This window comes from Pseudomonas sp. S44, from assembly GCF_016624805.1.
Lineage (GTDB): Bacteria > Pseudomonadota > Gammaproteobacteria > Pseudomonadales > Pseudomonadaceae > Aquipseudomonas > Aquipseudomonas machongensis.
This window is the reverse complement of sequence record NZ_JACVTY010000026.1, coordinates 1-93,757: the sequence shown is the minus strand read 5'-3', so window position 1 is coordinate 93,757 and position 93,757 is coordinate 1. Positions and strand designations below refer to the sequence as shown.

Below are 93,757 nucleotides of genomic sequence, written 5' to 3'. Positions count from 1 at the left end.
CCCCCCCCGCCCCCCCCCCCCCCCCCCCCCCCCCCCCCCCCCCCCCCCCCCGCCCATGGGCGCACCTCGGTTTAGAAGAAGCCCAGCGGGTTGATGTCGTAGCTCACCAGCAGGTTCTTGGTCTGCTGGTAGTGGTCGAGCATCATCTTGTGGGTTTCACGGCCGACGCCGGACTTCTTGTAGCCACCGAACGCGGCATGCGCCGGGTACAGGTGGTAGCAGTTGGTCCACACGCGGCCGGCCTTGATGCCCCGGCCCATGCGGTAGGCGCGGTTGATATCGCGGGTCCAGACGCCGGCACCCAGGCCGAACTCGGTGTCGTTGGCGATCGCCAGGGCTTCGGCTTCATCCTTGAAGGTGGTGACGCTGACCACCGGGCCGAAGATTTCCTCCTGGAACACACGCATCTTGTTGTTGCCCTTGAGCAGGGTCGGCTGGATGTAATAGCCGGTGGCCAGCGAGCCATCGAGTTGCTCTACCTTGCCGCCTGTCAGCAGCTCGGCGCCCTCTTCCTGGGCAATCTTGAGGTACGACTGGATCTTCTCGAACTGCTGCTGCGAGGCCTGCGCGCCGACCATGGTATCGGTGTCCAGTGGGTCGCCGCGCTTGATCTGCAGCACCTTCTTCATCACCACTTCCATGAACTGCGGGTAGATCGACTCCTGCACCAGGGCGCGGGACGGGCAGGTGCACACCTCGCCCTGGTTGAAGAAGGCCAGCACCATGCCTTCGGCGGCCTTCTCGATGAAGGTCGGCTCGGCTTGCATGATGTCTTCGAAGTAGACGTTCGGCGACTTGCCGCCCAGCTCCACGGTGGACGGGATGATGTTCTCGGCGGCGCATTTCATGATGTGCGAGCCCACCGGGGTGGAGCCGGTGAAGGCGATCTTGGCGATGCGCTTGCTGGTGGCCAGCGCTTCACCGGCTTCGCGGCCGTAGCCCTGGACCACGTTGAGCACGCCCTTGGGCAGCAGGTCGCCGATCAGTTCGAGCAGTACGGTGATGCCCAGCGGGGTCTGCTCGGCGGGCTTGAGCACCACGCAGTTGCCGGCGGCCAGGGCCGGGGCGAGCTTCCAGGCGGCCATCAGCAGCGGGAAGTTCCACGGGATGATCTGGCCGACCACGCCCAGCGGTTCGTGGATGTGGTAGGCGACAGTGTTTTCGTTGATCTCGGCGGCGCCGCCTTCCTGGGCGCGAATGCAGCCGGCGAAATAGCGGAAATGATCGACCGCCAGCGGGATGTCGGCGTTGAGGGTCTCGCGGATCGGTTTGCCGTTGTCCCAGGTTTCGGTGATGGCCAGTACTTCGAGGTTCTGCTCGATGCGGTCGGCGATCTTCAGCAGAACGTTGGAGCGGTCCTGCACGCTGGTGCGGCCCCAGGCGTCGGCGGCGGCGTGGGCGGCATCCAGGGCTTTGTCGATGTCTTCGGCAGTGGAGCGGGGGAATTCTGCGATCAGCTTGCCATTCACCGGCGAGGTGTTCTCGAAGTATTGCCCTTTGACCGGAGCTACGAACTCGCCGCCGATGTAGTTGCCGTAGCGGCTCTTGAACGAGACTTTGGCGCCCTCGGTACCGGGATGTGCGTAACGCATGGTGTGTCTCCTGGCTATTGTGTTTGTTGGGGAGTTGGAAAGCGTAGAGCAAAGGTCGGGCCAGTGCTTTGCAGCCCTTTGCGATCAATGACTTGGATCAGTTGTCGAGCGACTTCGAGCGGGTGTTGTGCCGAGTGCGGTACAGGCAGGGTGACACTTTGTGCCATTGGCGAGACGTTGCTGACTCGACGGTCGGACCGTCATTGCAAAGCGTTCCCGGGAGGAGGATGCTGGCGGGACGCTTCATCTGCGGAGAACAACAAAAATGCAGAGCAACGCTTTCAGTCGCCATGCCCAGCAGGTACTCACGGTCGCTCGCGGGCAGCCCCACGGCCCGGCCAGCGACCCGTCCATCGCGCGCTCCTGGCTGCGCTGCCTCGAGGACTATCACCTCGACCCTGCGCTGGCCCAGGCTCCGGTGGTGCTCGAGCACTGGCGCCTGCTGGAGAGTCGCGAACGCCTGCAGCAGGTGCTGCAGATCGCCGATGGCGAGATGAACAGCCTGCATCAGCAGTTGTCCGGCTCGGGCCACGCGGTGCTGCTTACCGATGCCCGCGGCGTGATCCTCAACTGCGTCACCGCGCCCAGCGAGCGACGGATCTTCGAGCGTGCGGGGCTGTGGCTGGGTGCAGACTGGAGCGAGGCGCGCGAGGGCACCAATGGCATCGGCACCTGCCTGGTCGAGCGCCAGGCCCTGACCATTCACCAGGACGAACACTTTCGTGGCCGCCATACCGGGCTGACCTGCTCGGCCAGCCCGGTGTTCGATCCGCACGGCGAGCTGCTGGCCGTGCTCGATGTATCCTCGGCGCGCCCGGATGTCTCGCGCCAGAGCCAGTTCCATACCATGGCGCTGGTCAACCTCTCGGCGAAGATGATCGAGAGTTGCTATTTCCTGCGGCACTTCGAGCATCACTGGTTGTTGCGCTTTCATCTGCAGGCCGAGTCGGTCGGGCTGTTCAGCGAGGGGCTGCTGGCCTTTGACGGCGATGGCCGGGTCTGTGCGGTCAACCAGAGCGCGCTGAACCTGTTGGGCAGCATTCGTGGCGGGGTGCTGGGCAAGCCGGTCGGGCGCTTCTTCGCCTGCAGTCACGACGAGCTGTTCAGCCGCGCCACGACGCAAGGCAGCGCGGCCTGGCCGCTGCGGACCCATGACGGGCGTCAGGTCTTTGCCAGCGTGCGCGGGCAGGCGCACAAGCCGGTGTGGTCGGTGCCAGCGTCCTTGCCGCTGGCCACCCCGCGTGCCGAGCCTGGCATCTGCCTGCTCGACCCGGCCCTGCAACGGGATTTTCATCGTGCGTTGCGGGTTTACCAGCGCGACGTACCATTATTGCTGCGTGGCGAAACCGGTTGCGGCAAGGAGGCGTTTGCCCAGGCCGTGCACCAGGCCAGCGAACGTAGCGCCAAGCCGTTCGTGGCGATCAACTGCGCATCGATTCCGGAAAGCCTGATCGAAAGTGAACTGTTCGGCTATCGCGGCGGCAGTTTCACCGGGGCGCGCAAGGAAGGGATGCGCGGCAAGCTGCTGCAAGCGGACGGTGGCACCTTGATGCTGGACGAGATCGGCGACATGCCGCTGGCCCTGCAGACCCGCCTGCTGCGTGTGCTGGAGGAGCGTCAGGTGGTGCCGATCGGGGGTGAGCCGCAGGCGGTGGACCTGCGCATCGTCAGCGCCACTCACCGGGATCTGCTGGAGCGGGTGGCGCAGGGGGCGTTCCGTGAGGATCTGTATTACCGGCTCAATGGGCTGGAAGTTGCGCTGCCAGCGGTGCGTGAGCGCAGCGACAAGGCTCAGTTGCTGGATTTCCTGCTGAGTCAGGAGGCCGAAGGGCAAGCCATCGAAATCGCGCCCGAGGCGCGTGAGGCGTTGTTGGAATTTGCCTGGCCGGGGAACGTGCGGCAGATGCGCAACGTGCTGCGGACCTTGGTGGCGTTGTGCGATGGTCAGCGCATCGAGCTGTCGGACCTTCCCCAGACCGTTGTGGGAATGGGATTGCCCCGCGCTGGCTCAAGCGGGGGCAGCGATGTTGACTGTGCTGACGCCATCGCGGGGCAAGCCCGCTCCCACAGTAATGATCTTGCACCGCTGGAAAGTGCCGAGCGCGATGCACTGTTGAGGGTGCTGGAGGCAAACCGCTGGCACATGACCCGTGTCGCCGAACACTTGGGCATCAGCCGCAATACCTTGTATCGAAAACTGCGCAAACACGGTATCGCCAGGGCCAGTTGAGCGAAACAGCGGGTGCGATTTCCCTCGCCCTGGGCTACCCTGCCTCGATGTTTTGCGAGGTCGATCATGCACATTCACATTCTCGGTATTTGCGGCACTTTCATGGGTTCGCTGGCGGTGCTCGCCAAGGAGCTCGGCCATCGCGTCACCGGTTCCGACGCCAACGTCTATCCGCCGATGAGCACTCAGCTCGAGGCTCAGGGCATCGAGCTCACCCAAGGCTACGATCCGGCCCAGCTGGAGCCGGCTCCTGACCTGGTGGTGATCGGCAATGCCATGTCGCGTGGCAACCCTGCCGTGGAATACGTGCTGAACAAGGGCCTGCCCTACGTCTCCGGCCCGCAGTGGCTGGCCGACCACGTGTTGCAGGGCCGCTGGGTGCTGGCCGTGGCCGGCACCCATGGCAAGACCACCACCAGCAGCATGCTGGCCTGGGTGCTGGAGCATGCGGGCATGAGCCCGGGCTTCCTGATCGGCGGCGTGCCGCAGAACTTCTCGGTCTCGGCGCGCCTGGGCGGCACGCCGTTCTTCGTGGTCGAGGCCGACGAATACGACAGCGCCTTCTTCGATAAGCGTTCGAAGTTCGTGCATTACCACCCGCGCACCGCGATCCTCAACAACCTTGAGTTCGATCATGCGGACATCTTCCCGGATCTGGCGTCCATCGAGCGGCAGTTCCACCATCTGGTCCGGACCATTCCGAGTGAGGGGCTGGTCATCCACCCGACCACCGAGCAGGCGCTCGAGCGGGTCATCGGCATGGGCTGCTGGACTCCCGTGCAGACCACTGGCGAAGGTGGCCAGTGGCAGGCGCGCCTGCTGAGTCCGGACGGTTCGCGCTTCGAAGTGCTGTTCGAGGGTGAGGTTCAAGGGGTGGTGAACTGGGCCTTGACTGGCCAGCACAACGTCGCCAATGCCCTGGCCACGCTCGCCGCCGCGCGCCATGTCGGCGTGGTGCCGGCCATGGGCATCGATGGCCTCAGCGCCTTCAAGAGCGTCAAGCGGCGCATGGAGAAGGTCGCCGAGGTGCAGGGTGTGACCATCTACGACGATTTCGCCCACCACCCGACCGCCATCGCCACCACCCTCGACGGCCTGCGCAAGCGTGTGGGCGAGGCACCGGTGATTGCGGTGATCGAGCCGCGTTCCAACTCCATGAAATTGGGCGCTCACCGTGATGGCCTGCCGGAAAGTGTCAACGACGCCGACCAAGTGATCTGGTACGCGCCGCCCAACCTGGGCTGGGACCTGGCCGCCACGGCAGCGCAGTGCTCGGTGCCGAGCGTGGTGGCCGACAACCTCGAGGCGATCATCGAGCGGATCAAGGGCCAGGCACGTCCGGGTACCCATGTGGTGATCATGAGCAATGGCGGCTTCGGCGGTCTGCACGGCAAGCTGGCCGAGGCCCTGAAGTGAGCGGCCCGGAGCGCATCACCCTGGCGATGACCGGCGCCTCGGGGGCGCAATACGGCCTGCGCCTGCTCGATTGCCTGGTGCGTGAGGACCGTGAGGTGCACTTCCTCATCTCCAAGGCTGCGCAACTGGTGATGTCCACCGAAACCGACGTGCTGTTGCCGCCCAAGCCACAGGCGATGCAGGCCTTCCTGACCGAATACACTGGCGCTGCCGATGGGCAGATCCGCGTGTATGGCAAGGAAGACTGGATGTCGCCGGTGGCCTCGGGCTCCGGCGCACCTGCGGCGATGGTGGTGGTGCCCTGTTCGACCGGCACGCTGTCGGCAATCGCCACCGGTGCCTGCAACAATTTGATCGAACGGGCAGCGGACGTGACGCTCAAGGAGCGCCGCCAGCTGATCCTGGTGCCGCGTGAAGCGCCGTTCTCCACCATCCACCTGGAGAACATGCTCAAGCTCTCGCAGATGGGCGCGGTGATCCTGCCGGCGGCGCCGGGCTTCTATCACCAGCCGCAGACCATTGATGACCTGGTGGACTTCGTTGTCGCGCGAGTGCTCAACCTGCTGAACATCCCCCAGGACATGTTGCCGCGCTGGGGCGAGCATCATTACGGGGTCGATGATTGAAGCGCGCGTTGGCAGGCTTGCTGCTGCTGGGCTGCTTGAGTGGTTGCGCGACAGTGCGAACGCTGGATGCCAACCAGCCGGGGGCGCCGGTGGTGTATGCCGGCACTCGGCTGGACCTGTATGTGATGAATGGCGGGTGCTGCCCTGAGGATCGCTTCGGGGCCAAGGCACCGGGCTATCCTGCGCTGGATCTGCCCGGTAGCATGTTGCTCGATACGCTGCTGCTGCCGTTGTCGGTGCTGACGGCGCTGGGGGTTGGGTTCAACGCCAGCGGCGGCTTGTAACGGCCCTGTCCGCGGGTAAACCCGCTCCCACAGGGATCGCACCGTCTTTGAACCCTGTGCGGGCCTGTGGGAGCGGGTTTACCCGCGAAGAAGCCTTGGAAGGTATTGCTATTTCTTGCCCAGCTTGCGCAACTCGTCAGACTCGACCACGCGGATCCCGTCCTCTTCCTCCAGCGCCAGCCGCCACAGCGCCCGGGCCAGGGTGCAGGCCTCGATACCTTTGTACTTGCCGGGAATCAGACGGGCGAATGGCCCGGCCAGTCGCTCGGCCAGCCGGGGTTCGAGCCGTTCGCCCAGCAGCAGCGACGGCCGTACGATGGTCAACTGCGGCCAGTCCTGAGCCTTGAGCGCTTCTTCCATCTCGCCCTTGACCCGGTTGTAGAAAATCGATGATTTAGGGTCTGCACCGACTGCACTGATCACCAGCAGATGGCGTGCGCCCAGCTCGCGTGCGCGCTTGCTGAAGGCCACGACCATGTCCAGGTCGACTGCACGGAAGGCGGTTTCGGAGCCGGCCTGCTTGAGTGTGGTGCCCAGGCAGCAGAAGGCGATATCGACGCGCCCGGCCAGTTGCGGGAGAAACACCGCCGGGTCACCCACCGGGTTTTCCAGGTGCGGATGCTCGGCCAGCGGCCTGCGGGTAGGCGCCAGCACACGGCTGATGGTGGGTTCGTTGAGCAGGCGGTCGAGCAGGTGTTCACCTGTAAGACCCGTGGCTCCGGCAAGCAGGACATGCTGAGGCGTCAAGTACATGATGTCTCTCCCTTGTTACAGCTCAGCTTAGCGGGTTCCAGGCTTTTTTGCCTGCTCCGGCGCGGCTGGCTGGGCCTTGTTCTTCAAGGCCTCCTCGGCTTGTTGCCGACGCAGTCGCTGCCAGTGCGCGAGCACCTGTGGCGGTGCCCAGATCTGCGGCTCGGAGGCCTCGAAACCTTCCCTTCGTTCCCGTTCGGCAACGCTTTTGCGCGCCAGTTCAAACGCTTGTTTCAGGTCGTCGGTCTGGTTCAGTGCCTGGGCGAACAGGGCATCGCCGAAATAGGTGAAGTCGGCTTCTTCGGAGCAGCCGAACGAGACCCGGTCAGGGCGCGCTGCCGTCATGATCAGCGTGCGTTCATCCTTGAGCGGGGCGATGTAGCCACCTGAATAGCAGGCGGAGATGACAATCACCTTGTCGCGATCTTTCAGGGGGGAGAGGGCGTTGGCCAGTTCGTCCGCTGACAGGTCGGCCAGTTGCAGGCGCGGCTGGTCGAGTACCAGTTGGTGGTCATGGCTGCCGTGGCTGGTCAGGTAGACGAACACGATATCTTCCGGGCCACTGCGTTCGGCCAATGTACGGGCTGCACGGGTGAGGTTCTCGCGGGTGGCCATCGGGCGGTCGGCCAGGTGGTCGCGGTGATTGACCAGGGTGACCTGACCGCGGGCGCCGAAACGCACCCTGAGCATGTTGCTGACATAGTCGGCTTCGCGCAGGAACACGCTCTGCTGGCCATCGCCGGCCAGGACCAGGCTGTACAGCTGGATGGGTGGGGCCGAGCGCGGCACCTTTGCCAGCGCCTCGTCGAGCAGCTTGCCCTGGTTGAGCAGGGCAAGGTCCAGCGGGTCGGGCAGCAGCGAGCCCTTGTCGTCGCGCACGCGCACGCCATTCATCCACTGACCGGCCTCGACGCGGCCATCGGCCTGGATCAGCCGGCCGCTACCCTGGTAGACGTCGTTGGCGAAGCCGCCAATGTACTGGCTGCCGTCGGCCAGGTGCAGATGGCCCTTGCCTGAGAAGCGCCAGTCCTGGAAGCCGCCCTTGTAGTGGCTGCCGTCGCTGCCCAGCAACTCGCCCTGGCCGCTGAGCGCGCCATCCTTGAAGTCGCCGATCCACACGTCGCCGTCGGCGTTTTCGTAGCGGCCGCGGCCTTCGAGGCGGTTTTCCTTGAATTCGCCGATGTACTGCTCGCCTTCGACGCTGTCGAAGGTGCCGGCACCTTCGAGTTGACCATTGATGAAGTGGCCGCTGAACTGGTTGCCGCTGGCATCGCTGCGCACTCCGGCGCCATTGGGCTTGCCTTTGGCGAACAGGCCTTGGTAGCGGCTGCCGTCAGCCAGTTCGAGCTGGCCGGCGCCGTCGTACTGGTCATCCTTGAACTGGCCGCGGTAGGTCTGGTCGTGCTGCTTGAGGGTGCCTTCGCCGTCGCGCCGGCCATGCTTGAAGGTGCCGGCATAGTGGCTGCCAGGGGTCGTCAGGTCGCCCAGGCCTTCGAACAGCCCGGCGGCGAATTGGCCGCGATAGACCTCGCCATTGCTGCCGTGCCATTCACCCTGGCCATGCCACTGACCGTCCTTGAACGTGCCCGCATACCAGCTGCCGTTGGGATAGTCGATGCGGCCTTCGCCCTGCAGCAGACCATTGACCACCTCACCCCGGTAGCGCCCGCCGTCGGGCAGGCGCGCGTCCGGCGGCGACAGCGGTTCGCCTTCGCCACAGGCAGCGAGCAGCAGGATCAGGGTCAGGGGCAGCAGCGGGCGCATGGCGTAATCCGAGCACAAAGGTGCGCCGAGTATGCCGCAGAATCAGGGCGTGAGACAGCTGTGGCCGGGGCCGCCGAACGGCCCCGGCGCTGCCTCAGACGAAGCAGAGCGACAGTGGCTCGGCGATGTAGGCCGGTTTTTCCTGGCCTTCGATCTCGAGGGTGACGGTGGCCTTGAGCAGCCACTGGCCGGGCTTCTTCTCGGTCGCGTCGGTGAGGTCCACCTTCAGGCGCACGCGGCTGTCGACTTTCACCGGCTGGATGAAGCGCACGCTGTCCAGCCCGTAGTTGACCACCATCTTCAAGCCCTCGGGCAGCACGAGGATGTCTTCCATCAGCTTGGGAATCAGCGACAGGCTGAGGAAGCCGTGGGCGATGGTGGAGCCGAAGGGGGTCTTGGCGGCTTTCTCCGGATCGACATGAATGAACTGGAAATCGCCGGTGGCCTCGGCGAACAGGTTGATGCGCTGCTGATCGATCTTCAGCCATTCGGAACGTCCCAGTTCCTTTCCAACGTACTGCGAAAGCTCTGCAACAGGTACATAGGGCATCGCGACTCTCCAGGTTGTCTTTTGGTACGAAGGTGCAAGATCACCACGGTGCACCGTTGCGGTCAAGTTCTTCCCTTTTCGGCGAATATCGCCTTATACAGGCAGGACGCGTGCTTATAATGGCGCCCGATGCCCCAAGGAGATGCTTATGCTGTTGCGTGGATTGACCTGGCTGGTGGTGTTCCAGTTGCTGGGCACGGCGATCAATCACCTGGTACTGCCCATGTTGCCGGGCCCGATCATCGGCCTGCTGTTGCTGCTGGCCTGCCTGATGATCCGCGGCGAAGTTGGCAAACCGCTCAACGAGGCCGCCAGCAGCCTGCTGCGTTACCTGCCGTTGCTGCTGGTGCCGCCAGCCGTCGGCGTGATGGTCTATGCCCGCGACATCGCCGCCGACTTCTGGGCCATTGCCGGTGCGCTGGTGATCTCCTGCCTGGTCACCCTGGTGTTCGTCGGCGTACTGATGCAGAAGCTGATCCATCGCCACGGCAAGCACGAGGAACAGTCATGAGCCTCGACTGGCAGGGTGCATTGCAAGCCGTCATTCACCACCCATTGTTCGGGATTGGTATCACGCTTGGGGTTTACCAACTGGTGCTCGCCGGCTACGAGCGCACCCGTTGGATCTTCCTGCAACCGGTGTTGGTGTCGATGCTGGTTCTGATCGGTGTGCTGCTGGCGTGTGGCATCGACTACAGCGAATACAAGCGCAGCACCGAAATCCTCAATATTCTCCTCGGGCCGGCCACCGTGGCCCTGGCGGTCCCGCTCTATCTCAACCTGAGGCGTATCCGCCAACTGTTCTGGCCGATCTTTACTACGCTGGTAATCGGGGGAGTGTTCGCCACCCTGGCCTGCGTGACGCTGGGCTGGTGGTTCGGCGCCGAACACATGATCCTGATGACCATGGCGCCCAAGTCGGTGACCTCGCCCATCGCCATGCTGGTGGCCGAGCAGATCGGTGGCGTAGCGGCACTGGCGGCGGTATTCGTGCTGATCACCGGGGTGATCGGCGCCATCTTCGGCCCGGCGCTGCTGACGCGCTGTGGTGTGCTCAGCCCCGAGGCGCGGGGTATGGCCCTGGGCGTCACCGCGCACGCGGTGGGCACCTCGGCGGCCTTGCAGGAAAGTGATGAATGCGGCGCTTTCGCCGCGCTGGCGATGAGCCTGATGGGCGTGGCCACGGCGGTGTTCCTGCCGCTGGCAGTCAGTCTGGTGGCTTGAGGAGTCGAGATGACGTTACCGCTGTTCCCCCTCAATACCGTGCTGTTTCCCGGCTGCTTGCTCGACTTGCAGATCTTCGAGGCGCGTTACCTGGACATGATCGGCCGCTGCATGAAGCAGGGCGAAGGTTTCGGGGTGGTGTGCATTCTCGAGGGCGATCAGGTGGGGAAGGCTCCGGCAGGCATCGCTGAGTTCGGCTGCGAGGCGCTGATCCGCGACTTCGTGCAGCAGGACAACGGCCTGCTGGGCATCCGTGTCGAAGGTGTGCGGCGTTTCAGGGTGGAACAGACCGATGTGCTCAAGGACCAGTTGATGGTCGGCGAGGTGCAGTGGCTGGTCGATCAGGCGGACAGCCCGCTGGGCGAGCAGGACGATGACCTGCTGGCGCTGCTGGTGGCCCTGGGCGAGCACCCGATGGTCGAGGCGCTGGACATGCCGCGCGAGGTGGACGGGCGCCAGTCGCTGGCCAACCAACTGGCGTACCTGCTGCCGTTCATGGAAGAGGACAAGATCGACCTGCTGGCGATCGACTCGCCAGTTCAGCGGCTGGAGGCGATCCAGACGCTGCTGGAACGGATCCAGGGCGAGTTGTTTGCCTGAGGTCGCGGGGGCAACTCCAACTCCCGCGCATCGCTTCAATACTGATAACGCAGCAACGCCTTGGGCAGCGAATGCATGGCGAAGAACGCCAGCAGCGCGATACACGCCGGCAAGATCAGCCACCACACTTTTTGCGGCAGTGCTCTCAGTGGCTCGCGATACTGCACCAGCGTCAGGCTGGCTGCACACACGCAGCACGCCAGCAGGGCGCCGGCCAGGATGTCGGTCGGCCAGTGTGCGCCCAGGTACACCCGTGACAGGGCGATCGACAGCGCTGGCAGCACTCCCAATAGCACCCAGGTCAGGCGCATGCGCGGCGGCTGGCCACGACCGGCCAACACCGCCAGTACCAGGAAGAACGCAAAGGATGCCGAGCTGTGCCCGCTGGGCATGCTGTAGCTGGTCAGCGGATCGACCAGCACTTCCGGGCGTGCCCGAGCGAACAGCCATTTCAGCGAGCCGTTGCACAGCGCGGTACCGATCAATGCGCCGCCGGCGAACAGCGCATGGCGCCATTGCCGTGCCAGTAGCAGGAGGCCGGTCAGCAGGCCACCGAGGAAGAACTGGGTCTTGAAGTCGCCCAGGCGGGTGACGATGACCACGGCACCGTCGATGGCCTTGCTGCGATGCTCCTGCACAAGGGTCATCACGCCCTGGTCGAATTCGTGCAGGTAGGGCCAGCCGAGGAATACGCCCGCCAGGGCCACCAGGCTCAAGCCTGCGATCAGGCGGGTGCCGTGGCGCTGGTCGCGAATGCTGGCGTTGAAACTCAGGCCTACCAGCACGGCCAGACCACCGGCGATGATCCCTGCGTCCAGCCAGAACCCTTCAGGCAGGGGCAGACGCATCGCTGCGCCCGTGGCCCAGCCGGGCAGCAGGTAGGCCACCGACCAGCCGGCACCGGCCACCAGGCTCACGGCGATGAAGCGCGGCAATGGCATGTCGAACATGCCGGCGACCATCGGCAGCATCGGCCGCAGCGGGCCGATGAAGCGGCCCACCAGCAGGCTGGCGATACCGTAGCGCTGGAAGTAGGTTTCGGCGCTGCCGATCCATTCGGGGTGGTGGCGCAGCAGCGGCAGGCGTCGGATGTTCTGATGGAAATACTTGCCGATGGCGTACGACATGGCGTCACCGAGCATGCCGCCGAGAAAACCCAGCAGCAGCGTCTCGCCCAGGCTGAAGGTGCCGCTGCCGGCCAGCACCGCCACAGCGAACAGCAGCACCGTACCGGGCACGATGATGCCAGCGATGGCCAGGCACTCGATGCAGGCGATCAGGAAAATGGCCAGGCCAAGCCACTGCGGGTTGGCGCTGAGCCAGCTGGTCAGGCTGTCGAGCCATTGGCTCATGGTGTCAGTTTCCTTGTTCCAGAATGAAGAAATCCCGTCCTTCGACCTGGCCCCGACGCAGCGGGTTCCGGGTGCAGAAACGGGCGAATTCGGCGTCCACGAAGCGGTACGGCAGGTGCTCGTCGCGGCCGTGGGGGATGCCCAGGCGGGTGGTCTGGATCACGCGCGGCACGCTGACTGCGCAATCTTCGACATAGAGCCGCTGCGGGTCGAAACGGCGGGCGTCCCAGTCCGGCACCTTCAGGCCCAGGGCGCGGCACAGCAGGGTCTGGCCGGCGCACAGGCGCTCTGCCGGGCGCAGGTTACCGCTGGCATCCGGGTTGTTCAGCTGCATCTGCGCCAGGCTGTTGTCATCGGAGAGGGCGTCGACCCAGGGATAGGCCGACTTGATCAGCACGGCGTTGCCCGGCCCGTGGGCGCTGAAGTTCAATGAGTCGCCGCCGCGGGCGTAATACATGTAGATGTGCCCGCCGTCGAGGAACAGCGCCTTGCGCTTTTCCGTATAGCCGAGCGAGGCGTGGCTGCCTTTGTCGGTAAGGTAGTAGGCCTCGGTCTCGATGATGCGAGCGGCCAGCCACAGGTCGCCGTGGCGGTGGCGGATGACCTTGCCCAGTAGCGCGCGGGCGAGGGTCTGGGCGTCGCGGTCGAAGAAGCTGTCGGGCAGGGCAAGGGCCGGGCAGGGGGCGGGCATATTCGCGGTTCGTGGTGGTGAGGGCAGGGATGATAGCAATGAACGGCTTAATCGAGGCTGAACCATGTTGTAACCGGGTGGATCTTCCCCGGGGGGGCGCCCGCTTCTGCCCAGGCCACGCCACTCCTGGCAGGAGCGGGCTTGCCCGCGAAAGAGTCGACGCCATAAACGGCCAGTTCCGATACTGGTAGTTACATCTTTCCTACATATTTCCGCTGCCATCTTCTACCATCCGCCACCCGCCGCTGGGCGTACCCGAGCGCGGCAGTTATAATCAGCCGATTTCCCCTTCGCCAAGACACCGAACCCATGACCGAGTCCGTTCTTGACTACATGACCCGCCTGGGTCGCGCCGCCCGTGAGGCCTCGCGGGTGATCGGCCGCGCCAGCACTGCGCAGAAGAATCGCGCCCTGCAGGCCGCCGCCGACGCGCTCGACGCAGGCCGCGCCGAGCTGACCGCAGCCAACGAACAGGACCTCGCCGCAGGCCGTGCCAATGGCCTTGAGCCAGCGCTGCTGGACCGTCTGGCGCTCACACCGGCGCGTATCGACGGTATGATCACCGGCCTGCGCCAGGTCGCTGCGCTGCCGGATCCGGTCGGTGCGATCCGCGACATGAGCTACCGTCCGTCGGGCATTCAGGTCGGCAAGATGCGCGTCCCCCTCGGTGTGATCGGCATCATCTACGAGTCGCGTCCGAACGTCACCATCGACGCCGCCAGCCTGTGCCTGAAGTCCGGCAACGCCACCATCCTGCGTGGCGGCTCGGAGGCCATCCACTCCAATCGCGCCATCGCTGCCTGCATCCAGCGCGGCCTGGCCGAGGCCGACCTGCCGCCAGCCGTGGTGCAGGTGGTCGAAACCACCGACCGCGAAGCCGTCGGTGCGCTGATCAGCATGCCCGAGTTCGTCGATGTCATCGTTCCGCGTGGTGGCCGTGGCCTGATCGAACGCATCAGCCGCGATGCTCGCGTGCCGGTGATCAAGCACCTGGACGGCATCTGTCACATTTATGTCGATGCGCACGCCGACCTGGAGAAGGCCGCGCGCATTGCCTTCAACGCCAAGACCTACCGCTACGGCATCTGTGGCGCCATGGAGACGCTGCTGGTCGATGCCAGCGTGGCCCAGGCGTTCTTGCCAGACATGGCCCGCCGCTTCGAAGAGAAGGGCGTCGAGCTGCGTGGCTGCGAGCGTACCCAGGCGATCATCGCCGCCAAGCCGGCCACCGAGGACGACTGGCACACCGAGTACCTGGATGCGATCTTGTCGATCCGCATCGTCGATGGCCTGGATCCGGCCATCGAGCACATCAATCACTATGGCTCGCACCACACCGACTCGATCGCCACCGAGCACCAGGGTAATGCCCGGCGCTTCATGGCCGAGGTCGATTCGGCGTCGGTCATGCTCAACACCCCGACCTGCTTTGCCGATGGCTTCGAGTATGGTCTGGGCGCGGAGATCGGCATTTCCACCGACAAGCTGCACGCCCGCGGTCCGGTCGGCCTGGAAGGGCTGACCTGCGAAAAATACGTGGTGATCGGCGACGGTCAGTTGCGCGGGTCCTGCTGAGTTGAGCAAGACCCCGGCAGTCCGGCGTATCGGCATTCTCGGCGGCACCTTCGACCCGGTGCACATCGGCCACCTGCGCAGCGCGCTGGAAGTGGCCGAGTTCATGGGGTTGGACGAGTTGCGCCTGCTGCCCAACGCCCGGCCGCCGCACCGCGACACACCGCAGGTGGCCGCCACCGACCGGCTGGCCATGGTGCGCAGTGCGGTACAAGGGGTCGAGGGCTTGAGCGTGGATGCCCGGGAGCTGGCGCGCGACAAACCGTCGTACACCATCGACACCCTGGAGTCGATCCGCAGCGAACTGAACACGCACGACCAGCTCTACCTGGTGCTGGGCTGGGATGCCTTCTGTGGTCTCCCGGGCTGGCACCGCTGGGAAGAGCTGCTGCAACACTGTCACATCCTGGTGCTGCAACGCCCGGATGCCGATGTCGAACCCCCCGACGAGCTGCGCAACCTTCTGGCTGCGCGCTCGCAGAGCGATCCCACCGCCATGTCCGGCCCGGCGGGGAACATTTCGTTCGTCTGGCAGACGCCGCTTGCGGTGTCCGCCACACAGATCCGGCAGCTGCTGGCCAGCGGCAAGTCGGTTCGGTTCCTGGTGCCGGACGCAGTACTGGCCTACATCGAGGCGCACGGTCTGTACCGTGTGTCCAACTGAGGGCGCTGCAGGGCGCCTCATTACAACGAGTTGAACGAGTTTTATATGACCAAGCAGAAAATCAATGGCGAAGAACTGGTCGAACTGACCAAGGCCGCGCTGGAAGACGTCAAGGCCCAGGATATCCAGGTCATCGACGTGCGCGACAAGCACAGCCTCACCGACTACATGATCATTGCCACCGGTACCTCCAACCGCCAGATCAACGCGATGCTGGAAAAGGTCCGTGAGGCCGTCAAGGCCAAGGGCGCGCAGCCGCTGGGCGAGGAAGGCAAGGGCGACAGCGACTGGGTGCTGCTGGACCTGAACGACGTCATCGTGCACATGATGACCGCCGCCGCCCGTCAGTTCTACGACCTGGAGCGCCTGTGGCTGGGCGCCGAGCAGAGCCGTGCTGCTGATGCCAAGCACCACAGCCCGGAAAACGCCAGCGACTACTTCACCGACAAACTCAAGGATCGGGAATAAGGAAGCGTCGTGCGTCTGCGTCTGATCGCGGTCGGCTCGCGCATGCCGAAGTGGGTCGAGGAAGGCTGGCACGAATACGCCAAGCGCCTCCCCGCCGAGCTGTCGTTGGAGCTGGTTGAAATTCCGCTGAATACCCGTGGCAAGAACGCCGACGTTGCCCGCCTGATCCGTCAGGAGGGCGAGGCGATGCTGGCCAAGGTCCAGCCCGGTGAACGGATCGTCACGCTCGAAGTCCATGGCAAGCCGTGGAGCACCGAGCAGCTGGCGACCGAGCTGGATCGCTGGCGCCTGGATGCGCGTACGGTCAACCTGATGGTGGGCGGCCCGGAAGGGCTGGCGCCGGAAGTCTGCGCCCGCGCCGAACAGCGCTGGTCGCTGTCGCCGCTGACCCTGCCGCACCCGTTGGTGCGGATACTCATCGGTGAACAGATCTATCGCGCCTGGACCGTGTTGTCCGGGCACCCTTACCACAAATGACTTCGTAAGCCTGTCCGATGCCGCAGCAGATCCGCCTCAAGGACCACGAGAAAGACGCACGCCTGGTGCGCAACCGCGTCGTGGTCGGCGCGGTGGCGATCATGCTGCTCGTGTCCGTGCTGATCGCGCGCCTGTATTACCTGCAGATCATCCAGTACGACTACCACTCGACGCTGTCGGAGAACAATCGGGTGCATGTGCAGCCGATTCCGCCGACCCGTGGGCTGATCTTCGACCGCAACGGGGTGATCGTTGCCGATAACCGGCCAAGCTTCAGCCTGACCATGACCCGCGAACGGGCAGGCAAGTGGCAGGAGGTGCTGGATACCATCATCGAGGTGCTCGAACTGAGCGAAGATGATCGTGCCCTGTTCGAGCGCCGCATGAAGCAGGGGCGTCGGCCGTTCGAGCCGGTGCCGATCCTGTTCGAACTGAGCGAGGAGCAGATCGCCCGCGTCGCGGTGAACCAGTTCCGTCTCCCCGGCGTTGAGGTGGCGGCGCAACTGGTGCGGCATTATCCACAAGGGGCGCATTTCGCCCATTCGGTGGGCTATGTCGGGCGGATCAACGAGAAGGAGCTCAAGTCCCTCGATCCGGTGAACTACAGCGGCACCCATCATATCGGCAAGACCGGTATCGAGCGCTTCTACGAGGACGACCTGCACGGCCAGGTTGGCTATGAGGAGGTCGAGACCAACGCTCGCGGCCGTGTATTGCGGGTGCTCAAGCGCACCGACCCGATTCCTGGCAAGGATATTGTCCTGAGCCTGGACATCAAGCTGCAGGAGGCCGCCGAAGAGGCGTTGGCCGGGCGCCGTGGTGCGATCGTCGCCCTCGATCCGCGCACCGGCGAGGTCTTGGCGATGGTCAGCCAGCCGAGCTTCGACCCCAACCTGTTCGTCACCGGCATCAGCTTCAAGGCCTATGCCGAGCTGCGCGATTCGATCGACCGCCCGCTATTCAACCGCGTGCTGCGCGGCCTGTACCCGCCGGGCTCGACCATCAAGCCGGCAGTGGCCATCGCCGGCCTGGACAGCGGCGTGGTCAATGCCAGCAGCCGGGTGTTCGATCCGGGCTATTACCAACTGCCCAACTATGACCACAAGTACCGCAACTGGAACCGTACCGGCGATGGCTGGGTGGATCTGGATGTGGCGATCATGCGCTCGAACGACACCTACTTCTACGATCTTGCACACAAGATGGGGATTGATCGGTTGTCGGCCTACATGAACAAGTTCGGTATCGGCCAAAAAGTCTCGCTGGACATGTTCGAGGAGTCGCCCGGGTTGATGCCATCACGTGAGTGGAAGCGCGCCACCCGCCGCCAGGCCTGGTTCCCTGGCGAAACGCTGATTCTGGGCATTGGCCAGGGCTACATGCAGGCAACGCCCCTGCAACTGGCCCAGGCCACCGCGCTGATCGCCAACAAGGGCAAGTGGAACCGTCCGCACCTGGCCAAGACCATCGAGGGCAAGCAGCCGGTGGATGAGAATCCGATGGAAGACATCGTGCTGCGCGACAAGAACGACTGGGCCCGGGTCACCCATGGCATGGAGCAGGTGATGCACGGCGCGCGCGGTACAGCGCGCAAGGCCGCGCTCGGGTCGCAATACCGCATCGCCGGCAAGAGCGGTACCGCGCAGGTGGTGGCGATCAAGCAGGGCGAGAAGTACGACCGCAACAAACTCCAGGAGCGTCACCGCGACCACGCGCTGTTCGTCGCCTTCGCACCCGCCGAAGATCCGAAGATCGTGGTCTCGGTAATGGTCGAGAACGGCGAGTCCGGCTCCGGCGTCGCCGCCCCCGTGGTGCGCCAGGTCATGGACGCCTGGTTGCTCGACGAAAACGGCCGGCTCAAGCCCGAATTTGGCACTGCCACTGCCACTGTCGCCCAGGAAACGGCCCCGTGAAGAACAATTTCGATCGCATGCTTTCCAGCGAGGACGTGATGCGCAGGCGCGCCAGCTTCCTGCAGCGCATCCATGTCGACGGTCCACTGCTGCTCATTCTGCTGACGCTCGCCGCCGGCAGCCTGTTCGTCCTCTATTCGGCCAGCGGCAAGAACTGGGACCTGCTGATGAAGCAGGCCAGTTCCTTCGGCATCGGCCTGGTTTCGATGTTCATCATCGCCCAGCTCGAGCCGCGCTTCATGGCGCGCTGGGTGCCGTTGGCCTACGTGGCGGGGGTGCTGTTGCTGGTGGTGGTGGACGTGATGGGCCACAACGCCATGGGCGCCACGCGCTGGATCAACATTCCCGGGGTGATTCGCTTCCAGCCCTCGGAGTTCATGAAGATCATCATGCCGGCGACCATCGCCTGGTACCTGTCCAAGCGCACCCTGCCGCCCCATCTGAAACACGTGGCAATCAGCCTGGTGTTGATCGGTGTGCCGTTCATCCTTATCGTCCGACAACCTGACCTTGGCACGGCTTTGCTGATCCTTGCCTCCGGCGCGTTCGTGCTGTTCATGGGCGGCTTGCGCTGGCGCTGGATCATCAGCGTGGTGACGGCGGCCGTACCGGTGGCTGTGGCGATGTGGTTCTTCGTGATGCATGACTATCAGAAGCAACGGGTCCTGACCTTCCTCGACCCCGAGAGCGATCCGCTGGGCACTGGCTGGAACATCATCCAGTCCAAGGCCGCGATCGGTTCGGGCGGCGTGTTCGGCAAGGGCTGGCTGCTGGGCACCCAGTCGCACCTGGACTTTCTGCCCGAAAGCCACACCGACTTCATCATTGCCGTACTGGGTGAGGAATTCGGCCTGGTAGGCATCTGTCTGCTGCTGATCATCTACCTGTTGCTGATCGGTCGCGGCCTGGTCATCACCGCGCAGGCTCAGACCCTGTTCGGCAAGTTGCTGGCCGGCAGCCTGACGATGACCTTCTTTGTTTATGTATTCGTCAACATCGGTATGGTGAGTGGCCTGCTGCCCGTGGTGGGTGTGCCGTTGCCCTTTATCAGCTATGGCGGAACTTCGTTGGTGACGCTGCTGTCAGCGTTTGGCGTTTTGATGTCGATCCACACGCACCGCAAATGGATCGCACAGGTTTGAAAAAGGTGAAGAATTTCATGCAAGCAGTGCGTGGCTGGGCTGCCCGTTGTATGCCGTGGATCGGCGCGATGGGGCTGCTCGGCGCTGTCCAGCAGGCCAATGCCGGCGACTATGACGGCTCGCCCAAGGTGGCCGAATTCGTTGGCGAAATGACCCGCGACTACGGCTTTGCCGGCGAGCAACTGATGGGTGTATTCCGCGAGGTGCAGCGCAAGCAGGCGATCCTCGACGCGATCTCGCGTCCGGCCGAGCGGGTCAAGCCCTGGAAGGACTACCGCCCGATGTTCATCACCGATGCGCGCATCGCCCGCGGTGTCGACTTCTGGCGCCAGCACGAAGCCGTGCTGGCCCGCGCCGAGCAGGAATACGGCGTCCCTGCCCAGTACATCGTCGCGATCATTGGCGTGGAAACCTTCTTTGGCCGCAATACCGGCAACTACCGGGTCATCGATGCCTTGTCGACGCTGGGCTTCGACTACCCGCCGCGCGCCGAATTCTTCCGCAAGGAGCTGCGAGAGTTCCTCCTGCTGGCGCGCGAGGAGCAACTCGACCCACTCACGCTCAAGGGGTCCTATGCTGGCGCCATGGGCCTGCCGCAGTTCATGCCGAGCAGTTTTCGCAATTACGCCGTGGATTTCGACGGCGACGGCCACATCAATATCTGGAACAACCCGGATGATGCCATCGGTAGTGTGGCCAGCTATTTCAAGCGCCACGGCTGGGTCGCCGGGCAGCCCGTGGTCAGCCGGGCCCAGGTCAGTGGCGCGCGTGTCGACGAGGGCCTGACCGCTGGCATCGAGCCTGTGAAGACGGTCGGGGAGTTGCGAGCGCTGGGCTGGTCGAGTCATGATGCGCTGCGCGATGATCTGCCGGTCACGGCGTTCCGGCTCGAAGGCGACAACGGCCCCGAATACTGGATGGGCCTGAAGAACTTCTACGCGATCACGCGTTACAACCGCAGCGTGATGTATGCCATGGCGGTGCATCAGCTCTCGCAACAGCTGGTCCAGGCACGGGGCGTCAAGTAATGCGCGAATTGTTCAAAGCCAATACCTTCAAGTTGCTGACTTGCGCCGCCATCGGCGTATTGCTGGTCAGCTGTTCTTCCAGCCGTCCGACCTCCCAGGGGGGCGGCAACACCGTTCGCTCGCAGCCGGGCCTGGACATCAACCGTGCCCACAAGGACGGTGCACCCTGGTGGGACGTGGACGTCAACAAGATTCCCGACGCTACCCCGACCGTGCACACCGGCAACTACAAGGCCAACCCGTACACCGTGCTGGGCAAAACCTATTACCCGATGCAGGACTCGCGCAACTACCGCGCCGAGGGCACGGCGTCGTGGTACGGCACCAAGTTCCACGGGCAGAACACCGCCAACGGTGAGCTTTACGACCTCTACGGCATGAGCGCGGCGCACAAGACCCTGCCGCTGCCGGCCTATGTGCGGGTGACCAACCTGGCCAACGGCCGCAGCGTGATCCTGCGGGTCAACGACCGCGGGCCATTCTATTCGGATCGCATCATCGACTTGTCGTACGCCGCGGCGAAGAAGCTCGGTTACGCCGAAATCGGCACCGCCCATGTGCGCGTCGAAGGCATCGACCCGCAGCAGTGGTGGGCGCAGAAGGGCCAGCAGCCGCCATTGATGCTCAAGGAGCCGCAGGTCGCCCAGGCGCAGCCGATCCCCGCCAGCACCGGGCGTGTCGAACAATGGACCCCGCCGCCGCAGCAGCACGCTGCTCCCGTGGTGCCGGTGCAGGTGGCCGGCAACAACGTACCGGGCAACAGCGGCGGCAGCTTCCTTCAGGTCGGCGCCTTCGCCAACCCGGACGCCGCCGAGCTGTTGCGTTCGAAGTTGAGCACCATGGTCAGTGCGCCGGTGTTCATCAGTTCCATCGTGCGCAACCAGCAAACGCTGCACCGGGTACGTTTGGGGCCGATCAGCAGCCAGGGTGAAATCCAGCAGGCGCAGGACAGCATTCGCCTGGCGAACCTGGGGCAGGCCAAGCTGGTCACAGCAGACTGAAAGCGCAGTACCTTCCGGCGCGGGTTTGCCCGTGAGCAAGACGATGCCGACCTGTCGGTTTGTTCATGAATTGCCAGGTCCGGCCATGTACAATGGCGGTTTTGCCCCTTGGGGCATGGGCTGTCCGCCAGCCCCGAAGCAGACTGAAACGCCGTGGTCTCCCCACGGAACATCAGACCATTAGCGATTTACGAGAGACGGATGAACATCACCAACCTTGCCAAACGACTTTGCCTGCCCGTACTGCTGCTGATCGTGCCCGCTGCCTTTGCAGCCGAGCAGATGATGCCAGCACCTCCGCAGTTGGCAGCCAAGTCCTATGTACTCATGGATGCGTCCAGCGGCAACGTGCTGGTCGAGAACAACGGTGACGAGCGCCTGCCGCCAGCCAGCCTGACCAAGCTGATGACCGCCTACATCGCCACCCTCGACATCCGTCGTGGCCAGATCGGCGAGAACGACCCGGTGACTGTCAGCGAGAACGCCTGGCGTACCGGCGGTTCGCGCATGTTCATCAAGGTCGGCAGCCAGGTGACCGTCAGCGATCTGCTGCACGGCATCATCATCCAGTCGGGCAACGATGCCTCGGTAGCCCTTTCCGAGCACATCGCCGGCAGTGAAGACGCCTTCGCCGACATGATGAACAAGACTGCCGCCGACCTGGGCATGTCCAATTCGCACTTCATGAACCCGACCGGCCTGCCGAACCCTGAGCACTATTCCTCGGCCCACGACATGGCCCTGCTGGCGCGTGCGATCATCAACGAAGATCCCGCGCACTACGCGATCTACTCGCAGAAAGAGTTCTACTGGAACAACATCAAGCAGCCTAACCGCAACCTGCTGCTGTGGCGCGACAAGACCGTCGACGGTCTGAAGACCGGCCACACCGAGGAAGCCGGCTACTGCATGGTGGCCTCGGCCGTTCGCGATGGCCAGCGTCTGATCGCGGTGGTGTTCGGCACCAACAGCGAGCAGGCCCGTGCCGCCGAAACGCAGAAGCTGCTGACCTACGGTTTCCGCTTCTTCGAAACCCAGACCTTCTACCAGAAGGGTACCGAGCTGACTCAGGCGCCGGTCTGGAAGGGCGCCACCGCTCAAGTCAAGGCGGGTCTGGCCAACGACCTGACCATGACCATGCCTAAAGGCCAATTGAAACGCCTCCAGGCTTCGATGACCATGAACCCGCAGCTGACCGCTCCGATCGCCAAAGGTGACGTGATCGGTAAAGTGGAAGTCAAACTGGACGAGAAAGTGGTGCACAGCGCCGACCTGATCGCCCTGGATGGCGTCGAGGAAGGTGGTTTCTTCCGCCGTATGTGGGATAGCATCCGCCTGTTCTTCTACGGTTTGTTCAACTGATACGTGACCGGCCATGCCCCCGCGCAACCGCTCGGGGGCATTGTTGTTGCCACGCCTTACGAGGGCGTACGCGCCATGAGCGAAGCTGACGTCAAGTCGCACAAAATCGAGTTCCCCTGCGCCGATTACCCGATCAAGGTCATCGGCGATACCGTTGTCGGCTTCAAGGACATGGTCATCGAGGTCCTGAGCAAGCACGCCAAGGTCGACCTGTCCACCCTGGCCGAGCGCCAGAGCAAGGAAGGCAAGTACACCACGGTACAGCTGCACATCGTCGCCGAGAGCGAGAACCAGCTGCACGACATCAACAGTGCCCTGCGTGCCACCGGCATCGTGAAAATGGTACTGTGATGCCCGCGTCCCTCGGTTTTCGCGATCTTGGCCTGCAGCCCTATGAACCGGTGCTGGAAGCCATGCGTCGCTTTACCGAGCAGCGCGGCCCGGACAGCCAGGACGAAGTCTGGCTGGTCGAGCATCCCGCGGTCTTCACCCAGGGCCAGGCCGGCAAGGCCGAGCATCTGCTGATACCGGGCGATATCCCGGTGGTGCAGACCGACCGCGGCGGTCAGGTCACCTACCACGGCCCCGGCCAGTTGGTCGCCTACCTGCTGCTGGACGTGCGTCGCCTGGGTTTTGGCGTGCGCGAGCTGGTCAGCCGTATCGAGCGTACGCTCATCGAACTGCTCGCCAGCTACGGCGTGCAGGCGCTGGCCAAGCCCGACGCCCCTGGCGTCTATGTCGATGGCGCGAAGATCGCGTCACTTGGCCTTCGAATCCGCAACGGCCGTTCGTTCCACGGCCTTGCCCTGAACGTGGACATGGACCTTGCGCCATTCCGCCGAATCAACCCCTGCGGGTATGCGGGGCTGGCCATGATCCAGCTGCGCGACCTGGCAGGCCCGATCGAACTTGACGAGGTCAGGACAAGGCTGCGTGGACAGCTGGTCAGGCACCTCGACTATGCTGAGCAGACGACCCTCACGGGCGGAATCGACTGATTATGACAACTGTGCAAGAAGCCGTGCCGAACCTGATCGCGACGCAAGACGTCACCCCACGCCCTGCCCCCAAGAAAGTGGAAGCCGGGGTCAAGCTGCGTGGCGCCGATAAGGTCGCGCGCATCCCGGTGAAAATCATCCCCACCGACGAACTGCCGAAGAAACCCGACTGGATCCGCGTGCGCATCCCGGTTTCGCCGGAAGTCGACCGCATCAAGCAACTGCTGCGCAAGCACAAGCTGCATAGCGTCTGCGAAGAGGCATCCTGCCCTAACCTGGGCGAGTGCTTCTCCGGTGGCACCGCGACTTTCATGATCATGGGCGATATCTGCACCCGTCGCTGCCCGTTCTGCGACGTTGGCCATGGTCGTCCGAAGCCGCTGGACCTCGATGAGCCGAAGAACCTGGCGGTCGCCATTGCCGATTTGCGCCTGAAGTACGTGGTGATCACCTCGGTAGACCGCGACGACCTGCGTGATGGTGGTGCCCAGCACTTTGCCGATTGCATCCGCGAAATCCGCGCCCTGTCCCCAGGCGTGCAGTTGGAAACCCTGGTACCGGACTACCGCGGGCGTATGGACGTAGCGCTGGAAATCACCGCGCAAACGCCGCCTGATGTGTTCAACCACAACCTCGAGACCGTGCCGCGTCTGTACAAGGCCGCGCGTCCTGGGTCGGACTACGACTGGTCGCTGGACTTGCTGCAGAAGTTCAAGCAACTGGTGCCGCACGTCCCCACCAAGTCGGGCCTGATGCTCGGCCTGGGCGAGACCGACGAGGAGGTCATCGAGGTGATGCACCGCATGCGCGAGCATGACATCGACATGCTGACCCTCGGCCAGTACCTGCAGCCGTCGCGCAGCCACTTGCCGGTGCAGCGTTTCGTGCACCCCGACACCTTCGCCTGGTTCGCCGAGGAAGGCTACAAGATGGGCTTCAAGAACGTGGCCTCCGGCCCGCTGGTGCGCTCGTCCTACCACGCCGACCAGCAGGCTCACGAAGCCAAGATCAAGCTCTGATCGGGGCTGAGCTGAACATGCCGATGCACGCCGGAAGGCGGCATCGGCATTTTTGTTTTCCGGGGCAGCGCTGCCTATGTGCGTTCTTCATTACCCCCGTTAGAGTGGCCAGCCCTCATATGCAAGGAATCGCACGATGAACTGTCTTGAAACCCCGGTCTTCAGCCTGCCCAGGGCATTGCCCGGCAACGCCTGCTTCGCAATTGTCGCGCCAGCGGGGCCTGCACGGCTGGATGTGGGCAAGGCGCGTCAATGGTTCGAGCAGCGTGGCTTGCGTTGTCGCATCTACCCCGGCGCGCTACAGGCCGACGGCTACCTGGCAGGCAGTGACGAGCAACGCGTGCGTGACCTGCACGACGCCTTCGCTGACCCTCGGATCGACGCGATCCTGTGCATGCGAGGTGGCTATGGCAGCATGCGGCTGCTTGATCGGCTGGATTTCGAGCTGATTCGTCGCCACCCCAAACCCTTGATCGGCTACAGCGACATCACCGCCCTGCACACGGCAATCCAGCGCCATGCCGGGTTGCTCACCTTCCATGGCGGGATGCTCAATGCCGACCTGCTCGGTGCCAAGCTCGAGCCGACCGTCAGTTCGTTGTTCCAGCAATTGCAGGGGCAGCTCGGGCGAGGCGATGTCATCGAGCATCCGGCGGCGTTTGGCCTGACGACCGTGGTCCGTGGTGTCGCCAGCGGGCGGTTGGTGGGTGGCAACCTGTCGATGCTTGGGGCGACTCAAGGCACCTTGGCGCAGATCGATACCCATGGCAGCATCCTGTTCATCGAGGACGTCAACGAGCCCCTGTACCGGGTGGACCGCCTGCTGACCCAGTTGCGTCTGGCTGGCACACTGGAGGGGGTCAAGGGTGTGCTGGTGGGAGATTTTGCGGGGATCACGGTGACGGCGTTGGCGCCATTGCTCAGAGACGTATTCGGGCCGCTTGAGGTGCCGGTACTGGCAGGATGGCGCAGTGGACACTGTGATCCGAATGTCTGCCTGCCGCTGGGGGCGCAGGTGCGGCTGGACAGTGATGCACAGAAGCTTGTGCTGGAGCAGGCGTTGTTCACAGCCTGAAGCTATAGGGGCTGCACAAGCAGCCCCACTATTCTCTAGGGCCGCAGGCTATCGAGCAGCTTGTGCGTCGGATACCCATCAGCCGGCCAGCCTTGGGCCTGCTGAGCATTGCGAATGGCTTTGCGGGTGTTGGCACCGATGATGCCATCGGCGTTACCGGCTTCGTGCCCGCTGGCATTGAGCAGGTTCTGCAGCTCCATGCGCTCGCTGCGGCTCAGTGGCAGGTCGTCCTTCGGCCACGAACCGGCAATGAAACCCCAGCCCGAGAAGCGATCACCCAGCAGGCTTACCGCCAGCGCGTAGGACGAGGAATTGTTGTACTTCAGGATTGCGCGGAAGTTGTCCAGTACCAGGAATGCCGGTCCGCGTGCGCCTGCTGGAAGCAATAGCGCTGCCGAGAGCTGGTTGCTGCCGCTGGGCAGTTGGGTACCGGTCGGCAGTGTCACACCCAGGCTCAACCATTCGCTGACCGACTTGCGTTGGGCGCCGTCTGCCAGCCAGTAATCGAAGTCTGCCGGCACCTGAACCTCGAAACCCCAAGGCTGGCCACGCTTCCAGCCCGAGCTTTGCAGGTAGTGCGCGGTGGAGGCCAGGGCGTCTGCCGTGCTGTTCCAGATGTCGCGGCGGCCATCGCCGTCGAAGTCCACCGCGTGGGTGTTGTAGGTGGTAGGGATGAACTGGGTCTGTCCCATTGCACCGGCCCAGGAGCCGCGCATGGCCTCGGGCTGGATATCGCCGTTCTGCAGAATCTGCAGGGCTGCGATCAATTGGTCCTGAGCGAAGGTCGGGCGGCGGCCCTCATAGGCCAGGGTGGCCAGCGAGCGAATCACCGACTTGTTGCCCTGGAACTGTCCGAAATTGCTCTCCATGCCCCATACGGCAACCAGTACCTGGCGGTCGACGCCATAACGTTGCTCGATACGGCCGAGTAGCTCGGCGTGCTGTTCCAGCAGTTTCTTGCCGTTGCGCACGCGCAGGGGCGACAACGCACCGTCGAGATATTCCCAGACCGGGCGGGAGAATTCAGGCTGGCTGCGATCGGCCTTGATCACGTCCATGTCGGGCGTCACGCCAACGAATGCACGGTCGAAGGTGCTTGGGCTGATACCAGCTTGCAGCGCTTGTTGGCGGAAGCCCGCCTGCCATTGGGCGAAGGTCTGCAACGGTTGGATTTCGCTGCTGGCGTCAGTAGCGGTGCCGGGCAGGGTAACGTTCGGAGCGGGCTGGGCAGGGGCCAGCGGCAGGGCGTCGGCAGCGGTGGGTTTTTCCGCGCAGGCGACGAGCAGGATGAAGCTGGAGGCCGCGATCAGCTGGCGGGTGCGCCAGCGCTGGGAAAGACTGAAGGACATGCACAGATCCAGTTTTGCAGTTCAGGTGCCGACCATATCATGCCTGCGCCTTTTTCAGGCGGCCAGAAAGCAAGAAGCCTCCCAATCTCTCGATTGGAAGGCTTCGCGGCGGTAGCTGCCCTTGCCCTTTTCCGGTCGTTCCTGGCGGCAGCGGAACAGGGGTTGGGCGATGATCGACTTGGCCTTGTTGGGGCCGTGCTTTTTCGGCTTCTTGCTCATGGCGGGTTCCCAGGTTGGATGAACTTGGGGGCCGACTTTATGGCCTAGGCGAACGGGGAGCCAATTGATTGTGTGTATTGACGTTGAGTGACGACCTGTGACACCCCTGTGGGAGCGGGCTCGCCCGCGAACACCGGCGCAGCCGGTGCCACTCACCGCGTTGCCTGGTTCGTGGGCAAGTCGGGGCGCCGAACCGCCGCCCCCACAGTAGTCCCAATTATTCCGAAGGCAGTGCCAGACGCTGCCCGGCCATCAACAGCGACAGCCGCGACAGCCCGGTCCACGGCGAACCCTCGGCCTGGCCTTTGATCTGTGCGTCGATGCGTTGGGCATCCTGCAGCAGTTGCGCCCAACGTTGCGCTGACAGGCGCTGCAGTGCTTTGCTGACCAGAGGACGGCGTTTGTCCCACACTGGCGGGCGCGCCTGGCTGAAGGCCTTGTCCAGCGGTACACCCTGGCTGAACTGCTGGGCCAGCCCCGCCAGCAGGCGCAGCTCGCGGGCCAGCGCCCACAGAATGACCGGCGGCTCGACCCCCTCGCCACGCAGCCCTTCGAGCATGCGCAGGGCATGTCCGGCCTCGCCGTTGAGGATGGCATCGACCAGGCCGAAGACATCGAAGCGGGCGCTGTCGGCGACGGCGGCCTGGACGGTCTCGACGGTGATCTGGTTGCCCTCGGCGAGCAGCTTGAGTTTCTCGATCTCCTGGGCGGCCGCCAGCAGGTTGCCCTCGACCCGTGCGGCGATCAGGTCGACGGCATCGCGCTGTGCCGACAGCCCGGCCTGGGACAGGCGCTGGTTGATCCATTGCGGCAATTGCTGGGCGTCCACCGGCCAGATCTGGATGAACTGGCAGTGTTCGCCTTCGATGATGGCCTTGCCCCACTTGGTCTTCTGCGCGCTACCGTCGAGCTTGGGCAGGCTGACCAGCAGCAGCGTGTCTTCGGCAGGGTTGGCGCAATACTCCATGAGCGCGGCAGCGCCCTTGTCGCCGGGTTTGCCCGACGGCAGGCGTAACTCCAGCAGACGACGTTGGGCGAACAACGACAGGCTGGCACCGGCCAGCAGCAGGCTGCCCCAGTCGAAATTGGCATCGGCGCTGAACACCTGGCGTTCATCGAAGCCCTGCTGGCGCGCGGCGGCGCGAATGGCGTCGGCGGCTTCCTGGCACAGCAGCGGATCGTCGCCACTGACCACATAGACCGGGGCCAGTGTGCCTTGCAGGTGCTTGTTGAGTTGGGCGGGAGAAAGCTTCATGGGATGGGCGGGGCACCAGCGGTGCCCCGTTCAGGCTCAATGGGCCGGGACTTCCAGCGGCGATTGCTGGGGCGTGTTGTCCTGGATGCGCTGGGCCTCTTTCAGGGCTTCGGCTTCGGCGCGGGCACGCTCGTCAGCCTTACGCTGAAGGTGCGCCAGGTGCTCCGGGGTAAGCTGCTGCAGGCGGACCATCATGCCCTGGACCAGGTCGCGACGCATTTCCTGGCGAACCTGAGTGGCTTCCTGGGTGGAGCCGGTGATGTTGTTGCCGTCGTAGACATAGATCTTGCGTACTTCCAGCTTGTCTGCGAGCAGTACTGCATCGTTCTGACCCTGAACCTCGTAGTTCAGCACGGTGGTCAGCTCGTATTCAGCAGAGCGGCTACCGCCGGAGTAGGTCGCCGCGCGCTGGCTGTCCTGCTCGTTGGTCAGTACCAGTTTGTAGGGCGCGCCGGCCTGGACCTTGACGCCACTGTTCTGCAGGGTCTGGCGCAGTTGGGTGACGGTCTCGCCGAAGGCGTTACGTGCACCGAGGTCCAGCTCCTTGAGGGCAATTTCGTTGGTGCCGGTACCGCGCAGCTGGAAACCGCAGGCACTGAGCACGGCGGCCAGGCCTATTACCAGCAGATTGCGTTTGATCATGTTGTTGCTCCCTTGTGGGCCTGTTCCGCCCGCTCCGTGTCTAAAGGGCGGGCGTTGCCATCAGTTGGCGACGATGTTGACCAGCTTGCCCGGTACCACGATGACCTTGCGGATGGTCAGGCCATCGAGGAAGCGCAGGACATTGTCGTTGTTACGGGCGGCGGCTTCGATTTCCTCGCGGCTGGCGGCAGCGGGCATTTCGACCTGGCCACGCAGCTTGCCGTTGACCTGGACCACCAGGGTGATGGTGTCCTGTACCAGCGCGCTTTCGTCGACGACCGGCCAGCCAGCATCGATCACCGCCTGGGTGTGGCCCAGTTCCTTCCACAGTGCGTGAGAGAGGTGCGGGGTGATCGGTGCAAGCAGCAGGGTGACGGCCTCCAGGCCTTCCTGCAGCAGGGCGCGATCCTGTTCGCTGGCTTGCGGGGCCTTTTCCAGGATGTTCATCAGGGTCATCACCTGGGCGATGGCGGTGTTGAACTTGTGGAACTGACCCACGTCGGTGCTGGCTTGCTTGATTGCTGCGTGGATGCCGCGGCGGATGACCTTCTGTGCGTCGTCCAGGGCAGCGATGTCCAGCTTGCCTGGCAGGCCCTGGGCAACATGGCCGTGAGCCAGGCGCCAGACACGGCGCAGGAAGCGGCTCGCGCCTTCGACACCGGAGTCGGACCACTCCAGGCTCATGTCGGGCGGCGAGGCGAACATCATGAACAGACGGCAGGTGTCGGCGCCGTATGCGTCGATCATGGCCTGCGGGTCGACGCCGTTGTTCTTCGACTTCGACATCTTCTCGGTGCCGCCGATTTCCACCGGCAGGCCGTCGGTCTTCAGGCGTGCGCCGATGATCTTCGCCTTGGCATCGCGCTCGACCTCGACGTCGGCCGGGTTGAACCAGTCACGGCCGCCGTTGCTGGCGACGCGGTAGTAGGTTTCGGCGACGACCATGCCTTGGGTCAGCAGGTTCTTGAACGGCTCGTTCGAGGTGACCAGGCCTTCGTCGCGCATCAGCTTGTGGAAGAAGCGTGCGTAAAGCAGGTGCAGGATGGCGTGTTCGATACCGCCGATGTACTGGTCGACCGGCAGCCAGTGGTTGGCCGCTTTCGGGTCGACCAGGCCACCCTCGTAGTTGGGCGAGGCGTAGCGGGCGAAGTACCAGGACGATTCGACGAAGGTGTCCATGGTGTCGGTTTCGCGCTTGGCCGCGGTGCCGCATTTCGGGCAGGTGCACTCATAGAACTCGGGCATGCGCGCCAGTGGCGAGCCAGCGCCGTCCGGCACCACGTTCTCTGGCAGCACGACCGGGAGCTGGTCTTCCGGCACCGGCACGTCGCCGCAGGACGGGCAGTGGATGATCGGGATCGGGCAGCCCCAGTAGCGCTGGCGGCTGATACCCCAGTCGCGCAGGCGGAACTGGGTGCGCGACTTGCCGAGGTCCTTGCGGATCAGCGCGGCTTCGATGGCGTCGAAGGCGCCGGCGAAGTCCAGGCCGTCGAACTCGCCGGAGTTGATCAGTTGGCCGTGCTCGCCATAGGCGGCCAGCCATTCGCTGCCGACTTCGTCGCCAGCGCTGGTGCGCACCACGGCCTTGACCGGCAGGTTGTACTTTTGAGCGAACTCGAAGTCGCGCTCGTCATGGGCCGGAACAGCCATCACCGCGCCATCGCCGTAGTGCATCAGCACGTAGTTGGCGATCCAGACCGGCAGCTTCTCGCCGGTGAGCGGGTGCTCGACCAGCAGCGAGGTGGGCATGCCTTTCTTCTCTTGCGTGGCCATGTCGGCCTCGGCCACGCTGCCGCTCTTGCATTCGTCGATGAATGCTTGCAGCGCCGGGTTGCCCTGGGCGGCCTGGGTGGCCAGCGGGTGCTCGGCGGCGACGGCGACGTAGGTGGCGCCCATCAGAGTGTCGGGGCGCGTGGTGAAGACCTTCAGCGCGCCCTCGTGACCGATGCTCGCCTGGTCGTAGGGGAACTGCACTTCCATGCCACGCGACTTGCCGATCCAGTTGCGCTGCATGGTCTTGACCTGCTCGGGCCAGCCCGGCAGCTCGTCGAGGCTTTCAAGCAGCTCGTCGGCGTAGTCGGTGATGCGGAAGTAGTACATCGGGATCTCGCGCTTCTCGATCAGCGCGCCCGAACGCCAGCCGCGGCCGTCGATGACCTGCTCGTTGGCCAGCACGGTCTGGTCGGCCGGGTCCCAGTTCACGGTCCCGTTCTTGCGATAGATCACGCCTTTTTCGAACAGGCGGGTGAACAGCCACTGCTCCCAGCGGTAGTAGTCCGGCTTGCAGGTGGTGACTTCACGCGACCAGTCGAAGGCCAGACCCAGGCTCTTGAGCTGGGTCTTCATGTATTCGATGTTTTCGTAGGTCCACTTGGCCGGGGCGACGTTGTTCTTCATCGCCGCGTTTTCCGCCGGCATGCCGAAGGCATCCCAGCCCATCGGCTGCAGGACATTCTTGCCCAGCATGCGCTGGTAGCGGGCAATGACGTCGCCGATGGTGTAGTTGCGCACGTGGCCCATGTGTAGCTTGCCGCTCGGGTACGGGAACATCGATAGGCAATAGTAAGTATCCTTGCCTTGCTGTTCGGTGACAGCGAACGATTGTTGCTCGTCCCAGAAGTTCTGGGCGGCGGCTTCTAAATCACGGGGCTGGTATTGTTCGTGCATGGCTACTTTTGCTGAGAGTGAAGAGACCTTGTTTCCAGGCAGCGCAACCTCGCTGCGTCCGGCACTCCGGTGTCGATGAGAGTGAACGGCCTAGCATACATGAGCGTCGCGCGTCGTGGGAAACCCAGAATGCGATTGACGCCGCGCGGGCCGTTTGTCGCAGCGGGCTGCTGCTTTTTTCAGTGCCGCTAAGCTCATCTATGGGGGGAGATATTCTTACCTTCAATGAGGTGAACGGATGGGAGAGTCGCAGCTAACCGCAATCAAACCGGAGCTATACGAACGCCTGATCGACCGACTGGGCCTGGCACTCGAAGTGGCCAGAACCTCGGTGCGACTGCGCGACGAAATGCCAGCAGAATTGGAGCTGCGCGGCCTGAGCCCCGCGGAGTTCCAGGTGATCAAGGCTTATCTGGACACGCTTCCGGAGAGCCGTTTCGCCAGTGCCGGCGCCTACCCTCAGCCGGAGTCGGGCAAGGGCAAGATCGTCTGGCTCAAGGACCGGCAGCGCCCCGCTGCAATGGACAGATCCAGAACGCAACCTTCCCGATAGCCGTTCAGGACACCAGGCCCGCGTCGTTTCGTGACGCTTCTTCGATACACCACTCTGATCGACGCCGGTCGCGCACTTGTTGCCCGGCGTCGATCCTCTTAGGCTGCACCTCTTCTATTGAGGTGCGCGCATGCCGATTCGTTTTTTCGTCAAGCAGTGGCTTATGCCGCCGGGCTTGCTGTTTCTGTTGCTGCTGGCGGCCTGGTGGCTGCGCAAGCGCCGCCCGCGCCTGGCCGGGTTGTGCTTTTTCATCGGGCTGGCGGGCTTGTGGCTGATGAGCCTGCCGTTGGTGGTACAGGAGTCGGCACGGGCGTTGGAAACCGAGGCGCCCCTGGCACTGGATGAGTGGGCCGGGTTGGCTGCGCGTGCCGATGCCATCGTGATCCTGGGCGCAGGTCGGGAGCGTGGCGATCCGGCCTGGGGCGGACAGGACCAGCCCGCTGGCACGGCGTTGGAGCGCATGCGATATGCGGCGCAGTTGGCCAAGGCTTCGGGCTTGCCGGTGCTGACCACCGGCGGCCTGCACTACGGCACGCCGCCGAGCGAGGCGCAACTGATGGCCGATCGGCTCAAGGCTGACTTCGGGGTGGATGTGGCCTGGAAGGAAGAGGCCAGCCGCACGACCTGGGAAAACGCTCGTTTCAGCGCCGATGTTCTGCAGCCGTTGGGCCTGCGCCGTGTGGTAGTGGTGACCCAGGCCTGGCACATGCAACGCTCACGCTGGAGCTTCGAGCAGGTGGGGTTCGAAGTGGTGCCCGCGCCAGTGGGGTTCCTGGGGGGCGATCATGCACGACCGTTTGCCGGGCTGCTGCCGGAAAGCCGGGCGATCTGGCAGAGCGGGCAGTTGCTCAACGAGGCGGTAGGGCTGCTGGGATATCGATTGTTCTATTGATGTGGCAAACGCTGTGCTGGTCTCTTCAAGGGGAGCGCGCGCCAACAGGCACTGGGTCCTTAAGACCTTGCAGTGCCTGTGGGAGCGGGCTTGCCCGTGAAAAAAGCCCGTTAGAGGGCTCTGGCGATCCTGGCTGCCAGCAGCGCCCAGCCCATCAGCAGCACGCAGACGATTGCCAATGGCCGCGAGCGCCACTGCAGGTAAGGCGTGAGCTGCTGCATCGGCACCACATCACCATACAGAATCGCCTTCTGGAACTGCGGAATCTGGGTGGTGATCCTGCCGAACGGGTCGATCAGGGCCGTTACACCATTGTTGGTGGCGCGGATCATCCAGCGGCCCGCCTCGAGTGCGCGCATCTGTGCCATCTGCAGGTGCTGTAACGGGCCGATCGAGGTGCCGAACCAGGTGTCGTTGCTGATGGTCAGCAGCAGATCGCTCTGCGCTGCCAGCTCTGCGGCGAATTCCGGGTAGACCACTTCGTAGCAGATGTACGGCGCTATCTGATAGCCCTTGGCCTGCAGCAGAGGCTGGTCTTCCGGCCCGCGGGCGAAGTCGGACATCGGCAGGTTGAAGAACTCGATCAGCCCGCGCAGCACGTCCTGCAGCGGTACGTACTCGCCAAATGGCACCAGCTTCTGCTTGAGGTAGGTGCCGTCGCCTTCGCCGGTCACGGTGATGCCGTTGTAGTAGCGGCGCTGGTGGTGCACCACTTCGCGGATCGGCACCCCGGTGATCAGCGCCGAATGACGGCCAGAGGCGAAGCTGCCCATCATGTCGATGTAGCCCTGGGCCTGGTCCTTGAGCACCGGTACTGCGGTCTCGGGCCAGATCAACAGGTCGACCGGCTTGGAGCTCAGGCTCATGTCGCGGTACAGCGCCAGTTGGGCGTTGACGTGGGCCGGGTCCCATTTCAGGTCCTGCTCGACGTTACCCTGCACCGCAGCCACTTTCAGTGGCTCGCCGGCCGGTCGGGTCCAGGCGTGGTCCTTGAGTGCCAGGCCGATGCCCCACGGGGCGACCAGCAGCAGTGCGCCCACCGCGAGGAAGGCCGGGCGTGCCCGCAAACGGTGCAGGTTGCACAGCAGTGCGGCAGACAGCGCCAGGGCGAAGGAAATCAGCCAGACGCCCCCCAGTGGCGCAAGCCCCGCCAGCGGACCGTCAAGCTGGCTGTAGCCGGCGTAGAGCCAGGGGAAACCAGTCAGGAACCAGCCGCGGAACGCCTCCTGTAACAGCCACAGGGCGGCGAAGCACAGGGCGTCAGCCAGTGGTGCCTCGTTGCGCCGCAGCCAGCGCGCCCAGAGCCAGGCGGGCAGGGCGAAGAACCAGGCGATGGCGGCGAAGAATGCCACCAGCAGCAGGATCGCCAGCAAGGGCGACGCCCCGCCGTAGGTATTGATGCTGACGTAGATCCAGCTGGTGCCAGCGCCATACAGGCCGAACCCATAGCACCAGCCGCGACCCAAAGCCTGGCGCGGGCTGAGCTCGCGCAGGCCAAGGTAGAACAGCATGATCGCCAGCAAGGCGATCGGCCAGATGTCGAAGGGCGCCAGGGCCAGGGAGGTGGAAGCGCCGGCCACCATGGCCAGCAGGTTACCGGGCCAGCCGGGGCGGGTGATCCAGCGCATGTTCGTCCTTAGCGGGTGATCGGGGTCAGGCGCAGCAAGTGTATCCGGCGGCTGTCGGCATTGAGAATGCGGAAGCGATAGGCGCCGATTTCGGTGGTCTCGTTGCGCTTTGGCAGGTGACCAAAGGCGCTCATGACCAGGCCGCCGACAGTGTCGAACTCATCGTCGGAGAACTCGCTGTCGAAGAACTCGTTGAAGTTCTCGATCGGCGTGAGCGCTTTTACCAGGAAGTCGCCACTGGGCAGTGGCTTGATGTAGCTGTCTTCCTCGACGTCGTGCTCGTCCTCGATGTCGCCGACGATCTGCTCGAGCACGTCCTCGATGGTTACCAGGCCCGCGACGCCGCCGTATTCGTCGATGACGATGGCCATGTGATTGTGGTTGGCGCGGAACTCGCGCAGCAGCACGTTCAGGCGCTTGGACTCCGGCACGAAGGTGGCCGGGCGCAGCAGGTCCTTGATGTTGAAGCTGTCGCCGTTCTCCTTGAGGATCAGCGGCAGCAGGTCCTTGGCCAGCAGGATCCCGAGCACATCGTCATGGCTTTCACCGATCACCGGGTAGCGCGAGTGCGCGGCGTCGATCACCGCCGGCAGGAATTCGCGTGGGGACTGGCTGGCCTTGATGCTGATCATCTGCGAGCGCGGGACCATGATGTCGCGTACCTGCAGGTCAGCGACCTGGATGGCACCTTCGACGATGGTCAACGCTTCGCTGTCGAGCAGCTTGTTCTGATGGGCTTCGCGCAGCAGCTCGAGGAGCTCCTGGCGGTTTTTCGGCTCATGGGCAAAAGCCTGGGTCAGTTTACCCAGCCAGGACTTCTGCCCGTTGCTCGATCGATCTTCGCTCATGGCGGTTTACTCGTGTTCCTTTGCAGTGATCAAGGGTTGATTGAATCGGTGTCGTCATCGGCGTACGGGTCAGGATGACCCAGTTCGGCCAGCAATTCGCGTTCCAGGGCTTCCATTTCCTCGGCCTCATCGTCGTCGATGTGGTCGTAGCCGAGCAGGTGCAGGCAGCCGTGAATGACCAGGTGCGCCCAGTGTGCCTCCAGCGCCTTGCCTTGTTCGCTGGCTTCGCGCTCGACCACCGGCACGCAGATGACCAGGTCGCCCAGCAGCGGAATATCCAGCAGTTCATCGGGCACGTCAGCAGGGAAGGACAATACGTTGGTCGCGTAGTCCTTGTGCCGGTAGGTGTTGTTCAGTTCGCGGCCCTCGGCCTCGTCGACCAGGCGGATGGTCATTTCCGAGTCGGCGCTGCGCTGGCGCAATGCCAGCTCGCACCAGCGGCGGAATGCCGCGTCGTCCGGGGCGGGGGTATCGGTGGCCCGTTGCAGATCGAGTTCAAGCATCTTTGGCGGGCGCCTCGGGCTTGGCCTGACGGGCTTCGAAGCGATCGTAGGCTTCGACGATGCGCTGCACCAGCGGATGGCGTACCACGTCCTTGGGCTGGAAATGGGTGAAACTGATGCCCGGGACGTCCCTGAGCACTTCGATCACGTGGGCCAGCCCCGACTTGGTGCCACGCGGCAGGTCGACCTGAGTGATGTCGCCGGTGATCACAGCAGTCGAGCCGAAGCCGATGCGGGTGAGGAACATCTTCATCTGCTCGAGGGTAGTGTTCTGGCTTTCGTCGAGGATGATGAAACTGTTGTTCAGCGTGCGGCCCCGCATGTAGGCCAGCGGGGCGATCTCGATCACCTGGCGCTCGATCAGCTTGGCCACGTGCTCGAAGCCGAGCATCTCGTAGAGGGCGTCGTACAGCGGGCGCAGGTAAGGGTCGATCTTCTGGGCCAGGTCGCCGGGCAGGAAGCCGAGCTTCTCGCCGGCTTCGACCGCCGGGCGTACCAGCAGGATGCGGCGCACCTGCTCGCGCTCCAGCGCATCGACGGCGCAGGCCACGGCCAGGTATGTCTTGCCGGTGCCGGCCGGGCCGATGCCGAAGTTGATGTCGTTGGCCAGGATTTCCTTGACGTAGCGCTGCTGGTTGACCCCGCGCGGGCGGATGTTGCCCTTGCGCGTGCGCAGCGAGACGCTGACTTCGTTGACGGCGGGATTGTCGATGTTCTCGACCGCCGACTCCTGGAGATAGAGGTGGACCGTTTCCGGCGACAGGTCGGTGGCCTTGGTCTCGCGATAGAGACGGCGCAGCAGCTGTTCGGCGGCGGAGGTGGTCTTGGGCTCGCCGATCAGTTCGAACTGATTGCCGCGGTTGCGAATCTCGATGGCCAGGCGTTGTTCGATCAGGCGCAGGTGCTCGTCGAACTGGCCACACAAGTTGGCGAAACGGTGGGCCTCGAAGGGTTCGAGGGTGAAGCGATGGGGTTGTATGGGTGCGTTCAAGGTCGGTTCAAGGCGCTCGACGAGGGATATGAACTCAAGAATAACCCTTGAGCGACAGTGGCGAAAGATCTGAAACGATCAAGGGCAAGGCTGACAGTCTGCCAGCACCATTTGACGATTGGATGATCGGATCAGGGCAGCGGCGAGAACGGCGTGCGCCCTTCGGCGCTTTGCAGCTCCAGAAGGTACTTGCGGAAGATCTGCCCCAGCACTTGCGTGGCATGCTCGAGTTCGTCGCGGGGCATCTGCTCGGTGACTTCGTCGGCCATGTCCAGCGCGTCTTCGGCGCCGTTGACCGCAGCGATCTTCAGCAGGATATAGGCCTGGACGTTGTTGGCCTTGACCCCCTCGCCATGGAAGAACATGCCGCCCAGACGATACTGGGCCTGGGCGTGGCCCTGCAGCGAGGCTTTCTCGAACCAGTTCAGTGCCTTGTTCAGGTCCTTGGGGGCCTGGTTGCCGGTGTAGTAGAACTCGCCCAGTTCATACTGCGCCTGGGCATCGCCGGATTCCGCACTTTGCGCGCAGGCTTTCAGCGCATTCTCCAGGTCTTGCGGCTGGGCATTGAGAGTGCAGCGGCCCGTCGCTGGAATCAGCAACGAGTTACCGCCCTCTGCCAGGACCAGCAGGGGCTGAAGAAGCAACAGGCAGCCCAGGGTGAGGGCGCGGCCGGTGCGGTTCATGGGGATCGACTTACCTCTGCAAAGCTGCGGCCAATGTCTCTGGTGGCACATTATGGGATAAGCAGCGCCAACCTTACAAAGTTTTACTCGAAATTCTGCATCGAGGTGTATTTGTGCGACTTGTGATGGGGCTCACGTTTTGCTCTGAAGCAGCCTCATCGCGGGACAAACCCACCTCCACAGACGGTAGCAGTGGAGGTGGGCTTGTCCCGCGATGAGGCCATCAGGTTGGTCACTTCAGCTTGGCAAATGCCCGCTCGGCCGCATCCAGGGTGATCTGCAGCTCTTTCTCGCCATGGGCGATGGAGGTGAAGCCCGCTTCGAACGCACTCGGTGCCAGGTACACACCGCCCTCGAGCATCAGGTGGAAGAAGCGCTTGAAGCGCTCTGCGTCGCTGGCCATCACATCGTCGAAGGTGACGATGTCGTCGGCACCGGTGAAGTACAGGCCGAACATCGCACCTGCCTGGGTGGTGACGAACGGCACGCCGGCAGCATCGGCGCGTTGTTGCAGGCCGTCGAGCATGCGGCTGGTGAAGGCGCTCAGCTCGTCGTGGAAGCCCGGGCGGCTGATCAGCTTGAGGGTGGTCAGGCCGGCGGCCATCGCCAGCGGGTTGCCCGACAGGGTGCCTGCCTGGTAGACCGGGCCGAGCGGGGCGATGCAACCCATGATCTCGCGCTTGCCGCCGAAGCAGCCTACCGGCATGCCGCCACCGACGATCTTGCCGAAGGTCGACAGGTCCGGGGTAATGCCGTAGTGGCCCTGTGCGCCACCCAGCGATACGCGGAAACCGGTCATCACTTCATCGAAAATCAGCACCACACCGTGCTTGTCGCACAGCGCGCGCAGGCCTTCGAGGAAGCCTGGCGCCGGCGGTACACAGTTCATGTTGCCGGCTACCGGCTCGACGATGATGCAGGCCACTGTCTGGTCAACGTCGGCGAGGGTCTTCTCGACGGCTGCGATGTCGTTGAACGGCAGGGTCAGTGTGTGCTTGGCGAAGTCGGCCGGCACGCCCGCCGAGCTCGGCACGCCTTGGGTGAGCAGGCCGGAACCGGCTTTGACCAGCAGGCTGTCGGAGTGGCCGTGGTAGCAGCCTTCGAACTTGATGATCGCATCGCGACCGGTGTAGCCACGGGCCAGGCGAATGGCGCTCATGGTGGCTTCGGTGCCCGAGCTGACCATGCGTACCATCTCCATGGACGGCACGATCGAGCAGACCAGGTCGGCCATCTCGGTTTCCATGGCGGTCGGCGCACCGTACGACAGGCCGTGCTCCAGCTGACGGCGTACCGCGTCCAGTACGTCCGGGTGACCGTGGCCGAGGATCATCGGGCCCCAGGAACCGACGTAGTCGACGTAGCGCTTGTCGTCTTCATCGACCACATAGGCGCCTTCGGCATGTTTGAAGAACAGCGGGGTGCCGCCGACGCTCTTGAAGGCGCGCACTGGCGAGTTGACGCCGCCGGGGATGTGCTTCTGGGCTTGGGCGAACAGGGTTTCGGAACGGGACATGGGATCTTCTCTCGAAATCAGGAAGCGAACAGGGCGTTGAAGGCGCGGGCGCGGCGGGTGACTTCCTGCGCGCTGTCGGCACCGAACAGGCCGTGGATCACCGCCAGCAGGTCGGCGCCATGGGCGACCAGCGGGGCGGCGTTGTCGAGGGTGATACCACCGATCACTGCGATCGGCAGCTTGACCTGGGCGCGAGCCTGCTCGATCAGTTCGAGGCGGGCGGCCGGGGCGCCGGGCTTGGTCAGGGAATTGAAGAAGCGGCCGAAGGCCACGTAGCTTGCGCCTTCGCTGGCGGCCTGTGCGGCCAGGTCGAGGCTGGCATGGCAGGTCGAGCCAATGATGGCGTTGCGCCCAAGCAAGGCACGGGCGGGTGTGAGCGGGCCGTCGGTCTGCCCCAGATGCACGCCGACGCCCAGGCGCGCGGCCAGCTCGGCGTCATCGTTGATGATCAGCTGGGTGCCGTAGCGTTCGCAGAGTCGCATCAGCGCTTCGGCCTCGCGCAGGCGCCGCGCCGCATCGTCACCCTTGTCGCGGTACTGCAGCAGGCAGACACCGCCTTCGAGCGCTGCCTCGACATGCGAAAGGAAACGGCCGGCGAGCAGCTGGCTGTCGGTGATCGCGTACAGGCCGCGTAGCTTCATGTGATGGCCTCGTATCAGGAGCAGAAGTCCAGGGGCAGGCGGCGGGGCACGTACTGGCCCTTGCCCAGTTGCTCGGCGTCGCGCAGCGTGCGCCAGGTGTAGTCCAGGGCGCTGCGCACCGCACTTTCGAGCTGTTCGCCCAACGCCAGGCGACCGGCCAGGGCGCTGGCCAGCGTGCAGCCTGAACCATGGTAGCTGCCGGGCAGGCGCTGGCAGGTCCAGGTGTGTTGCTGGCCGCTGCGGCTGTACAGACGGTTGTGAATTTCCACCTCGTCGCCATGGCCGCCGGTAATCAGAAGATGCTCGCAGAACGGCAGAAGTTTCTCTGCGCATTCGTCTGCGCTGCCGTTCGGCAGTTCGGCAAGGATGCGTGCCTCGGGCAGGTTGGGCGTGGCGATGGTGGCCCGCGGCAGCAGACGCTCGCGCAGGGCGTAGCCGACCTCGTCCTTGCCCAGGCGGCCGCCACCACCGGCACGCAGCACCGGATCGCAGACCAGCGGCAGGTGCGGATGCGCGGCGAGGAGTTCGGCGACGGTATCGACCATCTCGGTCGAGCCGAGCATGCCCAGCTTGACCGCTGCCACGCTGGAGTCGGCCAGCACGGCGTTGGCCTGGGCCAGCACCCACTCGCGGTCGAGCACGCGGAAGTCGGAAACGTTGACGGTATCCTGGACGGTCAGTGCGGTCACGGCAGGGGCGGCGTGACAGCCTTGGGCGATCAGGGCTTCGATATCTGCCTGCAGGCCTGCACCGCCACTGGGGTCGTGGCCGGAGAGACAGAGGACAACGGGGCGGGAGCTGTAGGTATTCATGGTCGGCGAGCTTACCATCAAACCCCTTTGCGCGAATCGGCGAGTGCGGCAATTTAGTTGACCATTTGGTCAACTTGAATCTGTGGTAATGCCTGAAATTACCGTTCTAGAGCGCTTTATGGCAAATTGACAGTGGCTGCTGGACGGCTCCCAAGGCTATGCTAGAGTGCTCGGATAACTCTATTAACGGCGCTGCCGGGTTTCGTCGTCTCAAAGGGATGGGAGGCAATCACGACGCAACCGCGCAGACCATGCTGGGGCTGTATGCGCTATTTGCTGATTGTGCTCTTGGGCTGCCTGCCCCTGCTCGCCGGAGCGGTCGATTTCGACGATGCTACCCGGCAACTCCCCTTGGGCAAGCTGATGCAGGTCTACGAAGACGTGGATGGCAGCGCCAGCATCGACCAGGTCAGCGCGCCAGCGTTCGCCTCGCGCTTTCGCACGCACACCCAGGACGTACTCAATGCCGGCTACTCGACGTCGGTGTTCTGGCTGAAACTCGACCTGCGTCCTGTCGGTCTGCCAGCAGCCGCGCCCCGCCAATGGTTGCTGGAACTGGCCTACCCTCCGTTGGATCACCTGGAACTCTACCTGCCTGACGGGGAGGGCAAATGGCGCCTGGCGCAACGCACCGGCGATGCCTTGCCCTACGCCAGTCGGCAGATCCGGCAGAACAACTACCTGTTCGAGCTGCGTTTGCCCCGCGAGCAGACCACCACGGTCTACCTGCGCCTGCACAGCCAGGGATCGGTGCAGGCGCCGCTGACCCTCTGGTCGGCCGAGGCCTACATCGAGTCGCAGCCGGGGCGCTTCTACGTACTGGGCATGATCTACGGCGTACTGCTGGTGATGCTGGTCTACAACCTGTTCATCTATCTGAGCGTGCGCGATGTCAGCTATCTCTACTACATCCTTTATATAGGTGCGTTCGGCCTGTATCAGATCTCGGTGAACGGTGCCGGGGTCGCTTACTTCTGGTCTGACAGCCCCTGGTGGACCAACGCCGCCACGCCATTGTTCATCGGTGCGGCCGGTCTGTTCGGCTGCCAGTTCACCCGCCACTTCCTGCAGGTGCGTCGCCTCAGCCCGGGGTTCGACCGTCTGTTGTTGCTGTTGATGGCCTGGGGTGTGCTGGTGATGCTGCTGGCCGTAAGCTTCTCCTATGGCGTGGCGCTGCGCATGGCCACGGCGTTGGCGCTGACCTTCACGGTGAGTGTGTTTGCTGTCGGTGTGATGGCCTGGCGGCGTGGCGTGCGCGTTGCGCGCTGGTTCGTCATTGCCTGGACGGCGTTTCTGCTCGGCGGGCTGGTCAATACGTTGATGGTGCTGGGTTACCTGCCCAACGTGTTCCTGACCATGTACGCCAGCCAGATCGGCGCGGCACTGGAAGTAGCGCTGCTGTCGCTGGCCCTGGCCGATCGCATCAACCGCCTGCGCGAGGAACAGTCGCGGGCGTTGCGTGACAGCGGCCGAAAACTCGAGCAGCTCAATCAGCAACTGGCGCGCAGCAATCGACTCAAGGATGAATTCCTTGCCACCGTCACCCATGAGCTTCGCACACCGATGAACGGCGTGATCGGTTCGCTGGAACTGATGCAGACCCTGCCCATGGGCGCCGAGCAGGCGCAATATCACCGCACGGCCGTGGGTTCGGCACAGGACATGATGGCGATGGTCGACGACATCCTGATCCTCACCGAACTCCAGGCGGGCCGTCTGCGCGCTCACGGCGCACCGTTCAGCCTTCGGCGACTGTTGCAGGAGCTGCGGGCAGGGTATGCCGGGCAGGCCCTGGGCAAGGGGTTGTACCTGAGCCTGGACGTGCCTGCGGACCTGCCCGACAGCTTGGTGTGCGATGCGCAAAAGCTTGCCCGCTGCCTCGCCTGCCTGGTGGACAACGGGTTGAAATTCACCCATCAGGGCGGTGTGATGATCCAGGCCCGCGGTCGCCGGATCGGCCCCGACAGCCTGGCGCTGAGTGTGACGGTCAGCGACAGCGGCATCGGTTTCGACGATCTGGACCAGGCCATCCTGTACCAGCGCTTTTTCCAGGTCGATGGTTCCATGACCCGGCGCTATGGCGGCCTGGGTATCGGCTTGTCTATCTGTCGCCAGTTGGGCGAGCTCATCGGCGCGCGCCTGTCCCATGAGTCGACGCGTGGCCTGGGCAGCCGCTTCGAACTGGCGATGACGGTGGCCGTGGCCCAGGTGCAGGCCCCTGCCGGGCGAATGGCTTCCGGGCCTGGGGCTTAGTAGGTCGGGTCACCAGAATCGGCGCTTTTGCCACTTTGACTCATGGGTAATGAGTGCTTCACTGGACCTTCCAGGCCACTTCGGATCCAGGAGCCGCCCATGAACCTGCACCAGTACGCCGAAACCCACGAAGTCACCAACCAGCCGCCGCCGCTCGACGGCGCCAATCTGTACCGCCTCGATGTCCCGTTGCAGGAATGGTCGAGGCGTTTCGGGGCGGGATGGGCCGAGGCGCGGATCGATGCCTATGGTGCCTTGGCGGGCGGGCCGCTGATGGCTGCAGGGTTCCTGGCCAATGCCCACAAACCCGAATTCAGCAGCCACGACCGTTATGGGCACCGCATCGACCTGGTGACCTTCCATCCGGCCTACCACGAGCTGATGCGCACTGCGGTCGAGCATGGCCTGCCCTCGCTGCCGTGGGCGGAGCCGCGCGCTGGCGCCCATGTGGCCCGGGCCTCGATGACCTACCTGCATAGCCAGGCCGAAGCCGGCACCGGCTGCCCCTTGACCATGACCTTTGCCGCCGTGCCGGCGCTGCGCCTGCAGCCGGAGCTGGCCGAATACTGGCTACCCAAGGTACTGGCGCGTGAGTACGATCCGCGCAACATCGGTGACCGGCACAAGGCCGGGGTGACCATTGGCATGGCCATGACCGAGAAGCAGGGCGGCACCGACGTGCGTGCCAACACCACCCGCGCCTATCCGATCGGCACGCCCGGACCGGGGCAGGCCTACGAGCTGGTGGGGCACAAATGGTTTTGTTCGGCGCCGATGTGCGATGCCTTCCTGACCTTGGCGCAGACCGAAAAAGGCCTGAGTTGCTTCCTGCTGCCGCGCCATCGACCGGACGATCAGCGCAACCAGTTCTACATCCAGCGCTTGAAGAACAAACTGGGCAATGTATCGAACGCTTCCAGCGAGGTCGAGTTTCGGGGTGCCCTGGCCTGGATGATCGGTGAGGAGGGGCGCGGCGTGCCGACCATCATCGAGATGGTGGCCATGACCCGCTTCGACTGCATGGTCGGCTCCAGTGCCTTGATGCGCCAGGCCCTGACCCAGGCCACTCATCACTGCGCGCACCGCAAGGTCGGCGGCAAGCTGCTCAGCGAGCAGCCCCTGATGCAGAACGTGCTCGCTGATCTGGCGCTGGAAAGCGAAGCAGCGTTGGCCCTGAGCCTGCGCATGGGCCAGGCGCTGGATCAGCTCGACGATCCGCAGCAGGCGCATTTCGCCCGTCTGGTCACGGCGGTGGGCAAGTACTGGATCTGCAAGCGTGCCCCGGCGATGATCAACGAAGCGGCCGAATGCCTGGGCGGCGCCGGTTATGTCGAGGACAGCATCCTGCCACGGCTGTACCGCGAGGCGCCGGTCAACTCCACCTGGGAGGGCTCGGGCAATGTGCAGTGCCTGGATGTGCTGCGTGCGCTGTCCAAGGAGCCGGGCGTGCTCGAGGCCCTGTTCGTCGAGCTGGGGGATGGCCATGGCGATCCGCGGCTGGCTGCGCACATCGGCAACCTCAAGGGTGCATTTGCCGACACCAGCGACATCCAGTACCGGGCACGCCAGTTGACCGAGGACATCGCCGTGGCGATTCAGGCCAAGCTGCTGCTCGAGGCGGGCAATGCCACGGTGAGCGATGCATTTATCGGCAGTCGGCTGGGCACGGGCGGCCTGGTGTATGGCGCGTTGCCGCGTGGCGTCGATGCCCAGGCCTTGGTGGCGCGCGCCACGCCGCTCTGATTGCGTTGGCCTCTTCGCGGGTAAGCCCGCTCCCACACGTTCACCGCTGGTTTCAAATACAGCGCAGCACCTGTGGCAGCGGGTTTACCCGCGAAGGGGTCGCCATTTACCACCGGGGGTGTTTTTAACGCCGAAGGCAGGCAAGATGGAAACCCTGCATGCCCTCGAAGACAGGAAGCCCAGCGTGAGCCAAGCGTTTGTAGTCGTTGATACCCCCGAACAGGCCGTCGATCGTCTGGCGGCCCTGCATGAACAGGCCACCGGGGCCCTCAGCCAGGCCCTCAAGCGTTACCTCAAGGACCGCACCGAGCCGGACGAAGACCAGCGCGCCCAGTTCCGCTATCCGGCCCTGCGCCTCACCTACTACAGCCAGGGCGAAGTTGCCGCCACCACGCGCGCCTACGCCAAGGTGCAGGTCGCCGGGACCTACAGCGTCACCGTCACCCAGCCGGCCGCCTTCCGCGGTTATCTGCTGGAGCAGCTACGCCCGTTGATGAGCGACTACACCGTGACGGTGGAAGTGGGTGTCAGCGAGCAGAACATCCCGTATCCCTATGTGGTCGACCAGGGCGACGAGCTGGCCGGCAGCGGCATCACCGCTGCGCAGTTGGCGCGGGTATTCCCCAGCACCGACCTGTCTGCCGCCACCGACAATATCGCCGATGGGCTATACGACTGGGAAAGCGCCGAGACGCTGCCACTGGCGCTGTTCGACGCCGCCCGCGTGGACTTTTCGCTGCGTCGCCTGGTGCACTACACCGGCAGTGACTGGCGCCACATGCAGCCGTGGATCCTGCTGACCAACTACCACCGTTATGTCGACCAGTTCATCGCCCATGGCCTCGAGCAGTTGCGCCAGGATCCGCGCTTCGTGCGCATGGTGCTGCCGGGCAATGTCGTGATCGAGAAGGGCATGGACAACGGCGAGGCCCAGGCACTGGTGGCTGGCGTGGTCTGGCATCGCTACCAGATGCCGGCCTACCACCTGATCGCCGCCGACGGTGATGGCATCACCCTGGTCAACATCGGTGTCGGCCCGTCCAACGCCAAGAACATCACCGACCACCTGGCCGTTCTGCGTCCGCACTGCTGGCTGATGATCGGCCACTGTGGCGGCCTGCGTCAGTCGCAGACCATCGGCGACTACGTGCTGGCCCACGCCTACATGCGTCGCGACGGCATCCTCGATCGCGTGGTGCCGCCGAACATCCCGATCCCGGCCCTGGCCGAGGTGCAGCTGGCGCTGCAGGAAGCGGCGGCGCAGGTGACCGGCGAGCGCGGCGAGCAACTGAAAAAGCGTCTGCGTACCGGCACCGTGCTTACCTACGACGACCGCAACTGGGAGCTGCGCTGGGCCCAGGAGCGCCCGCTGATCAACCTTTCGCGCGCCGTGGCGGTGGACATGGAGAGCGGCACCATCGCGGCACAGGGTTATCGCCTGCGTGTGCCCTACGGCACCTTGCTGTGCGTTTCCGACAAGCCACTGCACAGCGAGATCAAACTGCCGGGCTCGGCGAACGCCTTCTACAACCGTGCGGTCAGCCAGCATCTGAAGATCGGCATCGCTGCCCTCGACCTGCTGCGCACCGAGCTCAACTCGCTGCACTCGCGTAAACTGCGCAGCTTCGATGAGCCGCCGTTCCGCTGAGGATCCATGCCCCTGCCACCCCGCTCCAAACCGCGCCGCCCGGCGGCGCGTCCTTCCGGCCCGCGTCGCCCGCCCAAGGCGCCGCCGGCCGAGCCTCGCCTGATCCTGTTCAACAAGCCCTTCGATGTGCTGACCCAGTTCAGCGACGACCAGGGGCGCGCCACGCTCAAGGACTTCATCGATATCCCGGGCATCTACCCCGCGGGGCGTCTGGACCGTGACAGCGAGGGGCTGCTGCTGCTGACCAACGACGGCGGTTTGCAGGCGCGCATTGCCGACCCGAAGCACAAATTGCCCAAGACCTATTGGGTGCAGGTCGAAGGCGAGCCGAGCGAAGAGCAGTTGCAGCGTTTGCGCGATGGAGTCGAACTCAACGACGGCAAGACGCTGCCAGCCGAGGCACGTCTTCTGGAGGAGCCAGCGCTTTGGCCGCGCAACCCGCCGGTACGCTTTCGCAAGAGCATTCCCACCCATTGGCTGGAACTGGTGATCCGCGAAGGGCGCAACCGCCAGGTGCGACGGATGACGGCGGCGGTGGGGCTACCGACCTTGCGTCTGGTGCGGGTCCGGATCGGTGACTGGAGCCTCGATGGGCTGGAGCAGGGCTGCTGGCGCGAGGTGCCGGCACGGCTATAGGGCTGCTCTGGCGCAATCGCGGGCTGTGCTACACCCCTTCGAGAAACCCCACCACCACGCTCTTGATGATGAAGGCCAGCACCCCCAACCCCAGCACGAAGAACAGGATCAGCGTGCCGAAGCGCCCGGCCTTGGATTTTTTCGCCAGGTCCCAGACGATGAAGCCCATGAACCCGATCAGCACGGTGACCAGGATGATCATCATCCATTCTTCGAAAACGGCGGGATCCATCTTTAAAGCTCCAGGCAGTCTGAAGACCCGATCATACGCCGGGTATCGCAGGTTTTAACGGAGGTGGGTCAATGGCATCTCGGTACTGGCCAGTACCTGGTTGAGCACGAAGCTCGAACGCACGCTGGTGACGCCTTCGATACGGGTCAGGCTGCCGAGCAATAATTTCTGATAGTGGTCCATGTCCGGTACCACCACCTTGAGCTGGTAGTCGGCGTCCATCCCAGTCACCAGGCTGCACTCGAGCACCTGGGGCAGGTTGCGAATGGCGGCTTCGAACGTCTCGAAACGCTCGGGGGTGTGGCGGTCCATGCCGATCAGCACGTAGGCGGTGAGGCTCAGGCCGAGCTTTTTGCGGTCCAGCAGGGCCACCTGACGCGAGATATAGCCGTCGTCTTCGAGCTGCTTGACCCGCCGGGAGCAGGGCGAGGGGGACAGGCCGATACGCTCGGCCAGTTCCTGGTTGGAAATGCGTGCATCGCGCTGCAATTCGGCAAGAATGCTCAGGTCGTAGCGGTCGAGCTTGCTCATCAAGAATGCCTTTTCTGTTCAGATTGCGGCGAATTATCAATCCTGAGTGAAAAATTGCGCAAGTGCTATTTATCAGAGCAATCTTCGCAATCCTCTGCCGCACCCATTCCTCTATCTTTATCAACAGAATCACTGCCCGGACTCAAGTCCACGGCGACGCGCCCTAGGCGGGCGGTCGCGGCCAGCCATCCAACCGGATCGCCTGGCCCCCGGGCTGCACAGCGTCCAGAAGACACTGTGAGGTGAGCCGACGTCACAAGCGTCGAGCACGGACGACAATTCCTGAAGGGAGGCCAATGGCCTCCCTTTTTTATTGCTCGTGTGCCTGGGGGGATTTCATCTGCCTGCCCCTGCCTCAGGTTAGACTGCTGCCATCAAGCGCTGTGGTTATCGAGAGGACGAGCATGAGGTCACGCATCTGGCAGTGGGCGGGTGTTGGTTTGCTGGGCATGGGCATCAGCCTCGGGGCGCTGGCCCAGGGGCCGGGCGACGGGCGTGGCTGGGATGGCCAGCAGGAGCCCAACGGTCCAGCCCAAGGTAGCTCGCCACTCAACTCCCGTGACGAAGTGCGCCAGACCCAGCCACCGCGCCAGGGCTACTATCAGGACATTCCGCGCCGCAACGGCGATATCCGCCACTGGGAGGCGGGCGGCCCTGGCCAGCGCCCGGGCGGTGACTGGCGGGGCCGACCCGACGGCCATGGCAATGGCTGGGGGCCGGGGCCGCAATACCGCCCTGGCTACACCACGGACCGTTTCCCGGACCGTTACTGGAAAGTGCCTTACCGCGGTCAGGACTACTTCTATTCAGGCGGCTACTGGTACCGCCCGCATAGCGGCGGCTACATCGTGGTGCGCCCGCCGTATGGCGTGCGGGTGAACTACCTGCCTCCCTACGCCCAGGAAGTGTGGTTGAGCGGATTACTCTACTTCCTGGTAGCCGATACCTACTACCAGTATCAGCCCGACAGCCAGGAGTACGTGGTGGTCAATCCGTCCGCCCCGGCGTATGCACCGCAACCCCAGCCTCAGACGGACAATGGCTATGACGTCGTCGCCTATCCGGCGAACGGACAGGGCCCGGAGCAGCAGGAGCAGGATCGTTACCAATGCCATCGCTGGGCCGTCAGCCAGTCCGGGTTCGATCCGGCCACGGCCACCTATGCGCCACCGGCCAATGTAGCCAACGGCTATCGCCGCTCGCTGGCAGCGTGCCTGAGCGGTCGGGGGTACAGCGTCAACTGAGGGGCGAGGCTCAGGGGAGGCAGAGCAAATGTGCTCTCGCCGCTAGACAGGATCGGCGTGCACCATGACATCTGCGCGCGGATAACGCTCGCGGATCGCCTCCGATGCCTTTACGCACAGGGCATGGGCTTCATGCAGCGGCAGTGCGCCGGGCAGTTCCAGGTGCAACTGGACGAACCAATGGCTGCCTGACACCCGGGTACGCAGGTCGTGCACCCCCTTGACGCCGGGAATGGCCAGGGCCAGTTCCTGCATGCGTTCGCCAATGTCGGCGGGCAGCTCCTGGTCCATGAGGATCGAGGTACTCTCGCGGGCAATCTGCAGGGCGCTCCAGAGGATGTACAGCGCGATCCCCAGGCCGAACAGCGCATCCAGTTGTGGCCAGCCAAAGCCGGCCAGCAGCAGGGCGAGCAGGATGCTGCCGTTGAGCAGCAGGTCGGAGCGGTAATGCAGCGAGTCGGCACGTACCGCAGTGGAGCCGGTGATGCGGATGACCTTGCGCTGGAATGCCAGCAGCGCCACGGTCAACGCCAGCGACAGCAGCATCACCGCAATGCCCGCGCCCGTGTCGCCCAGCGGCTGTGGCGTCTGCAGGCGCTCCACCGCCTGGAATCCGATCAATACCGCACTGACCGCAATGAACAGCGCCTGGGCCATACCGGCCAGGGCCTCGGCCTTGCCGTGGCCGAAGCGGTGATCGTCGTCGGCCGGGCGCAGGGCGTAATGCACCGCCAGCAGGTTGAGGAAGGAGGCGACGGCATCGAGCGCCGAATCGGTCAGGCCCGCGAGCAGGCTCACCGAGCCGCTCAGCCACCAGGCAATGGCCTTGGCCAGGACGAGAATGCTGGCCACCGTCAGCGAAGCACGGGTGGCCAGGCGCAGCAGGCGTTGATGTTCGGCGGTGGCAGTCATGCGTGGCGTGTCATTCCGGTGTCGCTCAGGCGGCCGGGACCAGGCCGAAGGCGGCCAGTTGTTCAACGCTGCCACGGTGCTGGATCAGCCGCGGATCGTTCAGGGGCAGGCGCTGGCCCAGTTCGCTTTCGAGAATAGCCTGCAGCTTGAGATTATCGATCTTGCCATCGGCATCGACCGCAGGCTTGAGCTTGGCCGGGTCGACCTGGGCGGTCTTGCCGCCAGGGTAGTAGATGGCGCCAGTGGCGAAGTCGACACCGAAGGCAATCAGGCCTGGGATGACGTAGAAGAGGATGCCGATCGCGTCCATGACGGCGACTACCGGATCGATCTTGCCTTCGATCTGGCCGCGACGGTCGGGATAGAGGATGGTGCCGCAGGCCGTCAGTTGGGTCAGCAGGGCAGCGATGAGGGCGCCACCGATGACGCGGGAATGGATGCGCATGTGAATCTCCGGAAAGGTGACTGCAGGAGGTCGGGCAAAAACGTCCGCACCTGATGCTCAGACCATGACGAAGCGGTCTCGGTTCGCCGTTATACTCGCTCGCCAGCTTGAGGACCACCATGAATTCTTTACCGATCGATGCTGTCTCGCCCGCCCTGCGTCAGGCCCTGGCCGAACGCCACGAAGCCGTGCTCGAGGCACCGCCTGGCGCGGGCAAGACGACCCGTGTGCCCTTGGCGCTGCTCGACGAGCCATGGCTGGCCGGACAGCGTATCGTCATGCTCGAGCCGCGTCGTCTCGCGGCCCGCGCTGCCGCCGAGCGCATGGCCAGCGAGTTGGGGGAAAAGGTCGGCGAGACGGTCGGCTATCGCATCCGGCTGGACAGCAAGGTCGGGCCGGATACCCGCATCGAAGTGGTCACCGAAGGCATCCTCACCCGCCGCCTGCAGGCCGATCCGGCGTTGGAGGGCGTGGGGCTGGTGATCTTCGATGAATTCCACCTGAGAAACCTCGATGCTGACCTTGCCTTGGCGCTCACGCTCAATGGTCGTGAACTGTTCCGGGACGATACGGCGCTCAAAGTGCTGCTCATGTCGGCGACCCTCGAAGGAGAAAGGCTGTCGCGCCTCCTGAATGACGCTCCGATCATCACCAGCGAGGGGCGGATGTTCCCGGTCACGACGATCTGGGGCAAGCCGCAGCAAGCCGGCGAGTACATCGAGCCGCGAGTGATCAGCACCTGTCTCGATGCGCTGGCCGAGCAATCGGGAAGCCTGCTGGTGTTCCTGCCGGGCCAGGCTGAAATCCGTCGCGTCCTGACAGGGCTTCAGGACAGCCTCGATGCCTCCCCATCCCTGAAGCGCAATACGTTGCTTTGCCCGTTGCATGGAGAGCTCGACCTGAACCAGCAACGGGCCGCGATCGACCCAGCGCCACCGGGGATGCGCAAAGTGGTGCTGGCCACCAACATTGCCGAGACCAGCGTCACCATCGATGGCGTGCGGGTGGTCATCGATGCCGGGCTTGAGCGTGTTCCGCGCTTCGACCCACGCAGCGGCATGACTCGTCTGGATACCCAGCGGATCTCCAGGGCCAGCGCTACCCAGCGGGCAGGGCGTGCCGGGCGGCTGGAGCCCGGCGTTTGCTATCGCTTGTGGTCCGAAGCGCAGCACGATCAGATGGCAGGCTTCGCCACCGCCGAAATCCAGCAGGCGGACCTGACCGGGCTGGCGCTGCAGTTGGCCAAGTGGGGTGTCCAGCCGAATGAGCTGGCGTGGCTCGATGCACCCCCTGCGGCTGCGTACGCACAGGCCAACGACTTGCTGCGCCGCCTTGGCGCGCTCCAGGCGGACGGGCAACTGACCCGGCACGGTCAGGCGATGGCCGAGCTGCCGAGCCATCCTCGAATTGCCCATCTTCTGCTGCGAGGTCACGAGCTGGGGCTGGCCGAGACCGCGTGCACTATCGCGGCCTTGCTGGGAGAGCGGGATATACAGCGTGGCGCGGGCGCTGACCTGCACAGCCGGCTGGCCATTCTCAGCGGTGAGCAACGTGCCCAGCGCGGTGAGCAGGGAGGCGCCCAGCGCGCCAGGCAACTTTCCCGGCAGTATCGATCCTACCTGCGTGGTCCTGTGTCGCAAGCCGTCGCCGATCCTCATCATCCACGTTGGGTGGGCTGCCTGCTCGCGCTGGCTTATCCCGACCGTGTCGCCCAGCAGCGACGTGATGGCGGGGCCGAATATCGCCTGGCCAATGGTCGGGCAGCGATGTTCACCGAGCCGGACGCCTTGATGAAGCACACCTGGCTGGCCATCGCGGACCTGGGCAGCCGACAGGGCCAGCGGGAGGAGCGGATCTATCTGGCCGCCGACCTCGACGCGGCGCTGTTCGACACCGTCCTGAAAGAGCAGGTCCGTACGGTGGACGCGCTCGACTGGGATGAGCGAGAGGGCGCCCTGCGCGCCGAACGACAAACCAAGGTTGGCGAGCTCGTGCTGTCGCGCATGCCCCTGGCGTCTCTGAGCGATGAGGCACGCGTGCAGGCGCTGCTCGACTATGTTCGACGCAAAGGCCTGGAGCTTCTGCCCTGGACGCCTGATCTTCGTCAGTGGCAGGCACGGGTGGAGCTGCTGCGGGTACTGGATGAGGAAGCGGGTGTCGTCGGCCAATGGCCCGACCTGCGGGATGAGACGTTGCTGCAATCATTGGACGAATGGTTGGGCCCTTATGTCGGCAAGGTGGCCCGGCTCAGCCATTTCGCCCTGCTCGATCTGTCTTCGATCCTGCGCAATCTCCTGCCCTGGCCGCTGCCGCAGCAACTGGATGCCCAGGCACCCCAGACGATGGCGGTACCCTCAGGATCCAGTATTCGTATCGACTACAGCGAGCGCCCACCCGTGCTTGCCGTTCGACTTCAGGAGTTGTTCGGGCAGGCCGACACGCCACGCATTGCCAACGGCAGGCAAGTGCTCAAGCTGCACCTGCTGTCCCCAGCCCGGCGCCCGGTCCAGGTGACCCAGGACCTGGCGAACTTCTGGCGCTCGACCTACCTCGAGGTGAAGAAGGATTTGAAGGGCAGGTATCCCAAGCATTTCTGGCCAGATGACCCTTTGGTCGCGCAGGCCACTGCCCGCGCCAAACCAAGGGGTACTTGAGCTAGGCGACGATGCGTTGAGGCGTTTCAATACACGTGTAGCCAGGACGTGCCTTCAACCATACCCGGCACATCCACCTTATGGATCACGAACTCGGCAGGTTGGGTGTCTTGAATGCTCAGATAGTGCATCTTGTGCCCCTCGATTTCCGTATGTTCGCTACAGACTCCTACGCGAATGCCGCGATGGTCTCTAAGATGGCAGCGCATGTAGCCGTCTGCCCAATCCAGTAGCTCGATCTTCCAGGGATAGGTTGTGCTGTTGTAGTCATAAAGTCCCAGATAACCATTTTTGCTGAAGCCCAGGTGTCCAAGGTTGTCGCCGTAACCTGTGGCCATCAGCTTGAACCAGAGGCGGTCGGGCGTTTTGGAAAGGAACTTCATCGAAAACAAGGGTGATTGACCCATGCCGCCCGCTTGAAGCCAGTTCGCTTCGTTGAATACACCCCAAGCAAGGTGTTCGTTGGGGCGGCTGAAGCGTAACGGCACCTTTTCTTCGTTTTGCAACAGGTAAATTCTGGCGTTGAAGTCTTCGATGGTGGGGGCGGCAAGAACTGCCTTGATTTCTTCATTGATCATGGGTCTTTAATCTCCTGCGGAGTTGGGGGCGTGTCCGGAACGGATACACACCTTCGACTCTGCAGTTGCTTCACCGATAGCAGCAGCGTGAAAGCGTTCCTATAACGGTGAAGCATGTCGCGCAGGTCACTGACTCGCCCAGCTCGACCTGCCGTCGATCCTGCGCAATTTGCTGCCCTGGCAGCTACCCCGTGCATCGCCCTGGGCCGTCAGCCGTTCGACCCCCTCAGGTATCAGTGCGCGATGCGCTCAACCAGGAAGGTCAGGGGATTGCCCATCTGGACATTCATGTAACTGAACCGCGCCGAAGCTTCCGGGGCTTCGCTGCGGGCTTTGACCTGATGGCCAAGATGATCTCGCCAGCGGCACAACAGACTGTCCTGGCCCCACTGCAGGGGCTCAAGCTTGAAATAGTCCACGACCGAGGCATGGCGGTAGAACCCAAGGTAGCCATTGCGGCTGACGCCGAGCTTCTTGTCCTGATGCTCGGCGTTGCCCATGATCATGAAGTTCAGGCGGTTGGGCGTTGTGGAATGAAGCAGGAAACGCATTACGCAGGCAGGATGCTCGTTCCCCGCAACCAGCCAATCGCTTTGTCCGCCGATGCTTGCTCCCTCGGCGTCGGTAAACAGGCTGGGATAGAGGGCTCTACGGCGCCCGGAAGGGTCAATCGCATGAATCCTGCCGAGAAATACCTGTGCGTTCAGGGCCCAGTTGGAGGTTTCGGGGGTGTCTGTCATTGAGGTGCTCCGCAATAGGATGGCGCCAGCCTGCGCGTGGTCGGGTCATGGCGCGTTCGAGTCAGATTCGTGGCGGGCATCAGTCTGGATAGCTGGAGCCAAGGGCGGGAGAGCGAAGGCTTTCCCGACCTTGCACGGCTCCAGCCCAGTGGGTGTCACCGACGGCGGGCGGAGGTGTCCGGCCCGCCCATCGTTCAGCGGGTGCTGGCGACCTTGTCGACGGCCTTGATGATCACCTTTGCCACCTCTGCAGGCTGCGATTGCTGGGGTACGTGGCTGGTGCCCAGCTCGGTGGTCTGTGCGCCCAGCTTCTTGGCGAAGGCGCGTTGCAGGCCTGGGTCGATCATGCGGTCCTGACCTGCAACCACGTACCAGGACGGTTTGCTGCTCCAGGCAGCAGCGCTGGTGCGGTCCTCGAAGGCCGAGGCGCGGATCGGGCCCTGGGTGGCGGTCATGATGTCGGTCTGGGCCTTGGGCAGGTCCTGGGCGAAATCGGTGGCCATGCCTTGGGGCGTCAGGTACAGGTAGCCGTTGCCGTCGGCCGCGATCTGGCTGATGCCGGGTGGGGTCGGGTAGCCCTGGCCCAGGTCCTTGCTGGCCTGGCCGGCATCGGGTGCGAATGCCGCCACATAGACCAGCCCGCGGACGTGGGCGTCGGTACCTGCCTGGCTGATCACCGTGCCGCCCCAGGAGTGGCCGACTAGGACCACGTCCCCTTGCTGGTTGTTCAGCACGCGCCGGGTCGCGGCGACGTCCTCGGCCAGCGAGGTCAGCGGGTTCTGCACCACCGTGACCTTGATGCCCTGGGCCTGCAGCAGCGGCACGACCTTGGCCCAGTCCGAGCCGTCGGCGAAGGCACCGTGGACGATGACCACCGACGGCTTGGCGGTGTCGGCGAAGCTGCTGCCGAGGGTGAAGATCGAGGCAGTCATTGCTATTGCGGTGGCAAGCGTTTTGAATCGGAACATGGCGCGGTCTCCTGTGAGTGATGGCTGTATTCTCGGTAGGATCTGCCTGCACGGGTATCGGTCGAATGACCGAGCCTCCAACTCACCCGAATTGTGGACCGCTCATGCCTGTTGCCGACTGCATCCCCCTGGAAGACGCCATCCTCGCCTTGTCGATGGTGGGTGACCTGAGCATGGGCCAGCCTATCGATCAGTCGCGCCGCACGGCGCAGCTGGCGCGCAGGCTCGCGCACGCCTGCATGGGCGAGGGCGACCACCTGCAGGTGGCCGCTGATGTCGCACTGTTACGCTGGTCCGGGTGCACTGCCAATGCTGAAGATTTCACCCGCCTGCTCGGGGACGACGTGGGGGGGCGTCAAGCCATGCTCGCGCAGACCCTCGACGCCGCCGGGCAGCGGGCGATGCTGCAGACCGGGCCGCTGGCGCGCGTGCACTGCGAGGTGGCTGGCGAGGTTGCAGTTGCTCTTGGACTGGGCGCGCCAGTGGAGCAGGGGCTGCGGCACGTGTTCGAGCATTTCGACGGTAGCGGTCGTCCATCCGGCCTGCGTCATCCACAGGTGCCTGAGGTGGTCTATCAGGTGGTGCTGGCAGGTGACCTGGAGATCCTTTCGCGAGCGCGGGGTCTCGAGGCTGCGCTGGCCTGGATCGAGGGGCAGGCCGACCAGCGGTACCCGCGCAGCCTGGTGAGGGAGCTGCGGTGTCAGGCGGCGGACTGGTTGCATGACTTGCAGGAGGCTGAACAAGCGACGGCCTCGAATACAGCTTGCTCCGATGTGCCTTTGACCCTGGTCGCCGATGTCATCGACCTCAAGCTGACCTGGCTTGCGGGCTATTCGCGTGGTGCGGCTGCGCTGGTGCATGACGCCGCCGGGCTGATGGGCATGTCGGCGGCGCTGCAGGACGTGCTGAGGCAGGCTGCGCTGGTGCATGGCATCGGCCGCGCCGCGGTGCCGAACCGGGTATGGAACCTGCCAGGAACATTGCTTGAAGGCGACCGCGAGCAGATTCGCCTGGTGCCCTACTGGACTCAGCGCGCTTGCGCGCAGGTACCGACATTGCAGCGTGCGGGCAGGCTTGCCGCACACGCCTACGAGCGTCTCGATGGCAGTGGTTATTTTCGTGGCGTGGAGGGTGATGCCCTCGCGCCGGAGCAGCGCTTGCTGGCCGTGGCGCTCGCCTGGCAGGCGCTGCGGGCCGAGCGTCCATGGCGAGCGGCGCTTGGCCAGCAGGAGGCCGAGCAGTTGCTCAGGCAGGAGGCGCAACAGGGGCGCTTCGACCTGCAGTGTTGTGAAGCCGTGTTCGCTGCCGCGCGCGGGGAGCGCAAGCTGCCGGCAGCCAAAGGGGGCGGTGGACTGTTGAGTGAACGCGAAAGCGAGGTGCTGCGCCAGATCAGCCTGGGTCACAGCAACAAGGAGGTCGCGCGGTTGCTGGGCATCAGTCCCAGTACTGTGCGCACCCATGTCGAGAGTACCTTCCGCAAGCTCGAATGCACCACGCGCGCTGCAGCCACCTTGAAAGCACTGACGCTTGGCTTGATCTGACACAAGGCAAAGCGCGTTTGCTGGAAGCATTACAGCCTTATGGGCGCGACCGGTTTACCAAGAAAGTGACAGCGCTGAAGACTTCAGCCATCTGACATCAATGCTTGGGAGAAACCGGTGAAAAATATCGAAAAAGTGACCAACGACGACTTAATGTCGTTCAGCAATCTGACACTCGTGAACTGCACCCTGGATGTGATCCACAACGGCGTCACCTATCCCGTTGTGCTGAGTCAGCGGGAAGACTATGCCAACCAGTTCGATTCCACGCTTTGGGATTGGCTGGTGCTGGGAAATCGCAATGCGGTATTCGACGATGCCCGCAGGATCTTCAAGTTCAAGTTTCACAAACAGGAGCCCAACCGGATTTACTACCACATCTGGGGCACCTCGGACCGAAGCGCGAAGAAGATCGCGCGCAGTGACAAAGGTTATCTGGGGATGTATGTCAGCGCCGATGCCAAGAACCCCTGGAAGCTGCAACCGCTGGAGTGGGATGGAAAGCGGCTGCGTTGCTTCCTGCGTGACCACGATGGCAACAGGGCCACCGTTGGCGAGTACCCTGAGTCGGCTGGGCGATACGTTGGTGCTGCGGGCGGATATGTCGACCACCTGAACACGTTCGCTGAAGGGGTGAGCGAGTTTTTCGTGACGCCTGTCGGGTAAGCATCAGGGCAATCGTGCCGTGGGACGGTGATCAGTGGAGTCGCTGAGGTATGACTCCACGTATCACGGCTGCAGTACCCGCGCCGCCGCAACGCTCAAGGCACTGACCCTCGCGTTGTTGTAAGCGCTGGGGTTCAGTTTGTGGGAACCACGAGGAACTCGGCGTCGTTCCCTTCGTAAGTGTTCAGGAAGTGGTAGGTGAAGTTATCGAAATGGGGGTCGTCCTGCCAGGTCTTCACGCCATGCCCTTCGTGATCACGCAAGCGGCAGACCCAGCCATTGGGCGCGTGCCGCAACGGTTCGAGTTTCCAGTAGTCGGTCACCTCGCTGACCTGATAGAGCCCGAGATAGCCGCCGACGCTTCGCCCAAGCCTGCTGAATCCGCTCGACCTGCTGATCATGTAGTGCAGGCGGTCTTCGGTCTTGGAATGAAACTCGAAGTCCAGAATCAGGGAAGGTTGGTCACCTCCCGCCTGCAGCCAGTCGTCCCCCGGAACTACGCCCCAGGTGAATTTATCCGTCGTTTTGCTCCGCCTGATCGGGACGAGCACGTCCCCCTTCATCCAGAAGAGCGTGGCTTTGAAGTCACGCTGTAGCTCGGTTGCGGAATCTGTTGTCATACCCATTGCATGCAGCTCCTGAGGGTGGCCCGCGACTGTCGGGCGTCGTTCAGGAGTGTCGATGCAATACGTTGGGCAGGGCACCGCGAACGCTTTCCAGAGCGTTGCCGTCATCCCGCACAGCTTTCAGTTTCCCGCAGCGGCGCCGGCCTCGCTCTCCAACAGCATGAACAAGCGGTACAGCACCACACTGCTGAACAACTGCAGGAAGCCACTGAGGCTGTCCAGCACCAGTTGCGCGCCTGGCTGCGGCTCTGGGAAGGCCATCAGCAGCAGGCCATCGAGCAGCCATAGCGGTGCGAGCACCGACAGCACGCAGATCAGGATGCGCATGAAGTGCCCGGTGGTCATGCGTGCGCTCTCGCGCATCGACTGCATGACGGGTAGGCCACGCAGGACCAGCAGGTACTCGGCGAACACCAGGTTGATCATGATCCATACGCCCGGGAAGATGAACAGCGCCAGGCCCGCCATGATCAGCAGCGAGCTGATCAGGATCAGCAGGGCCAGCGCCGGCCACAACTGCACGGCGCGAGCGAACAGGTTGCGCTTGCTGATCTGTTGGCCGTTGCTGCGGGTATCCAGGTAGAGGATCAGCGCGGCGCTGTACAGCGGGTAGAACAGCAGGCTGACAAGCATGCCGTAGGCCGGCGAGGCGTCGTCACCCAACTGGCGGTACAGCAATTGGCTGAACAGGGCTTCCAGCACCACCAGCGGCAGGCACAACTGCAGGATGCTGGTGAAGTGGCGGCGGAAGAAGTAGAGAGAGTCGCGCAGGATCGTCAGCGGGTTCATCGGTCTATATCGCAGGAAAAAGCAGTGCGTCACTTTAGCCCAGGAGCGGGCGATGCTGAAAAAAGTTTCATCGGCCCTGTAATTGAATCCTGCCCAGGCACGCCCCATCTTTGACCTTGTCCGATGTTCCGCATGGCCCAAGAGGTAGCCCATGAACACTGAAGAACAAACCCTGATCGACGGTCTGTTCGGCCGCATCAAGCAGGCCGAGGATCCCCAGCAGCCGCGCGATGCCCAGGCCCAGGCGCGGATCGAGGAGCATCTGCGCCAGCAGCCTGCGGCGCCGTACTACATGGCCCAGGCGATTCTGGTCCAGGAGGCGGCGATCAAGAAGCTCGACGAGCAGAACAAGCAACTCGAGGCCGAGCTCAGACAAGCCCGCGCCCAGGCCCAGCAAGAGGCGCCAAAGGCCAGTGGTGGCTTCCTGTCGAGCATCTTTGGCAGCAGCGCGCGTAGCCCGGAGCCTCAGCGTCCGGTCGCGCCGCCCCCTGCCTCCGGTTCTGGTGGCTGGCGCGAGCCTGCGCCCCAGGCCTATGCCCCACAGCCCCAGGCGCAACCGCAAGGTTTCGCTGCGGCCCCGGCGCGCAGTGGTGCGAGCAGCTTCCTCGGGGGTGCCATGCAGACCGCAGCGGGCGTGGCGGGTGGTGTACTGCTGGCGCAAGGTATCAGCAGCTTGTTCAGTCATAACTCGCAACCCAACGAGGTGGTCGAGGTGATCCGTGAAGAGCCGGCGCCGGCCAGCGACAATGGCGGCTGGAATGATCAGGACAACCAGCGCCAGGTTGCCGACAACGACGGTTGGGGCAATGATCAGGGCGGCTTCGTGGACAGCGACTACGACAGCGGCGGCGGTGGTTTCTTCTCGGACGATGACGACACCTTCGTCTGACGCGTCTGGCATAATCGCGGGATTCCCGGGGGCGCATTGCGCCCCTTTCGCCTTTATCCCGGGGCCACCAGGTGAAAAAGATCGCGCTGTTCGCGGATGTGCAGAACCTCTACTACACCGTGCGCCAGGCCCATGGTTGTCACTTCAATTACAGTGCCCTCTGGTCCCAGGTCAGCCGCGATGGCGCCATCGTCGAGGCCGTGGCCTATGCCATCGACCGGGGTGACAGCAAGCAGCAGCAATTTCAGCAGATCCTGCGCAACCTCGGTTTCGAGGTGCGCCTCAAACCCTACATCCAGCGCAGCGACGGCTCGGCCAAGGGGGATTGGGATGTGGGCATCACCCTGGACGTGTATGAGGCCGCCAGCCGGGTCGATCAGGTCGTACTGGCCTCCGGCGATGGTGACTTCGACCAGTTGCTCGAGCGGGTGATGCTGCGCCATGGCGTCGAGACGGTGGTCTACGGCGCGCCAGGGCTCACGGCGCTGTCGTTGATTCGCGCAGCCACGCGCTATGTACCGATCGAGGGTGATTTGCTGCTGCGTCACTGAACGGGCGCACTCACCCCTTCCTGCCGTTGCCCTGCAAGTGATCCAGCGGCACCCGGCGCTCCACCGCGCTGGACAGGATGATCGACGTCTTGCTGAACCCCAGTTGCGACACCTGGTTGATCAGCGCCTCCAGCTCATGCATCGAACCCACTGCCGCCTGCATGATCACGCACGGGTCGCCCGTGACCCGGTGGCATTCGGTGAGCTGGGGGATGCGCGCCAGGGCGTCATAGGCCTGCTGGTTGCCGTGGCTGGCCAGGCGCAGTTCGATGATGCACTGGATCGGCAGGCCGATCTTTTCCAGGTCGACCTTGGCGGCGTAGCCAGTGATCACTCCGCTGGCCTCGAGTTTGGCGACTCGCTCGGCCACCGCAGGCGCCGACAGGTTGACCTGACGGGCGAGCTGGGCATAGGTGGCGCGACCGTCTTCGAGCAGGGCGGCGAGCAGCATGCGATCGTACTTGTCCATGGGTCTCTCGTTGCGAATGTGCAATCAACGGGAAAACAGGCGAATTACCGTTCATTGCAAAGTGTATGGGCCTATTAAACGTGTTTTGTAACTTATGTTTACGGGAGCGCCTTCCTAAACTAAGTCACCCGTAAACGGATTTCGAGTCTTTTGTCATGCCTGCCTCCCGTCGTTTCCCCTGGCTGCTGATCGGCGCCTTCATTGCCCTCTACCTGGTCTGGGGGTCTACCTACCTGGCCATTCGCATCGGTGTCGAATCCTGGCCGCCGTTGCTGATGGCTGGGGTACGTTTTGTCATTGCCGGCAGCCTGTTGTATGGCTTCCTGCGCTGGCGCGGTGTGCCGGCTCCCACCTGGGCGCAATGGCGGGCGGCGGGGGCGATCGGGTTTCTGTTGCTCAGTTGCGGCAACGGTGGCGTGACCCTGGCCGAGCATGCCGGCGTGGCATCGGGCGTTGCAGCGCTGGCGGTGGCCACGGTGCCGTTGTTCACGTTGCTGTTCGGGCTGTTGTTCGGTCATCGCAATTCGCGTCTGGAATGGGCGGGGATTTTCCTCGGGCTTGCCGGTATCGGCTTGCTCAACCTCGGTTCGAACCTGCAGGCCAGCCCCATGGGGGCAGCGTTGATCCTGTTCGCAGCGGCGGCCTGGGCTTTCGGCTCGGTGTGGAGCAAGAACCTGCCCTTGCCCCAGGGCGCCATGGCCAGTGCTGCCGAGATGCTGGTGGGCGGTGCTGCGTTGTTGATCGGCAGCGCCCTGAGCGGTGAACGCCTGACCCAGATGCCGACGGCGGCGGGTTGGGGGGCACTGGCCTATCTGATCTTCTTCGGCTCGATCGTGGCCTTCAGCTCGTACATGTACCTGCTCAAGCATGTGCGGCCGGCGGCCGCGACCAGCTACGCGTACGTCAACCCGGTGGTGGCGGTATTGCTCGGGATTGCCTTTGCTGGTGAACGGATCGGCGCCGAGGAATGCCTGGCGATGGGCGTGATCGTCGGAGCGGTGGTGTTGATCGGGCTGCCACAGTGGCGGCGCGCGCCACGGCAGGTGGCCTGAGGAGCAGGTGCATCCGTTGTGGTGCAGCGGGCGTCAAAGCCAGCGCAACACCAGGGGGCTTGCGGTAAACTGCCGCCTTCGCTGAACCCCCTGACGGTATCACCATGAATTTCGCCAAACTCGGCCTGATCGAACCCCTGCTGCGCACCCTGCAGCAGCGGGACTATTCCACCCCGACCCCGATTCAGGCCCAGGCCATCCCCGCCGTGCTGGCAGGGCGCGACCTGATGGCCGCAGCCCAGACCGGTACCGGCAAGACCGCCGGTTTCGCCTTGCCGGTGTTGCAACGCCTGGCGCTCGAGGGTGAGAAGGTGGCCAGCAATTCGATCCGCGCGCTGGTGCTGGTGCCAACCCGCGAGCTGGCCGAGCAGGTGCACGCCAATATCCGTGAATACGCCGAGCACCTGCCGTTGAGCACCTACGCGGTGTACGGCGGCGTCAGCCTCAATCCGCAGATGATGCGCCTGCGCCGTGGCGTCGACCTGCTGGTGGCCACGCCGGGCCGCCTGCTTGACCTGTTCCGCCAGAACGCGGTGAAGTTCGGCCAGGTGCAAACCTTGGTGCTCGACGAAGCCGACCGCATGCTCGACCTGGGCTTTGCCGAAGAGCTGCGGGCCGTGTACGCCGCCTTGCCACGCAAGCGCCAGACCTTGCTGTTCTCGGCGACGTTCTCCGACCAGATCCGCATGCTCGCCGGCCTGGCCCTGAACGATCCGCTGAGTATCGAAGTCAGCCCGCGCAACGCCGCCGCCACCACCGTCAAGCAATGGCTGGTGCCGGTAGACAAGAAGCGCAAGGCCGACCTGTTCTGCCACCTGATGCGCAAGCAGCGCTGGAAGCAGGTGCTGGTGTTCGCCAAGACCCGCAACGGCGTCGATCAACTGGTCGAGCGGCTGCTGGCCGAGGGGGTCAATGCCGATGGCATCCATGGCGATCGTCCACAGGCGACCCGTCAGCGGGCGCTGGATACCTTCAAGGCGCGTGAAATCCAGGTGCTGGTGGCGACTGACGTCGCTGCTCGCGGCATCGATATCGACGACCTGCCGCTGGTGGTCAACCTCGACCTGCCGATCGTTGCCGAGGATTACGTGCACCGCATCGGTCGTACCGGGCGAGCGGGTAACAAGGGCGAGGCGATTTCCCTGGTGTGTGCCGACGAGGTGCAACTGCTGTCCGCGATCGAGGTCCTGATCCGCCAGACGTTGCCGCGTCATGAAGAGCCGGACTTCATCCCCGACCACCGGGTGCCGATGACCGATGCCAGCGGCCAGGTGCTGAAAAAGCCGAAAAAGCCCAAGAAACCCAAAGAGAACAGTGCCAAGCGCGGGCTGGGCAAGTGGATGGACAGCTCGGAAGATTCGGCACCGACGGTCAAGCCGGTGCGCAAGGTGCCGAGCTTCAACAGCGGGCCACGCAAGCGCAAACCCTAGTGCTGAGTCTTGTTCAAAAATCTGAAAGCCAGCCCAATCCCTGTGGGAGCGGGTTTACCCGCGAAAAAGACACCGCGCTGCCTGGCACGGGCTACGCCCGTGTTCGCGGGACAAGTCGGAGCGCCGAACCGCCGCTCCCACAGGGGATTGGGCTGGCCTTCAGATTTTGAACAAGACAGCTGCTCCCACAGGGATTGGGCTAGCCTTTAGGTTTCGAACAAGAGAGTGGCTCCTACAGGGAGGCCGCCTTACGCTCGGACAACCACTCCAGCGCCGCCCGTCCGGCCCATAGTCCGCTGGCAAAGCACGCCGTCAGCAGGTAGCCCCCGGTCGGTGCTTCCCAGTCCAGCATCTCGCCGGCGCAGAATACTCCGGGTAGTTGCTTGAGCATCAAGCCCTCGTCCATCGCCTCGAAACGCACGCCACCGGCACTGCTGATCGCCTCATCCAGCGGCCGCGTGCGCACCAGTTCGATCGGCAGCGCCTTGATTGCCTGCGCCAGGCGCACGGGGTCGGCAAAGGTGGCCTGGTCGGTCAGCTCGCGCAGCAGCGCGGCTTTCACACCGTCGATGCCGAGCTGCCCATGCAGGTGCTTGGCCATCGAGCGGGAGCCACGGGGCTTGGCCAGGGCCTGAGCGATTTTATCCACAGGGCGATCCGGCAGCAGGTCGAGCAGCAAGGTGGCGCGTCCGTTGCGCTCGATACCGGCGCGGAGCGCCGCCGACCAGGCGTACACCAGGCTGCCTTCCACGCCTTGGGCGGTGAGGATGAACTCGCCCTTGCGCGGGGCACTGCCAGGTACGCTCAGGGCGATGTTTTTCAGGGGCGCGCCGGCGAACTTGTCCTTGAGCAGGTCGCTCCAGGCCTGGACTTCGAAACCACAGTTGCTCGGGCGCAATGGCGAGATATCCACAGCGCGCTCGGCCAGCAGTGGCACCCAGCTGCCGTCCGAGCCCAGGCGCGCCCAACTGCCGCCGCCCAGTGCCAAGACCACGGCAGTGGCCTGTACCAGGCGTTCGCCCTGTGGATAACCGATTCGCAGTGCGCCTTCCGTGTCCCAGCCAAGCCAGCGGTGCCGGGTGTGGATAACCACGCCGGAATCGCGCAGGCGTTTGAGCCAGGCGCGCAGCAGCGGCGCCGCTTTCATGTCCGTGGGGAAGACCCGCCCCGAGGTGCCGACGAAGGTGTCGATGCCCAGGCCGTGGATCCACTGGCGCAGGGCGTCGGCATCGAAATCACGCAGCAGCGCGTCGATGGCTTCGCGGCGTTCGCCATAGCGACCGATGAAGGCTGGGTAGGGTTCGGAGTGGGTGATGTTCATGCCGCCGACGCCCGCCAACAGGAACTTGCGCCCCACCGACGGCATCGCATCGAACACCTCGACCGCCACACCGGCCTGAGCCAGGGCCTCGGCAGCCATCAGGCCGGCGGGGCCGCCGCCGATCACGGCGACGAGGGGAGGGGAGATGGTGTGGGAATCGGTCATGGTGGCGGCAGGCTGTGGAAAAGAGTCGGCATTCTACCCCAGCGGTGCCTGCGCAGATACTGTTCAAAAAATGAACAAATCTTTGCAGGTCAGGCAGTTGAAGGGCTCCAGGGGCTTTCTCGCAGGTTATCCACAAGCGGTTCCACAGTCATTGTGTGTAACCCAGGACCCGCGCCGCGGTGTGATGAAGGATGCCGTGACGCCGAGCCAGCGCCTCGCGGTCCTTGCTGTAACCGCCGCCGATCACCCCGACCACCGGGATATCACGGCCAAGGCACTGGCGCAGTACCGCTTCGTCGCGGGCGGCGACGCCCGCATCGGTCAGTTGCAGATAACCCAGGGCGTCGTCCTTGTGCACGTCGACACCGGCGTCGTACAGCACAAGGTCGGGCTGGTAGAGCGGCAGCAGGTAGTTCAGCGCATCGTTCACCACCTTCAGGTACGCCGTGTCGTCCATGCCGCGCGGCAAAGGGATGTCCCAATCGCTCTGGGCCTTGCGTGCCGGGAAATTCTGCTCGCAGTGCAACGACACGGTGATTGCCTCTGGTGTGTCGTGAAGGATGCGTGCGGTGCCGTCGCCCTGGTGCACGTCGCAATCGAAGATCAGCACGCGGTGTACGCGTCCGGCTGCGAGCAGGTAGTGGCTGATCACCGCCAGGTCGTTGAAGATGCAGAACCCGGCCGGGTGGTCGTAATGGGCGTGGTGGGTGCCGCCGGCCAGGTGGCAGGCGATACCGTGACGCAGGGCCATCTCGGCGGTCAGCAGCGAACCGCCGACGGCGCGCACGGTCCGCCGTGCCAGTGCCTCGCTCCAGGGCAGCCCCAGACGGCGCTGGTCTTCGCGTGAGAGCTCGCCGTTCATGTAGCGCTCGATGTAGGCGCGGTCATGGGCCAGGGCAAGGATGTCGTTGGGGCAGAGTTCGGGGCGCAGCAAGGCCTGGTCGGTGGTCAGCCCGCTGTCGATCAGGTGATCGTGCAGCAGGCGGAACTTGTCCATGGGGAAACGGTGTTCCGGCGGGAACTCGGGGCTGTAGTCTTCGTGGTAGATCAGCGGCAGGGGCATGGGCAGGATCGCAGCTGGAGGCAGCGTTGATCTTGCCAGTGGGCCGGAATGCCACGCAACTCAAACACCCATCAGCGTTGTGCCGAGGCGAGCACCCGTCGCCAGTCCGGCTCGTTCATGCGCCCGAGGATGCGCGCCTTGCCGCTGCCATCGACCGACACGAACAGCGCGCTGGCGTAGCCACTTTCGCGTTCGCCCGGGGCAACCTTGAGCGTGCGCTGGAAGTGATCGACGCAGCCGTTGTGGGTCACCAGCACGAGATTATGCCCTGCACGCTTGTGCGCCATGGCCTGGCCTGCGAAGCCGCTTTCGCAGCCTTCGAGCCAGTCCTCGCTGGTCACCGTGTCGCCGACGATGAAGTGTGCGGTCTGTCGGGTGCGCAGCTTCGGGCTGCTGAGCAGGTCGGCGCCGTCCAGCCCAAGGCGTTGCAACCCTTCTCCGACACGCTGCGCGGCCTGGCTGCCGGAGACGGTGATTCCGGTGGGGTCGTCCAGGCAAGGGCCGGGCGCGCTGTCGCAGCGCTCGGCGTGGCGAATCATCACGATCACGCTGCCTTCGGCCCACTTCTGCAACAAGCCGCTGGCGTTCAATTGTCGTTCATTGCCAAGGTTCACGATGTGTGTCCTCGTTGACGACCACAGCATCAATCCGGCCGCGGCCAGCACCAGGGCGAGGCCGGCGGCCCAAGCCTTGCGCGAACGTCGGTGTCGCTTGCGGCGGGTGGGGAGGGCCAGGTTTTCCAGGATGTCGCTCGACAGCATGCTCGGGCTCCGGCAGAGAGGGCCGCGCACAGGGCGGCGGCAGGTGATGGCATTCTGTGAAGCGGCCTGTCTGCACCGAGTGAAGCCGTTGTGAAAATTGCATTGGGCCTGGGGGGCAGGTGAAAAGCGCCCCCGGCGCCTAATCTGTAGACTGCAGGACTGAAAACCTGGAGCCCGTCCCGATGACCCCGATCCTCAAGCTCGAAAGCGCCCGCCTGGTGTTGCGCCAATGGCATGACGACGATTTGCAGGCGTTCGCCGAGATGTGCGCCGACCCGCAGGTGATGCGCTATTTTCCTGCGCCATTGACGCGTCTGGAGGCCGCCGCGCTGATCGGACGCATCCGTGGTCATTTCAACGAATACGGCTACGGTCTATGGGCATTGGAGCGCATGGACAGTGGTGCCTTCATTGGCCTGACCGGATTGCTCAACGTCAACTTCGACGCCCCCTTCGCTCCGGCGGTCGAGATCAGTTGGCGTCTGGCCCGTCGTCACTGGGGCCAGGGCTTTGCCAGCGAGGCGGCCTGGACCTGCCTGCGCTGCGCATTCGCCCAGTTGCGCCTGGATGAGGTGGTGTCGTTCACCACTCAGGACAACGTACCCTCGCAGAAGGTGATGCAGGCGATCGGCATGGTTCAGGACGAGGCAGGCAGCTTCGAACATCCGCGGCTGCCCGAGGGGCACCCGCTGCGCCCGCACGTGCTGTATCGCATCGACCGTCCGCGCTGGGAGCGAACCCTGCATGCCTGAATGGGCCGCCATGCACGGAGGCAATGACAAATTCTGTATGATTTGCGCCAATGCCCGAATTGCCGTGACACCTGTTAGGAGAAGCCCCCGATGAGCCATGTGTTGGACGACCTGGTCGACCTGTTGAGCCTCGAATCCATCGAAGAGAATCTGTTCCGTGGTCGTAGCCAGGACCTGGGCTTTCGTCAGTTGTACGGCGGCCAGGTGCTGGGCCAGTCGTTGTCGGCGGCCAGCCAGACGGTCGAGGACGCGCGTCATGTCCATTCCCTGCACGGCTATTTCCTGCGTCCTGGCGATGCCAGCATGCCGGTCGTCTACTCGGTCGATCGGGTACGCGATGGCGGCAGTTTCAGCACACGCCGGGTCACGGCGATCCAGAAGGGCAATCCGATCTTCACCTGCAGCGCGTCGTTCCAGTACGACGAGGGCGGTTTCGAACACCAGGTGCAGATGCCCGATGTAGTCGGCCCCGAGAACCTGCCCAGCGAAGTCGAACTGGCCCGCGCCATGGCCGACAAGCTGCCCGAGCGAATCCGCGACAAGGTGCTGTGCGCCAAACCCATCGAGATCCGCCCGGTGACCGAGCGCGATCCGTTCGACCCCAAGCCGGGCGATCCGGTGAAGTACGCCTGGTTCCGCGCCGACGGCAGCCTTCCGGACATCCCGGCGCTGCACAAGTACCTGTTGGCCTACGCCTCGGATTTCGGCCTGCTGACCACCTCGCTGCTGCCGCACGGCAAATCGGTGTGGCAGAAGGATATGCAGATCGCCAGCCTCGACCATGCACTGTGGTTCCACCGTGACCTGCGTGCCGACGACTGGCTGCTGTACGCCACCGACAGCCCGTGGGCCGGCAACGCCCGTGGTTTCACCCGCGGCAGCATCTTCAACCGCGCCGGGCAACTGGTGGCCTCGTCCACCCAGGAAGGCCTGATCCGCCATCGCAAGGACTGGGCATGAGCCTGCACGAAGTCCGCAACTGGGTGTTCGACATGGACGGCACCCTCACCGTGGCGGTGCACGACTTTGCCGCGATCCGCGAGGCGCTGGAGATTCCGCCCGAGGCCGACATCCTCACCCACCTTGCCGCGCTGCCCCACGAAGAGGCCACGGCCAAGCACGCCTGGCTGCTGGAGCACGAGCGCGACCTGGCGATCGCCTCGAAGGCCGCGACCGGCGCGGTCGAGCTGGTACGCGAGCTGTCGGCGCGTGGCTGCCGACTGGCGATCCTCACGCGCAACGCGCGGGAGCTGGCACATGTCACGCTGGAGGCCATTGGCCTGGCGGACTGCTTCCCGGTCGAGCACATTCTGGGACGCGACGAGGCGGCGCCCAAGCCCGACCCGGATGGCCTGTTGCAGATCGCCCGGGCCTGGGGCGTGGCGCCGTCGGAGCTGGTGATGGTGGGCGACTACCGCTTCGACCTGGATTGCGGGCGGGCGGCGGGGGCCAGGACGGTGCTGGTCAACCTGCCCGACAACCCCTGGCCGGAGCTGGCGGACTGGCATGCGGCGGATTGCCGGGCGTTGAGGGCGATGCTTGGCTGAAAGATTGCGCTGGGTTCTTCGCGGGCAAGCCCGCTCCCACAACAGCCCTCATAGCTTCTGAATACTGTTGTGTTACCTGTGGGAGCTGTTGTTTGCCGCTGCGACTTGCCCGCGAAGAACACCCCGCAACCCCAATGTAATGAAACGTCACCCATGACGATTCACTGACATCCCACTACATACCCGGACACTGGCAAGGGCAGCCCGCTGACTAGAATGCCCGGTCTTGAATGAGACCGATTCTCTGTCACGCATCCGCTGTTGCCAGGAGCCCTCCGATGCCTTCCATTCTCCGTTCCGCGCGGCGCCTGCTGCCGTTGCTCATGCTGCTGGCCGCAGGCCTCGGCACTCTCCAGACCGCCAGCGCCGCCCAGGTTACCGACGTGCTCGGGCGCAAGGTCGAGGTCGATCATGCGCCCCAGCGTATCGTCCTCGGCGAGGGGCGGCTGTTCTTCGCCCTGGCCCTGCTGGATCGCGACAACCCGTTCCAGCGCGTGGTTGGTTGGCAGAACGACATGCGCCTGCTCGACCCGCACACCTACGAGGTCTACGCCAAGCTTTATCCACAGGTGGCCAAGCTGCCGCTGATCGGCCAGGCCTCGGAGCAGAGCGTCAGCGCCGAGCAGATCCTGGCACTGAAACCGGACCTGGCGATCTTCAGCATCGCCGGCGAAGGTCCGACCCAGCACAGCCCGGTCGCCGACCTGCTGGAGCAGGCCGGTATCCCGGTACTGTTCATCGACTTCCGCGTGCACCCGATCAAGAACACCCGCGTCAGCCTCGAAGCCCTGGGCACCTTGCTGGGTCGCGAACAGCAGGCGCGGGAATACCTGGACCTCTACGACAGCCACCTCAAGCACGTCACCGACCAGGTGGCGGGGCTCAAGGACAGTGAGCGCCCGAAGGTCTTCCTCGAACTGCTGGCAGGCGTCTGGCAGGCGCCGGGGCACACTACCGGCAAGAGCGGCCTGGGCAGCGTGGTCGAGGCGGTCGGTGGGCACAACATTGCCGCCGACGTGGTGCCCGGTGCGCTGGGCGACGTCAGCGTCGAATACGTGCTCAAGGCCGACCCGGACGTCTACATCGCCACCGGCAACCGTGCCCCCGGCGTGCTGCTCGGCGCCGGTGTGAGTGCCGATACCGCACGCCAGAGCCTGGCCAGGATCATCGCGCGCCCCGAGTTCGCACCACTGCGCCCGATCCGCGATGGCCAGGCCCATGGCCTGTGGCATGACTTCTACAACTCGCCGTTCAACATCCTCGCCATCGAAGCCATGGCCCGCTGGGTTCACCCCGAGCGCTTCAAGGATCTGGATCCGCAAGCGACCATGACCGACATCAACCACTTGCTGAAGGTCGGCCTGGACGGCCACTACTGGATCGACACCAAGTGACCGCCCAGGCTCTGGACGGCGCCGCGCTGGCAGCCTGGCGTTATCGGCGCCTGCTCTGGCGGCGCGCCGGGCTGGTCGGAGGGCTGGCCGTGCTGCTGGCGCTGGCGGTGCTCGGCGACCTGGCCAGCGGCGCCTCCGGCATGGGGCTCGGACAACTGCTGCATGGGGTGTTCGACCCGAACGCACTGAGCGCCACCGAACGGGTGATCATCTGGAACGTGCGCCTGCCTTACGCGCTGATGGCGGTGCTGGTCGGGGCCGCGCTGGCACTGGCCGGCGCCGAGATGCAGGCGATCCTCGACAACCCGCTGGCCAGCCCTTTCACCCTGGGTGTGTCCTCTGCCGCGGCGCTGGGTGCGTCGCTGGCCATCGCTTATCCGCTGTCGGTTGCCTGGCTGACGCCGAGCGCCCAGGTGACGGTGATGGCGTTCGTCTTCGCCTGCTTGTCGGTACTGCTGCTGCAGGCCATGTCGCGGCTGCGCGGTGCCGGGGTCGAGAGCCTGGTGCTGTTCGGTATCGCGCTGGTGTTCAGTTGCAACGCATTGGTGTCGTTGCTGCAATTGCTGGCCACCGAGGATGTGCTGCAGCAACTGGTGTTCTGGACCCTCGGCAGCCTGGCGCGGGCCAACTGGCAGAAGCTGGGCATTCTTGCTGCGGTGCTGGCGCTGGTGCTGCCGTTCTCGCTGCGCGCCGCCCCGGCCATGACCCTGCTGCGCATGGGCGAAGACCGCGCCCGCAGCTTCGGCGTGGACACCCGGCGCCTGCGCGTCGCTTCGCTGCTGCGCATCAGCCTGCTGTCGGCGACTGCGGTGGCCTTTGTCGGCACCATCGGGTTTATCGGCCTGGTCGGCCCGCACATCGCCCGCCTGCTGGTGGGTGAGGACCAGCGCTTCCTGCTGCCGGCGAGTGCGCTGGTCGGGGCATTGCTGCTGTCGCTGTCGTCGATCGCCAGCAAGCTGATCCTGCCAGGGGTGATCGTGCCGGTGGGGATCGTCACTGCCCTGGTGGGCGTCCCGGTGTTCGTGGTGCTGGTGTTCCGGCGGGGGAGAAGGTTGTGAGCTTGCGTATCGAAGGGCTGTCGGTCAGCTATGGCGCGCGTCGGATCATCCAGCAACTGAGCCTGCCGCCGCTGCCGGCGGGCAGCCTGGTGGCGCTGGTCGGGCCCAACGGGGCGGGCAAGTCCACCCTGCTGCGGGCCCTGGCCGGACTGGAGCGGATGCAGGGCGCGGTGCACCTGGGCGATGAGGACGTTACCCGCCTGAGTTTCGCCGAACACGCCCGGCGCCTGGCCTACATGCCACAGCAACTGCCGCCGGGGCTGGCGCTCGGGGTGCTGGAGAGCATCGTCGCTGCGCTGCGCGTGGGGGCTGCCGATGACCTGTTGGCGACCGCCTTCGATGCGCTGCGCCAGTTGGGCATCGAGCACCTGGCCGAGCAAGGCTTGGACAGCCTGTCCGGCGGCCAGCGCCAACTGGTGGCCCTGGCTCAGTTGCTGGCGCGCAATCCACAGGTGCTGTTGCTCGACGAGCCGACCAGCGCCCTGGACCTGCACTACCAACTGCGGGTGATGGATGCGGTGCGTGAGCGGGTGGTGCGCCATCGGCTGTTGGCGGTCGCGGTGCTGCACGACATCAACCTGGCGGCCAGCCATGCCGATTGCCTGGTGATGCTGGAGAAGGGCCGGGTGGTGGCCTGCGGCACCCCGGCGCAGGTACTCGAACCGCAGTTGCTGGCGCAGGTATATGGCGTCGAGGCGCGGGTCGAGCAGTGCTCTCGTGGTCGCTTGCAGGTGCTGGTGGACCGGGCGCTGCGCTGAGCCTGCCGGCCCGGCTGCACGCCCGCTCCGTCGGCCGCAGTCAGGCGAAGACGAAGTACTTGCGTACGGTCTCGACCACTTCCCACGTGCCTTTCATGCCGGGCTCGATGACGAACACATCGCCACCCTTGAGGTGCTTGGGCTCTTCGCCTTCGGGGGTGATGATGCAGTAGCCCTCGAGGAAGTGGCAGAACTCCCACTTCTCGTAGTTGACCTCGAACTTGCCAGGCGTGCAGATCCAGGTGCCCATGATCTTGCTGCCATCGGCCGACAGGTAGGCATTGAGGTTGACGGTGTGCGGGTCGCCGCCGATGCGTTTCCACTTGGTCGCATCGACCACCGGGGTCGGACAGGTTTCGCGCAGGACGGTGATGAAGTCGGACATGGCAGGGCTCCTGATGACGGGCTGAGTGACCCGTCACCTTAGGGGCTGGGCGAAAGGCACGGTTGCCTGCGCTCGACGTTCATCTGTCTGGATGCGCTATGGCGTTCACCTCGACGGTGATATGCGCAAGCTCCTCGTGTTCCGCCAATGCCTGGCGTACACGGTCGGCACTCAGCTCTGTAGTGCAGGCCAGGCCGAGGATGCAGGCGTACTGGTCCTTGCCGACGCGCCACAGGTGCAGATCGGTGATGTTCGCCTGGACTGGCAGCGCGGCGACCGCTTCGCGGATTTCTTCGACCAGTGGCGCGTCCATCTCGGCATCCAGCAGCACCCTCCCGGTGTCGCGCAGCAGCCCCCTTGCCCAAAGCGCCACCAGTACTGCGCCAAGCAGGCCCATGACTGGGTCGAGCCAGGCGGCGCCCCACAATTTGCCCGCCACCAGGGCGACGATAGCCAGCACGGAGGTCGCCGCATCGGCGATGACGTGCAGGTAGGCCGAGCGCAGGTTCAGGTCGTGTTGGTGGTGGCCATGCTCATGGTTTTGCTCGTGGTGGTGGGCATGATCGTCGCGCAGCAGCCAGGCGCAGATCAGGTTGACTCCAAGGCCGATCACAGCGATGAAGATTGCCTCGTCGTAGTGGATGGGACCGGGCGTGAGCAGGCGCTCGACCGACTGGAAGGCCATCACCCCCGCGACCCCGAGCAGCAGCAGGGCGCTGGAGTAGCCGCCCAGGATCTCGATCTTCCAGGTGCCGAAGGCAAAGCGCCGATCTGTGGCATAGCGGCGTGCTGCGGCGTAGGCCAATAGCGAAAGGCCCAGGGCCAGGGCATGCGAGCTCATGTGCCAGCCATCGGCGAGCAGCGCCATGGAGTTGAAGAACCAGCCCCCGGCGATTTCCGCGACCATCATGATCGCCGTGAGCCAGACGGCCAGGCGCGTCTTGCGCTCGGCACCGAGGTTGCTGGTATGGAACTGATGGCTGTGCAGCCATTTGTCAGAGGCGGTGGCCTTCATGGTTTATGATGCTCCCGTATGATCCAGAAATATACTATACCCCAGTATACATATCATGATGTGAGGCGCCATGGCACACACGTTGAAGAACAAGAAGTCGCTGCTGACCCGAGTGCGCAAGATCAAGGGTCAGGCCGGCGCACTGGAGAAGGCGCTCGAGCAGGAGAAGGACTGTCTCGCGATCCTGCAGCAGATCGCTGCGGTGCGCGGGGCGGTAAACGGCCTGATGGCCGAGGTCATGGAAGGGCATATCCGCGAGCACCTGGTGGCGGACGGGCTGAGCATCCAAGAGCGCCAGGAAGAGGCGGACAAGGTGGCTGCGCTGCTGCGCTCCTACCTCAAGTGACTTCAGGGGCTTGAGCCAGCGGGGTGTCGCGCAGGGCTTATACCCCAGGGGGGTATTGATGATGAGGATCGGTAGGGGTGGGTAGGGCGCAATACCGCTGCACCCCGACCCTGCGCTGTTCTAGGCCCACCAGTAGCGCACGAAGTGGAAGAACACCGGCGCGGCGAAGCACACCGAATCCATGCGGTCGAGCATGCCGCCATGCCCTTCGATCATGTGCCCCCAGTCCTTTACCCCACGGTCGCGCTTGATGGCCGACATCACCAGCCCGCCAAAGAAACCCATGGCGTTGACCGTCAGCGCCATCAGCGCTGCCTGCCAGAAGTTGAACGGGGTGATCCAGCACAGCAGCGCGCCGACCAGCGTGGCCAACGCCACCCCGCCGGCCAGGCCTTCGACGGTTTTGGACGGCGACAGGTTGGGCGCCACCTTGCGCTTGCCGAACAGCTTGCCGCACACGTACTGCAGCACGTCGCTGATCTGCACCACCAGGATCAGCCAGGCAATCAGCAGCAGGTTGCGGCCCTCGTAGCCGGGGATGTCCAGGGTCATCAGCGCAGGCACCGACGACACGCAGTACACCGCGATCATCAGGCCCCACTGCACCTTCGAGGCGCGCTCCAGGAAGCGCGTGGTATCGCCGCCAAAGCTGGCCAGGATCGGCAGCAGCAAAAACAGGTACACCGGGATGAAGATGCTGAACATGCCGTACCAGTCCATGGCGATCAGCAGGTACTGCACCGGCAACGCTACGTAGAACGCAGCCACCAGCGCTGGGTAGTCGCTGCGCCGGGTCGGGGTGAGGGTCATGAACTCGCGCAGGGCGTAGAACGACACGCAATAGAACAGCACGATCACGCCGTACTTGCCGAACACGAAGGCCAGACCGATCACCAGCACCATCACCCACCAGGCGTTGATGCGTGCATTGAGGTTGTCGATCACTGCGTGCGGCGCGGAGGCTGCGCGCCACTTGAGCAGGCGACCGATGATGCTGGCCAGGAGCAGCAGGGCGCCGATGCCGGCGAACAGGGACAAGGTGTTGTGATCCATCTCAGACTTCCTTCGGGGCCAGGTTCAGCAAGGCTTGACGGGCCCGCTCGAGAAACGCCTGCTTGCTTTCGTCAGGCAGCACCTGCAATGGCTCGCCGAAACTCAGCGTGCACAGCAGCGGCAACGGCAGGGCGCGGCCTTTGGGCATCACCCGGTTGAGGTTGGCGATCCACACCGGTACCACCTCGATTTCCGGCTGGGCAGAGGCGAGGTGGAACAGGCCGCTCTTGAAGGGCAGCAGTGGATCGTCTCCAAGATTGCGCGTGCCTTCCGGGAAGAAGATCAGCGAATCGCCCTGGGCCAGGGCATCGAACACCGGTTGCAACGGGTTGTCCTGGCCCTCGCTGCGCTGGCGATCGATGAGGATGCCGTTGAACACCTTGCGTATGACGAAATTGCGCAGCCCGGGCTTGTTCCAGTAGTCCGCGCCGGCCACGGGCCGCGTTCGGCGCCGCAAGGGCTCCGGCAGGGAGGTCCAGAGCAGGACGAAATCGCCGTGGCTGCTGTGGTTGGCGAAGTACAGGCGCTGCACCGGTTGGGGCGTGCAGCCGAGCCACAGGGCACGGGCGCCGGTGATCAGGCGCGCGGCGGAGGTGATGGCGAAGGCGGTGAGGGCGGCGAGCATGGTGCGGGTCATCCGGTGAAGGGCAGTGTCAGCAGGGTAGCCAAGGTCAACAGCAACTGCAGGCCCAGGCACAGGGCCTGGCGGCGCAACAGGGTGAGTGCAGCCTGGCTGCGAGTTGGCCAGTCGCGTGGGTCGTCGGCGCGAGCCTTGAGGTTCAACTCGAACAACGCTCGGTCCAGGGCGCGGGTGTCGTCAGTGAGCCGGGTACTGCTGGCCAGGCGATCGAAGAGCTCGGCATCCAGGGCCACGCGCACGGCCCAGTACTTGTGGGCAAGGCCGAGGAGCAGCAGCACGATGCATAGCGCACTGGCCAGCGGATGCAGGTGCAGGCCGAGCAGTGGCGCGAGGCCGTAGGCGACGGCCAGCAGGGTCAGGGCGTCAGACAGCCGTTCCAGTTGTCGGCCACGGGCTAGCAGGGTGGCGACCAGGTGCAGGTTCATGGCTGGACTCCGAGTTGCAGCAGGGCATGACGGTGGCCGGGGTGCAGTACTACGCCCGGGCGGGCCTGGCGGATGAGGGCTTCGGCGGCGTCGATGTCGGCGCAGCGGCCGCTGTGGATCAGCCAGGCCGCCACGGCGCTGGCGCTGCGTGAATAGCCCAGGGCGCAGCAGACCAGCAGCGGGCCTTGCTGGCGCAGGCGGTCGATGGCTTCTGCGGCTTGGAGCAGCAGGGCGGGGCTTGGGGGGATGAGGTCCAGGGTGGGCAGGCTGAGGTAGGTTGTCTGTTCTGGCCCATTCGCGGGCAAGCCCGCTCCTACTGGTTCAACAGGCGCTGTGGCTGGCCATGGGCAGGGTAGCTCCGCACACAAATCCACCACCGCCGCAAAATCACCTGCCTCGCCCAATCCGGGAATCCGTCCCAGATATACCCCGTCGCATACTTCATCTGCCTGCGGATGCCGCCAGGTCCAGGCTCGGGAGTTGATCCAGGCGCCAACCAGGTAAGGCGCCAGCAGCCAGGTCGCGGCGTTCGACAGATGCCCATCCGCAGCTTTCTGAAATCCGCCAGCTCCCAGCAGCACATAGTTCAGCGCTACCACCAGCAACGCCACTGCCGGCCACAGCAAACACAGCCACCCTCCACCCAGCCTGAAGGCCAGCAGCGCACACAACAGGGCGCCGATGCCATAGCGCAAGCCAAGCCGCCAGCGTTTCGGCTCACGCGCCAGATGCGCCTCGCGCAGCGGCAACGCGCCCTGGTGCGGCCATAGCCACAGGCACAGCAGCCCCACCAGCGCGCCGCTGGGCAGGTCTATGAAGTGGTGCTGCCAGGTGGTCAGCACCGAGAGCCCGATCAAGGCCATCCAGCCGTGCACGGCCCAGCGCCAGAGCGGTTTGCGGGTGTGCCGGGCGAACATGCTCCAGATGATCACCAGCAGTGCGATATGCAGCGACGGTGCCTGGTTATAGGGTTTGTCGAAGCCCATCAGCACATCGAACAGCCAGCCGAACACGCCTGCCAGTTCCGGTCGCTCGAAGGTGAAACGCAGCGGCCACAGCAGGAAGCAACTGACGCTGACCAGCTGCGCGGTCAACAGCGCCAGGGCATGGCGGTCCATCTCCCGACGCGTGAGCGGCAGCAGGAATGACAGGCCGTACAACAGGTCGATCGACCAGTACGGAATGATCGTCCATGGCCACAGCGGCATGTGCCGTTCCCAGCCGAACACCAGGCTGCCGACATCGTCGCGCCCGGCGGTGTAGGTGTTGGCCAGGCCGTAACTGAGGAAGAAGAACGGCCCGAGCAGCAACAGCCACAGGACACCGCGCCGGATCAGCCCGGCTTCGCGCGTCATCAGCGAACCCGCTGTGCCAGGCTGACGCTGAAGATGCCCCACTCGTCGATGCGCTGGGCGATCTTGCGAAAACCTGCCGCCTCCACCAACTGGTCCATCTCGGCCTGGCTGCGCCGGCGCATGACCCAGGCGTCGCCGCCGCGGTGGCTGGTCAGGGCACGGGCGATCATCTCCAGTTGCGGATGCCATGGCTGGCCGGTGTAGACCAGGTAGCCGCCGTCTTCCACGGCGTCGGCCAGGCCCGCCAGGGAGTCGCCCACCCGTTGGTTGCTGGCGAACAGCTCATAGAGCCCGGACACCACCGCCAGGGTGGGGCGCGGGTCGAGGCTCGCCAGGCTCTGGCGGTCGAAGGCATCGCCCTGGACGAAACGGGCAATCTCGCCCAGGCCCTTTTCGTCGATCAGCGCGCTGCCCTGCTGCACGTTCAGCTCGCTGTAGTCGCGCAGCAGGATCGAGTCCGGCAATTGCTCCTGCAGCGCTTCGAGGATGTAGCGGCCGTGGCCGGCGGCGATGTCGACGATGTGCACAGGTCGTGCCTGTTCGCGCAGGCGAGCGATGGCCAGGCGCAGCAGTTCCTCGACATGCACCTTGCGTTGGCGGATACCACGCCAGCCGATGGCATCGAGGTAGTTGCGATCGATCAGCTCGCCCAGTTTGCCCTTGCCGGTCGCCTGGTTGCGGTACACGTAGTCCAGGGTGCTGCCGGAGTCGAAGCCGGTGTCGAAACCCAGCTTCACCCCTTCGGACAGCCCCTTGCCCAGGCGCAGGCTGGCGCGGTAGCTGCGCCAGTAGAGGTCGCGCGGCGAGTTGTGCGGCAGCGGTGCGGCCAGGCTCTCCGCCTCGGCGCAGCTGGCACCGACCTTGTCGGCATCGAGCAGCGAAGGCGCAGGCAGCGGTGCGTCGAAACAGTGGGCGATGAAGCGCTCGATCCGCGCCAGGGCGTGGGCGCGGTCGCGTTCGCCGAGGGTGTCGTGGAAGAAGCCGGGCAGGATATGCATCTCCTTGCGCGGGCTGCCCAGGCGCTCGAAGAAACGCTCCTGCGGGCCGCGTTCCACCACGAAGTCCGCGCCAGACACCAGCAACTGGGTCGGTATCTGGATGGCCTGGGCGTCGGCGACCACTCGGTCGGCTGCCTCGTACAGGCCCAGCAGCACGGTCACCGAGATCGGTCGGCTGATCAGCGGGTCTGCGGTGTACGACATCACCCGTTCCGGATCATGGGTGAGCAGCCGTGGCTTGACGTAGCTGTTGACAAAGAAGTTGCCGCGCAGGGCCTTGAGCAGTTTCAGGCCGGGGCGAGCGAAGGGCACGTAGAGCTTGACCTTGAACGCCGGCGAGGCCAGCACCAGGCAGCGCACCTTGGGCGCGTAGTCGTGGGCCCAGGTGGCGATCAGCACTGCGCCGACGCTCTGCGCCAGCACGACCATATCGGGCTCGGCGATACCGTGCCGCGCCTGGATATGTTCGATGAAGGTCTGCACGTCGCGCACGCTGGTGGCGAAGCTCGGACTGTCGCCACGGGCCCCTGGCGACAGGCCATGGCCACGGGCGTCCCAGGCGAAGATGTCGTAACCGGGCAGGTCCAGTTCGTCGGCCAGGTGCGCCATGCGCCCGCCGTGCTCGTGTCCGCGATGGAACATCACCAGTGCCCGGCGCGGCTGGTGCTCGTTGCGGGTGGCCGGCCAGTGCCGGTAGTGCAGCTCGACGCCGTCGTGGGTCGAAAAGTGCAGCGATTGCGCTTGGCGCATGGCGAAAGTCCTTGTCCTGCGGCGATGGGGTCAGCGGGTTTCGGCCAGCCCGTGGCGTACCCGGTTGTAGAGGGTATAGAGCGAGAGCAGCAGGATGACCAGCAGCAGGCCGTTGATCCACGTTGGATTCAGCACGCCGAAGGCCACGCCGGTGCCCAGTACGCCGAAGCCAAAGGCCCGGTCGCTCTTGCCCATCGGGCCGTCGTAACGCCGCGAAGCACCGGCCAGCGGGCCCATCACCCCGGCGTATTCACTGATGACGGCAAGCAACACCACCAGCACCACCAGTGCCGGCGACACCCCGACCAGCAACGCGAAGGGCAGGTACAGCGCCGCGTCGGCGATCACGTCGCACAGTTCGTTGAGGTAGGCACCGAGGGTCGATTGCTGGCCGAACTCGCGGGCCAGCATGCCGTCGACGGCATTGAGCGCCATGCGCAGCAGCATCCACACCGGGACGAGGATGAACAGCCAGGTGACGTGGGGCAGCCAGGCGAGCAGCAGCCCCAGCAGCACCGACACCAACGCTGCGGCGACGGTGACCTGGTTGGCCGTGACGCCGCGATCGTAGAGACGCTGCACCGAAGGGCGCAGCAGAGCCTGGAAGCGGGGTTTGAGCTGATAGATGGATGGCACGGTGAGTTCCCTGTCGTGGTGCGGCGTGGAGGGGATTGTGGGGAAAGAGATTGGCGGGCGGCAAGGGGGTGGCGTGTGGTGGTTCACATCTGTGCACCACAGGGGCTCGGCAGGCTACAACGCATCCCGCGCCTTGCCGCGATACACCCGCAGCACATCCGCCATTACCGCCAGGGCGATTTCCGCTGGCGACTTGCTGCCCAGGTCCAGCCCGATCGGCCTGTGCAGGCGTTCGATCTGCTGGGCCGGTCGACATGCTGCATGTTCGGTTACCCCGTTCCAATCGTTGGCGCCCCACCCCATGTCTGTGGCAGTGTTGGCTATCTGGCCAGCCCCACAGGGACCGACATGCAGACTCGCAAAACCGGTGTTCGCGCCCAGCAGGCCGACCGCACCAAGGACAACATCCTCAAGGCCGCGGTTAAGGTCTTCAGCAAGGAGGGCTTCACCGGCGGGCGCGTCGAGCAGATCTCCACGCTGGCCAAGTCCAACGACCGGATGATCTATTACTACTTCGGCAACAAGGAAAAGCTGTTCATCAGCGTGCTGGAGCATATCTACGCCAGCTTCAACCAGGCCGAGGCCAAGCTGCGCCTTGACTTGTCCGACCCCGAGAGCGCGTTGCGCCAACTGGTGGCGTTCATCTGGGACTACTACGTGCGTCATCCCGAGTTCGTTACCATCCTGGCCACCGAAAACCTTCACCAGGGCCAGCACGCGCGCAAGTCGCAGAACCTGCAGGCGCTGTCCGGCGAGGCGGTCGGCGTGCTGCGGCCGATCATCGAGGCGGGGCAGGCCAAGGGCCTGTTCCGCAATGACATCGACATCACTCACGCCTACCTGATGATTGCCTCGCTCTGCTATTTCTATAACTCCAACCGCCATACGCTCAGCTCGTTCCTCGCCGTGGACCTCGCCGACAAGCAGGCCAAGGCCGACTGGCTGGACTTCATCAGCGATCTCGCCCTGCGCGGCCTGCGCCGCTAGCCTCAGTGGCTGCCGGGGTTGGCGCGTACCTGCGCGCTCTTCGCCGCCAGCCCTTGCCAGGCCGGTTTGTCGGCGGCGAAACGCTGGCGCAGGTAGGCGGCCATGTCCGCCACCTGGCGGTCCGAGAGGCTATCCCTGAAGCCGGGCATATAGCCCAGGTCGCGGGTCGCAGGCGTTGGAATACCGTGCAAGATCACGCGCAGCAGGTTGTCCGGCACATCGCTGTGCACGTTGCTGTTGACCGCCATCGACGGGCTGACACCGAACAGCTTCGGCCCCAGGCCATCGCTGTGACAGGCCATGCACGCACCTTTGAATACCCGCTCGCCATTGCTGATGGACAGTTGCGTATCGACCTGAGGCGCAGCCTGGGTCGCGACCGTCTGCGGCTCGCCGTCCAGTGAACTCAGGTAGTGGGCAATGGCCCGCACGTCGCTCTCCGGCAAGGTCGCCAGCTCGCTGACCACTGGCCCCATGGGCCCGGCGGCGACACCGTGCTTGTCGGAGAAACCGGTACGCAGATAAGTGAACAACTCGCTCTCGCTCCAGGGCGTGGACGACTTGCCCAAGGCGTTGAGTGCTGGCGCCTCCCAGCCATCGACCATGCCCCCGGCCAGGTAGCTCTTGCCGGTTTTTTCCGCGCCCATCAGGTTGCGCGGCGAGTGACAGGCGGTGCAGTGCCCGAGGCCGTCGACCAGGTAGGCGCCGCGGTTCCACTGCGCACTGCGCTGCGGGTCGGGCTGATACTCGCCGCGCTTGAGAAACAGCGCGTTCCAGCCAGCCATCAGCGGGCGCTGGTTGAACGGGAAACGCATGTCGTTGGCCGGGGCCTCCTGGCGCACGGGTGTCTGCGACATCAGGTAGGCGTACAGCGCCTGCATGTCACCGTCGGTGATATTGCGAAACGAGGTGTAGGGAAAGGCCGGGTACAGATGTCGGCCGTCGCGGCTGATGCCCTCGCGCATGGCGCGCTCGAAGGCGGCGAACGACCAGCGGCCGATGCCGGTTTCCGGATCGGGCGTGATGTTGGTGCTGTACAGCGTGCCGAACGGCGTTTCCATCGCCAGGCCGCCGGCATTGACCTTGCCGCCGATGACCGTGTGGCACACCGCGCAATCGCCGGCCGCCGCCACCTGGCGCCCGCGTTCGAGCATCGCCGCCGACCAGCTGCCGGCCGCCGGAGGCGTCACCGGCGCGATTTCCGTGCGAAAGGGCAGGGCGGTGGCGAGCATGCCCAGGGCGGCACCGAACACGCCGGCGATCGAGCCGAACCACCACTTCGAGCGTTTCGACGCGGGCTGTGCTGGCGCAGACGAATCCTCGCCGTTACCGCCAAGCGCAGCACGCACCCGTTCGGCCGTGATCGGCAACTCGCGAAAGCGTATGCCGGTGGCGTCGAAGATCGCGTTGGCGATGGCCGCCGCGCTCGGCACCGAGGCCGACTCGCCGCTGCCCATCGGTGGTTCGTGTTGGCGCGGCAGCATCATCACGTCGATGGCTGGCAGCTCCGGGAAGGTGAGGATCGGGTAGCCGCCCCATTCCTTGCTGGCTACCGTCGATTCCTCGAAGTGCACCTGTTCCTTGAGTACGCGGCTGGTGGACTGGATCACGTTGCCGTGGATCTGGTGGCGCACGCCCTCGGGGTTGACCATCATGCCCGCGTCATGGCCGATCACCACACGGGTAACGGCCACCTCGCCGGTGCGCCGGTCCACCGCCACATCGGCGACCCAGGCCGCCCAGGCGGCGCCGAAACCCGGGAATTTGCTGTGGATGTAGCGCGCATAGGCAAAGCCGCGACCGCGCAACACATCGCCCTCGGCGGGTGCCTGCATGGGCTGGGTGTGCGCCTGCCACTGCGCGCGTTCGGCGGTGGCCTTGACCAGATCGATGGCACGCGGGTCGGACAGGTGGCGCAGGCGGTACTCGACCGGGTCGACGCCTGCCGCGAAGGCCAGTTCGTCGATGTAGGACTCGTGGGCGAAGCTGTTGGGCATCGCCGACACGCCACGCATCCACGAGGCGCGTACCAGCGGTGTCATGTCATTGATGGTGACGCGCATGTGTTCGTAGTCATAGGGCGGAATCGAGGTGCGGTCGCCCATTTCGAACAGCGCCGGCACCGGTTCCACCGCGCCGGTCAGCAGCAGGGCGAGGGTTGGGGCGCCGTTGGAGGGGTAGCTGGTCTGGAAGTCGTAGGCGGCGACCGTGCCGTCGGCGTTCAGGCCGCCGTCGATCTCCATCAGTTGCGCGGTGCCCTTGGGCTCCCAGACATGCTCCTGCTCGCGGGTCAGTTGCACCCGCACCGGGCGTCCGACCGCACGCGACAGCAGCACCGCGTCGGCGCACACGTCGTCGGCGCAGTTGCGGCCGTAGCAGCCCGCCGCCTCCATGCGGATGATCTCGATGCGCGCTTCGGGGCACTCCAGCAACCAGGCGAGATCGGCGCGCAGCAGGTGCGGATTCTGGGTGCCAGACCAGACGCGGATCTGGCCTTCGGTGAAGTCGGCCAGGGCACAAGACGGGCCGATCGAGCCATGCAGCTGGTAGGGCCACAGGTAACTGCGGCTCAGGCGCTGGCTGGCATTGGCGATGCCCGCGTCGACCTCGCCCTTGTCCAGTACGGTGCGCTGCACCCTGGGGTTGTCGCGGATGGCCTGGGCGACGTCGCTGAGGTCGGGCAGCTTGCCAGTGAACGGCTTCCAGCTCAGCTTGAGGTCGTGGGCGGCGCGGATCGCCTGTTCCTCACGCTCGGCCACCACGCCGACGAAGTCGCGGATCACCACCACGGCGACCACGCCAGGCACATGGGCGATGGAGCTTTCATCCACCGCCAGCAGGCTGTTCCCGACGAAGTCGCCACTGTCGTGACCGGCATAGGGCGGGCGGATCACCCGGCCGTGGAGCATGTCGGGCAGGCGCATGTCGTGCACGTAGGTCAGCTCGCCGGTGGCCTTGCCGGGGATGTCTACCCGCGCGGCGCTGCGCCCGACCAGGCGATAGTCCTCGACGGCCTTGAGCGGGGCGTCGTCGGCGATGCGCAATTGCTGGTTGTGTCCGCGCACCAGGTCGGCGAAGGGTAGGCGACGGCCGTCTTCGGCGATCACCGCGCCTTCTTCGATCCGCAAAGCATTGGCTGCGCAGCCCAGCTCAAGGGCGGCCTGCTGCAGCAAGAAGCGTCGCGCCGTGGCCGCGGCCTTGCGCAATGGCACGGCGGAAATCTGCAGGGTGGCGCTGGCGATGGTCGCGCCCTGGTTCGGCGCACGCTCGGTGTCGCCGAGCACCATGTGCACCTGGTCCATGCGCAGGTCCAGCTCCTCGGCGACGATTTGCGCCAGCGAGGTGCGGATGCCGGTACCCAGGTCGACGTGGCCATTGAAGGCATAAACCAGGCCGTCGTCGCTGACGGCGATGAACAGTGCCAGTTCGCGGTCCTTGATCACCGGTGTCACGCCCTTGGCAACCGGCCCCGAGGGTGGGGTGATCTCGTCGACGATCAGCAGCACGCCGCTGCTGGCCAGCAATTGCTCGCGTGAAGGCACCTGTTGCGAGTGATTCATGAGGTTCTCCGGATCTCAGGCCTGGCGGCCGGCGGCGCGGCGCACCGCGCGCAGGATTTCGACGTGGGTGCCGCAGCGGCAGAGGTTGCCGGACAGTTCGTTGCGGATCTGTTCGTCGGTGGGATTGGGGATACGGTCGAGCAGGGCCTTGGCGGTCATGATCATGCCGTTCATGCAGTAGCCGCACTGGGCCGCCTGTTCGTCGATGAACGCCTGCTGCACCGGGTGCGGTGCGGCCTTGTTACCGAGACCTTCGAGCGTGATGACCTCGCGGCCTTCGGCGCCGGCCAGCGGAATCACGCAGGAGCGCGCGGCCACCCCGTCGATGATTACCGTGCAGGCACCGCACTCGCCCAGGCCGCAGCCGTACTTGGGGCCGTTCAGGCACAGGTCGTTGCGCAGGATCAGCAGCAGCGGTGTGTCGGCGTCGGCGCTGACATCCACAGGCTGACCGTTGATCCGCAGGGAGATGGTTGTTTGCATTGTTGGCTCATCTCTGGGGCGCTACCAAAGAACACAATTGGTGCGCTTTTTCGGTAAGTACTCACTACATGAAATGGTGAGCAAGAAGCAGGCCAGAGATGGAATGGAAGGGGTAGGGGCGGTGCGGTGCTAGCCAGCCACTTCGTCGCTGTCGATCATCTTGCGCAGCAGGAACAGGATCGCCACCCGCTCCCCGGCATTGAGGCTGCCCATGCTCAGCTCACTGATCTGTCGTGCGCAGGGAATCATCGCATCGAGCAGCGCCGAGCCGCTCTCGGTGAGCTCGACGATGACCTTGCGCCGGTCGTCCGGGTCTGGCGACAGTTGCACCAGTTCGCGGGCCTTGAGGCGCTCGACGATGCCACGGATGGTCGCCTGGTCCACCGCCGTGGCCTTGATCAGCTCGGCCTGGGAGCTGGGCCCATGGTCGCGCAGGGCGCACAGGGTGACGAACTGGATCGAGGTGAGCTGTGGGTCGCACGCCTGCTGCTGGAAGATCGCCGTATGCCGCTGGTACGCCTTGCGCAGCAGGTGGCCGATCTGTTCGGTGACGTCATAGGGCGTGGTGTCGAGCGGGGTGGCAACGGGGGCGGTTTTCTTCGGCATGTGATGGCTTGGGCTGTGTGGGTTGGCTGGCCGGCCCCCGAAAGCGGAGCGCCGGGCCAGTATAACCCCTATCGGGCCTTGGACTCCTCGGGCGCGACCACCTCGCCGGCCAGCACCACGGCCTGGTCGTCCAGGTAGATATCGCAGTTGCGCAGCGGGATATCCAGGTGGCACGGGGTCTTGCGCTTGCCGCCGACCTCGGTGTTTGGGCCGGTGGAGAACAGGAAGTTGCCGTAGAAGGCGCGGGCGTCCATGCACATGCCGTCGTTGCGGTCGTGCAGGCCCATGGCGGTCCATTGCGCGCGGGGTTGCAGGCCCCAGCCGATGTGGGAGATGCCGTACACCTCGGGGTCGTTGAAGTACTTCATGTAGTCACGCAGGTACTCGGCCTCGAAGCCGCCGTGGATACCGGTGATGAAGCCTTTCTCGATCTCCAGGGTGATGCGCTCGCGGCAGTAGTTCTTGAACGGCAGGATGATGTCGCCGACATCCAGCACCAGCGTGCCTTCGGCGCTGTCCTCGTTCGGCCAGGTGAACAGGAAGCCACTGGGCCAGTGGTCCCAGCGCCCCGGCTCGTCGGCGTAGCCGTATTCGGTGACCGCCGGATACTGGCCGAGCGGGGCGTGGAAGTCGCTGCCGGCCTTGGAGCGCACGTGCATGCTGCGCGCTTGCTTGAGCAGGGTCTCGGCGGCCAGCACGCGACGCTTGTCGTCCTCGGTGGGCAGCATGCGCGCCAGTACTTCCGGGGGTTCGACCGCCAGCAGGATGCGCGTGCCGGTCTTGAGGATCTGCTCCTGCTCGGGAGAGTGCAGCAGCATCATGGTGTCGACGATCAGGTCGGCCGCTTCCAGCGCCCGCTGGGCGGCGATGTTGCCGGTCAGCGCGGTGTCGCCGCAGTAAGCGGTCATGTCGTTGCCCATCGCCGTGGGGTGGTTGAACGACGGCAACTCCACCGCATAGACCTTGGCCTTCAGGCGCTGCGCGGCCTCCATCGCGGCGTTGACCGTGCGCGGGTCGGAGTAGTGGCTCTTGAGCACGGCGACGCTCTGGGTTTCGTCAACCCGAGACAGTTTCAGCACGTGTTCGAACATCTGGGTCAGCTCTGCATTGCTCACCGGCATGGGGGTTCTCCTGGTCAGGACTCAAGGGTCGAGCGGCTGCACCACGGCAGTGCCGGGCGCGTCATCTCGGTGCAAAACAATAGTGTGTACACCATATTTGCTCAGATGAAAGCGCATCCCGCCGATTAGCGCAAGCCTTGCGATCAAACGTTACCTATCCACACATATTCCAATGTTTGCGGTAACAATTACCGCGTTATCGCCATTGATCGCGGTCCTTGAAAATATTTCGCACTGCCTCTTCCAATTAAAAAAATAGAGCGTATACACTCTAAATCGTCGAGCGGCCGAACCGCTGGCAACACATCAGAACAAGAGGAGACATACCCATGCGGGGTAGGCAGAAAATCGCAATCGTCGGTGCAGGTCTGGGTGGGGCGGCGGCCGCTACGTTGCTGCAGCAGGCCGGGTTCGACGTCGAGGTGTTCGAGCAGGCGCCGGAGTTCACCCGCCTTGGTGCGGGCATCCACATCGGCCCCAACGTGATGAAGATCTTCCGGCGCATGGGCCTCGAGCAGAAGCTGGAGCTGATGAGCTCGCACCCGGACTTCTGGTTCAGCCGCGACGGCAAGACCGGCGACTACCTGGCGCGGATCCCGCTGGGCGAGTTCGCTCGCCGCGAGTACGGCGCCTCGTACATCACCATCCACCGCGGCGACCTGCACGCGCTGCAGATCGAGGCGATCAAGCCGGGCACCGTGCATTTCGGCAAGCGCCTGGAAAAGATCGTCGACGAGGGTGACCAGGTGCGCCTGGACTTCGCCGACGGCACTCATACCGTGGCCGATATCGTCATCGGTGCCGACGGCATCCACTCGAAGATCCGCGAGGAACTGCTGGGCGCCGAAGCGCCGATCTACAGCGGCTGGGTCGCCCATCGTGCGCTGATTCGCGGCGACAAGCTCAAACAGCACGCGGACGTGTTCGAGGACTGCGTGAAGTGGTGGACCGACGATCGTCACATGATGGTCTACTACACCACCGGCAAACGCGACGAGTATTACTTCGTCACCGGCGTACCGCACGAGGCCTGGGACTTCCAGGGTCCGTTCGTGGACAGCAGCCAGGAAGAGATGCGCGCCGCCTTCGAGGGCTATCACTCGACGGTGCACAAGCTGATCGACGCGACCGAGTCCATCACCAAGTGGCCGCTGCGCAACCGCAACCCGCTGCCGCTGTGGAGCCGTGGCCGCCTGGTGCTGCTGGGCGATGCCTGCCATCCGATGAAGCCGCACATGGCCCAGGGCGCCTGCATGGCCATCGAGGACGCGGCAATGCTGACCCGCTGCCTGCAGGAAACCGGGCTGTCCGACCACCGCACCGCCTTCGCCCTCTACGAAGCCAACCGCAAGGAACGCGCCTCGCGGGTGCAGTCGGTGTCCAACGCCAACACCTTCCTCTACACCCAGGAAGACCCGGCGTGGGTCTACGGCTATGACCTCTACGGCCAGGAACTGAAAAGCGGGGAGGCGGCATGAGCAGCTTCGTCGCCGGCGGCAACGTCAGCGCCAACGGCATCCGCCAGCACTACCTGCGCTACGGCGGCAAAGGGCCGGCGCTGATCGTGGTGCCGGGGATCACCAGCCCGGCGATCACCTGGGGGTTCGTCGCCGAGCGCCTCGGTCTGCACTTCGACACCTATGTGCTGGACGTGCGCGGGCGTGGCTTGTCCTCCAGCGGTCCTGGCCTGGACTATGGCACCGACGCCTGCGCCGCCGACATTCCGGCCTTCGCCGCAGCGCTTGGGCTTGGCAGTTATCACCTGGTCGGCCATTCGATGGGCGCACGCTTCGCCATTCGCGCTGCCGCCCAGGGCGCGCCAGGCCTGCAGCGCCTGGTGCTGATCGATCCGCCGGTGTCCGGCCCGGGCCGGCGCGAGTATCCGAGCAAGCTGCCGTGGTACGTCGATTCGATCCGCCAGGCCACGATCGGCATGACCGGTGAGGACATGCGCGCCTTCTGCGCGACCTGGAGCGACGAGCAACTGGCCCTGCGCGCCGAATGGCTGCACACCTGCCACGAGCCGGCGATCGTGCGAGCCTTCAACGATTTCCACGAGGTGGATATCCATCAGGACCTGCCCGCCGTGCGCCAGCCGGCGCTGCTGATGGTGGCCGGGCGTGGCGGTGTGATCCAGGCGCAGGACATCGCCGAGATCCGCGAGCTCAAGCCGGACATCCAGGTGGTTCAGGTCGACAACGCCGGCCACATGATTCCCTGGGACGACCTCGAAGGCTTCTTTGCCGCCTTCGGCGATTTCCTCGACCATTCCCTCGTCTGAAGGAGCACGAGACATGACCAAGCTGTATCGCATCGGCCAGATCGTGCCGAGTTCGAACACCACCATGGAAACCGAGATCCCGGCGATGCTCACCGCGCGCCAGGCGATCCGCCCGGAGCGCTTCACCTTCCACTCCAGCCGCATGCGCATGAAGCAGGTGAAGAAGGAAGAACTGGCGGCGATGGACGCCGAGTCCGATCGCTGCGCGGTGGAGTTGTCCGACGCCAAGGTCGACGTGCTGGGCTACGCGTGCCTGGTGGCGATCATGGCCATGGGGCTGGGCTATCACCGCCAGTCGGAGAAACGCCTGCAGAAAGCCACCGCCGACAACGACGCGCTGGCGCCGGTGATCACCAGTGCAGGTGCCTTGGTCGAGGCGTTGCACGTCATGAAGGCCAAGCGCATCGCCATCGTCGCGCCCTACATGAAGCCGCTGACCGAGCTGGTGGTGAACTACATCCGTGAAGAGGGCTTCGAGGTTCAGGATTGGCGTGCGCTGGAGATCCCCGACAACCTCGCCGTGGCGCGCCATGATCCGGCCAACCTGCCGGGCATCGTCGCCGGCATGAACCTGGAAGGCGTCGATGTGGTGGTGCTGTCGGCCTGCGTGCAGATGCAGTCGCTACCCGCCGTGGCCAAGGTCGAGGCACAGACCGGCAAGCCGGTGGTCACCGCGGCCATCGCCACCACCTACGCCATGCTCAAGGCACTGGACCTGGAGCCTGTGGTTCCGGGCGCTGGTGCCCTGCTGTCGGGCGCCTACTGAAACGGGAGACGGACATGAGCGACGCACAGAGCGCCCGTGACAACTACCAGGGCGTGTGGGGCCAGCGCATCGGCTTCGGCCGCAAGGCGGCCCTGCTGATGATCGACTTCATGCAGGGCTATACCACCCCCGGTGCGCCACTCTACGCCCCCGGCGTGGTGTCGGCCGTCGAGCAGGCCAGCGGCCTGCTGGCGCTGGCGCGTGACTGCGGTACTCTGGTGGTCCACACCAATATCCGCTACCAGCCCCCGCACTTTGCCGATGGTGGCGTGTGGGTGCGCAAGGCGCCGGTGATGAAGGACATGGTCGAGGGCAATCCACTGGCTGCATTCTGCGAGGCGGTGATGCCACTGGCGCAGGAAGTGGTGCTGAGCAAGCAGTATGCGAGCGCCTTTTTCGGCACCAGCCTTGCACCGCTGTTGCATGCACAAGGGATCGACACCGTGGTGCTGGCCGGCTGTTCCACCAGCGGCTGTATCCGCGCCAGTGCGGTGGATGCGCTGCAGCACGGGTTCCGGACCATCGTGGTGCGCGAGTGCGTCGGCGATCGCCATGAGGATCCGCACGAAGCGAACCTGTTCGACATCGACAGCAAGTACGGCGATGTCGTCAGCCGCCAGGAGGCCATGGAGCAACTCAAGCGCCTGGCCGACTGAGTCGGGCGCCTTGTACCCATAACAATCGAGGAACGGTGCAGGAACGCCCGTTCCATCGCCGTCCGCTGTGCGGACGGTCGCCCCGCAGGAGCACTCGGGGTCTTGTGACGCTGCCCTGGACAGCCGCCTGTAGTGTGCGGCGCTCTTGGAGCGTCGAAAACTGCTGGCCTAAAAACAACCACAAAGTCGCCGCCAGGAGACAAGAAATGCCAATTGCGAATGCAACCGCGGTTCACAGTGCAACCGACCAAGGCACACAAGCGCTCTACCGCAAGATCACATGGAGGCTGATTCCCTTCCTGTGCTTCTGCTATCTCGCGGCCTATCTGGACCGTATCAATGTCGGCTTCGCCAAGCTGCAGATGCTCGAAGACCTGCAGTTCAGTACCGCAGCCTACGGCCTGGGGGCCGGGCTGTTCTTCGTCGGCTACATCATCTTCGAGGTGCCGAGCAACCTGATCCTGGAGCGCGTCGGTGCCAAGCTCTGGATTGCCCGGATCATGATCACCTGGGGCCTGCTGTCGGCCTGCACCATGTTCGTGTCCACCACCACCCAGTTCTATATCCTGCGTTTTCTGCTCGGGGCCGCCGAGGCGGGCTTCCTCCCGGGCGTGCTGTACTACCTGACCATGTGGTATCCGACCTACCGGCGTGGGCGCATCATCGCGCTGTTCATGATCGGCTTGCCGCTGTCGAGCGTGATCGGCGGGCCGATCTCTGGCTGGATCATGGGGCACTTCGACCAGGTCCACGGCCTGCATGGCTGGCAGTGGCTGTTCCTGCTCGAGGCGATCCCCAGCGTGCTGCTCGGTATCCTGACCTTCTGGGCCCTGCCGAACAATTTCCACCAGGCCAAATGGCTGTCCGACGATGACAAGGCGCAACTGGCCAGCGACCTGGCTGCGGACGATGCCGAGGGCAAGGGCAGCAAGCACAGCTTCCGCGATGGCTTCTTCAACCTGAAGGTATGGATGCTCGGCGGCATCGATTTCTCGATCCTGCTCAGTGCCTATGCCATGGGGTTCTGGATGCCGACCTTCATCCGCGATGCAGGCGTCAGCGACACCTTCCACATCGGCCTGCTCACTGCGATTCCGAGCCTGGCCGCGCTACTCGGCATGCTGATGATCGGCGCCAGTTCCGACCGTCATCGCGAGCGTCGCTGGCACATCATCGTGCCGTTCATCATCGGCGCCATCGCCATGGCCAGCAGCACCCTGTTCAGCCAGAACCTGGTGATGACCGTGGCGCTGTTCGCCATCGCCTCGGCGGCGATCATCGGTGCGGTGCCGGTGTTCTTCAGCCTGCCGGCGACCTTTCTCAAGGGTACCGCCGCGGCCACCGGTTTCGCCCTGGCTTGCTCGCTGGCCAATATCGCGGGCCTGGTGAGCAACTCGCTGATGGGCATCGTGACCGATCTCACCGGTACCTCCCATGCGGCATTGTGGGTGTTCGCCGGCTGCCTGATCCTGAGCTGCTTCCTGGTGATCGCGCTGCCCGCGAAGCTGGTCAACCGCTAGTGGTCGACCGCTTCTCGCAACGGTAGCCCGGCGGGCCTGGCGCCCGCCTGATCCCTTCATCACGCCATCCGCACGTCGGCGGCCTTCAGGCTGCCGCGGTGGATCGCTGTTGCCCGAATCCAGGAGTCGCTCCCCATGCACGTACAGATTTCCCAGCGTTTTTCATCGGCTACCCGACTGGCCGGTGGCTGCGTCGCCGCAGCGCTGTGCCTCGATGCCTCTGCCGAAGACAGCGGTTTCATCGAAGGCGCCCGCGCCACCTTGCAGGCGCGCAATTACTTCTTCAGCCGCGACTATGCGGATATCAAGGGTGCCAGCACCCAGTCCCGTACCCAGGAATGGGCGCAGGGGTTCATCCTCAATGCCAGCTCCGGTTATACACAGGGGACGGTGGGTGTCGGCCTCGATGTGACCGGGCTGCTCGGCTTCAAGCTCGACAGCAGCCCGGAACATTCGAAGTCGGGCCTGCTGCCGAGCCTTGCCAGCGGCAAGTCGGCGGACGAGTACAGCCGCCTGGGTGCGGCGATCAAGTTCAAGGTGTCGCAGACCGAGCTCAAGGTCGGTGAGCTGATGCCCAACCTGCCAGTGCTGTTGTTCAGCGACTTGCGCCTGCTGCCGCCAACGTATCAGGGGGCGATGCTCGAGTCCCGCGAGATCGCCGGGTTGACCTTGAACGCCGGCCAGTTCCGCTCCACCAGCCTGCGCGACTCGTCCAACAGCCAGAAGATGTATGCGCTGGTCAACGACCCGATCAACCCGTCGCGGCTGGCGCGCTTCACCAGCGACCGCTTCAACTACGTCGGCGCCGACTATGCCTTCAACGACAACCGCACCAGCGTCGGGGTGTGGCAGGCGCAACTGGAGGATATCTACCAGCAGCGCTTCTACAGCTTCAAGCACGCCGAGCCGGTGGGCGACTGGACGCTGGGTGTCAATGCCGGGTACTTCGACGCCCGCGAGGACGGTCGCAAGATTGCCGGTGACTACGACAACCATGCCTTGTTCAGCCTGTTCTCGGCCAAGACTGGCGGGCATACCTTCTATGTGGGCTACCAGCAGATCGGCGGCAAGGATGGCTTCATCCAGGTCGGAGCCAACACCAACCCGATGGGCAACACGCTGCCAACCTACGAGTTCTCGGCGCCGGGGGAACGTTCGTGGCAGGTGCGCCATGACTACAACTTCGTGGCCCTGGGCATTCCCGGCCTGACCTCGACCCTGCGCTATGTGAAGGGCGGGGATGTGGACACCGGGCTTGGCTTCGAAGGGCGTGACCGGGAGCGCGATCTGGACCTGGCGTATGTGGTGCAGAGCGGGCCGCTGGCTGGGCTGGGGGTGCGGGTTCGCAATGTCATGGCGCGGTCCAACTACCGGACCGATATCGATGAGAACCGGTTGATCCTGAGCTATACGGTGAAGTTGTTCTGATCGAGGTGTGCTGAGTCAGGACCGGCCTTTTCGCGGGCAAGTCGCAAGGCAGAACCGCTCCCTCTGTGGGAGCGAGGGCTCGGCGCCCCGACGCGCTGCATGGCACGGGCTACGCCCGTGTTCGCGGGACCAGCCCGCTCCCACAGGGATTGGGCTGGTCTTTAGATTTTGAGCAAGACCGTTGCTCCTACAAGAGCTCCGCAACTTCTGAATACTGCGGTGTTAATTGTGGGAGCGGCGGTTCGGCGCCCCGACTTGTCCCGCGATCACCGGCGAAGCCGGTGCCATGCAGCGCGTTATCTTGTTCGCGGGACAAGTCGGGGCGCCGGACCG

92 protein-coding genes and 1 pseudogene are annotated in these 93,757 nt (G+C 64.5%); 48 read left to right on the top strand and 45 right to left on the bottom strand.

Going from position 1 to position 93,757, the window contains the following annotated elements:
- Nucleotides 1-71: 71 nt before the first annotated feature.
- Entirely contained in the window at nt 72-1,592 is a 1,521-nt protein-coding gene (exaC, locus tag IAE40_RS19025) for an acetaldehyde dehydrogenase ExaC (protein WP_054892793.1), read from the bottom strand.
- A 265-nt stretch (nt 1,593-1,857) separates the two neighbouring features.
- Here exaC and IAE40_RS19020 point away from each other — a divergent pair, with 265 nt between their 5' ends.
- The 4 genes from IAE40_RS19020 (at nt 1,858) to IAE40_RS19005 (ending at nt 6,148) form a co-directional block, all read left to right on the top strand.
- The gene (locus IAE40_RS19020) at nt 1,858-3,822 is read left to right on the top strand and encodes a sigma-54-dependent Fis family transcriptional regulator (RefSeq protein WP_200603695.1); all 1,965 of its coding nucleotides are present in this window, start codon (nt 1,858-1,860) and stop codon (nt 3,820-3,822) included.
- A gap of 66 nt (nt 3,823-3,888) precedes the next feature.
- Entirely contained in the window at nt 3,889-5,238 is a 1,350-nt protein-coding gene (mpl, locus tag IAE40_RS19015) for a UDP-N-acetylmuramate:L-alanyl-gamma-D-glutamyl-meso-diaminopimelate ligase (protein WP_200603694.1), read from the top strand.
- On the top strand, nt 5,235-5,864 hold the full coding sequence (ubiX, locus tag IAE40_RS19010) for a flavin prenyltransferase UbiX (RefSeq protein ID WP_063542582.1): 630 nt from the start codon (nt 5,235-5,237) through the stop codon (nt 5,862-5,864). Before mpl ends, ubiX begins: the two co-directional genes overlap by 4 nt.
- Nucleotides 5,861-6,148 carry a YceK/YidQ family lipoprotein gene (locus IAE40_RS19005; RefSeq protein WP_153774447.1) on the top strand — a complete coding sequence of 96 codons (288 nt, stop codon included), beginning with the start codon at nt 5,861-5,863 and terminating at the stop codon, nt 6,146-6,148. The genes ubiX and IAE40_RS19005 overlap by 4 nt, the downstream gene beginning before the upstream one ends.
- Nucleotides 6,149-6,256: 108 nt before the next feature.
- On the opposite strand, the gene IAE40_RS19000 is transcribed toward IAE40_RS19005, so the two are convergent.
- From IAE40_RS19000 to IAE40_RS18990, 3 genes are all read right to left on the bottom strand, one after another.
- Entirely contained in the window at nt 6,257-6,901 is a 645-nt protein-coding gene (locus IAE40_RS19000) for an oxidoreductase (protein ID WP_054892798.1), read from the bottom strand.
- A gap of 27 nt (nt 6,902-6,928) precedes the next feature.
- Nucleotides 6,929-8,662, bottom strand: coding sequence for a C13 family peptidase (locus tag IAE40_RS18995; protein ID WP_200603693.1), 1,734 nt, complete (start codon nt 8,660-8,662; stop codon nt 6,929-6,931).
- Between the two features lie 94 nt (nt 8,663-8,756).
- Nucleotides 8,757-9,212: a MaoC family dehydratase gene (locus IAE40_RS18990; protein WP_054892800.1), complete on the bottom strand. Its 456-nt coding sequence runs from the start codon at nt 9,210-9,212 to the stop codon at nt 8,757-8,759.
- Nucleotides 9,213-9,360: 148 nt separating this feature from the next.
- Between IAE40_RS18990 and IAE40_RS18985 the strand changes: the two genes are divergently transcribed.
- The 3 genes from IAE40_RS18985 to IAE40_RS18975 are packed head-to-tail and all read left to right on the top strand — an operon-like array spanning nt 9,361 to nt 11,036.
- Nucleotides 9,361-9,723 carry a CidA/LrgA family protein gene (locus tag IAE40_RS18985; RefSeq protein ID WP_197892045.1) on the top strand — a complete coding sequence of 121 codons (363 nt, stop codon included), beginning with the start codon at nt 9,361-9,363 and terminating at the stop codon, nt 9,721-9,723.
- Nucleotides 9,720-10,436, top strand: coding sequence for an LrgB family protein (locus tag IAE40_RS18980; RefSeq protein ID WP_063542592.1), 717 nt, complete (start codon nt 9,720-9,722; stop codon nt 10,434-10,436). Before IAE40_RS18985 ends, IAE40_RS18980 begins: the two co-directional genes overlap by 4 nt.
- Before the next feature lie 9 nt (nt 10,437-10,445).
- Nucleotides 10,446-11,036 (top strand): LON peptidase substrate-binding domain-containing protein, encoded by a 591-nt coding sequence (locus tag IAE40_RS18975; protein ID WP_054892803.1) that lies wholly within the window; start codon nt 10,446-10,448, stop codon nt 11,034-11,036.
- A 35-nt stretch (nt 11,037-11,071) separates the two neighbouring features.
- On the opposite strand, the gene IAE40_RS18970 is transcribed toward IAE40_RS18975, so the two are convergent.
- Nucleotides 11,072-12,388, bottom strand: coding sequence for a bifunctional DedA family/phosphatase PAP2 family protein (locus IAE40_RS18970; RefSeq protein WP_054892804.1), 1,317 nt, complete (start codon nt 12,386-12,388; stop codon nt 11,072-11,074).
- A 4-nt stretch (nt 12,389-12,392) separates the two neighbouring features.
- The gene (locus IAE40_RS18965) at nt 12,393-13,079 is read right to left on the bottom strand and encodes a DNA-3-methyladenine glycosylase (protein WP_197892047.1); all 687 of its coding nucleotides are present in this window, start codon (nt 13,077-13,079) and stop codon (nt 12,393-12,395) included.
- A gap of 309 nt (nt 13,080-13,388) precedes the next feature.
- On the opposite strand from IAE40_RS18965, the gene IAE40_RS18960 reads away from it, so the two are divergent.
- The 13 genes from IAE40_RS18960 (at nt 13,389) to IAE40_RS18900 (ending at nt 25,798) form a co-directional block, all read left to right on the top strand.
- Entirely contained in the window at nt 13,389-14,654 is a 1,266-nt protein-coding gene (locus IAE40_RS18960; RefSeq protein ID WP_054892806.1) for a glutamate-5-semialdehyde dehydrogenase, read from the top strand.
- Nucleotide 14,655: 1 nt separating this feature from the next.
- Entirely contained in the window at nt 14,656-15,315 is a 660-nt protein-coding gene (gene nadD / locus IAE40_RS18955; RefSeq protein WP_197892049.1) for a nicotinate-nucleotide adenylyltransferase, read from the top strand.
- 45 nt (nt 15,316-15,360) lie between these two features.
- Nucleotides 15,361-15,783 carry a ribosome silencing factor gene (rsfS, locus tag IAE40_RS18950; RefSeq protein WP_054892808.1) on the top strand — a complete coding sequence of 141 codons (423 nt, stop codon included), beginning with the start codon at nt 15,361-15,363 and terminating at the stop codon, nt 15,781-15,783.
- 9 nt (nt 15,784-15,792) lie between these two features.
- Nucleotides 15,793-16,260: a 23S rRNA (pseudouridine(1915)-N(3))-methyltransferase RlmH gene (gene rlmH / locus IAE40_RS18945; RefSeq protein ID WP_054892809.1), complete on the top strand. Its 468-nt coding sequence runs from the start codon at nt 15,793-15,795 to the stop codon at nt 16,258-16,260.
- Nucleotides 16,261-16,277: 17 nt separating this feature from the next.
- A complete protein-coding gene (mrdA, locus tag IAE40_RS18940) occupies nt 16,278-18,173 on the top strand; it encodes a penicillin-binding protein 2 (protein WP_200603692.1) in 1,896 nt (631 codons plus the stop codon).
- A gap of 38 nt (nt 18,174-18,211) precedes the next feature.
- Complete coding sequence (rodA, locus tag IAE40_RS18935) at nt 18,212-19,315, top strand: rod shape-determining protein RodA (protein ID WP_054892858.1); 1,104 nt, start codon at nt 18,212-18,214, stop codon at nt 19,313-19,315.
- Nucleotides 19,316-19,332: 17 nt separating this feature from the next.
- Nucleotides 19,333-20,343, top strand: a complete 1,011-nt coding sequence (gene mltB, locus IAE40_RS18930) for a lytic murein transglycosylase B (RefSeq protein ID WP_200603691.1) — start codon at nt 19,333-19,335, stop codon at nt 20,341-20,343.
- Nucleotides 20,343-21,344, top strand: a complete 1,002-nt coding sequence (locus IAE40_RS18925; protein WP_065861514.1) for a septal ring lytic transglycosylase RlpA family protein — start codon at nt 20,343-20,345, stop codon at nt 21,342-21,344. The genes mltB and IAE40_RS18925 overlap by 1 nt, the downstream gene beginning before the upstream one ends.
- A 201-nt stretch (nt 21,345-21,545) precedes the next feature.
- Nucleotides 21,546-22,706, top strand: coding sequence for a D-alanyl-D-alanine carboxypeptidase family protein (locus tag IAE40_RS18920; RefSeq protein ID WP_054892812.1), 1,161 nt, complete (start codon nt 21,546-21,548; stop codon nt 22,704-22,706).
- Nucleotides 22,707-22,781: 75 nt separating this feature from the next.
- Nucleotides 22,782-23,057 carry a DUF493 domain-containing protein gene (locus IAE40_RS18915; protein WP_054892813.1) on the top strand — a complete coding sequence of 92 codons (276 nt, stop codon included), beginning with the start codon at nt 22,782-22,784 and terminating at the stop codon, nt 23,055-23,057.
- Nucleotides 23,057-23,704 (top strand): lipoyl(octanoyl) transferase LipB, encoded by a 648-nt coding sequence (gene lipB, locus IAE40_RS18910; protein WP_200603690.1) that lies wholly within the window; start codon nt 23,057-23,059, stop codon nt 23,702-23,704. The genes IAE40_RS18915 and lipB overlap by 1 nt, the downstream gene beginning before the upstream one ends.
- A 2-nt stretch (nt 23,705-23,706) precedes the next feature.
- Nucleotides 23,707-24,723 (top strand): lipoyl synthase, encoded by a 1,017-nt coding sequence (gene lipA, locus IAE40_RS18905; RefSeq protein WP_063542599.1) that lies wholly within the window; start codon nt 23,707-23,709, stop codon nt 24,721-24,723.
- A gap of 136 nt (nt 24,724-24,859) precedes the next feature.
- The gene (locus IAE40_RS18900) at nt 24,860-25,798 is read left to right on the top strand and encodes a S66 peptidase family protein (RefSeq protein ID WP_200603689.1); all 939 of its coding nucleotides are present in this window, start codon (nt 24,860-24,862) and stop codon (nt 25,796-25,798) included.
- Between the two features lie 35 nt (nt 25,799-25,833).
- On the opposite strand, the gene IAE40_RS18895 is transcribed toward IAE40_RS18900, so the two are convergent.
- From IAE40_RS18895 to leuS, 5 genes are all read right to left on the bottom strand, one after another.
- Nucleotides 25,834-27,147: a lytic murein transglycosylase gene (locus IAE40_RS18895; protein ID WP_153774456.1), complete on the bottom strand. Its 1,314-nt coding sequence runs from the start codon at nt 27,145-27,147 to the stop codon at nt 25,834-25,836.
- A gap of 54 nt (nt 27,148-27,201) precedes the next feature.
- A complete protein-coding gene (gene arfA, locus IAE40_RS18890; RefSeq protein WP_039580593.1) occupies nt 27,202-27,366 on the bottom strand; it encodes an alternative ribosome rescue factor ArfA in 165 nt (54 codons plus the stop codon).
- A 217-nt stretch (nt 27,367-27,583) separates the two neighbouring features.
- On the bottom strand, nt 27,584-28,621 hold the full coding sequence (gene holA / locus IAE40_RS18885) for a DNA polymerase III subunit delta (RefSeq protein WP_112897242.1): 1,038 nt from the start codon (nt 28,619-28,621) through the stop codon (nt 27,584-27,586).
- Between the two features lie 36 nt (nt 28,622-28,657).
- The gene (locus IAE40_RS18880; protein WP_197892057.1) at nt 28,658-29,263 is read right to left on the bottom strand and encodes an LPS-assembly lipoprotein LptE; all 606 of its coding nucleotides are present in this window, start codon (nt 29,261-29,263) and stop codon (nt 28,658-28,660) included.
- A 60-nt stretch (nt 29,264-29,323) separates the two neighbouring features.
- Nucleotides 29,324-31,930, bottom strand: coding sequence for a leucine--tRNA ligase (gene leuS / locus IAE40_RS18875; protein WP_197892059.1), 2,607 nt, complete (start codon nt 31,928-31,930; stop codon nt 29,324-29,326).
- 238 nt (nt 31,931-32,168) lie between these two features.
- On the opposite strand from leuS, the gene IAE40_RS18870 reads away from it, so the two are divergent.
- Both IAE40_RS18870 and IAE40_RS18865 read left to right on the top strand, forming a co-directional pair.
- Complete coding sequence (locus IAE40_RS18870) at nt 32,169-32,483, top strand: hypothetical protein (RefSeq protein ID WP_054892821.1); 315 nt, start codon at nt 32,169-32,171, stop codon at nt 32,481-32,483.
- A gap of 130 nt (nt 32,484-32,613) precedes the next feature.
- Nucleotides 32,614-33,375, top strand: coding sequence for a YdcF family protein (locus IAE40_RS18865; RefSeq protein ID WP_200603688.1), 762 nt, complete (start codon nt 32,614-32,616; stop codon nt 33,373-33,375).
- 110 nt (nt 33,376-33,485) lie between these two features.
- On the opposite strand, the gene lnt is transcribed toward IAE40_RS18865, so the two are convergent.
- The 8 genes from lnt to IAE40_RS18825 form a co-directional block, all read right to left on the bottom strand.
- The gene (lnt, locus tag IAE40_RS18860; RefSeq protein WP_200603687.1) at nt 33,486-35,003 is read right to left on the bottom strand and encodes an apolipoprotein N-acyltransferase; all 1,518 of its coding nucleotides are present in this window, start codon (nt 35,001-35,003) and stop codon (nt 33,486-33,488) included.
- Between the two features lie 8 nt (nt 35,004-35,011).
- Nucleotides 35,012-35,851 carry an HlyC/CorC family transporter gene (locus tag IAE40_RS18855; protein WP_054892824.1) on the bottom strand — a complete coding sequence of 280 codons (840 nt, stop codon included), beginning with the start codon at nt 35,849-35,851 and terminating at the stop codon, nt 35,012-35,014.
- A gap of 29 nt (nt 35,852-35,880) precedes the next feature.
- A complete protein-coding gene (gene ybeY / locus IAE40_RS18850; RefSeq protein ID WP_063542617.1) occupies nt 35,881-36,354 on the bottom strand; it encodes an rRNA maturation RNase YbeY in 474 nt (157 codons plus the stop codon).
- On the bottom strand, nt 36,347-37,345 hold the full coding sequence (locus IAE40_RS18845; RefSeq protein WP_112897246.1) for a PhoH family protein: 999 nt from the start codon (nt 37,343-37,345) through the stop codon (nt 36,347-36,349). The genes ybeY and IAE40_RS18845 overlap by 8 nt, the downstream gene beginning before the upstream one ends.
- Before the next feature lie 131 nt (nt 37,346-37,476).
- Nucleotides 37,477-38,028 (bottom strand): tetratricopeptide repeat protein, encoded by a 552-nt coding sequence (locus IAE40_RS18840; RefSeq protein WP_153774462.1) that lies wholly within the window; start codon nt 38,026-38,028, stop codon nt 37,477-37,479.
- A gap of 232 nt (nt 38,029-38,260) precedes the next feature.
- Nucleotides 38,261-39,544, bottom strand: coding sequence for a glutamate-1-semialdehyde 2,1-aminomutase (gene hemL, locus IAE40_RS18835; RefSeq protein WP_200603686.1), 1,284 nt, complete (start codon nt 39,542-39,544; stop codon nt 38,261-38,263).
- 17 nt (nt 39,545-39,561) lie between these two features.
- Nucleotides 39,562-40,185: a thiamine phosphate synthase gene (gene thiE / locus IAE40_RS18830; RefSeq protein ID WP_197892065.1), complete on the bottom strand. Its 624-nt coding sequence runs from the start codon at nt 40,183-40,185 to the stop codon at nt 39,562-39,564.
- Nucleotides 40,186-40,199: 14 nt separating this feature from the next.
- Nucleotides 40,200-40,997, bottom strand: a complete 798-nt coding sequence (locus IAE40_RS18825) for a hydroxymethylpyrimidine/phosphomethylpyrimidine kinase (RefSeq protein ID WP_065861613.1) — start codon at nt 40,995-40,997, stop codon at nt 40,200-40,202.
- Nucleotides 40,998-41,261: 264 nt separating this feature from the next.
- Between IAE40_RS18825 and IAE40_RS18820 the strand changes: the two genes are divergently transcribed.
- From IAE40_RS18820 to IAE40_RS18805, 4 genes are all read left to right on the top strand, one after another.
- Entirely contained in the window at nt 41,262-43,250 is a 1,989-nt protein-coding gene (locus IAE40_RS18820) for a sensor histidine kinase (protein WP_200603685.1), read from the top strand.
- Between the two features lie 99 nt (nt 43,251-43,349).
- Nucleotides 43,350-44,993, top strand: coding sequence for an acyl-CoA dehydrogenase family protein (locus IAE40_RS18815; protein ID WP_153774465.1), 1,644 nt, complete (start codon nt 43,350-43,352; stop codon nt 44,991-44,993).
- Between the two features lie 145 nt (nt 44,994-45,138).
- Complete coding sequence (gene amn / locus IAE40_RS18810; RefSeq protein ID WP_200603684.1) at nt 45,139-46,641, top strand: AMP nucleosidase; 1,503 nt, start codon at nt 45,139-45,141, stop codon at nt 46,639-46,641.
- Nucleotides 46,642-46,647: 6 nt separating this feature from the next.
- Nucleotides 46,648-47,277, top strand: coding sequence for a pseudouridine synthase (locus tag IAE40_RS18805; protein WP_054892833.1), 630 nt, complete (start codon nt 46,648-46,650; stop codon nt 47,275-47,277).
- Nucleotides 47,278-47,305: 28 nt separating this feature from the next.
- On the opposite strand, the gene IAE40_RS18800 is transcribed toward IAE40_RS18805, so the two are convergent.
- The gene (locus IAE40_RS18800; RefSeq protein WP_013974331.1) at nt 47,306-47,509 is read right to left on the bottom strand and encodes a DUF2788 domain-containing protein; all 204 of its coding nucleotides are present in this window, start codon (nt 47,507-47,509) and stop codon (nt 47,306-47,308) included.
- 54 nt (nt 47,510-47,563) lie between these two features.
- On the bottom strand, nt 47,564-48,040 hold the full coding sequence (locus tag IAE40_RS18795; protein WP_016712159.1) for an Lrp/AsnC family transcriptional regulator: 477 nt from the start codon (nt 48,038-48,040) through the stop codon (nt 47,564-47,566).
- 404 nt (nt 48,041-48,444) lie between these two features.
- On the opposite strand from IAE40_RS18795, the gene IAE40_RS18790 reads away from it, so the two are divergent.
- Nucleotides 48,445-49,284 carry a DUF6515 family protein gene (locus tag IAE40_RS18790; RefSeq protein ID WP_200603683.1) on the top strand — a complete coding sequence of 280 codons (840 nt, stop codon included), beginning with the start codon at nt 48,445-48,447 and terminating at the stop codon, nt 49,282-49,284.
- 42 nt (nt 49,285-49,326) lie between these two features.
- Here the strand turns inward: IAE40_RS18790 and IAE40_RS18785 are convergent, their stop codons facing one another.
- Both IAE40_RS18785 and IAE40_RS18780 read right to left on the bottom strand, forming a co-directional pair.
- Complete coding sequence (locus IAE40_RS18785) at nt 49,327-50,196, bottom strand: cation diffusion facilitator family transporter (protein ID WP_153774467.1); 870 nt, start codon at nt 50,194-50,196, stop codon at nt 49,327-49,329.
- A 25-nt stretch (nt 50,197-50,221) separates the two neighbouring features.
- The gene (locus IAE40_RS18780) at nt 50,222-50,641 is read right to left on the bottom strand and encodes a hypothetical protein (protein ID WP_054892836.1); all 420 of its coding nucleotides are present in this window, start codon (nt 50,639-50,641) and stop codon (nt 50,222-50,224) included.
- A gap of 119 nt (nt 50,642-50,760) precedes the next feature.
- Here IAE40_RS18780 and hrpB point away from each other — a divergent pair, with 119 nt between their 5' ends.
- Nucleotides 50,761-53,295 carry an ATP-dependent helicase HrpB gene (hrpB, locus tag IAE40_RS18775; protein ID WP_200603682.1) on the top strand — a complete coding sequence of 845 codons (2,535 nt, stop codon included), beginning with the start codon at nt 50,761-50,763 and terminating at the stop codon, nt 53,293-53,295.
- A 26-nt stretch (nt 53,296-53,321) separates the two neighbouring features.
- On the opposite strand, the gene IAE40_RS18770 is transcribed toward hrpB, so the two are convergent.
- From IAE40_RS18770 to IAE40_RS18760, 3 genes are all read right to left on the bottom strand, one after another.
- Nucleotides 53,322-53,873, bottom strand: a complete 552-nt coding sequence (locus IAE40_RS18770) for a hypothetical protein (protein WP_197892076.1) — start codon at nt 53,871-53,873, stop codon at nt 53,322-53,324.
- A gap of 233 nt (nt 53,874-54,106) precedes the next feature.
- Nucleotides 54,107-54,613, bottom strand: a complete 507-nt coding sequence (locus tag IAE40_RS18765) for a hypothetical protein (RefSeq protein WP_200603681.1) — start codon at nt 54,611-54,613, stop codon at nt 54,107-54,109.
- Nucleotides 54,614-54,807: 194 nt separating this feature from the next.
- Nucleotides 54,808-55,581, bottom strand: coding sequence for an alpha/beta fold hydrolase (locus tag IAE40_RS18760; protein WP_054892840.1), 774 nt, complete (start codon nt 55,579-55,581; stop codon nt 54,808-54,810).
- A gap of 104 nt (nt 55,582-55,685) precedes the next feature.
- Between IAE40_RS18760 and IAE40_RS18755 the strand changes: the two genes are divergently transcribed.
- Both IAE40_RS18755 and IAE40_RS18750 read left to right on the top strand, forming a co-directional pair.
- Nucleotides 55,686-57,122, top strand: a complete 1,437-nt coding sequence (locus tag IAE40_RS18755; protein WP_153774471.1) for an HD domain-containing phosphohydrolase — start codon at nt 55,686-55,688, stop codon at nt 57,120-57,122.
- A 117-nt stretch (nt 57,123-57,239) separates the two neighbouring features.
- Nucleotides 57,240-57,788 (top strand): hypothetical protein, encoded by a 549-nt coding sequence (locus tag IAE40_RS18750; protein ID WP_153774472.1) that lies wholly within the window; start codon nt 57,240-57,242, stop codon nt 57,786-57,788.
- Nucleotides 57,789-57,922: 134 nt separating this feature from the next.
- Here IAE40_RS18750 and IAE40_RS18745 read toward each other — a convergent pair whose 3' ends face one another.
- On the bottom strand, nt 57,923-58,414 hold the full coding sequence (locus IAE40_RS18745; protein ID WP_153774473.1) for a hypothetical protein: 492 nt from the start codon (nt 58,412-58,414) through the stop codon (nt 57,923-57,925).
- A 120-nt stretch (nt 58,415-58,534) separates the two neighbouring features.
- Nucleotides 58,535-59,203, bottom strand: coding sequence for a YciC family protein (locus IAE40_RS18740; RefSeq protein ID WP_153774474.1), 669 nt, complete (start codon nt 59,201-59,203; stop codon nt 58,535-58,537).
- 151 nt (nt 59,204-59,354) lie between these two features.
- Here IAE40_RS18740 and IAE40_RS18735 point away from each other — a divergent pair, with 151 nt between their 5' ends.
- Together IAE40_RS18735 and IAE40_RS18730 are read left to right on the top strand one after the other, a co-directional pair.
- Nucleotides 59,355-60,092, top strand: coding sequence for a DUF2076 domain-containing protein (locus IAE40_RS18735; protein ID WP_054892844.1), 738 nt, complete (start codon nt 59,355-59,357; stop codon nt 60,090-60,092).
- A 71-nt stretch (nt 60,093-60,163) separates the two neighbouring features.
- Entirely contained in the window at nt 60,164-60,643 is a 480-nt protein-coding gene (locus IAE40_RS18730; RefSeq protein WP_054892845.1) for a LabA-like NYN domain-containing protein, read from the top strand.
- Nucleotides 60,644-60,653: 10 nt separating this feature from the next.
- On the opposite strand, the gene IAE40_RS18725 is transcribed toward IAE40_RS18730, so the two are convergent.
- A complete protein-coding gene (locus tag IAE40_RS18725) occupies nt 60,654-61,112 on the bottom strand; it encodes an Lrp/AsnC family transcriptional regulator (protein WP_054892846.1) in 459 nt (152 codons plus the stop codon).
- Between the two features lie 155 nt (nt 61,113-61,267).
- Here IAE40_RS18725 and yedA point away from each other — a divergent pair, with 155 nt between their 5' ends.
- Nucleotides 61,268-62,164 carry a drug/metabolite exporter YedA gene (yedA, locus tag IAE40_RS18720; RefSeq protein WP_054892847.1) on the top strand — a complete coding sequence of 299 codons (897 nt, stop codon included), beginning with the start codon at nt 61,268-61,270 and terminating at the stop codon, nt 62,162-62,164.
- Nucleotides 62,165-62,268: 104 nt separating this feature from the next.
- Nucleotides 62,269-63,594 (top strand): DEAD/DEAH box helicase, encoded by a 1,326-nt coding sequence (locus IAE40_RS18715; RefSeq protein WP_200603680.1) that lies wholly within the window; start codon nt 62,269-62,271, stop codon nt 63,592-63,594.
- 232 nt (nt 63,595-63,826) lie between these two features.
- Here IAE40_RS18715 and IAE40_RS18710 read toward each other — a convergent pair whose 3' ends face one another.
- From IAE40_RS18710 to IAE40_RS18700, 3 genes are all read right to left on the bottom strand, one after another.
- Nucleotides 63,827-65,080, bottom strand: coding sequence for a TIGR03862 family flavoprotein (locus tag IAE40_RS18710; RefSeq protein ID WP_200603679.1), 1,254 nt, complete (start codon nt 65,078-65,080; stop codon nt 63,827-63,829).
- 148 nt (nt 65,081-65,228) lie between these two features.
- A complete protein-coding gene (locus IAE40_RS18705) occupies nt 65,229-66,143 on the bottom strand; it encodes a histone deacetylase family protein (RefSeq protein ID WP_197892081.1) in 915 nt (304 codons plus the stop codon).
- 71 nt (nt 66,144-66,214) lie between these two features.
- Nucleotides 66,215-66,904: a histidine phosphatase family protein gene (locus tag IAE40_RS18700; RefSeq protein ID WP_063542652.1), complete on the bottom strand. Its 690-nt coding sequence runs from the start codon at nt 66,902-66,904 to the stop codon at nt 66,215-66,217.
- A gap of 182 nt (nt 66,905-67,086) precedes the next feature.
- Here IAE40_RS18700 and IAE40_RS18695 point away from each other — a divergent pair, with 182 nt between their 5' ends.
- The 6 genes from IAE40_RS18695 (at nt 67,087) to IAE40_RS18670 (ending at nt 72,413) form a co-directional block, all read left to right on the top strand.
- Nucleotides 67,087-67,656, top strand: coding sequence for a GNAT family N-acetyltransferase (locus IAE40_RS18695; protein ID WP_054892852.1), 570 nt, complete (start codon nt 67,087-67,089; stop codon nt 67,654-67,656).
- A gap of 90 nt (nt 67,657-67,746) precedes the next feature.
- Nucleotides 67,747-68,616, top strand: coding sequence for an acyl-CoA thioesterase II (gene tesB, locus IAE40_RS18690; protein ID WP_063542654.1), 870 nt, complete (start codon nt 67,747-67,749; stop codon nt 68,614-68,616).
- Nucleotides 68,613-69,203 (top strand): HAD family hydrolase, encoded by a 591-nt coding sequence (locus tag IAE40_RS18685; protein ID WP_065861541.1) that lies wholly within the window; start codon nt 68,613-68,615, stop codon nt 69,201-69,203. Before tesB ends, IAE40_RS18685 begins: the two co-directional genes overlap by 4 nt.
- A 278-nt stretch (nt 69,204-69,481) precedes the next feature.
- On the top strand, nt 69,482-70,597 hold the full coding sequence (locus IAE40_RS18680) for an ABC transporter substrate-binding protein (RefSeq protein ID WP_200603678.1): 1,116 nt from the start codon (nt 69,482-69,484) through the stop codon (nt 70,595-70,597).
- Nucleotides 70,594-71,655 carry a FecCD family ABC transporter permease gene (locus IAE40_RS18675; protein WP_054892671.1) on the top strand — a complete coding sequence of 354 codons (1,062 nt, stop codon included), beginning with the start codon at nt 70,594-70,596 and terminating at the stop codon, nt 71,653-71,655. The genes IAE40_RS18680 and IAE40_RS18675 overlap by 4 nt, the downstream gene beginning before the upstream one ends.
- Nucleotides 71,652-72,413, top strand: coding sequence for an ABC transporter ATP-binding protein (locus IAE40_RS18670; RefSeq protein WP_200603677.1), 762 nt, complete (start codon nt 71,652-71,654; stop codon nt 72,411-72,413). The genes IAE40_RS18675 and IAE40_RS18670 overlap by 4 nt, the downstream gene beginning before the upstream one ends.
- A 40-nt stretch (nt 72,414-72,453) precedes the next feature.
- On the opposite strand, the gene IAE40_RS18665 is transcribed toward IAE40_RS18670, so the two are convergent.
- Nucleotides 72,454-72,798 carry a cupin domain-containing protein gene (locus tag IAE40_RS18665; RefSeq protein WP_063542660.1) on the bottom strand — a complete coding sequence of 115 codons (345 nt, stop codon included), beginning with the start codon at nt 72,796-72,798 and terminating at the stop codon, nt 72,454-72,456.
- A 79-nt stretch (nt 72,799-72,877) separates the two neighbouring features.
- Entirely contained in the window at nt 72,878-73,813 is a 936-nt protein-coding gene (gene dmeF / locus IAE40_RS18660; protein WP_153774480.1) for a CDF family Co(II)/Ni(II) efflux transporter DmeF, read from the bottom strand.
- 70 nt (nt 73,814-73,883) lie between these two features.
- On the opposite strand from dmeF, the gene IAE40_RS18655 reads away from it, so the two are divergent.
- A complete protein-coding gene (locus IAE40_RS18655; RefSeq protein WP_153774481.1) occupies nt 73,884-74,159 on the top strand; it encodes a metal/formaldehyde-sensitive transcriptional repressor in 276 nt (91 codons plus the stop codon).
- Nucleotides 74,160-74,279: 120 nt separating this feature from the next.
- Here IAE40_RS18655 and IAE40_RS18650 read toward each other — a convergent pair whose 3' ends face one another.
- From IAE40_RS18650 to IAE40_RS18620, 7 genes and pseudogenes are all read right to left on the bottom strand, one after another.
- Nucleotides 74,280-75,212: a phosphatidate cytidylyltransferase gene (locus IAE40_RS18650; protein WP_200603676.1), complete on the bottom strand. Its 933-nt coding sequence runs from the start codon at nt 75,210-75,212 to the stop codon at nt 74,280-74,282.
- Nucleotide 75,213: 1 nt separating this feature from the next.
- A complete protein-coding gene (locus tag IAE40_RS18645) occupies nt 75,214-75,837 on the bottom strand; it encodes a lysophospholipid acyltransferase family protein (RefSeq protein ID WP_200603675.1) in 624 nt (207 codons plus the stop codon).
- A gap of 8 nt (nt 75,838-75,845) precedes the next feature.
- Nucleotides 75,846-76,277 carry a hypothetical protein gene (locus IAE40_RS18640; protein ID WP_200603674.1) on the bottom strand — a complete coding sequence of 144 codons (432 nt, stop codon included), beginning with the start codon at nt 76,275-76,277 and terminating at the stop codon, nt 75,846-75,848.
- On the bottom strand, nt 76,274-77,632 hold the full coding sequence (locus tag IAE40_RS18635) for a phosphatase PAP2/dual specificity phosphatase family protein (RefSeq protein ID WP_200603673.1): 1,359 nt from the start codon (nt 77,630-77,632) through the stop codon (nt 76,274-76,276). Before IAE40_RS18635 ends, IAE40_RS18640 begins: the two co-directional genes overlap by 4 nt.
- The gene (locus IAE40_RS18630) at nt 77,632-79,380 is read right to left on the bottom strand and encodes a bifunctional alpha/beta hydrolase/class I SAM-dependent methyltransferase (protein WP_200603672.1); all 1,749 of its coding nucleotides are present in this window, start codon (nt 79,378-79,380) and stop codon (nt 77,632-77,634) included. Before IAE40_RS18630 ends, IAE40_RS18635 begins: the two co-directional genes overlap by 1 nt.
- Nucleotides 79,381-79,410: 30 nt before the next feature.
- Nucleotides 79,411-80,016, bottom strand: coding sequence for a CDP-alcohol phosphatidyltransferase family protein (locus tag IAE40_RS18625; RefSeq protein WP_200603671.1), 606 nt, complete (start codon nt 80,014-80,016; stop codon nt 79,411-79,413).
- A gap of 114 nt (nt 80,017-80,130) precedes the next feature.
- A pseudogene (locus tag IAE40_RS18620) lies at nt 80,131-80,259 on the bottom strand (XdhC family protein); the annotation flags it as partial.
- Between the two features lie 105 nt (nt 80,260-80,364).
- Here IAE40_RS18620 and IAE40_RS18615 point away from each other — a divergent pair.
- Nucleotides 80,365-81,003 carry a TetR family transcriptional regulator gene (locus IAE40_RS18615; protein ID WP_054892660.1) on the top strand — a complete coding sequence of 213 codons (639 nt, stop codon included), beginning with the start codon at nt 80,365-80,367 and terminating at the stop codon, nt 81,001-81,003.
- Between the two features lie 2 nt (nt 81,004-81,005).
- Here IAE40_RS18615 and IAE40_RS18610 read toward each other — a convergent pair whose 3' ends face one another.
- From IAE40_RS18610 to IAE40_RS18595, 4 genes are all read right to left on the bottom strand, one after another.
- Entirely contained in the window at nt 81,006-84,563 is a 3,558-nt protein-coding gene (locus IAE40_RS18610) for a molybdopterin cofactor-binding domain-containing protein (protein ID WP_200603670.1), read from the bottom strand.
- Between the two features lie 15 nt (nt 84,564-84,578).
- The gene (locus IAE40_RS18605) at nt 84,579-85,046 is read right to left on the bottom strand and encodes a (2Fe-2S)-binding protein (RefSeq protein WP_200603669.1); all 468 of its coding nucleotides are present in this window, start codon (nt 85,044-85,046) and stop codon (nt 84,579-84,581) included.
- 129 nt (nt 85,047-85,175) lie between these two features.
- Entirely contained in the window at nt 85,176-85,652 is a 477-nt protein-coding gene (locus IAE40_RS18600; RefSeq protein ID WP_151926417.1) for a MarR family winged helix-turn-helix transcriptional regulator, read from the bottom strand.
- Nucleotides 85,653-85,720: 68 nt separating this feature from the next.
- A complete protein-coding gene (locus tag IAE40_RS18595; RefSeq protein WP_063542680.1) occupies nt 85,721-86,773 on the bottom strand; it encodes a 2,5-dihydroxypyridine 5,6-dioxygenase in 1,053 nt (350 codons plus the stop codon).
- A 329-nt stretch (nt 86,774-87,102) separates the two neighbouring features.
- Here IAE40_RS18595 and nicC point away from each other — a divergent pair, with 329 nt between their 5' ends.
- From nicC to IAE40_RS18565, 6 genes are all read left to right on the top strand, one after another.
- Entirely contained in the window at nt 87,103-88,251 is a 1,149-nt protein-coding gene (nicC, locus tag IAE40_RS18590) for a 6-hydroxynicotinate 3-monooxygenase (protein WP_054892655.1), read from the top strand.
- Nucleotides 88,248-89,054, top strand: a complete 807-nt coding sequence (nicD, locus tag IAE40_RS18585; RefSeq protein ID WP_200603668.1) for an N-formylmaleamate deformylase — start codon at nt 88,248-88,250, stop codon at nt 89,052-89,054. Before nicC ends, nicD begins: the two co-directional genes overlap by 4 nt.
- 13 nt (nt 89,055-89,067) lie before the next feature.
- The gene (locus IAE40_RS18580; RefSeq protein ID WP_054892653.1) at nt 89,068-89,820 is read left to right on the top strand and encodes a maleate cis-trans isomerase family protein; all 753 of its coding nucleotides are present in this window, start codon (nt 89,068-89,070) and stop codon (nt 89,818-89,820) included.
- A 14-nt stretch (nt 89,821-89,834) separates the two neighbouring features.
- A complete protein-coding gene (locus tag IAE40_RS18575) occupies nt 89,835-90,476 on the top strand; it encodes an N-carbamoylsarcosine amidohydrolase (RefSeq protein ID WP_200603667.1) in 642 nt (213 codons plus the stop codon).
- A 206-nt stretch (nt 90,477-90,682) separates the two neighbouring features.
- Nucleotides 90,683-91,996 (top strand): MFS transporter, encoded by a 1,314-nt coding sequence (locus IAE40_RS18570; protein ID WP_063542688.1) that lies wholly within the window; start codon nt 90,683-90,685, stop codon nt 91,994-91,996.
- 135 nt (nt 91,997-92,131) lie between these two features.
- Complete coding sequence (locus tag IAE40_RS18565) at nt 92,132-93,424, top strand: OprD family porin (RefSeq protein ID WP_063542690.1); 1,293 nt, start codon at nt 92,132-92,134, stop codon at nt 93,422-93,424.
- The last annotated feature ends 333 nt before the right edge of the window (nt 93,425-93,757 follow it).

What these genes read in the sequence shown, in the direction of transcription:
- IAE40_RS18740 (WP_153774474.1), bottom strand. Translation starts at nt 59,203, where the DNA reads ATGAACCCGCTGACGATCCTGCGCGACTCTCTCTACTTCTTCCGCCGC.
- IAE40_RS18575 (WP_200603667.1), top strand. Translation starts at nt 89,835, where the DNA reads ATGAGCGACGCACAGAGCGCCCGTGACAACTACCAGGGCGTGTGGGGC.
- IAE40_RS18960 (WP_054892806.1), top strand. Translation starts at nt 13,389, where the DNA reads ATGACCGAGTCCGTTCTTGACTACATGACCCGCCTGGGTCGCGCCGCC.
- IAE40_RS18865 (WP_200603688.1), top strand. Translation starts at nt 32,614, where the DNA reads ATGCCGATTCGTTTTTTCGTCAAGCAGTGGCTTATGCCGCCGGGCTTG.
- IAE40_RS18965 (WP_197892047.1), bottom strand. Translation starts at nt 13,079, where the DNA reads ATGCCCGCCCCCTGCCCGGCCCTTGCCCTGCCCGACAGCTTCTTCGAC.
- IAE40_RS18770 (WP_197892076.1), bottom strand. Translation starts at nt 53,873, where the DNA reads ATGATCAATGAAGAAATCAAGGCAGTTCTTGCCGCCCCCACCATCGAA.
- tesB (WP_063542654.1), top strand. Translation starts at nt 67,747, where the DNA reads ATGAGCCATGTGTTGGACGACCTGGTCGACCTGTTGAGCCTCGAATCC.
- IAE40_RS18970 (WP_054892804.1), bottom strand. Translation starts at nt 12,388, where the DNA reads ATGAGCCAATGGCTCGACAGCCTGACCAGCTGGCTCAGCGCCAACCCG.
- IAE40_RS18920 (WP_054892812.1), top strand. Translation starts at nt 21,546, where the DNA reads ATGAACATCACCAACCTTGCCAAACGACTTTGCCTGCCCGTACTGCTG.
- IAE40_RS18705 (WP_197892081.1), bottom strand. Translation starts at nt 66,143, where the DNA reads ATGCCCCTGCCGCTGATCTACCACGAAGACTACAGCCCCGAGTTCCCG.
- yedA (WP_054892847.1), top strand. Translation starts at nt 61,268, where the DNA reads ATGCCTGCCTCCCGTCGTTTCCCCTGGCTGCTGATCGGCGCCTTCATT.
- IAE40_RS18785 (WP_153774467.1), bottom strand. Translation starts at nt 50,196, where the DNA reads ATGACTGCCACCGCCGAACATCAACGCCTGCTGCGCCTGGCCACCCGT.
- hrpB (WP_200603682.1), top strand. Translation starts at nt 50,761, where the DNA reads ATGAATTCTTTACCGATCGATGCTGTCTCGCCCGCCCTGCGTCAGGCC.
- arfA (WP_039580593.1), bottom strand. Translation starts at nt 27,366, where the DNA reads ATGAGCAAGAAGCCGAAAAAGCACGGCCCCAACAAGGCCAAGTCGATC.
- IAE40_RS18880 (WP_197892057.1), bottom strand. Translation starts at nt 29,263, where the DNA reads ATGATCAAACGCAATCTGCTGGTAATAGGCCTGGCCGCCGTGCTCAGT.
- thiE (WP_197892065.1), bottom strand. Translation starts at nt 40,185, where the DNA reads ATGAAGCTACGCGGCCTGTACGCGATCACCGACAGCCAGCTGCTCGCC.
- IAE40_RS18570 (WP_063542688.1), top strand. Translation starts at nt 90,683, where the DNA reads ATGCCAATTGCGAATGCAACCGCGGTTCACAGTGCAACCGACCAAGGC.
- IAE40_RS18565 (WP_063542690.1), top strand. Translation starts at nt 92,132, where the DNA reads ATGCACGTACAGATTTCCCAGCGTTTTTCATCGGCTACCCGACTGGCC.
- IAE40_RS18825 (WP_065861613.1), bottom strand. Translation starts at nt 40,997, where the DNA reads ATGAATACCTACAGCTCCCGCCCCGTTGTCCTCTGTCTCTCCGGCCAC.
- lnt (WP_200603687.1), bottom strand. Translation starts at nt 35,003, where the DNA reads ATGCGCTGGATCACCCGCCCCGGCTGGCCCGGTAACCTGCTGGCCATG.
- leuS (WP_197892059.1), bottom strand. Translation starts at nt 31,930, where the DNA reads ATGCACGAACAATACCAGCCCCGTGATTTAGAAGCCGCCGCCCAGAAC.
- IAE40_RS18680 (WP_200603678.1), top strand. Translation starts at nt 69,482, where the DNA reads ATGCCTTCCATTCTCCGTTCCGCGCGGCGCCTGCTGCCGTTGCTCATG.
- ybeY (WP_063542617.1), bottom strand. Translation starts at nt 36,354, where the DNA reads ATGCTTGAACTCGATCTGCAACGGGCCACCGATACCCCCGCCCCGGAC.
- IAE40_RS18985 (WP_197892045.1), top strand. Translation starts at nt 9,361, where the DNA reads ATGCTGTTGCGTGGATTGACCTGGCTGGTGGTGTTCCAGTTGCTGGGC.
- IAE40_RS18795 (WP_016712159.1), bottom strand. Translation starts at nt 48,040, where the DNA reads ATGAGCAAGCTCGACCGCTACGACCTGAGCATTCTTGCCGAATTGCAG.
- IAE40_RS18870 (WP_054892821.1), top strand. Translation starts at nt 32,169, where the DNA reads ATGGGAGAGTCGCAGCTAACCGCAATCAAACCGGAGCTATACGAACGC.
- IAE40_RS18895 (WP_153774456.1), bottom strand. Translation starts at nt 27,147, where the DNA reads ATGTCCTTCAGTCTTTCCCAGCGCTGGCGCACCCGCCAGCTGATCGCG.
- hemL (WP_200603686.1), bottom strand. Translation starts at nt 39,544, where the DNA reads ATGTCCCGTTCCGAAACCCTGTTCGCCCAAGCCCAGAAGCACATCCCC.
- IAE40_RS18715 (WP_200603680.1), top strand. Translation starts at nt 62,269, where the DNA reads ATGAATTTCGCCAAACTCGGCCTGATCGAACCCCTGCTGCGCACCCTG.
- IAE40_RS18650 (WP_200603676.1), bottom strand. Translation starts at nt 75,212, where the DNA reads ATGGATCACAACACCTTGTCCCTGTTCGCCGGCATCGGCGCCCTGCTG.
- mrdA (WP_200603692.1), top strand. Translation starts at nt 16,278, where the DNA reads ATGCCGCAGCAGATCCGCCTCAAGGACCACGAGAAAGACGCACGCCTG.
- exaC (WP_054892793.1), bottom strand. Translation starts at nt 1,592, where the DNA reads ATGCGTTACGCACATCCCGGTACCGAGGGCGCCAAAGTCTCGTTCAAG.
- IAE40_RS18805 (WP_054892833.1), top strand. Translation starts at nt 46,648, where the DNA reads ATGCCCCTGCCACCCCGCTCCAAACCGCGCCGCCCGGCGGCGCGTCCT.
- IAE40_RS18820 (WP_200603685.1), top strand. Translation starts at nt 41,262, where the DNA reads ATGCGCTATTTGCTGATTGTGCTCTTGGGCTGCCTGCCCCTGCTCGCC.
- IAE40_RS18710 (WP_200603679.1), bottom strand. Translation starts at nt 65,080, where the DNA reads ATGACCGATTCCCACACCATCTCCCCTCCCCTCGTCGCCGTGATCGGC.
- IAE40_RS18580 (WP_054892653.1), top strand. Translation starts at nt 89,068, where the DNA reads ATGACCAAGCTGTATCGCATCGGCCAGATCGTGCCGAGTTCGAACACC.
- lipA (WP_063542599.1), top strand. Translation starts at nt 23,707, where the DNA reads ATGACAACTGTGCAAGAAGCCGTGCCGAACCTGATCGCGACGCAAGAC.
- IAE40_RS18745 (WP_153774473.1), bottom strand. Translation starts at nt 58,414, where the DNA reads ATGGGTATGACAACAGATTCCGCAACCGAGCTACAGCGTGACTTCAAA.
- IAE40_RS18900 (WP_200603689.1), top strand. Translation starts at nt 24,860, where the DNA reads ATGAACTGTCTTGAAACCCCGGTCTTCAGCCTGCCCAGGGCATTGCCC.
- IAE40_RS18630 (WP_200603672.1), bottom strand. Translation starts at nt 79,380, where the DNA reads ATGCGCCAAGCGCAATCGCTGCACTTTTCGACCCACGACGGCGTCGAG.
- IAE40_RS18995 (WP_200603693.1), bottom strand. Translation starts at nt 8,662, where the DNA reads ATGCGCCCGCTGCTGCCCCTGACCCTGATCCTGCTGCTCGCTGCCTGT.
- nicC (WP_054892655.1), top strand. Translation starts at nt 87,103, where the DNA reads ATGCGGGGTAGGCAGAAAATCGCAATCGTCGGTGCAGGTCTGGGTGGG.
- nicD (WP_200603668.1), top strand. Translation starts at nt 88,248, where the DNA reads ATGAGCAGCTTCGTCGCCGGCGGCAACGTCAGCGCCAACGGCATCCGC.
- IAE40_RS18925 (WP_065861514.1), top strand. Translation starts at nt 20,343, where the DNA reads ATGCGCGAATTGTTCAAAGCCAATACCTTCAAGTTGCTGACTTGCGCC.
- IAE40_RS18605 (WP_200603669.1), bottom strand. Translation starts at nt 85,046, where the DNA reads ATGCAAACAACCATCTCCCTGCGGATCAACGGTCAGCCTGTGGATGTC.
- rodA (WP_054892858.1), top strand. Translation starts at nt 18,212, where the DNA reads ATGCGCAGGCGCGCCAGCTTCCTGCAGCGCATCCATGTCGACGGTCCA.
- lipB (WP_200603690.1), top strand. Translation starts at nt 23,057, where the DNA reads ATGCCCGCGTCCCTCGGTTTTCGCGATCTTGGCCTGCAGCCCTATGAA.
- IAE40_RS18855 (WP_054892824.1), bottom strand. Translation starts at nt 35,851, where the DNA reads ATGAGCGAAGATCGATCGAGCAACGGGCAGAAGTCCTGGCTGGGTAAA.
- rsfS (WP_054892808.1), top strand. Translation starts at nt 15,361, where the DNA reads ATGACCAAGCAGAAAATCAATGGCGAAGAACTGGTCGAACTGACCAAG.
- amn (WP_200603684.1), top strand. Translation starts at nt 45,139, where the DNA reads ATGGAAACCCTGCATGCCCTCGAAGACAGGAAGCCCAGCGTGAGCCAA.
- IAE40_RS18640 (WP_200603674.1), bottom strand. Translation starts at nt 76,277, where the DNA reads ATGAACCTGCACCTGGTCGCCACCCTGCTAGCCCGTGGCCGACAACTG.
- IAE40_RS18735 (WP_054892844.1), top strand. Translation starts at nt 59,355, where the DNA reads ATGAACACTGAAGAACAAACCCTGATCGACGGTCTGTTCGGCCGCATC.
- IAE40_RS18635 (WP_200603673.1), bottom strand. Translation starts at nt 77,632, where the DNA reads ATGACGCGCGAAGCCGGGCTGATCCGGCGCGGTGTCCTGTGGCTGTTG.
- IAE40_RS18685 (WP_065861541.1), top strand. Translation starts at nt 68,613, where the DNA reads ATGAGCCTGCACGAAGTCCGCAACTGGGTGTTCGACATGGACGGCACC.
- holA (WP_112897242.1), bottom strand. Translation starts at nt 28,621, where the DNA reads ATGAAGCTTTCTCCCGCCCAACTCAACAAGCACCTGCAAGGCACACTG.
- IAE40_RS18695 (WP_054892852.1), top strand. Translation starts at nt 67,087, where the DNA reads ATGACCCCGATCCTCAAGCTCGAAAGCGCCCGCCTGGTGTTGCGCCAA.
- IAE40_RS18700 (WP_063542652.1), bottom strand. Translation starts at nt 66,904, where the DNA reads ATGCTGTCGAGCGACATCCTGGAAAACCTGGCCCTCCCCACCCGCCGC.
- IAE40_RS18990 (WP_054892800.1), bottom strand. Translation starts at nt 9,212, where the DNA reads ATGCCCTATGTACCTGTTGCAGAGCTTTCGCAGTACGTTGGAAAGGAA.
- IAE40_RS19020 (WP_200603695.1), top strand. Translation starts at nt 1,858, where the DNA reads ATGCAGAGCAACGCTTTCAGTCGCCATGCCCAGCAGGTACTCACGGTC.
- mltB (WP_200603691.1), top strand. Translation starts at nt 19,333, where the DNA reads ATGCAAGCAGTGCGTGGCTGGGCTGCCCGTTGTATGCCGTGGATCGGC.
- IAE40_RS18610 (WP_200603670.1), bottom strand. Translation starts at nt 84,563, where the DNA reads ATGAATCACTCGCAACAGGTGCCTTCACGCGAGCAATTGCTGGCCAGC.
- mpl (WP_200603694.1), top strand. Translation starts at nt 3,889, where the DNA reads ATGCACATTCACATTCTCGGTATTTGCGGCACTTTCATGGGTTCGCTG.
- IAE40_RS18815 (WP_153774465.1), top strand. Translation starts at nt 43,350, where the DNA reads ATGAACCTGCACCAGTACGCCGAAACCCACGAAGTCACCAACCAGCCG.
- IAE40_RS18760 (WP_054892840.1), bottom strand. Translation starts at nt 55,581, where the DNA reads ATGTTCCGATTCAAAACGCTTGCCACCGCAATAGCAATGACTGCCTCG.
- IAE40_RS18780 (WP_054892836.1), bottom strand. Translation starts at nt 50,641, where the DNA reads ATGCGCATCCATTCCCGCGTCATCGGTGGCGCCCTCATCGCTGCCCTG.
- IAE40_RS18725 (WP_054892846.1), bottom strand. Translation starts at nt 61,112, where the DNA reads ATGGACAAGTACGATCGCATGCTGCTCGCCGCCCTGCTCGAAGACGGT.
- IAE40_RS18800 (WP_013974331.1), bottom strand. Translation starts at nt 47,509, where the DNA reads ATGGATCCCGCCGTTTTCGAAGAATGGATGATGATCATCCTGGTCACC.
- IAE40_RS18665 (WP_063542660.1), bottom strand. Translation starts at nt 72,798, where the DNA reads ATGTCCGACTTCATCACCGTCCTGCGCGAAACCTGTCCGACCCCGGTG.
- IAE40_RS18615 (WP_054892660.1), top strand. Translation starts at nt 80,365, where the DNA reads ATGCAGACTCGCAAAACCGGTGTTCGCGCCCAGCAGGCCGACCGCACC.
- IAE40_RS18765 (WP_200603681.1), bottom strand. Translation starts at nt 54,613, where the DNA reads ATGACAGACACCCCCGAAACCTCCAACTGGGCCCTGAACGCACAGGTA.
- IAE40_RS18655 (WP_153774481.1), top strand. Translation starts at nt 73,884, where the DNA reads ATGGCACACACGTTGAAGAACAAGAAGTCGCTGCTGACCCGAGTGCGC.
- dmeF (WP_153774480.1), bottom strand. Translation starts at nt 73,813, where the DNA reads ATGAAGGCCACCGCCTCTGACAAATGGCTGCACAGCCATCAGTTCCAT.
- IAE40_RS18600 (WP_151926417.1), bottom strand. Translation starts at nt 85,652, where the DNA reads ATGCCGAAGAAAACCGCCCCCGTTGCCACCCCGCTCGACACCACGCCC.
- IAE40_RS18915 (WP_054892813.1), top strand. Translation starts at nt 22,782, where the DNA reads ATGAGCGAAGCTGACGTCAAGTCGCACAAAATCGAGTTCCCCTGCGCC.
- IAE40_RS18975 (WP_054892803.1), top strand. Translation starts at nt 10,446, where the DNA reads ATGACGTTACCGCTGTTCCCCCTCAATACCGTGCTGTTTCCCGGCTGC.
- IAE40_RS18980 (WP_063542592.1), top strand. Translation starts at nt 9,720, where the DNA reads ATGAGCCTCGACTGGCAGGGTGCATTGCAAGCCGTCATTCACCACCCA.
- IAE40_RS18595 (WP_063542680.1), bottom strand. Translation starts at nt 86,773, where the DNA reads ATGCCGGTGAGCAATGCAGAGCTGACCCAGATGTTCGAACACGTGCTG.
- IAE40_RS19000 (WP_054892798.1), bottom strand. Translation starts at nt 6,901, where the DNA reads ATGTACTTGACGCCTCAGCATGTCCTGCTTGCCGGAGCCACGGGTCTT.
- IAE40_RS18840 (WP_153774462.1), bottom strand. Translation starts at nt 38,028, where the DNA reads ATGAACCGCACCGGCCGCGCCCTCACCCTGGGCTGCCTGTTGCTTCTT.
- IAE40_RS18790 (WP_200603683.1), top strand. Translation starts at nt 48,445, where the DNA reads ATGAGGTCACGCATCTGGCAGTGGGCGGGTGTTGGTTTGCTGGGCATG.
- IAE40_RS18645 (WP_200603675.1), bottom strand. Translation starts at nt 75,837, where the DNA reads ATGCTCGCCGCCCTCACCGCCTTCGCCATCACCTCCGCCGCGCGCCTG.
- IAE40_RS18755 (WP_153774471.1), top strand. Translation starts at nt 55,686, where the DNA reads ATGCCTGTTGCCGACTGCATCCCCCTGGAAGACGCCATCCTCGCCTTG.